At 72.7% G+C, this 113,107-nt stretch carries 105 protein-coding genes and 2 tRNA genes (1 of these 107 running past the window's edge); 40 read left to right on the forward strand and 67 right to left on the reverse strand.

Translation table 11 applies throughout. The features are described from left to right. Positions 1–120: 120 nt before the first annotated feature. Positions 121–882: a MerR family transcriptional regulator gene (locus AC07FV_RS19525; RefSeq protein ID WP_479088662.1), complete on the reverse strand. Its 762-nt coding sequence runs from the start codon at positions 880–882 to the stop codon at positions 121–123. Positions 883–981: 99 nt separating this feature from the next. Between AC07FV_RS19525 and gad the strand changes: the two genes are divergently transcribed. Then, on the forward strand, positions 982–2,409 hold the full coding sequence (gene gad, locus AC07FV_RS19530) for a glutamate decarboxylase (RefSeq protein WP_479088663.1): 1,428 nt from the start codon (positions 982–984) through the stop codon (positions 2,407–2,409). A 6-nt stretch (positions 2,410–2,415) separates the two neighbouring features. On the opposite strand, the gene AC07FV_RS19535 is transcribed toward gad, so the two are convergent. From AC07FV_RS19535 to AC07FV_RS19565, 7 genes are all read right to left on the reverse strand, one after another. Further along, complete coding sequence (locus tag AC07FV_RS19535; RefSeq protein WP_479088938.1) at positions 2,416–3,144, reverse strand: ABC transporter permease; 729 nt, start codon at positions 3,142–3,144, stop codon at positions 2,416–2,418. A 65-nt stretch (positions 3,145–3,209) separates the two neighbouring features. Beyond that, positions 3,210–4,151: an ATP-binding cassette domain-containing protein gene (locus tag AC07FV_RS19540; RefSeq protein ID WP_479088664.1), complete on the reverse strand. Its 942-nt coding sequence runs from the start codon at positions 4,149–4,151 to the stop codon at positions 3,210–3,212. Between the two features lie 78 nt (positions 4,152–4,229). Beyond that, complete coding sequence (locus AC07FV_RS19545) at positions 4,230–4,871, reverse strand: PadR family transcriptional regulator (protein WP_479088665.1); 642 nt, start codon at positions 4,869–4,871, stop codon at positions 4,230–4,232. Between the two features lie 10 nt (positions 4,872–4,881). Next, entirely contained in the window at positions 4,882–5,427 is a 546-nt protein-coding gene (locus tag AC07FV_RS19550) for a DinB family protein (RefSeq protein WP_479088666.1), read from the reverse strand. A 105-nt stretch (positions 5,428–5,532) separates the two neighbouring features. After that, entirely contained in the window at positions 5,533–6,993 is a 1,461-nt protein-coding gene (locus tag AC07FV_RS19555) for an aldehyde dehydrogenase family protein (protein ID WP_479088667.1), read from the reverse strand. Between the two features lie 106 nt (positions 6,994–7,099). Continuing rightward, positions 7,100–7,924 carry a helix-turn-helix domain-containing protein gene (locus AC07FV_RS19560; RefSeq protein ID WP_479088939.1) on the reverse strand — a complete coding sequence of 275 codons (825 nt, stop codon included), beginning with the start codon at positions 7,922–7,924 and terminating at the stop codon, positions 7,100–7,102. Between the two features lie 109 nt (positions 7,925–8,033). Then, positions 8,034–8,177 (reverse strand): hypothetical protein, encoded by a 144-nt coding sequence (locus AC07FV_RS19565; RefSeq protein ID WP_479088668.1) that lies wholly within the window; start codon positions 8,175–8,177, stop codon positions 8,034–8,036. A gap of 103 nt (positions 8,178–8,280) precedes the next feature. Between AC07FV_RS19565 and AC07FV_RS19570 the strand changes: the two genes are divergently transcribed. Next, positions 8,281–8,802: an ATP-binding protein gene (locus tag AC07FV_RS19570; RefSeq protein WP_384690177.1), complete on the forward strand. Its 522-nt coding sequence runs from the start codon at positions 8,281–8,283 to the stop codon at positions 8,800–8,802. 114 nt (positions 8,803–8,916) lie between these two features. Here AC07FV_RS19570 and AC07FV_RS19575 read toward each other — a convergent pair whose 3' ends face one another. The 5 genes from AC07FV_RS19575 to rpmG form a co-directional block, all read right to left on the reverse strand. Continuing rightward, positions 8,917–9,186: a DUF397 domain-containing protein gene (locus tag AC07FV_RS19575; protein WP_356602151.1), complete on the reverse strand. Its 270-nt coding sequence runs from the start codon at positions 9,184–9,186 to the stop codon at positions 8,917–8,919. 305 nt (positions 9,187–9,491) lie between these two features. After that, positions 9,492–9,725 (reverse strand): 30S ribosomal protein S18, encoded by a 234-nt coding sequence (rpsR, locus tag AC07FV_RS19580; protein ID WP_479088669.1) that lies wholly within the window; start codon positions 9,723–9,725, stop codon positions 9,492–9,494. 4 nt (positions 9,726–9,729) lie between these two features. Continuing rightward, positions 9,730–10,971: a CobW family GTP-binding protein gene (locus AC07FV_RS19585; protein ID WP_479088670.1), complete on the reverse strand. Its 1,242-nt coding sequence runs from the start codon at positions 10,969–10,971 to the stop codon at positions 9,730–9,732. Beyond that, a complete protein-coding gene (locus AC07FV_RS19590) occupies positions 10,968–11,222 on the reverse strand; it encodes a type B 50S ribosomal protein L31 (protein ID WP_479088671.1) in 255 nt (84 codons plus the stop codon). Before AC07FV_RS19590 ends, AC07FV_RS19585 begins: the two co-directional genes overlap by 4 nt. Positions 11,223–11,228: 6 nt before the next feature. Then, positions 11,229–11,393 (reverse strand): 50S ribosomal protein L33, encoded by a 165-nt coding sequence (gene rpmG / locus AC07FV_RS19595; protein ID WP_479088672.1) that lies wholly within the window; start codon positions 11,391–11,393, stop codon positions 11,229–11,231. Positions 11,394–11,465: 72 nt separating this feature from the next. Here rpmG and rpmB point away from each other — a divergent pair, with 72 nt between their 5' ends. The 4 genes from rpmB to AC07FV_RS19615 all read left to right on the forward strand — a co-directional run bounded on the left by rpmB (position 11,466) and on the right by AC07FV_RS19615 (position 13,355). Then, positions 11,466–11,702, forward strand: a complete 237-nt coding sequence (gene rpmB / locus AC07FV_RS19600; RefSeq protein WP_356602159.1) for a 50S ribosomal protein L28 — start codon at positions 11,466–11,468, stop codon at positions 11,700–11,702. Continuing rightward, on the forward strand, positions 11,702–12,007 hold the full coding sequence (rpsN, locus tag AC07FV_RS19605; RefSeq protein WP_479088673.1) for a 30S ribosomal protein S14: 306 nt from the start codon (positions 11,702–11,704) through the stop codon (positions 12,005–12,007). The genes rpmB and rpsN overlap by 1 nt, the downstream gene beginning before the upstream one ends. Positions 12,008–12,159: 152 nt before the next feature. Continuing rightward, positions 12,160–12,732 (forward strand): hypothetical protein, encoded by a 573-nt coding sequence (locus AC07FV_RS19610; protein WP_479088674.1) that lies wholly within the window; start codon positions 12,160–12,162, stop codon positions 12,730–12,732. A 35-nt stretch (positions 12,733–12,767) separates the two neighbouring features. Next, complete coding sequence (locus tag AC07FV_RS19615; protein WP_479088675.1) at positions 12,768–13,355, forward strand: DUF4232 domain-containing protein; 588 nt, start codon at positions 12,768–12,770, stop codon at positions 13,353–13,355. A gap of 65 nt (positions 13,356–13,420) precedes the next feature. Here AC07FV_RS19615 and AC07FV_RS19620 read toward each other — a convergent pair whose 3' ends face one another. Beyond that, the gene (locus AC07FV_RS19620) at positions 13,421–14,560 is read right to left on the reverse strand and encodes a DUF2786 domain-containing protein (protein WP_479088676.1); all 1,140 of its coding nucleotides are present in this window, start codon (positions 14,558–14,560) and stop codon (positions 13,421–13,423) included. Positions 14,561–14,657: 97 nt separating this feature from the next. Between AC07FV_RS19620 and AC07FV_RS19625 the strand changes: the two genes are divergently transcribed. Beyond that, complete coding sequence (locus AC07FV_RS19625; RefSeq protein WP_479088677.1) at positions 14,658–15,410, forward strand: Clp protease N-terminal domain-containing protein; 753 nt, start codon at positions 14,658–14,660, stop codon at positions 15,408–15,410. Between the two features lie 447 nt (positions 15,411–15,857). Beyond that, the gene (locus tag AC07FV_RS19630) at positions 15,858–17,549 is read left to right on the forward strand and encodes a bifunctional 3'-5' exonuclease/DNA polymerase (protein WP_479088678.1); all 1,692 of its coding nucleotides are present in this window, start codon (positions 15,858–15,860) and stop codon (positions 17,547–17,549) included. 57 nt (positions 17,550–17,606) lie between these two features. Here the strand turns inward: AC07FV_RS19630 and AC07FV_RS19635 are convergent, their stop codons facing one another. Then, positions 17,607–18,512, reverse strand: coding sequence for a glycosyltransferase family 2 protein (locus tag AC07FV_RS19635; RefSeq protein ID WP_479088679.1), 906 nt, complete (start codon positions 18,510–18,512; stop codon positions 17,607–17,609). Positions 18,513–18,706: 194 nt separating this feature from the next. On the opposite strand from AC07FV_RS19635, the gene AC07FV_RS19640 reads away from it, so the two are divergent. Then, positions 18,707–19,357, forward strand: a complete 651-nt coding sequence (locus AC07FV_RS19640; RefSeq protein WP_479088680.1) for a hypothetical protein — start codon at positions 18,707–18,709, stop codon at positions 19,355–19,357. A 16-nt stretch (positions 19,358–19,373) separates the two neighbouring features. Here the strand turns inward: AC07FV_RS19640 and AC07FV_RS19645 are convergent. The 11 genes from AC07FV_RS19645 to bldG form a co-directional block, all read right to left on the reverse strand. Beyond that, positions 19,374–19,447, reverse strand: a tRNA-Thr gene (locus AC07FV_RS19645). Between the two features lie 105 nt (positions 19,448–19,552). Beyond that, positions 19,553–21,172 (reverse strand): alpha/beta hydrolase, encoded by a 1,620-nt coding sequence (locus tag AC07FV_RS19650; RefSeq protein ID WP_479088681.1) that lies wholly within the window; start codon positions 21,170–21,172, stop codon positions 19,553–19,555. Positions 21,173–21,278: 106 nt separating this feature from the next. Next, entirely contained in the window at positions 21,279–22,484 is a 1,206-nt protein-coding gene (locus tag AC07FV_RS19655; RefSeq protein WP_479088682.1) for a DNA polymerase III subunit delta', read from the reverse strand. 209 nt (positions 22,485–22,693) lie between these two features. Continuing rightward, entirely contained in the window at positions 22,694–26,002 is a 3,309-nt protein-coding gene (gene tmk / locus AC07FV_RS19660; protein ID WP_479088683.1) for a dTMP kinase, read from the reverse strand. Between the two features lie 113 nt (positions 26,003–26,115). Beyond that, positions 26,116–28,965: a type I DNA topoisomerase gene (gene topA, locus AC07FV_RS19665; RefSeq protein ID WP_479088684.1), complete on the reverse strand. Its 2,850-nt coding sequence runs from the start codon at positions 28,963–28,965 to the stop codon at positions 26,116–26,118. 270 nt (positions 28,966–29,235) lie between these two features. Beyond that, positions 29,236–29,433, reverse strand: a complete 198-nt coding sequence (locus AC07FV_RS19670) for a hypothetical protein (RefSeq protein WP_479088685.1) — start codon at positions 29,431–29,433, stop codon at positions 29,236–29,238. Positions 29,434–29,847: 414 nt separating this feature from the next. Beyond that, complete coding sequence (locus tag AC07FV_RS19675) at positions 29,848–31,365, reverse strand: DUF7059 domain-containing protein (RefSeq protein WP_479088686.1); 1,518 nt, start codon at positions 31,363–31,365, stop codon at positions 29,848–29,850. Between the two features lie 48 nt (positions 31,366–31,413). Then, positions 31,414–32,025, reverse strand: coding sequence for a nucleoside/nucleotide kinase family protein (locus tag AC07FV_RS19680; protein ID WP_479088687.1), 612 nt, complete (start codon positions 32,023–32,025; stop codon positions 31,414–31,416). 185 nt (positions 32,026–32,210) lie between these two features. Beyond that, the gene (locus AC07FV_RS19685) at positions 32,211–34,616 is read right to left on the reverse strand and encodes a sodium-translocating pyrophosphatase (RefSeq protein ID WP_479088688.1); all 2,406 of its coding nucleotides are present in this window, start codon (positions 34,614–34,616) and stop codon (positions 32,211–32,213) included. Positions 34,617–34,963: 347 nt separating this feature from the next. Further along, complete coding sequence (locus tag AC07FV_RS19690; protein ID WP_479088689.1) at positions 34,964–35,395, reverse strand: ATP-binding protein; 432 nt, start codon at positions 35,393–35,395, stop codon at positions 34,964–34,966. Positions 35,396–35,501: 106 nt separating this feature from the next. Beyond that, positions 35,502–35,843 carry an anti-sigma factor antagonist BldG gene (gene bldG, locus AC07FV_RS19695; protein ID WP_003975386.1) on the reverse strand — a complete coding sequence of 114 codons (342 nt, stop codon included), beginning with the start codon at positions 35,841–35,843 and terminating at the stop codon, positions 35,502–35,504. Positions 35,844–35,925: 82 nt separating this feature from the next. Between bldG and AC07FV_RS19700 the strand changes: the two genes are divergently transcribed. Continuing rightward, the gene (locus AC07FV_RS19700; RefSeq protein ID WP_479088690.1) at positions 35,926–38,400 is read left to right on the forward strand and encodes a DEAD/DEAH box helicase; all 2,475 of its coding nucleotides are present in this window, start codon (positions 35,926–35,928) and stop codon (positions 38,398–38,400) included. Positions 38,401–38,607: 207 nt separating this feature from the next. On the opposite strand, the gene AC07FV_RS19705 is transcribed toward AC07FV_RS19700, so the two are convergent. From AC07FV_RS19705 to ssd, 7 genes are all read right to left on the reverse strand, one after another. After that, positions 38,608–38,994: an Rv3654c family TadE-like protein gene (locus tag AC07FV_RS19705; protein ID WP_479088691.1), complete on the reverse strand. Its 387-nt coding sequence runs from the start codon at positions 38,992–38,994 to the stop codon at positions 38,608–38,610. Positions 38,995–39,146: 152 nt separating this feature from the next. Continuing rightward, positions 39,147–39,563 (reverse strand): TadE family type IV pilus minor pilin, encoded by a 417-nt coding sequence (locus AC07FV_RS19710; RefSeq protein ID WP_479088692.1) that lies wholly within the window; start codon positions 39,561–39,563, stop codon positions 39,147–39,149. A gap of 7 nt (positions 39,564–39,570) precedes the next feature. Next, complete coding sequence (locus tag AC07FV_RS19715; protein WP_479088693.1) at positions 39,571–39,798, reverse strand: DUF4244 domain-containing protein; 228 nt, start codon at positions 39,796–39,798, stop codon at positions 39,571–39,573. Positions 39,799–39,966: 168 nt separating this feature from the next. Continuing rightward, positions 39,967–40,767 carry a type II secretion system F family protein gene (locus AC07FV_RS19720; protein ID WP_479088694.1) on the reverse strand — a complete coding sequence of 267 codons (801 nt, stop codon included), beginning with the start codon at positions 40,765–40,767 and terminating at the stop codon, positions 39,967–39,969. Next, positions 40,764–41,639, reverse strand: a complete 876-nt coding sequence (locus tag AC07FV_RS19725; RefSeq protein ID WP_479088695.1) for a type II secretion system F family protein — start codon at positions 41,637–41,639, stop codon at positions 40,764–40,766. The genes AC07FV_RS19720 and AC07FV_RS19725 overlap by 4 nt, the downstream gene beginning before the upstream one ends. 11 nt (positions 41,640–41,650) lie before the next feature. Beyond that, the gene (locus tag AC07FV_RS19730) at positions 41,651–42,820 is read right to left on the reverse strand and encodes a TadA family conjugal transfer-associated ATPase (RefSeq protein WP_479088940.1); all 1,170 of its coding nucleotides are present in this window, start codon (positions 42,818–42,820) and stop codon (positions 41,651–41,653) included. Positions 42,821–43,527: 707 nt separating this feature from the next. Continuing rightward, on the reverse strand, positions 43,528–44,664 hold the full coding sequence (gene ssd / locus AC07FV_RS19735; protein ID WP_479088696.1) for a septum site-determining protein Ssd: 1,137 nt from the start codon (positions 44,662–44,664) through the stop codon (positions 43,528–43,530). 720 nt (positions 44,665–45,384) lie between these two features. Between ssd and AC07FV_RS19740 the strand changes: the two genes are divergently transcribed. Next, on the forward strand, positions 45,385–46,299 hold the full coding sequence (locus AC07FV_RS19740; RefSeq protein WP_479088697.1) for an HAD family hydrolase: 915 nt from the start codon (positions 45,385–45,387) through the stop codon (positions 46,297–46,299). Between the two features lie 359 nt (positions 46,300–46,658). Here the strand turns inward: AC07FV_RS19740 and AC07FV_RS19745 are convergent, their stop codons facing one another. Next, positions 46,659–47,483, reverse strand: a complete 825-nt coding sequence (locus AC07FV_RS19745) for a Fic family protein (RefSeq protein ID WP_479088698.1) — start codon at positions 47,481–47,483, stop codon at positions 46,659–46,661. A gap of 111 nt (positions 47,484–47,594) precedes the next feature. Between AC07FV_RS19745 and AC07FV_RS19750 the strand changes: the two genes are divergently transcribed. Continuing rightward, a complete protein-coding gene (locus AC07FV_RS19750) occupies positions 47,595–48,575 on the forward strand; it encodes an ATP-binding protein (RefSeq protein ID WP_479088699.1) in 981 nt (326 codons plus the stop codon). A 28-nt stretch (positions 48,576–48,603) separates the two neighbouring features. Here the strand turns inward: AC07FV_RS19750 and AC07FV_RS19755 are convergent, their stop codons facing one another. Further along, positions 48,604–49,887, reverse strand: a complete 1,284-nt coding sequence (locus tag AC07FV_RS19755) for a polysaccharide deacetylase family protein (RefSeq protein WP_479088700.1) — start codon at positions 49,885–49,887, stop codon at positions 48,604–48,606. A 377-nt stretch (positions 49,888–50,264) separates the two neighbouring features. Here AC07FV_RS19755 and AC07FV_RS19760 point away from each other — a divergent pair, with 377 nt between their 5' ends. The 6 genes from AC07FV_RS19760 (at position 50,265) to AC07FV_RS19785 (ending at position 58,548) form a co-directional block, all read left to right on the forward strand. Beyond that, positions 50,265–52,829 carry a SulP family inorganic anion transporter gene (locus tag AC07FV_RS19760; RefSeq protein ID WP_479088701.1) on the forward strand — a complete coding sequence of 855 codons (2,565 nt, stop codon included), beginning with the start codon at positions 50,265–50,267 and terminating at the stop codon, positions 52,827–52,829. Positions 52,830–53,069: 240 nt separating this feature from the next. Continuing rightward, complete coding sequence (acs, locus tag AC07FV_RS19765) at positions 53,070–55,025, forward strand: acetate--CoA ligase (RefSeq protein ID WP_479088702.1); 1,956 nt, start codon at positions 53,070–53,072, stop codon at positions 55,023–55,025. Positions 55,026–55,237: 212 nt separating this feature from the next. After that, on the forward strand, positions 55,238–56,662 hold the full coding sequence (nhaA, locus tag AC07FV_RS19770; protein ID WP_479088703.1) for a Na+/H+ antiporter NhaA: 1,425 nt from the start codon (positions 55,238–55,240) through the stop codon (positions 56,660–56,662). 134 nt (positions 56,663–56,796) lie between these two features. Further along, a complete protein-coding gene (locus AC07FV_RS19775; protein WP_479088704.1) occupies positions 56,797–57,285 on the forward strand; it encodes a phage holin family protein in 489 nt (162 codons plus the stop codon). Further along, positions 57,282–58,235: an alpha/beta fold hydrolase gene (locus AC07FV_RS19780; RefSeq protein WP_479088705.1), complete on the forward strand. Its 954-nt coding sequence runs from the start codon at positions 57,282–57,284 to the stop codon at positions 58,233–58,235. The genes AC07FV_RS19775 and AC07FV_RS19780 overlap by 4 nt, the downstream gene beginning before the upstream one ends. A gap of 127 nt (positions 58,236–58,362) precedes the next feature. After that, a complete protein-coding gene (locus AC07FV_RS19785) occupies positions 58,363–58,548 on the forward strand; it encodes a hypothetical protein (RefSeq protein WP_383650215.1) in 186 nt (61 codons plus the stop codon). Positions 58,549–58,625: 77 nt separating this feature from the next. Here AC07FV_RS19785 and AC07FV_RS19790 read toward each other — a convergent pair whose 3' ends face one another. Genes AC07FV_RS19790 through nth form a run of 3 tightly spaced genes read right to left on the reverse strand, consistent with a single transcriptional unit; the run spans position 58,626 to position 61,856 of the window. Beyond that, entirely contained in the window at positions 58,626–59,825 is a 1,200-nt protein-coding gene (locus AC07FV_RS19790) for a MarP family serine protease (RefSeq protein WP_479088706.1), read from the reverse strand. Positions 59,826–59,872: 47 nt separating this feature from the next. Beyond that, entirely contained in the window at positions 59,873–60,631 is a 759-nt protein-coding gene (locus AC07FV_RS19795) for an NUDIX hydrolase (RefSeq protein ID WP_479088707.1), read from the reverse strand. 52 nt (positions 60,632–60,683) lie between these two features. Then, positions 60,684–61,856 (reverse strand): endonuclease III, encoded by a 1,173-nt coding sequence (nth, locus tag AC07FV_RS19800; protein WP_479088708.1) that lies wholly within the window; start codon positions 61,854–61,856, stop codon positions 60,684–60,686. A 369-nt stretch (positions 61,857–62,225) separates the two neighbouring features. On the opposite strand from nth, the gene AC07FV_RS19805 reads away from it, so the two are divergent. Next, on the forward strand, positions 62,226–62,900 hold the full coding sequence (locus AC07FV_RS19805; protein WP_003975365.1) for a Crp/Fnr family transcriptional regulator: 675 nt from the start codon (positions 62,226–62,228) through the stop codon (positions 62,898–62,900). A 9-nt stretch (positions 62,901–62,909) separates the two neighbouring features. Here the strand turns inward: AC07FV_RS19805 and AC07FV_RS19810 are convergent, their stop codons facing one another. From AC07FV_RS19810 to AC07FV_RS19830, 5 genes are all read right to left on the reverse strand, one after another. After that, a complete protein-coding gene (locus AC07FV_RS19810; RefSeq protein ID WP_479088709.1) occupies positions 62,910–63,752 on the reverse strand; it encodes an MBL fold metallo-hydrolase in 843 nt (280 codons plus the stop codon). Next, positions 63,749–64,714 carry an NUDIX hydrolase gene (locus AC07FV_RS19815; RefSeq protein WP_479088710.1) on the reverse strand — a complete coding sequence of 322 codons (966 nt, stop codon included), beginning with the start codon at positions 64,712–64,714 and terminating at the stop codon, positions 63,749–63,751. The genes AC07FV_RS19810 and AC07FV_RS19815 overlap by 4 nt, the downstream gene beginning before the upstream one ends. A gap of 69 nt (positions 64,715–64,783) precedes the next feature. Next, on the reverse strand, positions 64,784–65,827 hold the full coding sequence (locus AC07FV_RS19820; RefSeq protein WP_479088711.1) for an alpha/beta fold hydrolase: 1,044 nt from the start codon (positions 65,825–65,827) through the stop codon (positions 64,784–64,786). A 259-nt stretch (positions 65,828–66,086) separates the two neighbouring features. After that, on the reverse strand, positions 66,087–66,554 hold the full coding sequence (locus AC07FV_RS19825; protein WP_479088712.1) for a RidA family protein: 468 nt from the start codon (positions 66,552–66,554) through the stop codon (positions 66,087–66,089). Continuing rightward, entirely contained in the window at positions 66,551–66,712 is a 162-nt protein-coding gene (locus AC07FV_RS19830) for a Sp36 family protein (RefSeq protein ID WP_003975360.1), read from the reverse strand. The genes AC07FV_RS19825 and AC07FV_RS19830 overlap by 4 nt, the downstream gene beginning before the upstream one ends. Positions 66,713–66,818: 106 nt before the next feature. Between AC07FV_RS19830 and bagA the strand changes: the two genes are divergently transcribed. Further along, positions 66,819–67,796 carry an ATPase BagA gene (bagA, locus tag AC07FV_RS19835; RefSeq protein WP_479088713.1) on the forward strand — a complete coding sequence of 326 codons (978 nt, stop codon included), beginning with the start codon at positions 66,819–66,821 and terminating at the stop codon, positions 67,794–67,796. Then, positions 67,793–69,247 carry an ATPase BagB gene (gene bagB / locus AC07FV_RS19840; RefSeq protein WP_479088714.1) on the forward strand — a complete coding sequence of 485 codons (1,455 nt, stop codon included), beginning with the start codon at positions 67,793–67,795 and terminating at the stop codon, positions 69,245–69,247. The genes bagA and bagB overlap by 4 nt, the downstream gene beginning before the upstream one ends. 186 nt (positions 69,248–69,433) lie before the next feature. Here bagB and wblA read toward each other — a convergent pair whose 3' ends face one another. Continuing rightward, positions 69,434–69,772, reverse strand: a complete 339-nt coding sequence (gene wblA / locus AC07FV_RS19845) for a transcriptional regulator WblA (RefSeq protein ID WP_356602240.1) — start codon at positions 69,770–69,772, stop codon at positions 69,434–69,436. A gap of 460 nt (positions 69,773–70,232) precedes the next feature. Between wblA and AC07FV_RS19850 the strand changes: the two genes are divergently transcribed. Next, positions 70,233–72,542, forward strand: a complete 2,310-nt coding sequence (locus AC07FV_RS19850) for a transglycosylase domain-containing protein (RefSeq protein WP_479088715.1) — start codon at positions 70,233–70,235, stop codon at positions 72,540–72,542. 104 nt (positions 72,543–72,646) lie between these two features. On the opposite strand, the gene AC07FV_RS19855 is transcribed toward AC07FV_RS19850, so the two are convergent. Beyond that, complete coding sequence (locus AC07FV_RS19855) at positions 72,647–73,111, reverse strand: GatB/YqeY domain-containing protein (protein ID WP_356602244.1); 465 nt, start codon at positions 73,109–73,111, stop codon at positions 72,647–72,649. Between the two features lie 317 nt (positions 73,112–73,428). On the opposite strand from AC07FV_RS19855, the gene AC07FV_RS19860 reads away from it, so the two are divergent. The 7 genes from AC07FV_RS19860 (at position 73,429) to AC07FV_RS19890 (ending at position 77,800) form a co-directional block, all read left to right on the forward strand. Next, on the forward strand, positions 73,429–74,358 hold the full coding sequence (locus AC07FV_RS19860) for a metallophosphoesterase (RefSeq protein ID WP_356602246.1): 930 nt from the start codon (positions 73,429–73,431) through the stop codon (positions 74,356–74,358). Between the two features lie 135 nt (positions 74,359–74,493). Then, complete coding sequence (locus AC07FV_RS19865) at positions 74,494–75,246, forward strand: Pr6Pr family membrane protein (RefSeq protein WP_479088716.1); 753 nt, start codon at positions 74,494–74,496, stop codon at positions 75,244–75,246. A 67-nt stretch (positions 75,247–75,313) separates the two neighbouring features. Beyond that, positions 75,314–75,387 (forward strand) — tRNA-Pro (locus AC07FV_RS19870). Between the two features lie 201 nt (positions 75,388–75,588). Then, positions 75,589–76,086, forward strand: a complete 498-nt coding sequence (locus AC07FV_RS19875) for a DUF2975 domain-containing protein (RefSeq protein ID WP_479088717.1) — start codon at positions 75,589–75,591, stop codon at positions 76,084–76,086. Then, complete coding sequence (locus tag AC07FV_RS19880; protein ID WP_383647033.1) at positions 76,086–76,307, forward strand: helix-turn-helix domain-containing protein; 222 nt, start codon at positions 76,086–76,088, stop codon at positions 76,305–76,307. Before AC07FV_RS19875 ends, AC07FV_RS19880 begins: the two co-directional genes overlap by 1 nt. A gap of 112 nt (positions 76,308–76,419) precedes the next feature. After that, a complete protein-coding gene (locus AC07FV_RS19885) occupies positions 76,420–76,713 on the forward strand; it encodes a zinc-ribbon domain-containing protein (RefSeq protein WP_384690051.1) in 294 nt (97 codons plus the stop codon). Between the two features lie 31 nt (positions 76,714–76,744). Further along, positions 76,745–77,800 (forward strand): PucR family transcriptional regulator, encoded by a 1,056-nt coding sequence (locus AC07FV_RS19890; protein WP_479088718.1) that lies wholly within the window; start codon positions 76,745–76,747, stop codon positions 77,798–77,800. 32 nt (positions 77,801–77,832) lie between these two features. On the opposite strand, the gene AC07FV_RS19895 is transcribed toward AC07FV_RS19890, so the two are convergent. Continuing rightward, complete coding sequence (locus tag AC07FV_RS19895; RefSeq protein WP_479088719.1) at positions 77,833–79,410, reverse strand: flotillin family protein; 1,578 nt, start codon at positions 79,408–79,410, stop codon at positions 77,833–77,835. 85 nt (positions 79,411–79,495) lie between these two features. Next, entirely contained in the window at positions 79,496–80,005 is a 510-nt protein-coding gene (locus tag AC07FV_RS19900) for a hypothetical protein (RefSeq protein ID WP_479088720.1), read from the reverse strand. Between the two features lie 244 nt (positions 80,006–80,249). Between AC07FV_RS19900 and AC07FV_RS19905 the strand changes: the two genes are divergently transcribed. After that, the gene (locus AC07FV_RS19905) at positions 80,250–82,154 is read left to right on the forward strand and encodes an NAD-binding protein (protein WP_479088941.1); all 1,905 of its coding nucleotides are present in this window, start codon (positions 80,250–80,252) and stop codon (positions 82,152–82,154) included. A gap of 57 nt (positions 82,155–82,211) precedes the next feature. On the opposite strand, the gene AC07FV_RS19910 is transcribed toward AC07FV_RS19905, so the two are convergent. Then, positions 82,212–84,059 (reverse strand): S9 family peptidase, encoded by a 1,848-nt coding sequence (locus AC07FV_RS19910; RefSeq protein ID WP_479088721.1) that lies wholly within the window; start codon positions 84,057–84,059, stop codon positions 82,212–82,214. Between the two features lie 142 nt (positions 84,060–84,201). Between AC07FV_RS19910 and AC07FV_RS19915 the strand changes: the two genes are divergently transcribed. Further along, positions 84,202–84,996, forward strand: coding sequence for an SURF1 family protein (locus AC07FV_RS19915; RefSeq protein ID WP_479088722.1), 795 nt, complete (start codon positions 84,202–84,204; stop codon positions 84,994–84,996). Between the two features lie 76 nt (positions 84,997–85,072). On the opposite strand, the gene AC07FV_RS19920 is transcribed toward AC07FV_RS19915, so the two are convergent. The 7 genes from AC07FV_RS19920 to AC07FV_RS19950 form a co-directional block, all read right to left on the reverse strand. Further along, positions 85,073–86,143: a hypothetical protein gene (locus tag AC07FV_RS19920; RefSeq protein ID WP_479088723.1), complete on the reverse strand. Its 1,071-nt coding sequence runs from the start codon at positions 86,141–86,143 to the stop codon at positions 85,073–85,075. 407 nt (positions 86,144–86,550) lie between these two features. Continuing rightward, a complete protein-coding gene (locus AC07FV_RS19925; RefSeq protein WP_053142636.1) occupies positions 86,551–87,126 on the reverse strand; it encodes a SigE family RNA polymerase sigma factor in 576 nt (191 codons plus the stop codon). A 485-nt stretch (positions 87,127–87,611) separates the two neighbouring features. Then, positions 87,612–88,688: an aspartate-semialdehyde dehydrogenase gene (locus AC07FV_RS19930; protein ID WP_479088724.1), complete on the reverse strand. Its 1,077-nt coding sequence runs from the start codon at positions 88,686–88,688 to the stop codon at positions 87,612–87,614. Next, positions 88,688–89,980 carry an aspartate kinase gene (locus tag AC07FV_RS19935; RefSeq protein WP_383647053.1) on the reverse strand — a complete coding sequence of 431 codons (1,293 nt, stop codon included), beginning with the start codon at positions 89,978–89,980 and terminating at the stop codon, positions 88,688–88,690. Before AC07FV_RS19935 ends, AC07FV_RS19930 begins: the two co-directional genes overlap by 1 nt. 323 nt (positions 89,981–90,303) lie before the next feature. Continuing rightward, the gene (locus tag AC07FV_RS19940; RefSeq protein WP_479088725.1) at positions 90,304–91,353 is read right to left on the reverse strand and encodes a hypothetical protein; all 1,050 of its coding nucleotides are present in this window, start codon (positions 91,351–91,353) and stop codon (positions 90,304–90,306) included. Between the two features lie 237 nt (positions 91,354–91,590). Continuing rightward, a complete protein-coding gene (locus AC07FV_RS19945; RefSeq protein WP_383647058.1) occupies positions 91,591–91,785 on the reverse strand; it encodes a DUF397 domain-containing protein in 195 nt (64 codons plus the stop codon). Beyond that, on the reverse strand, positions 91,769–92,527 hold the full coding sequence (locus AC07FV_RS19950) for a helix-turn-helix domain-containing protein (protein ID WP_479088942.1): 759 nt from the start codon (positions 92,525–92,527) through the stop codon (positions 91,769–91,771). Before AC07FV_RS19950 ends, AC07FV_RS19945 begins: the two co-directional genes overlap by 17 nt. Before the next feature lie 126 nt (positions 92,528–92,653). Here AC07FV_RS19950 and AC07FV_RS19955 point away from each other — a divergent pair, with 126 nt between their 5' ends. Continuing rightward, positions 92,654–93,055 (forward strand): hypothetical protein, encoded by a 402-nt coding sequence (locus tag AC07FV_RS19955; RefSeq protein WP_479088726.1) that lies wholly within the window; start codon positions 92,654–92,656, stop codon positions 93,053–93,055. Between the two features lie 7 nt (positions 93,056–93,062). Beyond that, complete coding sequence (locus AC07FV_RS19960) at positions 93,063–93,695, forward strand: ankyrin repeat domain-containing protein (RefSeq protein WP_479088727.1); 633 nt, start codon at positions 93,063–93,065, stop codon at positions 93,693–93,695. 143 nt (positions 93,696–93,838) lie between these two features. On the opposite strand, the gene AC07FV_RS19965 is transcribed toward AC07FV_RS19960, so the two are convergent. From AC07FV_RS19965 to AC07FV_RS19975, 3 genes are all read right to left on the reverse strand, one after another. Next, positions 93,839–94,498, reverse strand: a complete 660-nt coding sequence (locus AC07FV_RS19965; protein WP_383647065.1) for a DUF5063 domain-containing protein — start codon at positions 94,496–94,498, stop codon at positions 93,839–93,841. After that, positions 94,491–95,090, reverse strand: a complete 600-nt coding sequence (gene recR / locus AC07FV_RS19970) for a recombination mediator RecR (protein WP_087808111.1) — start codon at positions 95,088–95,090, stop codon at positions 94,491–94,493. The genes AC07FV_RS19965 and recR overlap by 8 nt, the downstream gene beginning before the upstream one ends. Before the next feature lie 88 nt (positions 95,091–95,178). Beyond that, positions 95,179–95,523 (reverse strand): YbaB/EbfC family nucleoid-associated protein, encoded by a 345-nt coding sequence (locus AC07FV_RS19975; protein WP_356602293.1) that lies wholly within the window; start codon positions 95,521–95,523, stop codon positions 95,179–95,181. A gap of 253 nt (positions 95,524–95,776) precedes the next feature. On the opposite strand from AC07FV_RS19975, the gene AC07FV_RS19980 reads away from it, so the two are divergent. The 3 genes from AC07FV_RS19980 (at position 95,777) to AC07FV_RS19990 (ending at position 101,390) form a co-directional block, all read left to right on the forward strand. Beyond that, complete coding sequence (locus AC07FV_RS19980) at positions 95,777–96,532, forward strand: SLATT domain-containing protein (protein WP_479088728.1); 756 nt, start codon at positions 95,777–95,779, stop codon at positions 96,530–96,532. A gap of 156 nt (positions 96,533–96,688) precedes the next feature. After that, positions 96,689–97,078: a CU044_2847 family protein gene (locus tag AC07FV_RS19985; protein ID WP_479088729.1), complete on the forward strand. Its 390-nt coding sequence runs from the start codon at positions 96,689–96,691 to the stop codon at positions 97,076–97,078. Then, positions 97,068–101,390, forward strand: coding sequence for an nSTAND1 domain-containing NTPase (locus AC07FV_RS19990; RefSeq protein WP_479088730.1), 4,323 nt, complete (start codon positions 97,068–97,070; stop codon positions 101,388–101,390). The genes AC07FV_RS19985 and AC07FV_RS19990 overlap by 11 nt, the downstream gene beginning before the upstream one ends. A gap of 14 nt (positions 101,391–101,404) precedes the next feature. Here AC07FV_RS19990 and AC07FV_RS19995 read toward each other — a convergent pair whose 3' ends face one another. The 3 genes from AC07FV_RS19995 to AC07FV_RS20005 all read right to left on the reverse strand — a co-directional run bounded on the left by AC07FV_RS19995 (position 101,405) and on the right by AC07FV_RS20005 (position 104,444). Then, positions 101,405–103,279: a serine/threonine-protein kinase gene (locus AC07FV_RS19995; RefSeq protein WP_479088731.1), complete on the reverse strand. Its 1,875-nt coding sequence runs from the start codon at positions 103,277–103,279 to the stop codon at positions 101,405–101,407. Between the two features lie 89 nt (positions 103,280–103,368). Further along, complete coding sequence (locus AC07FV_RS20000) at positions 103,369–103,836, reverse strand: MarR family winged helix-turn-helix transcriptional regulator (protein ID WP_479088732.1); 468 nt, start codon at positions 103,834–103,836, stop codon at positions 103,369–103,371. Beyond that, positions 103,833–104,444, reverse strand: a complete 612-nt coding sequence (locus tag AC07FV_RS20005) for a DJ-1/PfpI family protein (protein ID WP_479088733.1) — start codon at positions 104,442–104,444, stop codon at positions 103,833–103,835. Before AC07FV_RS20005 ends, AC07FV_RS20000 begins: the two co-directional genes overlap by 4 nt. A gap of 232 nt (positions 104,445–104,676) precedes the next feature. Here AC07FV_RS20005 and AC07FV_RS20010 point away from each other — a divergent pair, with 232 nt between their 5' ends. The 3 genes from AC07FV_RS20010 (at position 104,677) to AC07FV_RS20020 (ending at position 107,808) form a co-directional block, all read left to right on the forward strand. Then, positions 104,677–106,032 (forward strand): aminotransferase class III-fold pyridoxal phosphate-dependent enzyme, encoded by a 1,356-nt coding sequence (locus AC07FV_RS20010; protein WP_479088734.1) that lies wholly within the window; start codon positions 104,677–104,679, stop codon positions 106,030–106,032. Positions 106,033–106,239: 207 nt separating this feature from the next. Next, entirely contained in the window at positions 106,240–106,941 is a 702-nt protein-coding gene (locus AC07FV_RS20015) for a GntR family transcriptional regulator (protein ID WP_479088735.1), read from the forward strand. 216 nt (positions 106,942–107,157) lie between these two features. Next, a complete protein-coding gene (locus AC07FV_RS20020) occupies positions 107,158–107,808 on the forward strand; it encodes a hypothetical protein (RefSeq protein ID WP_356602307.1) in 651 nt (216 codons plus the stop codon). A gap of 14 nt (positions 107,809–107,822) precedes the next feature. Here the strand turns inward: AC07FV_RS20020 and AC07FV_RS20025 are convergent, their stop codons facing one another. From AC07FV_RS20025 to AC07FV_RS20045, 5 genes are all read right to left on the reverse strand, one after another. Further along, complete coding sequence (locus tag AC07FV_RS20025) at positions 107,823–108,113, reverse strand: hypothetical protein (RefSeq protein WP_356602309.1); 291 nt, start codon at positions 108,111–108,113, stop codon at positions 107,823–107,825. A gap of 38 nt (positions 108,114–108,151) precedes the next feature. Next, a complete protein-coding gene (locus AC07FV_RS20030) occupies positions 108,152–109,024 on the reverse strand; it encodes a sigma-70 family RNA polymerase sigma factor (RefSeq protein ID WP_479088736.1) in 873 nt (290 codons plus the stop codon). Between the two features lie 238 nt (positions 109,025–109,262). Further along, positions 109,263–109,463, reverse strand: a complete 201-nt coding sequence (locus AC07FV_RS20035) for a hypothetical protein (protein WP_356602313.1) — start codon at positions 109,461–109,463, stop codon at positions 109,263–109,265. 78 nt (positions 109,464–109,541) lie between these two features. Next, on the reverse strand, positions 109,542–110,063 hold the full coding sequence (locus AC07FV_RS20040; protein WP_479088737.1) for a DUF3515 family protein: 522 nt from the start codon (positions 110,061–110,063) through the stop codon (positions 109,542–109,544). Between the two features lie 129 nt (positions 110,064–110,192). Further along, positions 110,193–111,476 carry an adenylosuccinate synthase gene (locus tag AC07FV_RS20045; RefSeq protein WP_356602317.1) on the reverse strand — a complete coding sequence of 428 codons (1,284 nt, stop codon included), beginning with the start codon at positions 111,474–111,476 and terminating at the stop codon, positions 110,193–110,195. Positions 111,477–111,661: 185 nt separating this feature from the next. Here AC07FV_RS20045 and AC07FV_RS20050 point away from each other — a divergent pair, with 185 nt between their 5' ends. Further along, positions 111,662–112,585, forward strand: coding sequence for a diacylglycerol kinase (locus tag AC07FV_RS20050; protein WP_479088738.1), 924 nt, complete (start codon positions 111,662–111,664; stop codon positions 112,583–112,585). A 57-nt stretch (positions 112,586–112,642) separates the two neighbouring features. On the opposite strand, the gene AC07FV_RS20055 is transcribed toward AC07FV_RS20050, so the two are convergent. Next, positions 112,643–113,107 carry the 3' portion of a GbsR/MarR family transcriptional regulator gene (locus AC07FV_RS20055; RefSeq protein ID WP_479088739.1) on the reverse strand. 33 nt of this gene lie beyond the right edge of the window, so the window shows 465 of its 498 coding nt (coding positions 34–498); its start codon lies beyond the right edge, outside the window; the stop codon is at positions 112,643–112,645.

The following is a 113,107-nucleotide window of genomic DNA, read 5'->3' on the forward strand; positions in this document are numbered from 1 at the left end:
AGTGTGTTTATGGTTTCCGGTGGGAATGGAGCGGCGGGGGAGGGGGGGGGCGATGTGGGTAGGGGTGGTGGGGTGGGTGTGCTGGCCGCGCGGACCCCCCCCCCCCCCCACGACCACGGCTCAGGAGGTGTGCCGGACGGCGTTGGCGAGGATCGCGTCGCGCATGTAAACGGCCAGGCCCTGCCTGGCGGTGTCGATGTTTCGCGTGAAACGTTCGTCCGAGACGTACATGTCGCCCAGGCAGGTGTGCATCTCGTACCCGCAGTCGTAGTGGTTGCGGGCGATGCCCAGCCGGTGGTCCTCGGCGGTGTCCATCGCCTCCTCTGAGTCGGCGGGCTCACCGGCGTCCATCAGCGCGACGAAGCGCCGGGTGAGTTCGTCGGCCTCGTCCTGGATGCGCTGCCAGTCCTCCTTGGTGTATGAGGCGGTCTTCTGCCGCGACTGGCGGTAGGCGTCGGTGTCGCCCCAGCGCTCGCGCACCTCCTCCTGGTGCGCGTCGGGGTCGAAGTCGCCGAAGACCTCGAACTTCTCCTCGGGCGTGAGGTTGATGCCCATGCTGCGTGCCTCCAAGGCGTGCTCCACGGCCGCCGCCATCTTCCGCAGCTTCTCGATCCGGTCGGACAGCAGCTCGTGCTGGCGGCGCAGGTGCGCGCGCGGGTCCGCGGCCGGGTCGTCCAGCAGGGCGGCGACCTCGTCGAGCGGGAAGCCCAGCTCCCGGTAGAACAGGATCTGCTGCAACCGGTCGAGGTCGCCGTCGCCGTAGCGCCGGTGGCCCGCGTGGCTGCGCTCGCTGGGTACGAGCAGGCCGATGTCGTCGTAGTGGTGCAGGGTGCGCACCGTCACTCCGGCGAAGCCGGCGACCTGTCCCACGGAGTAGCTCACTTCCGCTCCTTTCTCTGACGCCCTCCACGCTGCCTCCTCACGTGACGTGAGGTGCAAGCCCGCGTGCGGGGGCCGGGTCCCGGACCTACCGTCGACTGCATGCCATTGCACCAGGCGCCCCCCGCGTCCCACGACGGCGACCGTGACCGGCGCCGGCTCGCCGTCAACCCGTTCCACGGGGCGACGAACCCGCTCGGCGGCATGACCGAGGCCCCGCCGTCCCGCCGGCTGCCCGACTCCCCGCTGCCCCCGGAGACGGCGTACCGGCTCGTCCACGACGAGCTGATGCTGGACGGCAACGCACGTCTCAACCTGGCCACCTTCGTCACCACCTGGATGGAGCCGCAGGCCGGGGTGCTGATGGGCGAGTGCCGGGACAAGAACATGATCGACAAGGACGAGTACCCGCGCACCGCCGAGCTGGAGCGGCGCTGCGTGGCGATGCTCGCCGACCTGTGGCACGCGCCCGACCCCGCGGCGGTGGTGGGCTGCTCCACGACCGGGTCGAGCGAGGCGTGCATGCTGGCCGGGATGGCCCTGAAGCGGCGGTGGGCGCTGCGCAACGCCGACCGGTACCCGGCGAGGGACGTGCGGCCCAACCTGGTCATGGGCGTGAACGTCCAGGTCTGCTGGGAGAAGTTCTGCACCTTCTGGGAGGTGGAGGCCCGGCAGGTTCCCATGGAGGGCGACCGCTTCCACCTGGACCCCGAGGCCGCCGCCGCACTGTGCGACGAGAACACCATCGGGGTCGTCGGCATCCTCGGCTCCACCTTCGACGGCTCCTACGAGCCGGTCGCCGACCTCTGCGCGGCCCTGGACGCCCTCCAGGAGCGCACCGGGCTCGACGTCCCGGTGCACGTCGACGGCGCGTCCGGGGCGATGGTCGCGCCCTTCCTGGACGAGGACCTGGTGTGGGACTTCCGGCTGCCGCGGGTCGCCTCGATCAACACCTCGGGGCACAAGTACGGCCTGGTCTACCCCGGTGTCGGCTGGGCGCTGTGGCGGGACGCGGACGCGCTGCCCGAGGAGCTGGTCTTCCGGGTCAACTACCTGGGCGGCGACATGCCGACCTTCGCGCTGAACTTCTCCCGGCCCGGCGCGCAGGTGGTCGCGCAGTACTACACGTTCCTGCGGCTGGGCCGGGAGGGCTACCGGGCGGTGCAGCAGGCCTCGCGGGACATCGCGCGAGGGCTCGCCGAGCGCGTGGCGGCGCTCGGCGACTTCCGGCTGCTGACGCGCGGCGACGAGTTGCCGGTGTTCGCCTTCACGACGGCCGACGACGTGACGGCGTACGACGTGTTCGACGTCTCGCGGCGGCTGCGGGAGGGCGGCTGGCTGGTGCCGGCGTACACCTTCCCGCCGCACCGCGAGGACCTGTCGGTGCTGCGCGTGGTGTGCCGCAACGGCTTCTCGGCCGACATGGCCGACCTGCTGGTGGAGGACCTGGAGCGGCTGCTGCCGGAGCTGCGGCGGCAACCGCATCCGCTGACCCGGGACAAGGGGGCGGCGACCGGGTTCCACCACTGAGCCCGCCTAGCGGCTGAGCCGCGCGAACCTCCGCACCGCCAGCGGGAAGAAGACCGCGAGCAGGGCCAGCGGCCACGCGAGGGCCGCCCACAGGTGGCCGGGCTCCCCGCCGGGGCCCCCGAACAGGTCGCGCACGGCGGTGGCGGTCTGGGACATCGGGTTCCACTGGACGACCGTGCCCAGCCAGCCCGGCATGGCCTGAGGGGTGGCGAAGGCGTTGGAGAGGAAGCCGACCGGCCAGACCAGGATCTGCACCGCCGTCACCAGCTCCGGCTTCCCGGCCACCAGGGCCAGGAAGATGCCGGCCCACAGCATCGCGAACCGGAAGAGGAGCAGCAGGCCGACGGCGCCCAGGAAGGCGCCGGGGCCGCCGTGGGTCCGCCAGCCGAGCGCGTGCCCGACCCCGACGAGCACGGTGAGCCCGAGCGCCGACTGGAGCATGTCGGCGGCCGACCGGCCCACCAGGACGGCGCCGTTGGTCATGGGGAGGGAGCGGAAGCGGTCGACGACCCCCTTGTTGAGGTCCTGGGTGACGGCGATCATCGTGCCCTCCAGGCCGAAGGCCATGGTGAGCGCCAGCATCCCGGGGACCAGGTAGTCGACGTAGTCGCCGCTCACCCCGCGGCCGCCGCCGACGAGGTAGCCGAACATCAGCAGCAGCATGACCGGGAAGACCAGGTTGACGACGACGGCGACCGGCTGCCGCCCCCAGCGGGCCAGCTCGCGCCGGGTCATGGTCCACGAGTCGGTGAGGGCGTACGCCAGGGGGCCGGCGCCGGTGGTCGTGACGGTGCCCGTGCTCACGCTGTCTCCTTCGTGCGGTCGGTGAGGTGCAGGAACACCTCGTCCAGGGTGGGGCGGCGCAGGGCGACGTCCTCCGCCTCGATGCCGGCCTCCTCCAGCGCCCGTACGACGCCGGAGAGCGCCGCCATGCGGTCGGTGACCGGGGCGCTGACCAGCCGGCGGTCGGTGTCGACGCGGACGCCGGTGAGCGGCAGCAGGGCGACGGCCGCGCCCAGGTGTCCGGCGTCGCGCAGGACCACGTCGACGCGGTCGCCGCCGGTGGCCGCCTTCAGTTCGTCCGCCGTGCCGTCGGCGACGACCCGGCCGGCGTCGACGACCGAGATGCGGTCGGCGAGCTGGTCGGCCTCCTCCAGGTACTGGGTGGTGAGCAGGACCGTCGTACCGCCCCCGACCAGGGAGCGGACGGAGGCCCACACCTCGGCGCGGCCCCGCGGGTCGAGGCCCGTGGTGGGTTCGTCCAGGAAGAGGACCTCCGGCTCGGTGATGAGGGACGCGGCGAGGTCCAGGCGGCGCCGCATGCCGCCGCTGAAGGCGCTGACCGGTTTGCGTCCGGTGTCGGTGAGGTCGAACCGGGCGAGCAGTTCGTCGGCACGCGCGCGTGCCCGCCGGGCGCCCAGGTGGTGGAGGCGGCCGAACATCTCCAGGTTCTGCCGGCCGCCCAGCTCCTCGTCCAGCGCCGCGTGCTGCCCGAGCAGGCCGATGCGCAGCCGTACGGCGTACGCGTCGGTGACCACGTCGTGTCCGGCCACCTCGACCCGGCCTGCGTCGGGGCGCAGCAGGGTGGAGAGGATACGGACCAGCGTCGTCTTGCCGGCGCCGTTGGGCCCCAGCACCCCGTGCACCGTGCCGCGGGTGACCGTCAGGTCGAGCCCGTCCAGCGCCTTCTTGCCGCCGTACTTCTTGCGTGCCCCTTCGACGGTGATCGCCGCGTCGGCCACTGGCACACTCCTCGTTTAGTCAAACTTGACTACTGACTCGTGGAGCGTATGCCCGCCTGTCGACTTAGTCAAACTTGATTAGTCGTGGTCACCCGGATGCGGTTCCGGCGTCGCGAACGGGTTCTCCTCACCCTCGCCGAGGACGCCGACGAACGGCTCGCCCTCACCGGCGAAGGTGTACGCACCGCCCCGGATGCGCTCGATGAGCGCGCGGGTCCACTCGGCGCCGGTGTCGGCGGAGTGCACCCACAGGTTCATGATCTCGCCGATGTGGCCGAGCTGCCCGGGGCCGTCCTCGGGCGTGTAGTACTCGGTGACGGCCCTGCGCCACTCCTGGATGGCCCGGACCCGTTCCTCCAGCAGCGTCAGTACCTCCTCGCGCGCCAGGTCGACCATCAGGCCGACTCCGGCGGCGAGCACGTCCGGCTTCTGGTCGTAGGCGGTGAGGGACGCGCGCAGGAGGCCGAAGAACTCCTCGGTGCCCTTCTCCGTGATCTCGTACTCCGTGCGGGGCGGCCCGCCGGCGGTCGACGGGGCGATCTCGTGCGCGTGCAGCAGGCCCTGCTTGGCCATCTGCTTCAGCGCGTGGTAGATCGAGCCGGGCTTGGCGTTGGACCACTCGTGCGCGCCCCAGAACTCCAGGTCGTTGCGCACCTGGTAGCCGTGGGCCCGCCCGTGCTGGCGGACCGCGCCCAGCACCAGGAGACGGATCACTGACATACGGTCCAGGTTAGGCGGGCGCGTCCTGCTCCCTCGCCACCAGGTCCCAGGCCGAGGCGCCGTCCAGCGACTCGCGGACGATGTCGGCGTGGCCGGCGTGCCGGGCCGTCTCGCGGATCAGCGTCAGGCACAGCCACCGCATGGAGACGCGCTCGTCCGGCGGGAACCAGGGAGCCTTGGGCAGCGGGAAGGTGTCGTCGAGGCTCGGCACCCCCCGGACGAAGGCCTCCGTCTCGGCGGCGACCTTCTCCCAGTACGCCAGCTGCGAGGCGACCGTCTCGTCCCCCACCAGGACGAAGCACTCGTGCCAGTTCGACTCGTCCCGCTCGACGGCCGGCGGCACCTGCCGGGCGCGGGCGACCCACCCCTGCTCGACCTCGGCGACGTGCTTGATCAGCCCGGCCAGGGTCAGTTCACTGGCGCTCGGCCGGGACGACGCCTGCTCGTCGGTCAGCCCCAGCACCGACCGGCGGATGCCGCCGCGCTGCTCCGCCAGGAAGGCCAGCAGCGCTCCGCGCTCGTCGCCCTGCGCCTCGGGTCGCACGTGAGTGACCATGACCGGCCGCCTTTCGTCGGACGGGGACTTTCCCCTGACACCGAGAAAGCTACGGGCCCTTGCGGTCAGCCTCTGTCCGCAAGGGCCACGACACGGGAGCGGGAACTAGAAGGGGAAGCCGCTCCGCCCGTGCTGCACCGAGATCCACTGCTGGGTGGTGAAGGCGTCCAGCATGGTGTCGCCGTTCAGACGGCCGAGGCCGGAGTGCTTCTCCCCGCCGAAGGGCACGATCGGCTCGTCGTGCACGGTCCCGTCGTTCACGTGGAACATGCCGGCGTCGATCCGCCTGGCGAAGGCGACGCCGCGCTCGATGTCACCGGTGTGCACGGCGCCGCTCAGGCCGTACGGCGTGTCGTTGACGAGGCGGACGGCCTCCTCCTCGCCGTCGAACGGGACGAGGAAGGCGACCGGGCCGAAGACCTCCTGCCGCAGGAGCGCCGAGTCGGCGGGCAGGTCGGTGAGGACCGACGGGGTGACGAGGTTGTCGGTGGTGGTGCCGCGCACCAGGGCGGTGGCGCCCTCGGCGAGTGCCTGCTCGACGATGCCCGCGAGGGCGTCCGCCTGCGAGGAGTTGATCACGGGGCCGATGACGGTCGAGGGGTCGCGCGGGTCACCGGCCTTGAGGGTCCTGACCTTGGCGACGAACTTCTCGGTGAACTCCTCGGCCACCGACCGGTCGACCAGGACGCGGTTCGCGGCCATGCAGACCTGGCCCTGGTGCACGTAGCGGCTGAAGACGGCGGCGTCGACGGCGTAGTCGAGGTCGGCGTCGTCGAGGACGACGAGGGCGCTGTTGCCGCCGAGTTCCAGGATGGAGCGCTTGAAGTGCGCGGCGCAGACGGTCGCGACGTGGCGGCCGACCTTGTCCGAGCCGGTGAAGGAGATCACCTTCGGGACCGGGTGCTCCAGGAAGGCGTCGCCGATCTCCGCGATGTCGGTGACCACGACGTTGAGGAGCCCGCCCGGCAGACCGGCCTCCTCGAAGAGCTTGGCGACCAGCGTGCCGCCGACGATCGGCGTGTTCTGGTGCGGCTTGAGGACGACGCCGTTGCCGAGGGCGAGGGCCGGGGCGACCGACTTGAGGGAGAGGAGGAAGGGGAAGTTGAAGGGGCTGATGACGCCCACGACGCCCACCGGCACCCGGTAGACGCGGTTCTCCTTGCCGTCGACCGGCGAGGGGATGATCCGGCCCTCGGGGCGCAGCGCCAGGTGGACCGCCTCGCGCAGGAACTCCTTGGCGAGGTGCAGCTCGAAGGCGGCCTTCAGACGCGTGCCGCCCAGCTCGGCGATGATCGCCTCGCTGATCTCCGCCTCGTGGTCCTCGACGAACCGCAGCGCCTTCTCGAACACCGCGCGGCGCGCGTACGGGTTCGTCGCGGCCCACTGCTTCTGCGCCCGCTCGGCCGCCCGGTACGCCGCGTCGACCTCGTCGACCGTGGCTATCGTGATCGAGGCGAGCTTCTCGCTGTCGTACGGGTTGAAGTCGATGATGTCCCAGGAGCCGGTGCCCGGGCGCCACTCGCCGTCGATGTACTGCTGGGCGAGGTCGGTGAAGTACGACGACATGTGTTCCCTCAATCCCCTAGCTGCCGCAGCCTCCGCGGCCTCGCGACCACCGCGGGCCGGCCGCCCCTGATTGGGCGTCATCGTACTTGTGTTTCAGGGGAGTTGTTCAGATGAGCTGAAGGAGGCCCCGCAGAAGGTCCCGGCTCTCGTCGGGCCCCGGGCTGTCCTGCTGGAGCTCCTTCAGCGCCGTCTCGTACTGGGTGACGTCCTCGCGCTTGTCGAGGTACAGCGCGCTGGTGAGCTGCTCCAGGTAGACGACGTCCGAGAGGTCGGACTCGGGGAAGCTGAGGATCGTGAACGCGCCACTTTCACCGGAGTGGCCGCCGAAGCCGAACGGCATGACCTGAAGCCGCACGTTCGGGCGTTCCGACAACTCGATCAGGTGCTGGAGCTGCCCGCGCATCACCCCGCGGTCCCCGTACGGACGGCGCAGCGCGGCCTCGTCGAGGACGATGTGGAACTCGGGCGCACTCTCGGCGACGAGGTGCTTCTGCCGCTCCAGGCGCAGCGCGACGCGCCGCTCGACGTCCGCCTCGCTCGCGCCCTTCATCCCGCGCCGGACGACCGCGCGGGCGTACTCCTCGGTCTGCAGCAGACCGTGCACGAACTGCACCTCGTAGACGCGGATCAGCGAGGCGGCGCCCTCCAGGCCGACGTAGGTGGGGAACCAGCTGGGCAGCACGTCGGAGTAACTGTGCCACCAGCCCGCGACGTTGGCCTCCTTGGCCAGGGAGAGCAGGGAGGCGCGCTCGTGCTCGTCCGTGATGCCGTACAGCGTCAGCAGGTCCTCGACGTCTCTCGTCTTGAAGCTCACCCGGCCCAACTCCATCCGGCTGATCTTCGACTCCGAGGCGCGGATCGAGTAGCCCGCCGCCTCTCGCGTGATCCCCCGCGTCTCACGCAGTCGCCTGAGTTGTGATCCGAGCAGCATGCGCCGCACCACCGATCCGGGCTCTCCCGCGCTCACGTTCGCCAGCCTCCCCAACCGTCTTCAGGGGCCGAAGTCTGCCACTAAAACACTTCGAGCAGTACTCGTCCGGTTACGGAAACGGAATCGAGCCGAAGGAAAAGATCAGGATCATGCAGCGACTGGCCAGAAAGCAGCCACCGAACGCGGTGAAGGAGAGGCGAAGATGACGGAAAATTTGACCAACAAGCGGTACGGGCAGGTCCATTTCGGTCACGTGCACGTGCATCTGCCCTTGCATCTGCGGTACGCATCCGAAACCATGGTCCCGCACCACCGCGCCGCATCGCTATGACCGCGAACTCCCGGGAGTGCCTCGCATGGGGACGAATGGATCGACCATGCTCGAGCCGTTACGGCAGGGCCTTCCGCCACTCGACCCCGCAGCCGTCTCCAACGCCGCCTCCTGCTCCCTTCCGCCCCGCTACGACGCGGTGCGCGAGGCACGGGGATTCACCCGCAGGACGCTCGACGGCTGGGACACGGGCGACCGCTTCGACGACGTCTGCCTGGTGGTCTCCGAACTCGTCACCAACGCCCTGCGGCACGCGCTGCCGGCCGACACCCCGCGGCACGGGGAGCAGAACGGGCCCGTCCGGCTGCACCTGATGCGCTGGTCCGACCGGCTCGTGTGCGCGGTGCGCGACCCCAGTCACGACAGCCCGGTGGCCCGTGCGACGGACGACTTCTCGGCGGAGTCGGGCCGCGGCCTGTTCCTCGTCGACTCCTTCAGCGACAGCTGGGGCTGGCACCCGCTCGCCGGGACGCTCAACGGCAAGGTGGTGTGGGCCCTGTTCCGGCTCCAGCGCCCGGGCGACCACGCGGACCGGTGCTACGGGTGACGCCTGCCGTGAGGCCCTGGTGTGCCGCGGGTCTACGCGCGTCGGTGTCGCGAGGGCGCTCTCCGCGCGCGTCGGGGGTGCGCCCCCATGCCCGCGCCGCCGGTACCGCGCGGGTCAGCTCACGACGAGGTGGTCGAACTCGCCGTCCTTGACGCCCAGCAGCATGGCCTCGATCTCGGCGCGCGTGTAGACCAGCGCGGGCCCGTCGGGGAAGCGGCTGTTGCGCATGGCCACGCCGCCGTCGGGCAGCCGCGCGAACTCCACGCAGGAGCCCTGCGAGTTGCTGTGGCGACTCTTCTGCCAGGCCACGTCGTGCAGCTGCGTGGCGGCCATGCCGTTGTACACGCCGGACGCGTCGTCAACGTCGTACACGTCGTGGTCCACAGGTCGCTCCCCGGTGGTGCACTGGCTGATGTGGCCATAGATGCAGTGGTAACTGATCCGGATCATAACCCCGTTCACGTGCAGATGCATGAGCAAATGCACGTGCACGCGCGGTGTTCCTGCGGTTACAGCTTTGACGGGTGCTTTACCGAAAGCCCTTGCCCTCTTGGACGCCTGCCCCGGCAAAGACGTTCCCGCGTATGCCCACGGATTCGAAGAAAATGCACCGACATGCAACAACAGCGGAGGGCCGCTCGGCGGAGCGGCCCCCCGGGACAGGTGGGTGAACGGCGTGCGGAACGGGGTCAGCGCGCGGCGTACGGCAGCAGGGCCATCTCGCGCGCGTTCTTGACCGCCCTGGCCAGCTGCCGCTGCTGCTGGGCCGTCACGCGGGTGACGCGCCGACTGCGGATCTTGCCTCGGTCGGAGACGAACTTCCGCAGCAGCTCGGTGTCCTTGTAGTCGATGTACGTCACTCCCGCCTGGTCCAGCGGGTTGGGCCGCTGCGCGGCGGGCTTCCGGTCGCTCTTGCGGGGCACGGGGTCAGACCTCCAGGAGGGTGTCGAAGGCGGACGGCAGGTGCCGCCAGGCGGCCTGGCCGGCCGCGTACTCGGCGTCGGTCAGCAGACAGCTCTCCAGGAGCCGTTCCAGTCCGTCGCGGTCGAGGCCGGGGGACGTGAAGACCAGGTGCTGGCAGCGGTCCCCGTGCTCGGGGTGCCAGTCGATCGCGGCGGCCGCGCGGCGCACGGGCGGGACCAGGTCCCAGGCGGCGTCCGGGAGCGACGCGAGCCAGGGTCCCGCGCCCTCCACGCACAGGGCACCGCCGGCGGCGTCCCAGTGCAGCAGCGTGTCCGTCTTGTCGGCGAGCCAGAACCGGCCCCGGCTGCGGGCGGCGGCGCAGGTCAGGTCCTCCAGCGCCGCGTACAGCCGTTCCGGGTGGAAGGGGCGGCGCCGGTGCCACACGAGGGTGGTGACACCGTGCGCGTCGGCCTCGGCGGGCAGCAGGGCACAGGCCGGGTGCTGGGCGGCCGCCGCGGCCTCCACGTCGAAGCCCGCCAGCGCCGCGCGGGCCAGCGGGGAGGAGGCGGGGGGTACCGGGTGCGGGGGCTGCGCCGGGGAGGCGGGGGGCGCCGGGTGCGCGGATGGCGCCGGGGAGGCAGGGGGCGTGCACGCCGGGTCGCCGGGGCCGATGGGCACGCGGTGGGCCGTCGGGTGCAGCTGGGCCAGCAGCTCACGGTCCTCGTCGTCGGTCTCCGGGGAGTCGGCGAGGGCCAGCACGGGCGCGTACTCCAGCTGCCGCGCGAAGGTGTCCGCGACGGTGCGCCGGTCGGTGGCGGCGGCGGCGAGGCCGCACTCGGCGAGGTCGTCACCGTTGGCCAGGCAGGGCAGCACCAGGGCCGGGTCGACGGCGGTGATCACGCCGGTGACGGTGAAGCCGCCGGCCGTCACCACCTCCGCCATCGCCTTGGGCTCGACGGAGTCCCACAGCTCGACGACCGCCAGCGGGGTGCCCCCGGCGTCCGCGAGTCGCGCCAGCTCGGGGACGAGGTCCTCGCGCAGGGCGCAGCAGGCGCAGTCGTTGACGAGGGGCGCCTCGCCGGCGGAGAGGACGCCGGTGGCGTCCCGCACGGTCCGTACGACCGTTCCCGCGGCGGCCGTCGCCAGGTCGTGGTGGAGGGCGACGCTGCCGGGCACGTCGGCCAGCAGCCGGGCCACGGCCGCCCGGCGGGCGTCGGCGTGCAGGCCGCCGACGACGACCACCGGCAGCCGCACCGACGGGCTCATGCCCCGCCCCGCTTCCCGTACCGCCGCTCGAAGCGCTCCACGCGGCCGGCGGTGTCCAGGACGCGGGCGGTGCCGGTGTAGAAGGGATGGCTGACGTCGGAGATCTCGACGTCGACCACAGGGTAGGTGCGGCCGTCCTCCCACGCGACGGTGCGCTCACTCGTCATGGTGGACCGGGTGAGGAAGGCGTGGCCGGCGGCGCGGTCACGGAAGACGACCGGGCGGTACTCGGGGTGGATTCCCTTGCGCACGGCGGATCAGCGCTCCTCTCGGAAGTCGACGTGGCGACCGGCGACCGGGTCGTACTTGCGCAGGGTCAGCCGGTCCGGGACGTTGCGGCGGTTCTTGCGGGTGACGTAGGTGAAACCGGTCCCGGCGGTGGACCGGAGTCTGATGACCGGGCGGAGTTCGTTGCGAGCCATGCTGGTACCTTACTGAAAATGACTTCCATTAGCATCTAGGACCGTCCCGGTCCGAAGGAGAGGTACGTCACCGTGTCCGCCCACTGCATGCTGACCGGCACCCGGCCGGGTTTCGGCAACCGCATCTCCCACTCCCACCGGCGGACCTCCCGCCGTTTCGACCCCAACATCCAGACCAAGCGCTACTGGCTGGAGAGCGAGAGCCGGCACGTGCGGCTGCGGCTGAGCACGAAGGCGATCAGGACCGTCGACGCGATCGGCGTCGAGGCGGCCGTGGCGCGCATCCGCGCGCGGGGGGTCAGGGTCTGATGGCGAAGAAGAGCAAGATCGCGAAGAACCGGCAGCGGCAGGAGACCGTCGAGCGGTACGCCGCGCGCCGGGCCGAGCTGAAGGAGATCGTCCGCCGGCCGTCCACCACGGAGGCCGAACGCCTCGCCGCCCAGCGGGAACTGCGCGGCCAGCCCCGCGACGCCGGCCGCACGCGCGTGCGCAACCGCGACCAGGTCGACGGGCGCCCGCGCGGGTACTTCCGCGTCTTCGGGCTGTCCCGGGTGAACCTGCGCGAGCAGGCACACGCCGGACATCTCCCGGGAGTGCGCAAGTCGTCCTGGTAGCTTGCGGCTGTCTTGGGCCGAACCGGCCGTCCGGCTACAGCTTGGAGCTTCCGGTGACACTGGCTACTGCGGAGAGCACGGCGAACGCGAGGGACGCGGCGAGCACGGTGAACACGGCCGGCACGGCCGTGAGTCGAGCCGTGAGTCGAGCCGTGAGTCCGTCGGAGGGGTACGGGCGGGGGCCGCGGGCGCGGCGCCGGGGGTCCGTGCGGGCCGCGGTCGTGGTCCTCGGTCTGGTGGGCACGCTGGCGCTGACGGCGTGCACCGGCGGTGGCGAGGACGGCGACGGCGGCGGCTCGACCGGAGGCTCAGGGGCCGGCGGGGGCGGCGACAAGTCCTCCTCCGCGCCCAGCGGTTCCGCGAGCGCGGACCCGGGCGGCGGCACCGGCGGCGGGTCGTCGTCCGCCGCCGGTGAACTGGAGGGCAGCTGGCTCGCCACCGCCGACGGTCAGGCGGTCGCGCTGATGGTCACCGGTGACAAGGCCGCCCTCTTCGCCACCGGCGGGACCGTGTGCAGTGGCACCACCGGTGAGGACGCCGGGACCCGGACGATCCGCCTCGAGTGCACCCCCGGCGGCGACGACCGGGCGACCGGCACGGTCGAGTCCGTCGACGGGAAGTCGCTCGAGGTGGTCTGGCAGGGCAAGGTCGGCGCGGAGACGTACACCAGATCCGAGGGCGGAACAGTGCCTCCTGGCCTGCCGACGGCCGGTCTCGGCTCCTGAACCGCTCATCCCCCTCCAGCGAAGGAACACCACCCGTGCGCACCACCCGGCCCGTCGGGTCCACCGGCCCCGCCAAGCCCACCAGGTCCACCACCGCCGCCGTCGCCGCCCTCGCCGCGGCGCTCCTCCTGACCGCCTGCGACGACGGCGGGAGCGGCGGTGACGCCGGCGGCAGCGGAAACGGCAGCGGTACGGACGACCGCGCCGGCGCCGCCTGCCGCATCGCCGAGGTGGGTGTGGGGATTGAACCGAGCCCCGCGCCCGCGGCGGGGGACACGGGCACCGTCGCGGTGACCCTCACCAACCGCGGCCCGGCCTGCGTGCTGCACGGCTTCCCCACCGTGCGCCTGGACGCGGGCGACACCCCGGTGCCGGTCCCGCGGGACGAGGCGGCCACCCCGCAGCGGCTGACCCTCGACGAGCAGGGCACGGCGTCCTTCACGGTCTCCTACGTACGGGGAGGGACCGACGGCACCGACGGCCTCACCGTGCGCGCGGCGGAGCTCGCCCTGCCGGACGACGCCTCCACCCACCGCTTCCCCTGGTCGTACGGCACCGTCGCGACGAGCGGCGAGGGTCGGCCGGACGCCACGGTGGGGGCGTTCCAGCGCGCCGGCGACTGAGCGGGGCCGCGCCCCGCCCGCCCGGCGCCGGCGCCACGGCCCGAACCCGCCCGGGCCCGGCGGCGTCAGGACAGCGGACGTCGGCGGTCGACCCGGGCGTGGTCGGCCGCGCGGGTGCCCTCCGTCCAGCCCGCCGCGTCGGCGGCGCCGCGCAGACGGGTCGTGGTCGTCTGCGGGAACAGGCGCTCCAGACGGTCGGTGACCGCGACCTCACGGGAGGCGAGGACCGGCAGGAGGTCCACGTCCGTCGCCGTACCGGCCCCCGCGGTGGCCGCCTCCGCCGCGGCCCGCAGCCGGATGCCCGCGCGGTGGGCGTACGCGGCGAGGAACGACTGCCGGAAGGTCTTGGTCCGCTTGCGTCCGCCCGCACGCTGGGCTGCCTCCGCCTTCGCCATCGCGCCCTCGGCCTGCACGAGCAGCGAGGTGTAGAGGAGTTCGGCCACCTCCAGGTCGGCCTCGAAGCCGACGACGGTGGAAAAGCCCAGGGGTTCGTTCCACACCGCCCGGCAGTGGTTGGCGTCGGCCACCGCGTCCAGCAGCACCGCCTTGGCCTGCTCGTACGGAGGCTCCACCCCGATCCGGCAGGCGCCCGGCGCGTCCGGTGCCGGCGCGTGGGCCGCCAGCAGGGCCTCGTCGACGCTGTGCCGGGCCATCAGCTCCTGCGCCTTGGCGCTGAGCGCCTCCGCCTCCTCCGGGTACCCGGTCGCCTCCGCCTTGGCGAGCAGCGCGCGGATGCGGGCGAGGGCACGGGACTCCGGCCGGTGCTCCCGGCGGCGCGCCTCCCCCGGCAGCCCGGCCTCCAGCGGCTCCAACGCGGGCAGGCGCAGCAGCAGGCGGTACAGCTCCAGTACGGCGGTGGCGTGCGCGAAGCGGTCGGTGCGGGCCGGCACCTGCTCAGGCAGGCCGGCGAGCTGCGCCGCCCAGCGGGGGCCGCGGGCGCGGTCGTGCGGCGCCTGGGCGCGGATCAGCGCGGCGACCAGGCGTACGTGGACGTCCTCCCGCTCGCGCCGCACGATGCGCACGAGGTCGGCGGGCTGCCAGCCGCGCCGCCAGGCCGTGGCCACGAACTCCTCGCCGCGGCGGCCCAGTTCCGCGTCGGCTCCCGGGTCGGCCGCGAGCAGCGAGGCGGCGGTGTCGAGAGTGTCGGCCGTGTCGTCGTACAGGGCGGTCTCGAAGGCACGGTCGACGGTGCTGGGCGTACTCACCCGGCGATGGTGCCACGGGAGGACACGCGGGAGGGCACCCGGGAACTACTGTCAACCTTCGGTTGACACTCCCAGGTGCGCAACCTACGGTTGACACATGGCGACGAACCCGAGCATCACGTCATCCGTACGTCTCGACGAACTCATCACCGCGATCAAGAAGGCGCACGCGGAGCCCCTGGAACAGCTCCAGGACGCCGTCATCGCCGGAGACCACCTCGGTGAGGTGGCCGATCACCTCATCGGCCACTTCGTGGACCAGGCCCGGCGTTCGGGCGCGTCCTGGACGGAGATCGGCAAGAGCATGGGCGTGTCCCGGCAGGCGGCGCAGAAGCGCTTCGTGCCGAAGGAGTCCGCCGACCTGGACCCGAGCCAGGGCTTCGAGCGCTACACCCCCCGCGCCCGCAACGCGGTCATGGCCGCCCACACCGCGGCCAAGGCGGCCGGCGCCACCGAGGGCCTGCCCGAGCACCTCGTCCTCGGCCTGATCACCGAGCGGGAGAGCCTCTCCGCCAAGGCGATCGCCGCGCAGGGCGTGACCCTCGACGCGGTCCGCGAGGCGGCGTCCGCGGCGCTCCCGCCCGCCTCCGCCGAGGCCCCGGGGCTGGTGCCCTACGGCTCCGCGGCGAAGAAGGTCCTCGAACTCACCTTCCGCGAGGCCCTGCGCCTCGGCCACAACTACGTCGGCACCGAGCACATCCTGCTGGCCCTGCTGGAGCACGAGCACGGCGAGGGGGTGCTCAGCGGCCTCGGCCTCGGCAAGGAGGCCGCGGAGCGGTACATCACCGAGGTGCTGGCGCAGTTCCTGGCCTCGGACGAGGAGCAGGAGCCCGACGGGGACCGGGCCTGACCCACCTCGCGGCCCGACCCACCTCGTCCCCGGCACCTTTGGCCGTCGGCCCTCCGGCGCTGGCGCTGCGTCCGGGGTGGCGTCGAGCGCTCCGCGTGGACACCGTGCCCGGGGCCGCCGTCGACGTCTCCGCGCAAGACACGGCGGGGCCGACGCCGGTCCCTCCGCCCCGGCTACGGCATCGGTGCCGGTCCGGTCCAGGCCGGTCCAGGCCGGTCCGGTCCAGGCCGGTCCCATCGCGCAGGGCACGCCATCGGCGGTCCGGCATGGCCCATCGTGCGTGCCGCCGCGCAGGCACCCGAGCCGACCCCTCACCCGGGCCACGACACCGACACGGGTACCGACACCGACACCGGCACCGGCACCGGCACCGGCACCGGCACCCGGCCCTGCGCACCGCCCGCCGCACCCCGGGCCGATGTCAGTCCCTCCTGCGACACTCGCGACATGGCCGACCGGTGGGCACTCGCCGTGGCCGAGGACGGTGGCGTGGACGTCGCCCCCCTCGGCCCCGACGGGCTGCCCGCCGGACCGGTGCGGCGCGAGCCCGGCCCGGCGCAGGCCGTCCGAGCCCGGCCGGACGTGACTCGCTGGGTCTGGCGTGCCACCGCCGAGGTCTACCCGCACCTGCTCGCCGCGGGAGCACGGGCCGAGCGGTGCTACGACGTGGAAGCCGCCGAGAACCTCCTCCTCGGCCACGAGGGGCGGTACGGGGAGCCGCGTTCGGCCGCGGCGGCCCTGGCCCGGTTGCGCGGCGGCCCGGTACCGCCCGATCCGCCGCAGCGGTCCGCCGAGCCGGGCGCCCAGTCCCCGCTCTTCGAACCGCGGGGCACCCACCTCCCCCTCGACGACCTGCTGGCGGTCTACGCCGAGCAGCAGCACCGCCACGACCGGTCCGCCCACCCCGACCGCCTCCGGCTGCTGACCGCGGCCGAGTCCGCGGGGATGCTGGTGGCCGCCGAGATGAACCGCGCGGGGCTGCCCTGGCGGGCCGACGTGCACCGCGAGGTCCTGCACGACCTCCTCGGCGAGCGGTACGCGGGCGGGGGCGAGCCGCGCCGCCTGGCCGAGCTGGCCGACGAGGTGTCCGCGGCGTTCGGCCGCCGGGTCCGGCCGGACCTGCCCGCGGACGTCGTCAAGGCCTTCGCGCAGGCCGGGATCAAGGTCGGTTCCACCCGCCGGTGGGAGATCGAGTCGGTCGACCATCCGGCCGTGAAGCCACTGGTCGAGTACAAGAAGCTCTACCGCATCTGGGTCGCCCACGGCTGGTCCTGGCTGCAGGACTGGGTGCGCGACGGACGGTTCCGCCCCGAGTTCCTGGCCGGCGGCACCGTCACCGGACGCTGGGTGACCAACGGCGGCGGCGGTCTTCAGATCCCCAAGGTCATCCGGCGGGCCGTCGTGGCCGACCCGGGCTGGCGGCTGGTCGTCGCCGACGCCGACCAGATGGAACCGCGCGTCCTGGCGGCGATCTCCCGGGACCCCGGCCTGATGGAGGTGGCCGGCCGTGAGTCCGACCTCTACCAGTCGGTGTCCGACCGCGCCTTCTCCGGCGACCGCGCCCAGGCCAAGCTCGCCGTGCTCGGCGCGGTCTACGGCCAGACCTCCGGCGACGGCCTGAAGAACCTCGCCGCGCTCAGACGCCGCTTCCCCCGGGCGGTGGCCTACGTCGACGACGCGGCCCGCGCGGGCGAGGAGGGACGGCTCGTACGGACCTGGCTGGGGCGCACCTGCCCCCCGGCGGCCGGAGCGGCCGACGGCACCGAGGAGGGGGGCATGCCGCAGGACGACCCCTCCGGTGCCCCGGCCCCCACGCGGGAGTGGGCGCCCGGTTACGCCTCGACCGACGCCCGCGCGCGGGGCCGCTTCGCCCGCAACTTCGTCGTGCAGGGCAGCGCCGCCGACTGGGCCCTCCTCCTGCTCGCCGCGCTGCGGCAGGCCTGCGCCGACAAGGCGGCTGAGCTGGTGTTCTTCCAGCACGACGAGGTGATCGTGCACTGTCCGCGGGAGGAGGCCGACGACATCGTCGCGGCGATCCGCGACGCGGCGGAGCTGGCGGGCCGCCTGACGTTCGGTCCGACGCCGGTACGGTTCCCGTTCACCACGGCCGTGGTGGAGTGCTACGCGGACGCGAAGTGAGCGGGGCCGCCGCGGAAGGAGTGGGCGGGACCACCGGCGCGCGTCCTTGCGAGCCGCTCAGAGGACGGGCGGCCGCCCCAGCCGGGTGAGCCGCACCACGGTGCGCCAGCTCATCGGCCGCCGCTCCCCCGCCGGTCTGCGCAGACCCTCCGCGAACCCGCCGAACCAGGCCCGCAGCCCGCCGAGCGACCGGTTCCGCGCCAGCGTCAGCAGCATCCACACGCCGAGATGGACCGGGATCAGCGGCAGCGGCAGCCGACGCCGGGCCAGCCACACCCGGTTGCGGGCGTTGACCCGGAAGTAGATGGCGTGCCGCGCGGGCGAGGTCTTCGGGTGCTGGAGCAGCAGTTCGGGGGCGTACAGGATCCGCCAGCCCGCGTCGGCCGCCCGCCAGGCCAGGTCGGTCTCCTCGTGCGCGAAGAAGAACTCGGCGGGCCAGTCCCCGACCTCGTCGAGTATCGCCGTCCGCAGCGCGTGCCCGCCGCCGAGGAACCCGGTGACGTACCCGCCCCGCATGGGGTCGGAGGCGCCGACCCGGGGGACGTGCCGCTGCTGGGTCTCCCCGTTCTCGTCGGCGATCCGGAAGCCGACGATGCCGAGCCGGGCGTCGGCGGCGAACAACTCCCCCACCCGGCGCAGCACATCGGCGTCGACGAGCAGACCGTCGTCGTCCAGCTCCACGACCACGTCGATGTCACCGAACTCCCGCAGCCGTGCCAGCGCCACGTTCCGCCCGCCGGGGCAGCCGAGGTTCTCGTCCACCTCGATCGACGTGACCTCACCGGGCAGCGACAGCCGCACGGCGAACTCGGGCAGCGGGCAGCCGTTGCCGACGATCACGATCCGTGCGGGCGGGGCGTCCTGCTTGGCGACGGACTCCAGCAGCGCGTCGACCTCGGCGGGCCGATTCCCCATGGTCACCACGGCAACGGCGACCCTCGGTGCTCCCGCGTCCTCGCCCATGCCCTCACCTCGTCCCGGCCGGCAAACCTGTCCGCGATGCTAGCCGTTCACGGCCCGGATCCACGGCGTACGCGAGCCGGCGCCCCGCCGGTTCGCCGCACCGGCCGTGTCCACGACGGCGGTGGTCTCCATGGATGCCGGCCCTTCCGGGGTAGAAGGAACACTCCGTCGGGACGGACCGAGGGGGAGTTCGAATGACGCACGCAGACGAGACGAGGCCGCGGCCGCGCAGCAGCCACCGCCGCTGGATGGCCGCACAGGTGACCGGAGTGCTCGTGCTGACGGCCGGCGCGGGGTTCGCCGTCGGTGCGCTGACCGAAGGCGGCGAGCGCGGACTGCGGTCCGCGGCCGCCGTCGCGGCGATCGCGCTCGCCGTCGCAGCGGTCACACTCACCGTGGTGTGGCGACGGGAGAGCCACCGGGCGCGACGCTTCGGCCTGCGCTTCGGTCAGCTCGTCCGCCTCGCCCGGGACGTACGGCGTGGGACACCGCCCACCGACCCCGCGGTACGGCCGGCCGTCCTGGAGGCCCTCGGACGGCAGCGCCGGGCGCTGGCCTTCCAGCAGCGGAAGGGCTACCGCCGCTTGCGAGGGTGCCTGCTCGTCGTGTTCTCGCTGCTGGCCGTCGTCCAGCTCGCGTCCGGCTCGTACGGCTCCGGAGCCCTGGCACTGCTCTGGCTCCTGCTCGTCCTCCTGGGCCCGCTCACGCTCCACAGGCAGGAGCGCCGACTCGACGCCGCGGAACGGTCACTCGGCCTCACCCCGGACACACCCACGCACCGACCGAAGCTCCCACGCCCCCGAGGACCCCGAACATCAGAAAACCCCGAGTCAGCGGAGAACTGACCCGGGGTCCCATCGGAGCCGCCTTCGGGATTCGAACCCGAGACCTACGCATTACGAGTGCGTTGCTCTGGCCATCTGAGCTAAGGCGGCGCGCTGAGCACCCATGGTGCGATCAGCAACGTCGGTAAGTCTACACAGTTTCCCGGGGTGCTTCGTACCCGCCCCGGAGGCGCCGGGGCTCCGGAGCGGGCGGGGTCAGGAGCAGCGTCGGCCGTCCTCGGGCGGGGTGCCGCGCAGGAGGTAGGTGTTGATCGCGGAGTCGATGCAGGTGCTGCCTCGGCCGTAGGCGGTGTGGCCGTCTCCCTCGTAGGTGAGGAGGCGGCCGGAGGAGAGCTGGTCGGCCAGGGCCTCGGCCCAGCGGTAGGGGGTGGCAGGGTCGCGGGTGGTGCCGACCACGACGATCGGGGTGGCGCCGGCGGCCTCGATGCGGTGCGGTTCGCCGGTGGGCTGCACCGGCCAGTACGCGCAGTTCAGCGAGGACCAGGCGAGGCCCTCGCCGAAGACCGGGGACGCCTTCTCGAAGTCGGGCAGCGCCGCGCGCACCTCGTCCGGGGAGGAGAAGGCCGCGGGGAGGTCCAGGCAGTTCACGCTGGCGTTGGCGAACATCAGGTTGCTGTAGCTGCCGTCGGCTTCGCGTTCGTAGTAGCTGTCGGCGAGGACCAGGAGGCCGGCGCCGTCCTTCTCCTTCATCGCCGAGGTCAGCGACTCGCGCAGCTGCTGCCAGGCGCCCTCGTCGTACATCGCCGCGATCACGCCCGTGGTGGCCAGGGACTCGGTGAGCCTGCGGCCGTCGGCGTCGCCTGCGGGGGCCGGCTCGGCGTCCAGGTCGTCGAAGAAGGCCTTCAGGTTCCTGCCGACCTGGGCGGGAGAGGTCCCCTTGCCGCCCAGCGGGCAGTCCGGCTGCGTCACGCAGTCCTTCGCGAAGGACTGGAAGGCCGTCTCGAAGCCCGCGGTCTGCTCCAGGTTCAGGCGGCGCGCGGGCAGCGACGGGTCCATCGCGCCGTCCAGGACGAGGCGGCCCGCCCGGTCGGGGAACAGCCCGGCGTAGGTCGCCCCGAGGAACGTGCCGTACGAGGCGCCGACGTAGGTCAGCTTCTCGTCGCCCAGCACCGCCCGCAGGACGTCCATGTCCCGGGCCGCCTCGACCGTCGAGACGTGGCGCAGCAGTTTCGGCGCGTCCGCTCCGCAGCCCTCGGCGAACTTCTTGTAGGCGTCGACCAGCCCGTCCGTCTCCGCCTGGTCGTCGGGCGTGACGTCCGTCTGCGTGTACGCGTCCATCTCGCGGCCGTCGAGGCACTCGACGGGCTCACTGCGGGCCACGCCCCGCGGGTCCACCGCCACCATGTCGTACCGGGCGCGGACCTCGGCCGGGTAGCCGATGCCGGCGTACTGCTGGAGGTAGCCGATCGCCGAACCGCCCGGCCCGCCCGGGTTCACCAGCAAGGAACCGAGGCGTTCACCCGGACCGGTGGCCTTCTTGCGGGACACCGCGAGCCGGACGTCCCCCTGGGTCGGTTTCGCGTAGTCGAGCGGGGCCTTCATGGTGGCGCACTGGAAACCCGGGACACCGCAGTCGCGCCAGCTCAGCTTCTGCCCGTAGTACGGCGCCAGCGCGGAGGGCGTGGCCCGGGGCAACGCGGCCAGCACCGCCTTCGCCGGCTCCGTCGATCCGGCGGCCTCCGCCGCCGACGAGCCGGCGGAGGTCGACGCGCCCCCGGCCGAGCAGGCGGTGGCGAGCAGCGCCGCGGCCAGGAACGTGGCTCCGGTGCGGGTCCTGCCGTTGCGGGTCCTGCGGTGAGTGCGCCTTGTGTGCATTCAGCGAGCGTAACTCTCCGCGACGACAGCGATGCTGTGCGTGCCCGGCATGCCTCGTACGAGTTACCCCGTCAACCGTCGGCGCGGCGGCCGGCCTCGCGGTGGGTCAGCCCGCTCTCAGCGCCATCGTCATCGCCTCCACCGCGAGCAGCGGCGGCACATTGCGGTCGAGGGCGTCACCGCAGGCGGCGATCGCCTCGATACGGCGGAGCGTGGACTCGGGGGAGCTCTCGCCGGCGAGGCGCTCCAGGGCGTCCTCGGCGTCGGCGCTGGCGATCGCCACGCGCGAGCCCAGCTGGAGGGCGAGCACATCGCGGTAGAAGGCGGTGAGGTCGGAGAGGGCGAGGTCCAGGGTGTTGCGCTGCGTGCGCGTTCTGCGCCGCTTCTGGTTGTCCTCCAGGTCCTTGATGACACCCGCCGTGCCGCGCGGCAGCCGACCGCCCTGGGCCGCGCCCAGCGCCGCCTTCAGTTCCTCGGTCTCCTTGGCGTCCGTCTCCTCGGCGAGCTGCTTGGCGTCCGCCGCCGCCGCGTCGACCAGCTCCTGGGCCGCCCGGAGCGCGCCGCCGACGTCCCCGACCCGCAGCGGCAGCTTCAGTACGGCGGCGCGGCGCTCGCGGGCCGCCGGGTCGGTGGCCAGGCGACGGGCCCGGTCGACGTGGCCCTGCGTGGCGCGGGCCGCCGCGGCCGCGACGGCCGGCTCGATGCCCTCGCGGCGTACGAGCATGTCGGCGACGGCCTCCACCGAGGGCGTGCGCAGGTTCAGGTGGCGGCAGCGGGAGCGGATGGTGGGCAGGACGTCCTCGACGGAGGGGGCGCACAGCATCCAGACCGTCCGGGGAGCGGGTTCCTCGACCGCCTTGAGGACGGCGTTGGCGGACTTCTCGTTCAACCGCTCGGCGTCCTCGACGAGGATGATCTGCCAGCGGCCGGTGGCCGGCGAGGTGAAGGACTTGCGGACCGTGTCCCGCATGTCGCCGACGCGGATCTCCGCGCCGACGGCGGTCACCGTGCTGACGTCCGCGTGGGTGCCGATGAGCGCCGTGTGGCATCCGTCGCAGAACCCGCACCCGGGGGTGCCGCCCAGGGCCCGGTCCGGGCTCACGCACTGCAGCGCGGCGGCGAAGGCCCGCGCCGTCTGTGTCACTCCGGCGCCGGGCGGGCCGGTGAACAGCCAGGCGTGCGTCATGCTCGACGCCTCGGGGAGGGGGCCGTCGGCCGCGGCGGCGGTGACGAAGGCGTCGGCGTCCCGGGCAGCCGCGGCGAGCTGCTCGCTCACCCTCTCCTGCCCGACGAGGTCATCCCACACGGTCATGGGTCACGCCGTCCTTCCGTCGCACTCCGCCGCACCGCTCCGCGACGCGCTCCGCACCCCGCGTCGCGCCTCCCATTGTGCGGGGCGGCACTGACAACGCGGCGAGAAGCCCGGCGCCGGCGCAGTACCCCCGCCCGTCACGGGCGTCGTCGTCCCACCGCCCGCCTCCGGTCGTGCCCCGAGGCTCCGGGGGCAGACGCTCCGGCGGGTCAGCGCCGGCCCCGCCCCTTGCCCCGGCGGCCCTCGCCGCCGTCACGGCCGTCGGAGCGGCCGTCTCCGTCGCGGTCGCCGTCGTGCGGTCCGAGCAGCTCGTCCGCCAGGGTCGGCAGGTCGTCCAGCGGGGTCTCCTCCGCCCAGTCGGAGCGTCGCCTGCGGGGCGGCGCCTGGTCGGGGTCGATCCGGGGCAGCTCGCGGGTGCGGTCCGGCGCCTCCTCGGGCCGGTCGGCACGGGCGGCCGGGTCCTCCTCCCGGAAGTAGCCCTGCGGAACCCGGTCGGCAGGGTCCCCGCCCACCGGTGGCAGCACCGCCGTCTCGTCCGCCGCACCCGGCGTCACGGGCGGCAGCACCGCCGTCTCGTCGGCCGCACCCGGCTTCACCGCGGGCAGCACCGCCGTCTCGTCCGCCGCACCCGGCGTCACGGGCGGTACCGGCGGCATGGGCAGCTCCGTCGTCACCTCGGACTCCGAGACACCGGACGCCTCGGCGTCCCCCTCGCCGTCCTCGCGGGCGTCGTCCCGCGGGTCCCGCACCGGCCGCAGCACCGCCGTGTCCTCGACCGGCCCGCCGGAGGCGTTCGTCGGGGTGACGACCGGCGTCGCCACGGTCGCCGCGTCCGGGGCGACCGGACCGGCCGGCGCCGGACGGGGCCCGTCGGCCGCGGGAGGAGCCGTCGGCTTCGGGCCCGCCGCGGCCGCGGCCGCCGCCTGCTCCGCCGCCCTGCGCGCCTCCTCGGCCCGCATCAGGGCCTCCTCGGCCTTGCGCTGCTTCTCCAGGCGCCGGGCCTCGGCCTCGGCCCGCAGCCGCTCCTCCTCCTCGGCCTGCTTGCGCCGCCGCTCCTCCTCGGCCCGGCGGCGCGCCTCCTCCTCGGCCCGTGCCTTCTCCTCGGCGAGGAGCCGTGCCCGCTCCTCCTCGGCCTTGCGGCGCGCCTCCTCGGCACGCTGCCTGGCCTCCTCCGCCTGCCGCTCGGCCTCGCGGCGCTGCGCCTCCTCCAGCTCGCGGCGCTTGCGCTCCTCCTCCTCGGCGCGCAGCCGCTCCAGCTGCTCGAGGCGTTCCCGCTCCAGGCGCTCCTCCTCGGCCTTGCGCGCGGCCTCCTCCTCGGCCTTGCGACGCGCTTCCTCCTCGGCCTTGCGACGCGCCTCTTCCCGGGCCTGGATCTCGGCCTCGGACAGCGGCAGCACCTGGTCGAGCCGGTGGCGTACGACGGTGCTGACCGCCTCGGGCTCCTGGGCGGCGTCGACGACGAGGTAGCGGCCGGGGTCGGCCGCGGCCAGGGTCAGGAAACCGGAGCGTACGCGCGCGTGGAACTCGGCGGGCTCCGACTCCAGCCGGTCCGGCGCCTCGGTGAACCGCTCGCGTGCGGCCTCCGGCGAGACGTCCAGCAGGACGGTCAGGTGCGGTACGAGCCCGTTGGTCGCCCAGCGGTTGATGCGGGCGATCTCGGTCGGCGACAGGTCGCGGCCGGCGCCCTGGTAGGCCACCGAGGAGTCGATGTACCGGTCGGAGATGACCACGGCGCCCCGCTCCAGGGCGGGCCGCACCACGGTGTCCACGTGCTCCGCGCGGTCGGCGGCGTACAGCAGCGCCTCCGCGCGGTGCGACAGGCCCGCGCTCGACACGTCGAGCAGGATGGACCGCAGGCGCTTGCCCACCGGGGTCGCCCCCGGCTCGCGCGTCAGCACGACCTCGTGCCCCTTGTTCCTGATCCACTCGGCGAGCGCCTCGGCCTGGGTGGACTTCCCGGCGCCGTCGCCGCCCTCCAGGGCGATGAAGAAGCCGCCCGTCGCGGGCGTGGGCACCGGGTCGTCACCGCCGAGCAGCGCGTCCCGCAGGTCCTGCCGCAGCGGCACCCCGGAACGGTCGTCGACCTTGGCGAGCACCAGCGCGGCCACCGGCAGCAGCAGCGCGCCGGCCAGCATCAGCGTGAACGCGGCGCCGCCGTGCGCGAAGACGAACTTGCCGTTCTCCAGGCGGTGCGGGCCGATCGCCGCGGCCACCACGGGCGCGACGACCGCGCCGAGCGCCACGTAGACCCGGACGACCGCGTGCAGGTGCTCGGTCGTGCGCGCCCGGCGGTGGTCCTCGGTCTCCTGGTCGAGCAGCGCGTGCCCGGTGTTGGCGGCCACGCCCGCGGCGATGCCGGCCAGGGCGAGGAGCAGGAGCACGGTGGTGGCGTCCGGGACGAGTCCCGCGGCCAGCAGGGTGACGCCGTCGAAGGCGATCGCCAGGGCCAGCAGGCGTCGGCGCGACAGGGAGGGGAGCAGGGCGGGCGCCGTGCGGATGCCGACGACGACGCCGCCGGTCAGCGCGCCCACCGTCAGCCCGTACAGCACGGGGCCGCCGCCGAGGTCCTTGGCGTGCAGCACCGCGACGGCGACGGTGGCGGCCACCACGGCGGCGACCGACGCGCAGGCGAAGACCAGCAGCGGGAGGACCCCGGTGCGGCCCTTGTCGACGCCGGTGCCGCTCTTGGGGCGGCGCAGGCCCTCCAGCGGCGACCGCGCGCGCGGGGTGCGCGTTCCGGGCAGCTCCAGGAAGGTCACCACGGACAGGGACGCGGCGAACAGCCCCGCCGCGACGTAGGAACCGAGCGCCGCCTGGTGCTCGGCGAACCAGTCGATGCCGGCGCCCAGCAGGTTGTTCAGCAGCCCCGCGACGACGAGCGCGGCAGCGGCCAGCGGGATCGCCACGAAGCCGGTGCGCAGCGAGAGGCGGCGCAGTGCGTCCATGTGGTCGGGCAGCGGTCGTACCGTCGCGCCCTCCGGGGGCGGCGCGGGCAGCAGCGCGGGGGCCGCGCTCTCCCGGCAGACCGTCCAGAAGCGCTCGGCGACGCCGGTGACGAAGACGGTCACCAGGAGGACGGCCAGCGCGTCGTCCGGCGTCCAGTCGATCCACAGCGGCGCGACGATCAGCAGGGCGGCCCGCAGCCCGTCCGCGCCGACCATGGTCCAGCGCCGGTCCAGCGGACCGTCCGGTGAGGTGAGCGAGGTGAGCGGCCCGAGCAGGACCGCGCCGAAGAGCAGCGTCGCCAGGATGCGGACCCCGAAAACGGTCGCCACTGCGAACGCCACGCCCCGGTAGCCCCCGCCGAAGGAGCCCGCGCCGATCGCGGCCTGGACGGCGAGGAGGACCAGCACCAGCAGGGCGAGAAGATCGCCGACACCCCCCACGAGCTGTGCGCTCCACAACCGCCTCAGCTGCGGTCGCCGCAGCAGGGCGCGGACGGCGCGCTCGCGGGAGTCCGCGACCAGGGCGTCGTCCGGGGCGGGGTGAGGGGCCGTTGGCTGCTCGGCTCGCGTCATGCGTTCAGCCTATCGGTCGCCGCCGACACTCCGGCGTACCCGGCCGAACGTACGCACGCCCCGACACCGAAATGATGCCGGGGCGTTCGATCCGCGCGGGGCGCGGGGGAGGCTCAGTCCTCGGTCGAAGTGGAGGCGGTGGCCGTCTTGGTGGCCGTCTTCTTCGCCGTGGTCTTCGCCGCGGTCTTGGCCGTGGTCTTCTTCGCGGCCGTCGTCTTGGCCGCCGCCGCCTTCTTTGTGGCCGCCGCCTTCTTGGCCGGGGCCTTCTTGGCGGGCGCCTTCTTGGCGGCCTTCTTCGCCGTCTTCTTGGCGGGCCCCTTGGCGCGCTTCTCGGCGAGCAGCTCGTAGCCGCGCTCCGGCGTGATCTCCTCGACGCTGTCGCCGGAGCGCAGGGTCGCGTTGGTCTCGCCGTCGGTGACGTACGGACCGAAGCGGCCGTCCTTGACCACGACGGGCTTCTCGCTGACCGGGTCGGTGCCCAGCTCCTTCAGCGGCGGCTTGGCCGCGGCCCGGCCGCGCTGCTTCGGCTGGGCGTAGATCGCCAGCGCCTCGTCCAGCGTGATGGTGAAGAGCTGGTCCTCTGAGGTCAGGGACCGCGAGTCCGTGCCCTTCTTGAGGTACGGGCCGTAGCGGCCGTTCTGCGCGGTGATCTCGACGCCTTCGGCGTCGGTGCCGACGACGCGCGGCAGCGACATGAGCTTCAGGGCGTCGTCCAGGGTGACCGTGTCCAGTGCCATCGTCTTGAACAGCGAGGCCGTGCGCGGCTTCACGGCGTTCTTGCCGGTCTTCGGGGTGCCCTCGGGGAGCACCTCGGTGACGTAGGGGCCGTAGCGGCCGTCCTTGGCGACGATGGTGTGGCCGGTGGCCGGGTCGGTGCCCAGTTCGAAGTCGCCGCTCGGCTTGGCGAGCAGTTCCTCCGCGAGCTCGACGGAGAGCTCGTCCGGCGCGAGGTCCTCGGGGACGTCGGCGCGCTGGTGGTTCTCGGAGTCCTTCTCGCCGCGCTCGATGTACGGGCCGTAGCGCCCGACGCGCAGCACGATGTCGTTGCCGACGGGGAAGGAGGACACCTCGCGCGCGTCGATCGCGCCGAGGTCGGTGACGAGTTCCTTGAGGCCGCCGAGGTGGTCCCCGTCGCCGTTGCCGGCGTCGGCGGCGCCGCCGCCCGCGCCCTCGCCGAAGTAGAAGCGGCGCAGCCACGGCACCGCCTGGGCCTCGCCGCGCGCGATGGCGTCGAGGTCGTCCTCCATCTTTGCGGTGAAGTCGTAGTCGACGAGCCGCCCGAAGTGCTTCTCCAGGAGGTTGACCACGGCGAAGGAGAGGAAGGACGGGACGAGGGCCGTGCCCTTCTTGAAGACGTAGCCGCGGTCCAGGATGGTGCCGATGATCGACGCGTAGGTCGACGGGCGACCGATCTCGCGCTCTTCCAGCTCCTTGACCAGCGACGCCTCGGTGTAGCGGGCCGGGGGCTTGGTGGCGTGGCCGTCGACCGTGATCTCCTCGGCCGTCAGCGCGTCGCCCTGGGAGACCTGCGGCAGCCGGCGCTCGCGGTCGTCCAGCTCGGCGTTCGGGTCGTCGGCGCCCTCGACGTAGGCCTTGAGGAAGCCGTGGAAGGTGATCGTCTTGCCGGACGCGCTGAACTCGACGTCCCGGCCGTCGGAGGCGGTGCCGCCGATCTTCACGGTGACGCTGTTGCCGGTCGCGTCCTTCATCTGGGAGGCGACGGTCCGCTTCCAGATCAGCTCGTACAGCTTGAACTGGTCGCCGGTGAGACCGGTCTCGGCGGGCGTGCGGAAGCGGTCGCCCGAGGGGCGGATCGCCTCGTGCGCCTCCTGCGCGTTCTTCACCTTGCCGGCGTACGTCCGCGGCTGCGCGGGCAGGTAGTCGGCGCCGTACAGCTGCGTGACCTGGGCGCGGGCGGCCTTGACCGCCGTCTCGCTCAGGGTCGTCGAGTCCGTACGCATGTAGGTGATGTAGCCGTTCTCGTACAGCTTCTGGGCGATCTGCATCGTCGGCTTGGCGCCGAAGCCGAGCTTGCGGCTCGCCTCCTGCTGGAGCGTCGTCGTACGGAACGGGGCGTACGGCGAGCGGCGGTACGGCTTGGACTCGACCGAGCGGACGGCGAAGCGCGTGTTCTCCAGGGCAGCGGCGAGCGCGCGGGCGTTCGCCTCGTCGAGGTGGAGGGTGTTCGCGCTCTTGATCTGCCCCAGGGAGTCGAAGTCGCGGCCCTGGGCGACCCGCCTGCCGTCGACCGTCTGGAGGCGGGCGACCAGCGACGACGGGTCGGAGGCGTCTCCAGCGCGGCCGGTGGCGAAGGTACCCGTGAGGTCCCAGTACTCGGCGGAGCGGAAGGCGATGCGCTCGCGCTCCCGCTCGACGACCAGGCGCGTGGCGACGGACTGGACGCGGCCCGCCGACAGCTTCGGCATGACCTTCTTCCACAGGACCGGCGAGACCTCGTAGCCGTAGAGGCGGTCGAGGATGCGGCGGGTCTCCTGGGCGTCGACGAGCTTCTGGTTCAGCTCGCGCGGGTTGGCGACGGCGGCCCGGATCGCGTCCTTGGTGATCTCGTGGAACACCATGCGCTTGACCGGGATCTTCGGCTTGAGGACTTCCTGGAGGTGCCACGCGATGGCCTCGCCCTCGCGGTCCTCATCGGTGGCGAGGAAGAGTTCGTCGGAGTCCTTCAGCAGGTCCTTGAGCTTCTTGACCTGCGCCTTCTTGTCGGCGTTGACCACATAGACGGGCTGGAAGTCGTGTTCCACGTCCACACCGAGGCGGCGGACCTCGCCGGTGTACTTCTCCGGCACCTCCGCGGCGCCGCTGGGAAGGTCGCGGATGTGCCCGACGCTCGCCTCGACGACGTAACCAGGGCCGAGATAGCCCTTGATCGTCTTCGCCTTGGCAGGCGACTCGACGATGACGAGTCGGCGGCCGCCGTTCGCGGTCTCGCTGGTCGGGGACAACTTCGCTCTTCTCTCCGGTCGACGCTGGGGCCTCCCCAGGCAGTGCTCCCGGGGTCGGGTCGTGCTGCGTTTCGGTCGTGACGCTGCGGAGTGTGACGGTACCTCCCGCCCCCGTGTCAAACGGGAAAAGCCCGCAACGGCCACTCGAACGGTAACCCGACGAACCCTGTTCCTGCCGCCCGGAGTGAGTACCGGCCCTGGCACGCGTATCCGGAGCGCGACCCGCCGATTACCTGGGCGGGGCTGCGGCCGGGGTCCGGAACCGGCCTCTCAGAGGCGTGTCAGGCACCATGCCCCGAGGGCCAGCGCGATGACTCCGGCGACGCTCGCGACGGCCGCCGATGCGACGGGGCTCACACCGTGGGCGACGGGTCGGCCGTGCCGAACCCGGGTCGCCGTCCACGTCAGCAGACCGGCTCCGAACAGGGCGAACACCATTCCCGCGAAGATCGCCGGCCCGCTCTCCATGGTCCCCGTGCCTCTTTTCTCCAGCCCGCGCGTGTCCAGCCTCGTGGAGGCTGTCACGCGCGGGCGGCGCACAGGCGAACCCGAGGTGAACGAGGAGCCGACGGGGCGGCGGTGCGACCGCCCGTGGCTCGTTCTCCCGGTTTTCCCGTAGCTCCCGTATCTCCAGTACGGCGCCGAAGACGGCCGGCGGCCGCGGCCGCCGCCCGGGCCGGTTCCGGTGGACGCGGAGCCTCGCTCGACGCCGGTTCCGGGGACGGCGAGGCCCGAGGAACCACGCACGGGGCACGGGTTCCGACGGCCGAGAGGGACCCTGGACGCCGCTTCCGGCGACCGCCGCCACCACCGCCTGCCGCCGTCCACCGCCCCACCGCCCGCCGCCCGCCGTCGGCGAGGTCCGCCGGGCGCCCGTCCCGCCTACGCCGGCTCGAGGAAGCCCTGCCCCACCAGCACGCGGATCTGGGCGGGCGTGCGGTCGCGCAGCGCCACCGGGTCCTCGCCGACCAGCTGGGCGATGGCGTCGAGGATGCGGCCGGCGCTCATGGAGCCGTCGCAGACGCCCGCGAAACCGGCGCCGACGGTGTCGACGCGGGTGGCGCGGCGCATGCCGCGGTTCTGGCGCAGCACGACGTGCTCCGGGTCCTCGGCACCGGGCAGCCCGACCTGCTCCTGCACCACCTCGCCTGCCAGCGTGAAGTGCGCCTCCAGCAGGGCGGCGTCGTCGTGGGCGCGCAGGTAGTCGACGCGGTCGAAGTGCGCGCGCACCGTCTCGCCGAGCGGCTGCTCGATCGGGTGCGGCCACTCCTCGACGGTGATCGAGGGCTCCGCGGATCCGGACCGGCGCAGCGAGATCCACCCGAAGCCGACCGCCTTGACCTTGCGCGCCTCGAACTCGTCCAGCCACGCGTCGTAGCGCGCCTGGTACTCGGCCGCGTCGGCGCGGTGGTCCCCCGCGTCCCTGAGCCACAGTTCGGCGTACTGCGTGACGTCCTGCACCTCGCGCTGCACGATCCACGCGTCGCAGCCGCGCGGCACCCAGGAGCGCAGCCGGTCCGTCCAGTCCTCCCCCTCCTCGTGCTGCCAGTTGGCGAGGAAGTGCGCGAACCCGCCCTCGTTCAGACGCTCCCCCGTCTGCTGAACGAGCGACCGGCACAGATCGTCCCCGCCCATCCCGCCGTCGCGGTAGGTGAGCCGGGCGCCCGGGGAGATCACGAAGGGCGGGTTGGAGACGATCAGGTCGTACGTGTCGCCGTCGTCGACCGGCTCGTAGAGCGAGCCCTCCCGCAGGTCGGCGGCCGGGGCACCGGACAGGGCGAGCGTGAGTGCGGTGATGTGCAGCGCGCGCGGGTTGACGTCGGTCGCCGTCACGCGCGTAGCGTGCCGGGAGGCGTGCAGCGCCTGGATGCCGGAGCCGGTGCCGAGGTCCAGGGCGGCGGAGACGGGCGTGCGGACGGTCAGGCCTGCCAGCGTCATCGACGCGCCGCCGACGCCGAGGACGACGCCCTCCGCGCGGTTGCCGATGCCGCCGGCGCCGCCGACCGCGCAGCCGAGGTCGGAGACGATGAACCAGTCCTCGCCGCCGGGCCCTCCGTACGGGCGTACGTCCACGGTGGCCGCCACCTCGTCGTCGCCCGCGCGGACGAGCCACCCGGTCTCCAGGCAGTCGTCCACGGGCAGTACGTCCGCCACGCGCGCGTAGGGCACGGGTTGCTGGAGCAGGAACAGCCGTACGAGGCGTTCCAACGGCGTGTCGCCGCGGGTGGCCCGGAGCGCGGGCACGGTCTCGCTGCGCGACAGCGCCGCGTAGGCCGGGGCACCGAGCAGCTCCAGCAGTCCGTCGGCGGTGAAGGAGGCGCCGAGCAGGGCGTCCCGCAGGCGGGCGGTGACGTCGGGACGGTCGGCGGAGGGCAGGGGGGACAGGCTGGCGTTACTCACACCCCCATTGTGGCCCTGCGCCCCCGCCCCGCGCCCGTGCGGCGGAGGTCAGCCGGCGGCGGCCGACGGCGTCACCGAGGCCGACTTGCAGCTCTCCTGCTTGGCCATCGCCTGGCCGACCTCACCCTCCTCGAGGGTCTTGAGCGCGTTGCTGCCGCTCTTGCTGAGCTTGTTCAGCTCGGTGGCGATGTCCTTGAGGCCGTCGGCGAAGTTCGCCTGGTCCTTGGTGTCGAGTTCCTCCACCTGCTTGCGCAGGGAGGCGTACGAGGAGGAGAGGCCGTTCAGCTCGGTGACGGCGTCCTTCTGCTTCTTCTCGCCGTCCTCGACGTCGGGTGCCCCGGCCTTCTGGACGGCGCCGCCCATCGCCTTGTAGGCGTCGGACATGTCCTGGAACGCCTTGGCGTCGGTCTTCTGGACCTCCGCCGGGGTGCTGTTGTCCGAGGTCTCCTTCTGGATCGCGGCGTTGGCCGCCTCGATCTTCTTGGCCTGCGGTTGCACGGCGTCGCAGACGTCCTTCGCCCAGGCGTCCAGCTTGCCGTTGTCGTCGTCGCCGCCGCATCCCGTCAACGCCAGTACCAGTACCGCACCGCCGGACAGTGCGGCCGCGAGCTTCTTGTTCACCGGATTGGTCCCTTCCCATGGCTCTCGGCCCCGGAACATACACGCCGGATGGGGGACATCCGCAGGACGAACATCCGTTATGACGGTATTGCAGCCATTTGCACCAAGAGAGATAAGGCTCACGGTCAAAAGGGTGCGGAGCACGTCACGGGCGGACGACGCGTCACCACGCGCCGTCCGCCCGTCTCTTGACCTGCGCCCCCTGCGGGGCTCCGCGTCGAGGGCTACGAAACCACCGCCGGATCGGCCGACTTGGGATTCGGGTCGGGATCGTCCTCGTCACCCATGGCGATGCCGCGCCGCTTGGACACGTAGACCGCCGTCGCGATCACGGCGAAGGCGACGACCGCGATCAGCACTCTCACGGTCATGCTCTCGTCGTCGCCGTAGGAGAACTTGATGACCGCCGGCGCGATGAGCAGCGCCACCAGGTTCATGACCTTGAGCAGGGGGTTGATGGCCGGGCCCGCGGTGTCCTTGAAGGGGTCGCCGACCGTGTCGCCGATGACGGTGGCGGCGTGGGCCTCGCTGCCCTTGCCGCCGTGGTGGCCGTCCTCGACGAGCTTCTTGGCGTTGTCCCAGGAACCACCGGAGTTGGCGAGGAACACCGCCATCAGCGTGCCCGCGCCGATCGCACCCGCCAGGAACGCGCCGAGCGCACCCACGCCGAGCGTGAACCCGATGAAGATGGGCGCCATCACGGCGAGCAGCCCGGGCGTGGCGAGTTCCCGCAGGGCGTCCCTGGTGCAAATGTCGACGACCTTGCCGTACTCGGGTTTCTCGCTGTAGTCCATGATCCCGGGCCGCTCCCGGAACTGCCGCCGCACCTCGTGGACCACCGCGCCCGCCGACCGCGACACCGCGTTGATCGCCAGCCCGGAGAAGAGGAAGACGACCGCCGCGCCCGCGATGAGCCCGACGAGGTTGTTGGGCTGTGAGATGTCCATCATCAGGCTCATCGGCGCGCCCTCGCCGCTGAGTTTCTCGCCCACGTCCGCGGCGCCGGTGGTGATGGCGTCGCGGTACGACCCGAAGAGGGCCGCCGCCGCGAGGACCGCGGTGGCGATGGCGATGCCCTTGGTGATGGCCTTGGTGGTGTTGCCGACCGCGTCCAGGTCGGTGAGCACCTGGGCGCCGGCACCTTCGACGTCACCGGACATCTCGGCGATGCCCTGCGCGTTGTCGGAGACCGGCCCGAAGGTGTCCATGGCGACGATCACACCGACCGTGGTGAGCAGGCCGGTGCCGGCCAGCGCCACCGCGAACAGCGCCAGCATGATCGAGGTGCCGCCGAGCAGGAACGCCCCGTACACGCCGAGGCCGATCAGCAGGGCCGTGTAGACGGCGGATTCGAGACCGAGCGAGATACCGGCGAGGACGACGGTGGCGGGCCCCGTGAGCGAGGTCTTGCCGATGTCCTTGACGGGGCGCCGGGTGGTCTCGGTGAAGTAGCCGGTCAGCTGCTGGATGAGGGCGGCCAGCACGATGCCGATCGCCACCGCGACGAGCGCGAGGATCCGCGGGTCGCCGTCCCGGCTCGCGATCGCCGCGTCCGTGACGCCGTCCAGCTCCGAGTACTTGCCGGGCAGGTAGACGAAGACGGCCACCGCCACCAGCACCAGCGAGATCACCGCGGAGATGAAGAAGCCCCGGTTGATCGCGCTCATGCCGCTGCGGTCGGACCGCCTCGGCGCCACCGCGAAGATGCCGATCATGGCGGTGAGCACGCCGATCGCCGGCACCAGCAGCGGGAAGGCCAGCCCCGCGTCGCCGAAGGCCACCTTGCCGAGGATCAGCGCGGCCACCAGGGTCACGGCGTACGACTCGAAGAGGTCGGCCGCCATGCCCGCGCAGTCGCCGACGTTGTCGCCCACGTTGTCTGCGATGGTCGCGGCGTTGCGCGGATCGTCCTCCGGGATGCCCTGCTCGACCTTGCCGACCAGGTCGGCGCCGACGTCGGCGGCCTTGGTGAAGATGCCGCCGCCGACCCGCATGAACATCGCGATCAGGGCCGCGCCGAGGCCGAACCCTTCCAGGACCTTCGGCGCGTCGGCCGCGTACACCAGCACCACGCAGCAGGCGCCCAGCAGGCCGAGACCCACCGTGAACATGCCGACCACGCCACCGGTACGAAAGGCGATCTTCGTCGCCTTGTGCGAGACGAGAGTGAGATCCTTTTCCGGTTCGCCCGGGGCGGGCGTCGCTTCCCGTGCCGCCGCGGCGACACGCACATTGCTGCGTACGGCGAGCCACATGCCGATATAGCCGGTGGCCGCGGAGAACGCCGCGCCGATCAGGAAGAAGATCGACCGCCCGGCACGTTGATTCCAGTCGTCCGCGGGCAGCAGCATGAGCAGAAAGAACACGACGACGGCGAATACGCCGAGCGTGCGCAGCTGTCGTGCCAGGTAGGCGTTCGCACCTTCCTGGACGGCCGCCGCGATCTTCTTCATGCTGTCGGTGCCCTCGCCCGCCGCGAGCACCTGGCGCACCAGGACCGCCGCGAGGACCAGTGCCGCCAGAGCCACGACCGCGATCACCGCGACCAGGACGCGGTTCCCGTCGGTCAGTACGGCGGCGGCGAGAGTCGAGGTTTCGCCCAACTGATGAGAGGTGGAAAGCTCCGCCATTCGTCCTCCTTGACGCTTGGGCTGAGCTCAAGATGTGGACGGGATTGTAGGTACCGGAACCTGATCAAAACAGTGCACGACAAAAGGAAATATCTTGTCAACCACAAGGAGCACGGAAGTAGTAATGCCCTTCCGGCATTAAAGCCGTGATCCTTTCCCAGGGGATCGGTCACGGATCACCCGTGCGATTGATCGCGAATTACCCCTGCCATTGATCGTGAATGAATTCACTCAGCACGCGCTCGGCACCACTGTAGGCGCGGGCATCCACGCCCGCACATGCCGAAGGGCCCTACGAGGTAGGGCCCTTCGGGTGAACTCACCAGGCCGCGGGGACCGCGGAGGGGTCAGACCGGCGGCAGCACCGCGGGCGCGGTCGGCCAGGTCATGCGGATCAGGCCACCGTCCTCGCCGGCCGTCACCACGACGTCGTCGACGAGTCCGCTGATCACCGCGAGCCCCATCTCGTCCTCCTCGGCCTCCGGGTCGCCCCCGGCGGCACCCGGGGTCCCGGCCCCGGACACCGCGTGCGGCGCCTCGTCGCCGACCTCGATGGAGAACTGCTTCTCCTCCTCGATCAGCGACACCTTGACCGGCGCCGTGATGCCGACGTGCTGATGCAGGCCCACGGCCCGGGTGCACGCCTCGCCGACGGCGAGCCTGACCTCGTCGAGGACGGCCTCGTCCACTCCGGCCCTGCGTGCCACCGCGGCCGCCACCAGACGGGCGGTGCGGACATGCTCGGGCAGCGCGCTGAAACGGAGTTCAACGGTGGCCATGCATCCCCCTCGGAACTACGGGCGTGCTGTCGAGGGCCCGGACCGTTGCCGGCCCGGACCCCCTTGTACTCATGTCGCCCCGGGCCCACGGGCCCGGGACAGGTCGTCAGTCGGTGGCCGCCACCGCTTCCTCGACCGAGGTGTGAATGGGGAACACCTTGGTGAGGCCGGTGATACGGAAGATCTTGAGAATGCGCTCCTGGTTGCAGACCAGGCGCAGCGAGCCCTCATGGGCGCGCACCCGCTTCAGTCCGCCGACCAGCACGCCGAGCCCGGTGGAGTCGAGGAAGTCCACGCCCTCCATGTCGACGACGAGGTGGAAACTCCCGTCGTTCACGAGCTCGACCAGCTGCTCACGCAGCTTGGGCGCGGTGTATACGTCAATTTCGCCACCGACCTCGACGACCGTACGATCGCCGACGGTACGGGTCGACAGGGACAGGTCCACGGATCCTCCAGCACCTTGCTATCGAGCGGTCGCCCTTCGGGACACCTCGGCTTGAAAGCCCCCAGGACATTCGCCAGCCGCGATGGCATTCAATCACTTACCGGCAGGCGTGCACGACGCCTTGGTCCCATTGTCCGTCACGCCAGTGACAGACTCGGTGCCGATGGCCAAGAATCTCCGATCCGATCGATCCCCGGCCGGGCCCGGCTCCCGGCCCGAACCAGGCACGATCCTGGCCCGGCTCGCCGCGGGACCGAGCCGGGCTGCGCGCATCACTCATACGGAGCACTTGCCCCCGCGTGCGGGCCGTCATGCAGTCTGGCCGGACCGGATTCGACCCGAGGTCGTCGCCGCAGTGCAGGCCGCGGGCATCGAACACCCCTGGGCCCACCAGGCGACGGCGGCCGAGCACGCCCTGGACGGGGACTCGGTGGTCGTGGCCACCGGGACCGCCTCCGGCAAGTCCCTGGCGTACCTGGTGCCGGTGCTGTCGGCGCTGCTGGACGGATCGGAGGCCCCGAACGGGCGTGGCGCCACCGCCCTGTACCTGGCCCCGACCAAGGCGCTGGCCGCCGACCAGTGCCGGTCCGTGAAGGAACTTTCACAACCTCTGGGCACATCCGTTCGGGCCGCCGTGTACGACGGCGACACCCCGTTCGAGGAACGCGAGTGGATCCGGCAGTACGGCACGTACGTGCTGACCAACCCGGACATGCTGCACCGCGGCATCCTGCCGTCCCACCCCCGCTGGTCCTCCTTCCTGAAGTCGCTGAAGTACGTCGTCATCGACGAGTGCCACACCTACCGCGGTGTCTTCGGCTCGCATGTCGCCCAGGTGCTGCGCAGATTGCGCCGACTGTGCGCCCGCTACGGCGCGTCGCCGGTGTTCCTGCTCGCCTCCGCCACCGCGGCGGAGCCCGCGGTGGCCGCCCGCCGGCTTACCGGGCTCCCGGTGGTCGAGGTCGCCGACGACGCCTCACCGCGCGGTGAACTGGTGTTCGCCCTGTGGGAACCGCCGCTCACCGAGCTGGAGGGCGAGAAGGGCGCGCCGGTCCGCCGCACCGCCACCGCCGAGGCCGCCGACCTGCTCACCGACCTCACCGTGCAGGGCCTGCGGTCGATCACCTTCGTACGCTCCCGGCGCGGCGCCGAGCTGATCTCGGTGATCGCCCAGGAACGTCTCGCCGAGGTCGACCGCTCGCTGACCCGCCGGGTGGCCGCGTACCGCGGCGGCTACCTCCCCGAGGAGCGCCGCGCCCTGGAACGCGCCCTGCACTCCGGCGACCTCCTCGGCCTCGCGGCGACGAACGCCCTCGAACTGGGCCTGGACATCTCCGGACTGGACGCCGTGGTGATCGCCGGTTATCCGGGCACCCGGGCGTCGCTGTGGCAGCAGGCCGGCCGCGCGGGCCGTTCCGGGCAGGGGGCCCTCGCGGTGCTGGTCGCCCGCGACGACCCGCTGGACACCTTCCTCGTCCACCACCCGGAAGCCCTGTTCGACCAGCCCGTGGAGTCCACGGTCCTCGACCCCGACAACCCGTACGTCCTCGCCCCGCACCTGTGCGCGGCGGCGGCCGAGCTGCCCCTGACCGAGGAGGACCTGCCCCTGTTCGGGCCCGCCTGCGAGGAGCTGCTCCCCCAGCTGGAGGAGGCCAGGCTGCTGCGTCGCCGGACCCGCGCCTGGCACTGGACGCGCCGGGAACGGGCCGCCGACCTCACAGACATCCGCGGGGAGGGCGGCCGCCCGGTCCAGGTCGTCGAGGCCGGGACGGGCCGCCTGCTGGGCACGGTCGACGCCGGCGCCGCCCACACGGCGGTCCACGAGGGCGCCGTGCACCTCCACCAGGGCCGCACGTACCTCGTCCGCACCCTCGACCTGGAGGACTCCGTCGCCCTGGTCGAACAGGCCACGCCGACGTACTCCACGGTCGCCCGCGACACGACGGCGATCTCCGTCCTGGAGACCGACACCGAGGTCCCGTGGGGTGACGGACGCCTGTGCTACGGCTCCGTCGAGGTCACCAACCAAGTGGTCTCCTTCCTGCGCCGGCGCCTGATCACCGGCGAAGTGCTGGGCGAGACGAAGCTCGACCTCCCTCCCCGGACCCTGCGCACGCGCGCGGTGTGGTGGACGGTCACCGAGGACCAGCTGGACGCTGCCCGGATCAACCCGGAGATCCTCGGCGGGGCCCTGCACGCCGCCGAGCACGCCTCGATCGGCATGCTGCCCCTGTTCGCGACCTGCGACCGCTGGGACATCGGCGGCGTGTCGGTGCCCCTGCACCCGGACACGCTGCTCCCCACGGTCTTCGTGTACGACGGTCATCCCGGCGGCGCGGGCTTCGCCGAGCGCGCCTTCCACACGGCTCGCGACTGGCTCACGGCCACCCGGGAGGCCATCGCCTCCTGCGAGTGCGACGCCGGCTGCCCCTCCTGCATCCAGTCCCCCAAGTGCGGCAACGGCAACGATCCGCTGCACAAGCGCGGGGCCGTACGGCTGCTCACGGTGCTGTTGCGGGGCGCGGAGCGGGCGGAAACGGCGGACGCTGGACCCTGAGGCCCGCCGGTGGGGGGCCGTAGGCACCACCGTCGCCCCGCCGAAACCGGCGGGCGCCACCGCCGCCGCCACCGCTACCGCCCCGCCATGGTCATCACCATGGCTACCGCCGCCGCCCCCGCCCTCGCACGGGTCATCCCTGTCTCCTTGGCGTTCGGGCCCAGGCGGTACCGCCGGGCTTCACGTCTCCGGCCTCCCTGTCGGTGGTCACTCCGTAGGCGCCTCCTCCGTCGGCGGGTCCTCCGTAGCCGGGTCCTCCGTCGCCGGGGCTCTCGGGACGGGGGCAGCCACCTCTGACGCCGGGCCGGCCCTTGCCCGGACCTCCGCCGTGAACGGTCCCCGGCCCGACGCCGCCGTCACGTCCGACACCTGTCCGGTGAGCACGCACCGCACCAGCCGCGTGGCCTGGGCCCGTGCGACCCGTTCCGCCCGGGCACAGGCCGCGGCTCCGCCCTGAGCCCAGTGGTCCGCCGCCGCGAGCGCGGCCATGTCGGCGCCGCCGGCCGCGCGGTGCCGGGCCACGACGGCCTGCCCCAGGGCCAGCACGATGCCGAACACCAGGCACAGAACGGCGATGGCGCCGACGCTCCACACCGTGGCGGAACCCCGGTCGGTCCCGGCGGTCCCGGCGGTCCCTGCCCGGGCCCCGCCGAAGCTTAGGGCTGAGCCGGGACGGAGACCGGCGCCAGGGGCTCGGGCCGGGCGTGGGCTCCGGGGCGTCACCCGTCGGAACGCGGCGGTGGCCTTCACCGTTCCGCTCCCATCGTCTGCTCCACCGATGCCACCGCTTCCTCCCGCACTTCGAAGGGCAGGCCGCTCAAGGCCGGCGGTTCGGCGACGACGGTCACGCGCACCCGGTCCGCCTCCCGGCTGACGGTGACCCGCGCCCCGCGCGGAGCCGCCTCTCTGGTGACCTCCACGACCGCGTCGGCCGAGTCCTGACGAGCGGCCGCACGGGCGCCCGTGCGGGCGGCGTCCACGCACTGGATCTGTGCGGCCACCACCAGCAGCCCCCAGACCAGCGCCATCGCGAACACCACCAGCACCGGAAGCACCACTGCCGTCTCGGCCGTGACGAACCCCTTGTCGGAACCCGCGCCCTGACCGCCCCCAGCCCGGTTGCCGGGATCGCCGCGAGAGCCGCCGTGTGATTCCGTCCGCACCGCCCGGTCACATCCGCGCATCGAGAGCCTGCTGCACGATGCCCTGCAACTCCGCGCTGACCGCACCGCTCGTGACCACCTTGTAGAGCACCACGGCGAAAGCGACCGCCGCGACGATCCCCATGGCGTACTCGGAAGTGACCATCCCGGCGTCCCTACGCCCGGCCCGCCGAAGCCACGTCGTCCGCACCGCGCCCATCAGGACGCTCAGCCTTGCCCGTACCACCTGATACATCGCAACCCCCGTGAGGTTCTGGTCCGTTGTTTCTCTTCGCCGGTCAGTAGTTCTCTTCGCCGGTCAGTAGTTCTCTTCGTCGATCCGTAGTCGTCTTCGCGGGCTCGTCGGTCACGAGGGCCGGCTCCTCACCGGCGGCCCCGCCGCGTCCCGCTCCGTCCCGCTCCGTCAGCCGCCACCCCCTCCCCCGTCGCCCAGCGCCCCGCCCGCGAGTCCGATCACCACCGGCAGTACGCCCACCGCGATGAAGGCAGGCAGGAAGCACAGCCCCACGGGCGCGGTCACCAGGACGGCCGCGCGGCGGGCCCGGGTCGTCATCGCACGGGCCTGGTCGGCACGTGCCTGGGCGGCGAGCCGGGCGACCGGACCGGCCGCGGGCAGACCGGACACGTCGGCCCGTTCGAGCAACCGCGCCAGGGCTCCGGAGCCCGGCAGCGCGGCCAACGCGCGCCAGGTGCCCTCCGGTTCACCGCCCAGCCGCACCTCGGCGGCGCCGCGCCCCAAGGCGTCTCCGACGGGCCCACCGAGGGCGTCGCCCACCGCCTGAGCCGCGGCCACCGGTCCGGCACCCGCCGCGATGCAGGCGGCCAGGAGGTCGGCCGCCAGGGGCAGTTGCCCGGCGGCCTCGGCGGCAATGGTCTCCGCCTCGGCCCTACCGCCGGCCGACCGTCGGGTACGCCAGCGCCACAGCCCCGCCGCCCCGGCCACGCCCACCAAGACGCCGGCGACGCCTCCGACCAGGGCCCAGCCGGCGCCCATCGTGCCCATCAGCGGGAGCCAGTCGCGAACGGCGCCCAGTACCGCGGCGCCTCGTGGGGCGGCGCGGGCAGGCTGGGTGGCCAGCAGCCCGGCCAGTCGCCTGCGTACCGCTCGCGCCCGTCGGCCGGTCGCGAAACCGCGCGCGAGGCACCCGGCGGCCAGCACCGTCCCCATCACCGCCCCCAGCCTGTGGACGACGTCCCCGTTCACGACGTCGCCTCCGCTCCCCGTACGATGCGCGCCACCCACCACACGCCCAGGCACTCCAGGACTCCGCCGGCCAGCAGGCAGCCCAGCCCGGGTCCCGTGTGCAGCAGGACGTGCAGCGGGTCGGAACCGAGGGCGACACCGAGCAGCAGACCGAGGACCGGCAGGCCCGCGAGCATCACCGCCGTGGCGCGGGCACCGGCCAACTGGGCCCGCAGGTCGGAGCGCTGGTCCCGTTCGGCGCGCAGGGCGCCCTCCAGCCGGTCGAGACCGGCCGCGAGTCCGGCACCCTGGTCGACCGCGACCCGCCAGCACGCCGCGAGCCCTCGCAGACCTTCGGCGCCCGGTTGCCGCGCCGCCGCCGCGAGCGCCCCCGGGACGTCCCCGCCGAAGCGGGCCGCCGCCAGCACCGCCGACCGGGCCTCACCGAGTCCTCCGGCGTCGTGTGCGGCGCACAGCAGCGCCTCTCCCGGCTGCCGCCCCGTACGGACCTCCCCGGCGAGCGCTCCGCACAGCGCGATCACCGCGTCCCGACGGTCCTCCCTGGCCCGCCTCGCCCTTGCCGCCCGCCGTGTCCGCCGCAGTACCGGCACTCCGGCCGCCCCGACGACGACCGGCAGCACGGAGTCGCCCAGCGCCGCCAGCACCAGCCCGGCCGCCAGCGACCACCACTCGGGCCTCAGCCGGCCGCGAAGGCGCCGCAACCCGTTCGTCATCCGGCGCACCGACGGCGGCCCGGCGACGACCGCCCCGCCGTCGCCGACGAGCACCAGCCGTGCACGCCGCGTCCCGGCATGCCGGCGGCTGCCCGCCAGCGCGGCCGCCGCGGCCAGACAGACCAGGGCCGCGCCGGTCGACAGTCCCCCCGTTCCCATCCCCGTCCCCGTCACCCTCGGGCCTCCTCACCCTGATCTCGCGTCGCGAGTCCGCCGCCTCGCAGCAGCTCCCGCAGCCGCTCCCAGCCGTCCTCGGCCACGAAGGCCTCCGCGGCCCACCGCAGCGCCGGAACCGTCCGCACGAGCCCCGAGGGGTCGCGCTCCAGTACGTGGACCTCGGCGATCCGGCGTCGTCCCACCCGGTCCCGCACCAGGTGCAGGACCACCGACAAGGCAGCCGCGAGCTGACTGTGCAGGGCCGCCCGGTCGAGTCCTGCGGCGGTGCCGAGCGCCTCCAGCCGGGCCGGTACGTCGGCGGCGGCATTGGCGTGCACCGTCCCGCAACCGCTGTGACCGGTGTTCAACGCCGCCAGCAGATGGACCACCTCGGGGCCGCGCACCTCGCCGACGACCAGCCGGTCCGGTCGCATGCGCAGCGCCTGCCGCACCAGGTCCTCCAGGGTGACCAGGCCCGCGGCCTCCTGGTTGGCGGGTCTGGTCTCCAGACCGACGACGTGCGGATGATCGGGCCTCAGCTCCGCCGAGTCCTCGGCGAGCACGATGCGTTCGTCCGGGCCGACGAGACCGAGCAGCGCGCTCAGGAGTGTCGTCTTGCCGCTGCCGGTGCCGCCGCTGACGAGGAAGGACAGCCGCGCCCGCAGCAGCGCGCGCAGGACGCGGCCACCGTCGGGCGGTACGGTGCCCGCCGCCGCCAGTTCGTCGAGCGTGAACGCGCGCGGCCGTACGACTCGCAGCGACAGGCACGTGCAGCCGACGGCGACCGGGGGCAGAACCGCGTGCAGCCGGGTGCCGTCGGGCAGCCGGGCGTCCACCCAGGGGCGGGCGTCGTCGAGCCGGCGACCGGCGACCGTGGCGAGGCGCTGCGCGAGCCGTCGCACCGCACCGGCGTCCGGGAAGGCGACCGTGGTCAGTTGCAGACCGCCGCCCCGGTCCACCCACACCCGGTCCGGTGCGGAGACGAGGACGTCGGTCACCGACGGGTCGGCGAGCAACGGCTCCAGCGGCCCGCTGCCGACGAGTTCCGACCTCAGTCGTTCGGCGGCGCCCAGGATCTCCGCGTCCCCGAGCACCCGCCCCTGTTCACGCAGGGCCTGCGCCACCCGTGCGGGCGTAGGATCCGCCCCGCTCTCGGCGAGCCACCGCCGCACGCCGTCGAGCATCCCCGGGGCGGGCCCCGGACCGCTCGCGAAGGCCTCCGCCGCGGACCGCCCGGACGCCGATGTCCGAGGCCGCGCGAAGCCTGACCCCGCCATCCGCCCACCGTCCGTCCCGGCACCGGCGCCGGCGCCGGCGTCGGCGTCCGATCCCGAGCCCGGCCCGACGACCGATGCAAGGCCTCGATGCGCGCCCCGCCCAGCATCCGATCCCGAGCCGCCCCGCGGCACATCCGACCCGGACCTCGCCCCCTCAGCCCACCCAGGCCCCGTTCCCGCGGACACCGCCCCCGCGGCTCGCACCGGCCCCGCCCCGGCAGACGCCGGCCCTGGAACCCACCGCGGGACCGAGCGCGTCGTCGGCCGCCCCTCGGGCGGTACGGCAACCGGACCCCCCGGGCCCTCTCCCTCCGCCCGGCCGTCGCAGCTCATCGGACCACCCCCCGTCGGCCGCAAGCCGCCAGGCCCCAACGCCGTCACCCCGCGCGCCCTTGCTCCGAACCGACCAGCCTCCCGCCCGATCCCGGTCCCAGTCCCGGTCCCGATCCCAGTCCCGATTCCGGTCCCGATCCCGCACTCCCCCGGACCGCCCCCGCCGGCCTCCCGCCCAGACACGCACTCCCCCGGACCGCTCCCGTGCTCCCTTCCACCGCTCCCGCCGGTCCTCCGTCCGACCCCGCGCCGTCCTCCGCCGAGCACCTCCGCCGACCCCCTCATGCCGTCCCACCGCCCGTCTCCACCAGCGCCCGCTCCCAGAACTCCCGGCAGAAGCGCGCCAGCGGTCCGCGCGCGGACGCGCCCGGAGGACGCCTGTGGTCGGTGGCGCGCAGGAGACCCGGTTCGACCGGGACCTCGCCGGCCAGGGGCAGTCCGAGCAGCCCGGCCACCTCGCGGTCGTCGAGTCCGGAGTCGTACGGTCCGCGCACCGCGACGCGGAGGTCGGGCAGGACCATCCCGACCGTGGCGGCCACCCGGCCGGCCGCGGCGACGGCCCGCAGTTCGGCCGGCACGACCAGGAGCCCCACGTCGAGCTGGGCGAGGACCTCGGCGACCGTGTCGTCGACGCGACGCGGCAGGTCGACGACGACGGTGCCGCCCCTGCGCCGGGCGGCGGCCAGCACCGCCCGTACGGCCTGGGGAGGCACCGTCACGCAGTCCCCCCGGTCCCAGCTCAGCACCCGCAGCGAGTGCAGCTCGGGCAGCGACTCCTCCAGGGCGCCGCCGCCGACCCGGCCGCGTGAGGACGCGAACGCGGGCCACCTCAGCCCCTCGGCCGTCTCGCCGCCGAGGAGGACGTCCAGGCCGCCGCCCAGCGGATCGGCGTCCACCAGGAGGCTGCGCAGCCCCTCCCTGGCCGAGGTGACGGCGAGCGCGCAGGCCAGCGTGGACGCCCCGGCACCGCCCCGGCCGCCGATGACGCCGATGGTGAGAGCGGGCCTTCCGACGCCCTCGGCGACGTCGGCGATGCGGTCGACCAGCCACTGCTCCCCGTCGGGCAGCATCAGGACGTGGTCGGCGCCGATCTCGACGGCCCGCTGCCACACCCCCGAGTCGTCCTGGTCACGGCCCACGAGGACTACTCCCCGCCTCCGCACCGCTCCGCGTACGCGCCGTGCGGCGTCGTCGCCGACGAGGACCAGTGGCGCGGCCTCCCAGCTGCCCGATGGTCCGGACGCCGAGGCGGTCGCGGGCGTCGTCGGCACCGAGTGGTGCACCTCCGGCGTGGCGCCCGCCGCCGCGCACAGGCGCAGCAGGTCGTCGAGGAGCGCGGTGTCCTCGGTGACGATCAGTGGCCCGCTCTGCCGCCCTCCGGCGGGGTGCGGCGGGTCGTGGGTGATGGTTCCGGTCATGGTGTGCGTCCCCCGTCGTCGCGACTTCCGCGGTCGCGTCCGACATCTCGTGGTCTCTCGCGCGGCCCCTGCGGCCCCGCGGTCCCAGCCGGGTGGAAACCGGTGACCGGCCCCACCCGAACGGCCGAAGTGACGCCCGACTTCAACGCCCCACTTGAACGCCCGACTTGAACAATCCACTCGAACGTCGACATGGAACGTCGACATGGACGTCGACTTGAACGTCGGTCGAACCCGGCCATACGCGTCCGGCAAACGGAACCGGCCGTGGAACTCGGCGCGGCCCGGACGCATGGGAATGACGGTGCAGTGATCCGGGAAATCGTGTGGATCTTGGTCAAAAACTGTGGACAACCCGACTGTTGTGAATATCGCCATCACTCAAACCAGTGAGCCCGGCCACCCCCACTCGACCCCCTGCACGACTTCCGCAGAGCAGTCCGTCGACTACCGAGCGTCACAGTTCATGAGCATGACAATACTGCCGATGATCTCGTCATCACGCGGCGCCAGAAGCAGAATGAGGACGGGAAAACGCGTCCGGACATGCGACGACCCCCGCCGGGGGGGAGAGCGGGGGTCGTCTCCACGGCCGACTCGGGGGGGGAGGAGTCGGACCGGGTTAGCACGGTCGCGAACGATCCGTGACTTCCATGGTGTACCCGAGAGGCTTCTCAGGCAAACCCACGCGCCCCACCTTACGCCGAATGGGCTGCGCCTATGCTCAGGGTCGTGGAAAACCACTCCTTGCCCCACTCCATGCCTCGCACAGCGGCCTTCTTTGACCTGGACAAGACGGTCATTGCGAAGTCGAGCGCACTCACGTTCAGCAAGTCCTTCTACCAAGGCGGGCTGATCAACCGCAGGGCCGTCCTGCGTACCGCATACGCCCAGTTCGTCTTCCTCGCCGGCGGAGCCGACCACGACCAGATGGAGCGGATGCGCGAGTACCTCTCCGCACTGTGCCGCGGCTGGAACGTCCAGTTGGTGAAGGAACTCGTCGCCGAGACCCTGCACGACCTGATCGACCCGATCATCTACGACGAGGCCGCCTCGCTGATCGAGGAGCACCACGCCGCCGGCCGCGACGTCGTGATCGTCTCCACCTCGGGTGCCGAGGTGGTCGAGCCGATCGGTGAGCTGCTCGGCGCGGACCGCGTGGTGGCGACCCGCATGATCGTGGGGCACGACGGTTGTTTCACCGGCGAGGTGGAGTACTACGCGTACGGTCCCACCAAGGCCGAGGCGATCCGGGAGCTGGCCGAGTCCGAGGGTTACGACCTGAAGCGCTGCTACGCGTACAGCGACTCGGCGACGGACCTGCCGATGCTGGAGTCCGTCGGCCACCCCCACGCGGTGAACCCGGACCGGACGCTGCGCCGTGAGGCTCTCGCGCGCGAGTGGCCGATTCTCGACTTCCATCGTCCGGTACGGCTCAAGCAGCGGGTCCGGGGCTTCTCCGTGCCGCCGCGCCCGGCGCTGGTCGCCGCCGCCGCGATCGGGGCAGCGGCGGCCACCGCCGGGCTCGTCTGGTACGCGAGCCGACGGCGGTCCCCGGCGGCGCGACCCGTTCCCGGCGACCCGACCCGGGGCCTGCCCCGCCCCCGGCGGACCGCCCCGTCTCCGGCGGCCTGACCAGACGGCCGCTTCCCCGCGCACGGGCCTTCCCGCCTCTTTCACCCGCGTATGAGCGCAAAAGTAAAGAAGTGCGGGCACCACTTCCGCTTGTTCCCGCTCAGGAGTACAAAGGAGTCAACGGCCCGCGAGACCAAGGACATCCGAAAGGATCACCTTAAGAACGCATTTGGCCCCACGGACCGAGCATGCACACCGGGCACCCACGCGACGTCGACCCGTCGATTACGGGCCAGCCGCACCAGGGCACGGGCGAGGTACCCGACCTGATGGGCACATATCGAGGACGCTTGGTAACCGGGTGGACATGCCAGCGGCGGTACGAATCCTCGTACCGCCGCATTTCGTGTGTTCCGGGGTCAGGCCGCCCCGCGCTGGAGCGCCTCGCACACCGCCGTAGACTCACGCGCCCCCAGTTCGACCGCCCGGCCGCAGTGGGCGATCCAGGCGGCCATGCCGTCCGGGGTACCGGAGACGTAGCCGTCCAGCGCCGCCAGGTAGGCCGCGCGGCCCAGCTCCGCATGACCGACCTCGGCCGGGCAGACCGATTTCGGGTCCAGCCCGCTGTTGATCAGCACGATGCGCTCCGCCGCGCGCGCGACCAGGCCGTTGTTCGTCGTGAAGGGACGCAGCGCCATCAGCTCACCGTGCACGACCGCGGCCGTCACCAGTGCCGGCGCGGAACCGCCCGCCCTGACCAGCCCGGCGAGCCCCTCCAGACGGCCGTGCGCCTCCCCGGCGTCCGGCAGCGGCAGCTCGACGAGCGGCTCGTCCACCGGCTCGCCCGCCTGCCGGGGCCGCCCCACCTGGTCGCCGTGGTCCGCGGACGCCACCAGGTGCAGCCGGGCCAGCACCCGCAGCGGCGACTGACGCCAGATGGACAGCAGCTGCCCCGCCTCCGCGGTGAGCCGAAGGGCCGCACCCACCGCACGCGCCTCCTCGTCGCCGCTGAAGTCGGAGCGCCGGCGGACCTCCTCCAGGGCCCAGTCCGCCCCCGACAGCGCCGCCGAACCCCGGGCACCGCGCAGGGCCGCTTCGGACGTGACGGCATGACTGCGGCGCCGCATGATCCGGTGGCCGTAGACCCGGTCCACGGCCTTGCGCACGGACTCCACGGACTCGGCCACGCCGGGCAGTGCACCCAGGGCCGCGAGCGGATCGGCGGTCGCGCCTGTCGTACTCATGGGTACGACCCTACGCACCCCGGCGCCGCGCCCCACGAATGAGTGGTCTTCTTCACGTGGGGACAGGCTCGCGTGCCACGTACAGCTATCGCTCCACTACCCTTGGTGAACATGAAAATTGCTTTCGTCGGGAAGGGCGGCAGCGGCAAGACGACCCTGTCCTCCCTGTTCGTCCGCCACCTCGCCGCCGCAGGTGCGCCCGTCGTCGCGATCGACGCCGACATCAACCAGCACCTGGGCGCCGCGCTGGGCCTCGACGAGTCGGAGGCGGCCGGACTGCCCGCGATGGGCGACCACCTGCCGCTGATCAAGGACTACCTGCGCGGCACGAACCCGCGCATCGTCTCGTCCGAGAAGATGATCAAGACGACACCCCCCGGAGAGGGCTCGCGCCTGCTGCGGGTGCGCGAGGACAACCCGGTCTACGACACCTGCGCCCGGCCGGTGGAACTCGACGGCGGGACCGTCCGTTTGATGGTCACCGGGTCCTTCACGGACGCCGACCTGGGAGTCGCCTGCTACCACTCCAAGACCGGAGCGGTGGAGCTGTGCCTGAACCACCTGATCGACGGACCCGACGAGTTCGTCGTGGTCGACATGACCGCCGGCTCGGACTCCTTCGCCTCCGGCATGTTCACCCGCTTCGACCTCACGTTCCTGGTCGCCGAGCCGACCCGGAAGGGGGTCTCCGTCTATCGCCAGTACAAGGAGTACGCCCGCGACTTCGGCGTCGCCCTGAAGGTCGTCGGCAACAAGGTCCAGGGGCCCGACGACCTCGACTTCCTGCGCGAGCAGGTCGGAGAGGACCTCCTGACGACCGTCGGGCACTCGGACTGGGTGCGGGCGATGGAGAAGGGCCGGCCGCCCCGGTTCGCGCTCCTGGAGGACACCAACCGGCGGGCGCTGCGCACTCTGCACTCGGCGGTGGAGGCGACGTACGGGCTGCGGGACCGGGAGCGCTACACGCAGCAGATGATCCACTTCCACCTGAAAAACGCCCGGAGCTGGGGCAACGAGCGGACCGGGGCCGACCTGGCGGCGCAGGTCGATCCCGGGTTCGTCCTCGGCGAGGGAGTCGTCGCTCCGGCGTGACGCCTCCCTCGCCGGGTCCGCCGGTCGGCTACCGCCGGTCGGCCGGCGCCCCGGGGACGCCCTTCGGCGCCGGCGCGGGACCGGCCGAGAGGAAGGAGGCCCAGCCCTTCTCGGGAGCCTCACCGACGCCCAGTGTGCGCAGCTTCTTCAGCACCTTCGGGTCCTGGGCGTCCAGCCAGTCCACGAGCTGCCGGAAGGAGACGCAGCGGACCTCGTCCTTCGTGCACACCCCTTCGATGACCTCCTCGATGGCACGCATGTAGGTGCCGCCGTTCCACGACTCGAAGTGGTTTCCGATGATCAGGGGCGCGCGGTTGCCGTCGTAGGCCCGCTGGAAGCCCTGGAGCAGGCCGTCGCGCATCTGGTCGCCCCAGAACTCGTGCTTGGCCGGATCGCCCTGGGTGGTGGTGCCCGACTGGTTGACCATGAAGTTGTAGTCCATGGTGAGCTGCTCGAAGGTGTGCCCGGGGAACGGCACGAGCTGCATCGACACGTCCCACAGGCCCTGCTTCTTCTTCGGCCAGACCTGGTTGTTGACGCCGCTGCTGTCGTAGCGGAACCCCATCTCGCCCGCGGCCTTCACGAAGTTCTCCTGACCCTCCAGGCACGGGGTCCGGGCGCCGATCAGCTCCTTGTCGTAGTCGAAGGGGAGGGGCGCGGCGTTCTTCATGCCCGTGGTGGTCTTCCAGGACTTGACGAACTGCTTGGCCTGGCCGATCTCGTCCTTCCACTCCTCGACGGACCACTCGCCGACCCCACCGCCGGCACCGCAGAAGTGCCCGTTGAAGTGGGTGCCGATCTCGTTGCCCTCCTGCCAGGCGAGCCGTAGCTGCTTGACGGTGTCGGCGATGCCCTGCTCGTCGTTGAAGCCGATGTCGGAGCGGCCCGGAGAGTGCTGCGGCGGCCGGTAGAGGTCCCGCTCCTCCTGGGGCAGCAGGTACACGCCGCTCAGGAAGTAGGTCATCGTCGCGTTGTTCTCCTTGGCCACTTCGCGGAAGTGGGAGAACAGCCGCTGGCTGTCCTCGCCCGCGCCGTCCCAGGAGAACACCACGAACTGCGGGGGCTTCTGACCGGGCTTGAGGCGTTCGGGCCGCGGCAGGTGAGGCTGGGCTCCGGTGTACGCGGTGGAGCCGTCGCCGATCAGCCGGACCACGTTCTTCGGCGCGGGCGCCGGCTCTCCCTTCTCCTTGTGCGGACCTTTCGTCCCTTCATCGGAACCGGTGCCGCTGCCGATCGCGCAACCGGCGAGCGACGCGGCGCAGACCGCGGCCGCGATCGCGGTGCGCGCGGCGATCCTGTGGGTGGCGGCCATGTTCCGCCCACCTTCTTCCTTCTCTCGGGCCCACGCCGACGAGGGCGATGTCGGGTGCTGAGCCGGGACGTGCCGTCAGCGCCGTCAAGGTGGCACGAGACCGAGAAGGAATTAATACGACAAGCCGATGAAATACGCGATTCACCCGGTAGAGCGACCTAATACTCCATTTGCGCGAAAAGTCTATGCCTCATCTTTACTCTGAATTACGATCTGTTTACTGAGCGCTATCACAGGTGCTCATCGATGCCCGCCGAGTACTCACCGAGCGCCCGGCATCCCGCCGCTGTACGCCGTGACAAACGGCCGCGACCCGCCCCCGTCCGCGGGGGACCGTCCATGACCGCGACCGCGCAGCCCCGGAGGAGACGGGAAACATGTCAGCCTGCGTCCCCGCCCGAGCCGATTCGCCCCGGACCGAACACGTCCACCCACCGCACAGCCCGCCGCCCGGCGGCCCCCGGCGCCTCCGCGTCGCGGGCGCCGACCTGTCGGCCTCGATCGCGGTCTTCCTGATCGCCCTCCCCCTCTCCCTGGGCATCGCCCTCGCCACCGGCGCCCCCCTCCAGGCCGGCCTCGTCGCGGCCGCGGTGGGCGGGATCGTCGCCGGGTGGCTCGGCGGATGCCCCTTGCAGGTCAGCGGCCCCGCCGCCGGCCTCACCGTGGTCACCGCCGACCTCATCCAGCGCTACGGATGGCGTACGACCTGCGCCATCACGGTGCTCGCCGGGCTCGCCCAGCTCGGCCTCGGCTGCCTGCGCGTGGCACGCTCCGCGCTGGCCGTCAGCCCCGCCATCGTGCACGGCATGCTCGCCGGTATCGGCGTCACCATCGCCGTCGCCCAGTTGCACATCGTCCTCGGCGGCACCCCACAGAGCTCCGTCCCCGACAACCTGGTCGCCCTGCCCGCCCAGTTGGCGAACCTGCGCCCCGCCGACGTCGCGGTGAGCGCACTGACGCTGAGCCTGCTGCTGCTCTGGCCGCGGGTGCCCGGACGCGCCGGCCGGCTCCTGGGCAGACTCCCCGCCGCCCTGATCGCCGTCGCGGGTGCCACCGCGGTCGCGGCCTTCGCGGGGCTGCGCCTGCCCAAGGTCGACCTGCCCTCCTGGAGCAGCCACGCCCTGGCCACGCTGCCCGAAGGGCCGGTGCTGGGCCTGCTCGCCGCGGTCCTCACCACCACGCTGGTGTGCAGCGTGCAGTCCCTGCTCGGCGCGGTCGCCGTGGACAAGCTGGTCGCCGCCCGACCGGGCCTGACCGGCCGCGTCAAGCGCTCCGACCTCGACCGGGAGCTGCTCGGCCAGGGCGCCGCCAACATCGTCTCCGGGTCACTCGGCGGACTGCCCATCGCCGGTGTGGCCGTGCGGAGTTCCGCGAACGTGGCGGCGGGCGCCGTCAGCCGGAACTCCACGATGCTGCACGGCGTTCTCGTAGTGATCGCCACACTGCTGCTGGTCCCGGCCCTGGAGCTCATCCCGCTCGCCGCGCTCGCCTCCCTGGTCATGGCCGTCGGCCTGAAGATGGTGTCGCTGAACCACATCCGCACGGTGACCCGCCACCGTGAGGTGCTGGTCTACGCCGTCACCACCGGCGGCGTGGTGTTCCTCGGCGTCCTGGAGGGTGTCGCGCTGGGCATCGCCGTGGCCGTCGGTGTCGCCCTGCACCGCCTGACCCGCACACGGATCACGCACAACCAGACGGAGGGAGTCCACCACGTACACGTCCGGGGCCAGTTGACGTTCCTCGCGGTGCCTCGGCTCAGCCGCGTTCTGCACCAGGTGCCCCACGGTGCGAGTGCCGTGGTGGAGCTGGACGGTTCCTTCATGGACCACGCGGCGTTCGAGACCTTGCAGGACTGGCAGAAGACGCACACCGCCCAGGGGGGAACGGTCGACATCACCGGCCGCCGGCCCGGCACCCGCATCTCCGAACCGGCCGATGCCGAGGGCTGCCGCTGCCGCCCCTGGACGCCCTGGCGCAACCACCAGTGCGAGCGCCCCCAGCGGGTGACGTCACCCGACGGCTCCGGCCGGCAGGGCACCGCCACCGGCACCACCGGCACCACCAACACGGTGAACGGACCGGATGAACGGGACGGACTGGGGGGGCTGGAGGAACTGGACGGACCGGATGGGGTGAGTGGACCGCACGGCCCGGACGGCCCCGGTGGACCGAGCGGTTCCGTCGCTCCGGGTGGACCGGACGGTCGGCGCGAGGCACCCGCCAGGCCCGAGGGGTCCGGCAGACCCAGTGGTCCGAGCGGCCCCAGCGGACGCGAACTGGCCCGTGGCATCAGCGCCTTCCAGCGGAACACCGCCCCCTTGGTGCGCCCGGAGCTGGCCCGACTGGCCCGTGAGGGGCAGCAGCCCTCCCAGCTCTTCCTGACCTGCGCCGACTCACGGGTGGTCACCTCGATGATCACTTCCAGTGGCCCCGGTGACCTCTTCGTCGTGCGCAATGTGGGCAACCTCGTGCCGATGCCCGGTGAGGAGAGCGGCGACGACTCGGTGGCCGCCGCGATCGAGTACGCGGTGGACGTGCTGAAGGTGCGGTCCATCACGGTGTGCGGGCACTCCGGGTGCGGCGCCATGCAGGCGCTGCTCAGCGCCGAGCCGGGAGGCGCGCAGACCCCGCTCAAGCGGTGGCTGCGGCACGGGCTGCCGAGCCTGGAGCGCATCCCCGAGAACCCCGTGGACGAGGACGCCCGGCCCAGGCTGGCCGGCCGCCGTCCCGCCGACGCGGCCGAGCAGCTCTGCCTGGCCAACGTGGTCCAGCAGCTGGAGCACCTGCGTGCCCACGACGCGGTCGCCCGGGCGCTGGACACGGGCGACCTGGAACTGCACGGCATGTACTTCCACGTGGGCGAGGCCCAGGCGTATCTGCTCGCCGAGGAGGCCGGAGTCGGCGTCTTCGAGCGGGTGTTGGAGACCGACCTGACCGCCTGACGAGTACCGCCCTGGCCGCTGTGCGGGTACGGGCCGCCGAGGCGCGGGAGTGTGAGCGTCGTTACAGACGCTGAACCCCGCGCCGTCGGCGTCCGTGGGTACGAATGACCACTGGTCACGAAGACGGGTGATCACCAGACAGGTCTAAACCAATTGCCCGTCGACCCTTGTCATCGGCCCCCCGGGTCTGATGAGGTGTGGCCTGGGACACAACGGACAACCCTGCGAACGGGAGATGTCGTGAGCAACGAAAGCCTGGCCAACCTCTTGAAGGAGGAGCGACGCTTCGCGCCGCCCGCTGACCTGGCCGCGAACGCCAACGTCACGGCTGAGGCGTACGAACAGGCCAAGGCTGACAGGCTCGGCTTCTGGGCCGAGCAGGCCCGCCGGCTGACCTGGGCGCAGGAGCCGACCGAGACGCTGGACTGGTCGAACCCGCCGTTCGCCAAGTGGTTCCAGGACGGCAGGCTCAACGTCGCGTACAACTGCGTCGACCGGCACGTGGAGGCCGGTCACGGCGACCGTGTGGCCATCCACTTCGAGGGCGAGCCCGGCGACAGCCGCGCCGTCACCTACGCCGAGCTGAAGGACGAGGTCTCCAAGGCCGCCAACGCCCTGCTGGAACTGGGCGTCCGCAAGGGCGACCGGGTCGCCGTCTACATGCCGATGATCCCGGAGACGGCGATCGCGATGCTGGCCTGCGCCCGGATCGGCGCCGCCCACTCGGTGGTCTTCGGCGGTTTCTCCGCGGACGCGCTCGCGACCCGCATCCAGGACGCCGACGCCCGCGTCGTCATCACCTCCGACGGCGGCTACCGGCGCGGCAAGCCGTCCGCCCTCAAGCCCGCCGTGGACGAGGCGGTCGAGCGCGCCGGCACCGTCGAGCACGTCCTCGTCGTGCGCCGCACCGGCCAGGACGTCGCCTGGGACGACGCCCGCGACAAGTGGTGGCACGAGACGGTCGACCGCCAGTCCACGGAACACACCCCCGAGGCGTTCGACGCCGAGAACCCGCTGTTCATCCTCTACACCTCCGGCACCACGGGGAAGCCCAAGGGCATCCTGCACACCTCCGGCGGCTACCTCACCCAGGCGGCGTACACGCACTGGGCCGTCTTCGACCTCAAGCCGGAGACCGACGTCTACTGGTGCACCGCCGACGTCGGCTGGGTCACCGGGCACTCGTACATCGTCTACGGCCCGCTCGCCAACGGCGCGACGCAGGTCATGTACGAGGGCACCCCGGACACCCCGCACCAGGGCCGCTTCTGGGAGATCGTCCAGAAGTACGGCGTGACGATCCTCTACACGGCGCCCACCGCGATCCGGACGTTCATGAAGTGGGGCGACGACATCCCCGCGAAGTTCGACCTGTCCTCGCTGCGGGTCCTCGGCTCGGTCGGTGAGCCGATCAACCCCGAGGCGTGGATCTGGTACCGCAAGAACATCGGCGCCGACGCCACCCCGGTCGTCGACACCTGGTGGCAGACCGAGACCGGCGCGATGATGATCACGCCGCTGCCGGGCGTCACCGAGGCCAAGCCCGGCTCCGCCCAGCGCGCGCTGCCCGGCATCTCCGCCACCGTCGTCGACGACGAGGCCAACGAGGTGCCGAACGGCGGGGGCGGCTACCTGGTCCTCACCGAGCCGTGGCCGTCGATGCTGCGCACCATCTGGGGCGACGACCAGCGGTTCATCGACACGTACTGGTCGCGTTTCGAGGGCAAGTACTTCGCCGGGGACGGCGCCAAGAAGGACGACGACGGTGACATCTGGCTGCTCGGCCGCGTCGACGACGTGATGCTGGTGTCCGGGCACAACATCTCCACCACCGAGGTCGAGTCGGCCCTCGTCTCCCACCCCTCGGTCGCCGAGGCGGCCGTGGTCGGCGCGGCGGACGAGACGACCGGCCAGGCCATCGTCGCCTTCGTGATCCTGCGCGGCACGGCGGCGGAGACCGAGGACCTCGTCGCGGACCTGCGCAACCACGTCGGCGCCACCCTCGGCCCGATCGCCAAGCCCAAGCGGGTCCTCCCGGTGGCCGAGCTGCCCAAGACCCGCTCCGGCAAGATCATGCGCCGCCTCCTGCGCGACGTCGCGGAGAACCGCCAGCTCGGGGACGTCACCACCCTGACGGACTCCACCGTCATGGACCTCATCCAGACGAAGCTCCCGGCGGCACCGAGCGAGGACTGAACCACCCGTTGCGAGGGCACCCGGCGAGCCCCGTGCCGGGTGCCCTTCGTGGCACCTGCCCCGATATGCGACGTCGCGGAGATCACCCGGCAGGTCCGCCGCAGTTTAGGTAGGCTAAGGAACGCGTAAGAGATCCAACAAGATCCTCATGGTGTGCCGGGAAGTCTGGTCGGCAAGCGTTCCGTGCTGCCCACCGACCGGAGGTTCTCCCCGTGACCGCCCCCCAGACACCCCGCAAGGCCTTCGGGCGACTCAGTCTCCCCGAGCGGAACTACGTCGCGGAGGCGCTGCGCACCGAGACGGTCGGCGGTGTCCTGCTGCTCGTCGCCGCCGTCGCCGCGCTGGCGTGGGCGAACATACCGGCGCTCCAGGACAGCTACGAGAGCGTCAGCCACTTCCACTTCGGCCCCGAGGCCCTCGGTCTGAACCTGTCGGTCGCGCACTGGGCCGCCGACGGACTGCTAGCGATCTTCTTCTTCGTCGCCGGCATCGAGCTGAAGCGTGAGCTGGTCGCCGGTGACCTGAAGGACCCGAAAGCCGCCGCGCTGCCCGTGGTGGCGGCCCTGTGCGGCATGGCCGTCCCCGCGGTGGTGTACACGATCACCAGCACCGCCGGCGGCGGCTCGCTGGCCGGCTGGGCCGTGCCCACCGCCACCGACATCGCCTTCGCGCTGGCCGTGCTCGCCGTCATCGGCACGTCCCTGCCCAGCGCCCTGCGCGCCTTCCTGCTGACGCTCGCCGTCGTCGACGACCTGTTCGCGATCCTGATCATCGCCGTCTTCTTCACCGAGAGCCTCGACTTCGCCGCGCTCGGCGGCGCGGTCGTCGGCCTCGCCGTCTTCTGGCTGCTGCTGCGCAAGGGCGTGCGCGGCTGGTACGTGTACGTCCCGCTCGGCCTGGTGATCTGGGCGCTGATGTACAACAGCGGCGTCCACGCCACCATCGCCGGCGTCGCGATGGGCCTGATGCTGCGCTGCCACACCCGCGAGGGCGAGCGGCACTCCCCCGGCGAGCACATCGAGCACCTCGTGCGCCCCCTGTCGGCGGGCCTGGCGGTGCCGCTGTTCGCGCTGTTCAGCGCGGGTGTCTCGCTGTCGGGCGGGGCGCTGGCCGACGTGTTCACCCGGCCGGAGACCCTCGGCGTGGTGCTCGGGCTCGTGGTCGGCAAGACGCTCGGCATCTTCGGCGGCACCTGGCTGACGGCACGTTTCACCAGGGCCTCGCTCAGCGACGACCTCGCGTGGGCCGACGTGTTCGCGGTGGCGACCCTGGCCGGCATCGGGTTCACCGTCTCCCTGCTCATCGGGGAGCTGGCCTTCGAGGGCGACGCGGCACTGACCGCCGAGGTCAAGGCCGCGGTCCTGACGGGCTCCGTCGTCGCGGCGCTCCTCGCCACGGTGCTGCTGAAGGTACGGAACGCCAAGTACCGGCGCATGACCGAGGCCGAGGAGCGCGACGAGGACGCCAGCGGCGTGCCGGACGTCTACGAGCAGGACGACCCCGCGTACCACCTGCGCGTGGCCGCGATCTACGAGCGGAAGGCGGCCGAGCACCGCCGGATCGCCGAGGAGATGGAGGCGGCGCGGCTTGCCGAAGTACAGGGCGGGGCAGGCGATGAGGGCAGCGGTCCGGCATGATCTGACGAGACGGTACAAAGACGGACCGTACGCGGTCGTGCCGCAGTGGACGGGCAGCGCACGCCGGGCCACGGGACCGTCCGCAGACACCGGCAGAACGTACGCAGACGAGTCAGCAGAAGAGGGAGACCGCGATGAGCGCACCCGACGGCAGCCCGGTCGGCACCGAACGCAGCATCGGCCAGCTGTTCGCCTCGGCGACCACCGACTTGTCGGCGCTCGTGCACGACGAGATCGCGCTGGCCAAGGCGCAGCTGAGGCAGGACGTCAAGCGCGGGGCGACGAGCGGCGGCGCGTTCTCGGCGGCCGGGGCGGTCCTCCTGTTCTCGCTCCCGATGCTGAGCTTCGCGCTGGCCTACGGCATCCGGACCTGGAGCGGCTGGAACATGGCGGTCTGCTTCCTGCTGTCCTTCGCGGCGAACGTCCTGGTCGCGGCCCTCCTCGCGCTGATCGGCATCGTCTTCGCCAAGAAGGCCAAGAAGGGCAGGGGCCCGCAGAAGGTCGCCGCGTCCGTGAAGCAGTCGGCGGGCGTCCTTCAGAACGCCAAGCCGCACCCGCGCCCGGAGCTGCCCGCGGACCGGTCCCCCGAAGCCATCGAGGCTGTGGCACGCTCGTCCTCATGACGGATCCCGCCACTCCACCGGCGCAGAACCCCACCTCGGTCGTACGCCTCGACATCCCCGGGGGTCACGAGGTGATCCACCGGGACGTCGCCGCCAACGGCGCCCGCTTCCACATCGCGGAGCTGGGCGACGGACCGCTGGTGCTGCTGCTGCACGGCTTCCCGCAGTTCTGGTGGACCTGGCGGCACCAGTTGACGGCGCTGGCGGACGCGGGTTTCCGTGCCGTCGCCATGGACCTGCGCGGCGTCGGCGGCAGCGACCGCACCCCGCGCGGCTACGACCCGGCCGGTCTCGCCCTGGACATCACCGGCGTGGTGCGCTCGCTCGGCGAGCCGGACGCCGCGCTGGTCGGGCACGACCTGGGCGGCTACCTGGCCTGGACGGCCGCCGCGATGCGGCCCAAGCTGGTGCGGCGGCTCGCGGTCTCCTCGATGCCGCACCCCCGGCGCTGGCGCTCGGCCATGCTCGGGGACGTCCGGCAGACCCGGGCGGGCTCCTACATCTGGGGTTTCCAGCGCCCCTGGATCCCGGAGCGTCAACTCACCGCCGATGACGGCGCGCTGGTCGGGCGGCTGATCCAGGACTGGTCGGGGCCGCGCCCGTTGGACGAGGACGCGGTCGACGCCTACCGGCGCGCCATGTGCATCCCCTCCACGGCGCACTGCTCCGTCGAGCCGTACCGCTGGATGGTGCGTTCCCTGGCGCGTCCCGACGGCATCCAGTTCTACCGCCGCATGAAGCGGCCGGTGCGGGTGCCTACGCTGCACCTGCACGGATCGTTGGACCCCGTGATGCGGACGCGCAGCGCCGCCGGGTCCGGGCAGTACGTCGAAGCGCCCTACCGCTGGCGGCTGTTCGACGGTCTCGGGCACTTCCCTCACGAAGAGGACCCGGTCGCCTTCTCCACCGAACTGATCAACTGGCTGAAGGATCCCGAACCCGATCGGTGACCGAACGAACGCGCCCGGTACCCGAACCGGAACGCTTGTCGCATGAACGGCCACTTGCCCGGCGCATAGGCCAATTGGGCGCCCCGAGAACGGTTATCGACCTTGGGGCGGGGGCAGACGTCGGTGTATGGGCTGGACGCACGACTACAGTGACGTAGCACGCGACGGCCGCTCCACGAGCGGCGTGAGCAGCACCCACCGACGAGGCGGCACCCCGCAACTGGCGGGTGCGGACCCACGGGTGGGCATTCCGCGCATCCTGCGCCGCCGGGCCCGCTGGGTCTCCGTACGCATTCGCCATCCACGCGGCTGAGCACCGGGCCGCGCCGACTCCCCCAGGGCTGAGCGCCCGGCCGCCGCACGGCGCCGGGCGGTACGGCCGACCGGCTTCTAGAGTGCGCAGCTGTCGCTGTCCACCTGCTGGTTGGCGGTGCGGCCCAGGTCGATGTCCTCGCGGATCTCGTCCACGGTGAGCGCGTACCCGGTCTCGGCGTCGTCCAGGGACTTGGCGAAGACCACGCCGTAGACCTCGCCCTCGGGGGTCAGCAGCGGGCCACCCGAGTTGCCCTGACGGACGGTCGCGAAGAGCGAGTAGACGTCGCGGCGGACGCTGTCGCGGTGGTAGATGTCCGGACCGCTGGCCGTGATGCGCCCGCGCACGCGCGCCGCGCGGACGTCGTACGCCCCGTTCTCCGGGAAGCCGGCGACGATCGCTCCGTCGTCACGGGCGGCATCCTCGTCCGTGAACCGCAGGGCGGGCGCACGCAGTTCCGGCACGTCCAGTACGGCGATGTCGCGCCGCCAGTCGTAGAGGACGACCGTCGCGTCGTACTTCCTGCCCTCGCCGCCTATCTGCACCGTGGGTTCGTCGACGCCGCCCACCACGTGCGCGTTGGTCATGATCCGGCGGTCGGCGAAGACGAAGCCGGTGCCCTCCAGGACCTTGCCGCAGTCGGGGGCGGTGCCCATGACCTTGACGATGGAGCGCTTGGCACGGGTGGCGACCGGGTTGTTCGCCAGGGCCGGGTCGGGCGGCTGGACCTCGGTGATCGGTTCGTTGGCGAACGGGCTGAAGACCTGCGGGAAGCCGTTCCTGGCGAGGACGGAGGTGAAGTCGTCGAACCAGGTGTCGGCCTGCTCGGGCAGCGCCTCCTGCACGCCCAGCAGCACCTGCGACTGCCGCACCTCCTTGCCGATCGTCGGCATCGTCGTCTGCGCGAGCGCGGACCCGATCAGCCAGGCGACCAGCAGCATCGCGACGACGTTGACCAGGGCGCCACCGGTGGCGTCCAGGGCGCGGGCCGGGGACCAGGTGATGTAGCGGCGCAGCTTGTTGCCGAGGTGGGTGGTCAGGGCCTGGCCGACGGAGGCGCAGACGATGACCACGACGACCGCGACGACAGCGGCGGTCGTGCTCACCTCGGCGTTGTCCGTCAGGGCGTCCCAGACGACCGGCAACAGGGAGACGGCGATGAGGCCACCGCCGAGGAACCCGACCACCGACAGGATGCCGACGACGAAGCCCTGGCGGTATCCGACGATCGCGAACCAGACGGCGGCCAGCAGCAACAGGATGTCCAGCACGTTCACCGATTCAGGCCCCGCCTCGTCGTCCTACGCTCACACGAGTCACCCTGTCATGACCGCCAGTCCAGCGGGACCTGCTTCTCCCTGTCCCAGGGCAGCTCCCAGCCCGCGAAGTGCAGCAGCCGGTCGATGACACCGGCGGTGAAGCCCCAGACGAGCGTCGATTCGACCAGGAATGCCGGGCCACGGTGGCCGCTGGGGTGGACGCTGGTGACCCGGTTGGTGGGGTCCGTGAGATCCGCCACGGGGACGGTGAAGACCCGCGCCGTCTCGTTCGGATCGACGGCGCCGACCGGGGAGGGCTCGCGCCACCAGGCCAGGACCGGTGTGACGACGAAGCCGCTCACCGGGATGTACAGCCTCGGCAGGACGCCGAAGAGCTGCACACCGGCCGGGTCGAGCCCGGTCTCCTCCTCGGCCTCGCGCAGGGCGGCCCGCAGCGGCCCCTCGCCCTGGGGATCACCGTCCTCGGGATCGAGCGCGCCGCCCGGGAAGGCCGGCTGGCCGGCGTGGGAGCGCAGCGTGCCCGCCCGCTCCATGAGCAGCAGCTCGGGCCCGCGGCCCGCCCCGCCGCGCCCGTCCTGCGCGGCGCTCTCGCCCGCGCTCTCCCCCTGGCCCTCGCCCCCGCCGAACAGGATCAGCACGGCGGACTGACGGCCGGCGCCGTCCTCCGGCGGCAGGAAGCGGCTCAGCTGCCGGGGCCGCACCGTCTCGGCGGCCCGCGCCACCGGGTCCAGCCAGCCGGGCAGGCCCTCCTTGCTGAGCATCGAACTCCGAGTGTGGCCCTGTGTGTCGCTCGCCCGTGTCATCTCCACCCCCGTCCTGCCGACTCCAACGCCCGACGCCCCCGACATCGTTCCGTCACCCGGCCCCCAGCGGAGGCGCCGGGGTGCCGCCCGCGTCCAGGTAGGCCTGCGGGGGGTTCAGGCGCTGGCCGGGGAAGCCGCCCTTCTCGTACTTCAGCAGCTTCACCGCCTTCTCCGGGTCGGTCTCGCCCTCCCCGTAGGCCGGGCAGAGCGGGGCGATGGGGCAGGCGCCGCACGCGGGCTTGCGGGCGTGGCAGATCCGGCGGCCGTGCCAGATCACGTGGTGGGAGAGGTCGGTCCAGTCGCTCCTGGGGAAGAGCGCGCCGACCGCGGCCTCGATCTTGTCCGGGTCGGTCTCGTCGGTCCACTGCCAGCGGCGCACCAGGCGCTGGAAGTGGGTGTCCACGGTGATGCCCGGTCGGCCGAAGGCGTTGCCCAGCACGACGAAGGCGGTCTTGCGGCCGACGCCGGGCAGTTTGACGAGGTCGGCGAGGCGGCCGGGGACCTCGCCGCCGAAGTCCTCCGCCAGGGCCTTGGAGAGCCCTATGACCGACCTGGTCTTGGCCCGGAAGAAGCCGGTCGGGCGCAGGATCTCCTCGACCTCCTCGGGGTCGGCGGCGGCCAGGTCCTCGGGGGTGGGGTACTTCGCGAAGAGGGCGGGCGTCGTCTGGTTGACGCGCAGGTCGGTGGTCTGAGCGGACAGCACCGTGGCCACGACGAGCTGGAACGGGTTCTCGAAGTCCAGCTCCGGGTGGGCGTACGGGTAGACCTCCGCGAGCTCGCGGTCGATACGGCGGGCCCTGCGGACCAGGGCGGTACGGGACTCCGCGCGCGGCGGCTTCGCGGCGACGGTCTTCGCCGGGGCGACGCCCTCGACGGCGGCGGTGGCCTTCTTGGGGGCGACGTCGGGCTTCTTGGCGGGGGCCTGCCTCTTGAGGGGGGCCTGCCCCTTGGCGAGGGCCGCCTTCTTCTTGGGGGCGGCCTTCTTGGCGGGCGCTGCGGTTTCGGCGGGGGCCGCCTTCTTCGCGGGGGCCGCCTTCTTCGCCGCACCCGCGGTCTTCTTCCCAGTCGCGGCCTTCTTCGCGGTGGTCGCCTTCCGCGCGGCGGTCGGCGTCTTCGCGGCGGTCGCCTTCTTCGCGGCGTTCGGGCTCTTCGCGGGCGTCGCCCGACGGGCGGAGGCCTGCGTGTCCTCGGCGGGCACCGGGTCGTTGTCGGCGTTCTTCTTCACGGCACCCTTCTCCGCGGTCACCCTCTTGGCAGGCGCCGCCCTCTTTGTCGCTTTCGCCGTTTTCCTACCGCCATCGGGGCCCTGTTCGCCCACAGCGGAATCACGACGTACACCCACCCGCGCAGCCCCCTCGGCCTGTGCTCTCACCGGCGTTTTGGACACCCGGCCAGCCTACGGCCCGGTACCGACATCCGCCCCGGACCCCGAAGATCGGCGCCCAATTGGACCCCTGCCGCGTACCCCAGGACACCAGTGCGGCATCCTTGTGACAGATCACACTGTTTGGACTGTCCGGCAAAATGGGCACCACGGACCCCTGGTACACCGGGGGAACAAGATCCTCTGAGCCGGTCGACAAGGAGAGAACTCGTGGACGACGTTCTGCGGCGCAACCCGCTCTTCGCGGCGCTCGACGACGAGCAATCCGCGGAGCTCCGCGCCTCCATGAGTGAGGTGACCCTCGCCCGCGGCGACACGCTGTTCCACGAGGGGGACCCCGGAGACCGCCTCTATGTGGTCACGGAGGGCAAGGTCAAGCTCCACCGCACCTCCCCCGACGGGCGCGAGAACATGCTGGCGGTCGTCGGCCCCAGCGAGCTGATCGGTGAGCTGTCGCTCTTCGACCCGGGTCCGCGCACGGCGACCGGCACCGCGCTCACCGAGGTCAAGCTCCTCGCCCTCGGCCACGGCGACCTCCAGCCCTGGCTGAACGTCCGCCCCGAGGTCGCCACCGCCCTGCTGCGTGCCGTCGCGCGCCGCCTGCGCAAGACCAACGACGCCATGTCCGACCTCGTCTTCTCGGACGTGCCCGGCCGTGTCGCGCGCGCCCTGCTGGACCTGTCCCGCCGTTTCGGCGTGCAGTCCGAGGAGGGCATCCACGTCGTGCACGACCTGACGCAGGAGGAGCTGGCCCAGCTGGTCGGCGCGTCCCGCGAGACGGTCAACAAGGCGCTGGCGGACTTCGCCCAGCGCGGCTGGCTCCGGCTGGAGGCCCGCGCGGTGATCCTGCTGGACGTGGAGCGGCTCGCCAAGCGCTCCCGTTGAGGGACGACGTCAGTCCGGCAGCTGGATGAGCCCGTGCTCGCCCAGGTACTCCAGCTGCGCCCGCACCGACAGCTCCGCCGCCGGCCACAGCGACCGGTCGACGTCCGCGTACACGCGGGCGACGACCTCGCCCGGCGTCCGGTAGCCGTCCTCCACCGCCGTCTCGACCTGGGCGAGGCGGTGGGCGCGGTGCGCGAGGTAGTACTCGACGGCGCCCTGGGCGTCGTCCAGGACCGGGCCGTGACCCGGGAGCACCGTGTGCACCCCGTCGTCGGCGGTGAGCGACCTGAGCCTGCGCAGTGAGTCCAGGTAGTCGCCGAGACGCCCGTCGGGATGGGCCACCACCGTCGTACCGCGGCCCAGGATCGTGTCGCCCGTCAGGACCGCCCCGTCGGCCGGGAGATGGAAGCACAGCGAGTCGGCCGTGTGCCCCGGGGTCGATACGACCCGCAGCTCCAGGCCGCCGACCTCGATCACGTCACCGGCGGCCAGGCCCTCCTCGCCCAGTCGCAGCGCCGGGTCCAGGGCCCGTACGTTCGTCCGCGTCAGCTCGGCGAAGCGCGCGGCGCCCTCCGCGTGGTCCGGGTGACCGTGCGTCAGCAGGGTGAGGGCGACCCGCCTGCCCGCCCGCTCGGCCGTGTCGACGACGTGCCGCAGGTGGGTGTCGTCCAGCGGGCCCGGGTCGACCACGACGGCCAGGTCGGAGTCGGGCTCGGCGACGATCCAGGTGTTCGTCCCGTCCAGGGTCATCGCGGAGGCGTTGGGCGCCAGGACGTTGACCGCGCGCGGGGTGGCGGGTCCCGAGAGGACACCGCCCCTCGGCTGGCCGGGCAGTGCGCTTGCGTCCGTCATGCGGGGGCTCCCCCGGTCGGGTCGGAAGGTGTGGCCGGTGCCGGGCCGCCGCCGGGTCCGGCGGGGCCGTCCGGAGCCCCGGAAGGCAGCGGGCCGGCGGGTGACGCCGTCGGCGGGACGTGCTTGGTGAACTCGTCGTGCCCCGGCCAGGAGAGCACGATCTCGTCACCGGCCAGCCGCGCCTCGGCCAGTACCGGCGTCATGTCGCGGCCCGGAGCCGACGCGAGCGCCCCGGCCGCCGTACCGCACGCCGACAACGCGCGCAGCGTCGCCACGGTCGGCGGCATCATCAGCAGCTCGCCCTTGTCGTACCCGGCGGTCGCCTCCGCCGGGGTGATCCACACCGTGCGGTCGGCCTCCGTGGAGGCGTTGCGGGTGCGCTGCCCCTCGGGGAGGACGGCCACGAAGAACCACGTGTCGTAGCGCCGGGACTCGAACTCCGGGGTGATCCAGCGCGCCCAGGCGCCCAGCAGGTCGGACCGCAGGACGAGGCCCCTGCGGTCCAGGAACTCCGCGAAGGACAGCTCACGGGCGACCAGGGCGGCCCGGTCGGCCTCCCAGTCCGCGCCCGTGGTGTCGCCGACCACCGCGTCCCCGGTCGGCCCGGCCAGCAGGACGCCCGCCTCCTCGTACGTCTCCCGTACGGCCGCGCAGACGATCGCCTGGGCCGCCGCCTCGTCGACGCCGAGCCGGTCCGCCCACCACGCGCGCGTGGGGCCCGCCCAGCCGATGGCGCGGTCGTCGTCGCGCGGGTCGACCCCGCCACCCGGATAGGCGTACGCGCCCCCGGCGAACGCCATGGACGTGCTGCGGCGCAGCATGTGGACGGCGGGGCCGGCCCCGGTGTCCTTCAGGAGCATGACGGTGGCCGCTCGCCTCGGCGTGACCGGCGTGAGGGTGCCGGCCGCCAGCGCGCGGATGCGGTCCGGCCACTCCGGGGGATACCACTGACCATTCGCCATGGCCGGAGGCTATCCGGTGACGGGCGGATGTTCGAGTGGCCCCCGGGTCGGACGGGGTCCGCGGCGCGGTCAGCCGGGGAGGGCGGCCAGCCAGTCGGTGAGCAGCCGGTTCGTCTCCTCGGGCCGCTCCTGCTGGAGCCAGTGCCCGCAGCCGTCGAGGAGGTGCGAGGCGGTCAGGCCGGGCAGGGTGGCGGGGTAGGCCTCGATCGCGTCGGACAGCCAGGTGGTGGAGGTGTCCCGGCCGCCGCCGAGGAACAGCGACGGCTGGGTGATCGGGGCACCTCGGTGGGCGGCCAGGTCGGCCCAGTCGCGGTCCATGTTCCGGTAGCGGTTCAGGGCGCCGGTCAGACCGGTCCGCTCGAACTCCCCGGCGTAGACGTCCAGCTCCTCCTCTGTGAGCCAGGAGGGCAGCCGTCCGCCCGCCGGGAAGCGGTCGCGCAGCCTGCCGCCGACGGCGACGAAGTGCGGGTCCGGTGCCTCGGGCGGGGGCATCGTGTCGGCGGACAGGGCGGCGTAGAAGCCGGCGAGCCAGCCGCGTACGTCCGGCTCGATCTCCGCCTCGGCCCGGCCGGGCTCCTGGAAGTAGGAGACGTAGAACTCCTGGCCGGCGAAGGGACCGGCGGGGCCGCTCATCGCGGCGAATGCCTCGCTGGGCCGCGGGCCGCCGGGCGGGGTGTACGGCACGCTCAGCAGGCCCACCGCGCGGAAGACGTCGGGCCGCAGGAGCGCCGAGTGCGCGGCGACCGTCGCGCCCCAGTCGTGCCCGACGATCACGGCCGTGCTTTCGCCCAGGGCCTCCACCACGGCGGCGTTGTCCGCCACGAGGTCGAGCATCCGGTAGGCCTCGACGGCGTCGGGCCGTGAGGAGCGTCCGTAGCCGCGCACGTCGATCGCGGCGGCGCGGAAGCCGGCGGAGGCCAGCGCGGGCAGCTGGCGGCGCCAGGAGTACCAGGACTCGGGGAAGCCGTGGACGAGCAGGACCAGGGGCCCGCTGCCCTGCTCCACCAGGTGGATCCGGCCGGCCGGCGAGGGCACGAGGCGGTGGACGGGACGGTGGTGATCGGGGCGGTCGTGCTCGGGGCGGTGGTCGTCGGTCGCGGGCGGCTGCGGCATGGCTCCTCCTGGCACGTGCGGTCGGACCGGTGCCGGGGGGCACGCGCCGGGGCCGGGACCCGCCGAGGGCCGGCCCCCGCTCCGTGCGGGGCACCGACAGTGATCCTGCGGCGGCGCCAGGGGGGAGGCCAGCTCTGTTGCCGGCCCGGCAACGACCACGCGGCGGGCGACGCGAGACGTGGCCCGCCGGGGCCGTACGTCACCCGGCCGTACGTACGGCCCCGCACGCGTTCGCGGGGCCGTGGCACTGCGCCTGGCGTTACGCCTGGACGAGCTCCACCTGGACCTCGACCTCCACCGGCGCGTCCAGCGGCAGTACCGCCACGCCGACCGCGCTGCGGGCGTGGACGCCCTTGTCGCCCAGGACCTCGCCGAGCAGCTCGCTGGCGCCGTTGATCACGCCGGGCTGGCCGGTGAAGTCGGGTGCCGACGCCACGAAGCCCACGACCTTCACCACGCGTGCGACGCGGTCGAGGTCACCGGCGACGGACTTCACCGCGGCCAGCGCGTTCAGCGCGCAGGTGCGGGCGAGTTCCTTCGCCTCCTCGGGCGTGACCTCGCCGCCCACCTTGCCGGTGACCGGGAGCTTGCCCTGCACCATCGGCAGCTGTCCGGAGGTGTAGACGTACGGACCGGACTGCACGGCCGGCTGGTAGGCGGCCAGCGGCGGGACGACCTCGGGCAGCGTCAGCCCGAGGTCGGCGAGCTTCGCCTCGACGGCGCTCACGCCTGCTTCTCCCGCTTCAGGTAGGCCACGAGCTGCTCGGGGTTGTTCGGCCCGGGCACGACCTGGACGAGCTCCCAGCCGTCCTCGCCCCAGGTGTCCAGGATCTGCTTCGTGGCGTGGACGAGCAGCGGCACGGTTGCGTATTCCCACTTGGTCATGTGGCCGACTCTAGCCGCTGCCCGACGCGCCTCCGGAGGCCGACCGCGGCGAGGTTGTCCACAGCCTCCCGCGTGCTCGGCGCGCGAACTGGTTACGCTCGAATACGTGAGCAGGCTCCAGGTCGTCAGCGGCAAGGGCGGAACCGGCAAGACCACGGTGGCCGCGGCCCTCGCGCTGGCCCTGGCCACCGAGGGGAAGCGCGCGCTTCTCGTCGAGGTCGAGGGTCGCCAGGGCATCGCGCAGCTCTTCGAAACCGAAGCGCTGCCTTATGAGGAGCGGAAGATCGCCGTCGCTCCCGGGGGCGGGGAGGTGTACGCCCTCGCCATCGATGCCGAACGGGCCCTTCTCGACTACCTCCAGATGTTCTACAAACTGGGGAGCGCGGGACGGGCCCTGAAGAAGCTCGGGGCGATCGACTTCGCGACCACCATCGCGCCCGGTGTCCGGGACGTCCTGCTGACCGGCAAGGCGTGCGAGGCGGTGCGACGCAAGGAGAAGAGCGGACGTTTCACCTACGACTACGTCGTCATGGACGCCCCGCCGACCGGCCGCATCGCGCGCTTCCTCAATGTGAACGACGAGGTGGCCGGCCTCGCGAAGGTCGGCCCGATACACAATCAGGCGCAGGCGGTGATGCGGGTGCTGAAGTCGCGCGAGACGGCCGTGCACCTGGTGACGCTGCTGGAGGAGATGCCCGTCCAGGAGACCGCGGACGGCATCGCGGAGCTGCGGTCGGCGCGGCTCCCGGTGGGGCGGATCATCGTCAACATGGTCCGGCCCGCGGTGCTGGACCAGACCGATCTGGACCTCGTACGGAGCACACCGCGTACGGCGCTCGCGCGGTCCCTCTCCGGGGCCGGGCTCGGCGGGGCACGGCGGGGCGGGCACGCCGAGCGGCTGGTGGACCCGCTCCTGGGGCAGGCCGAGGAGTACGCCGAGCGGTACGCGCTGGAGCAGGAGCAGCGGGCCGTCCTGGGCGACCTGGACCTCCCCCTGTGGGAACTCCCGCTGCTGACCGAGGGCATGGACCTGGCGGGGCTGTACGAACTGGCCACCGAGCTGCGGAAGCAGGGGATCGCATGAGTCCGGACCCGGCCCGGCCCCAGGAGGGCGCCCGGCGGCTGAACCCCGCGCGCGTGCTGGACGTCGACCCGATGCTGGAGGACCCGAAGACCCGCATCGTGGTGTGCTGCGGCTCGGGCGGTGTCGGCAAGACGACGACCGCGGCGGCTCTCGGTCTGCGGGCGGCCGAGCGGGGCCGCAAGGTGGTCGTCCTCACCATCGACCCGGCCCGGCGGCTCGCCCAGTCCATGGGCATCGACTCCCTGGACAACACCCCGCGCCGGGTGAAGGGGGTCGACGACTCGGCGGGCGGCGAGCTGCACGCCATGATGCTCGACATGAAGCGCACCTTCGACGAGATCGTCGAGGCGCACGCGGACCCCGGCCGGGCCGCGGCGATCCTGGGCAACCCCTTCTACCAGTCGCTCTCGGCGGGCTTCGCGGGTACGCAGGAGTACATGGCGATGGAGAAGCTGGGGCAGCTCCGCGCGAGGGACGAATGGGACCTCATCGTCGTCGACACGCCGCCGTCCCGCTCGGCACTGGACTTCCTGGACGCCCCCAAGCGCCTCGGGTCCTTCCTGGACGGCAAGCTGATCCGCGTCCTGCTGGCCCCGGCGAAGGTCGGCGGCCGGGCCGGCATGAAGTTCCTGAACGTCGGGATGTCGATGATGACGGGCGTCCTGGGAAAGGTGCTGGGCGGGCAGTTCCTCAAGGACGTGCAGACCTTCGTGGCCGCGATGGACTCGATGTTCGGCGGCTTCCGCACCCGTGCGGACGCGACGTACAAGCTGCTCCAGGCGCCCGGGACGGCGTTCCTGGTGGTCGCGGCCCCGGAGCGGGACGCACTGCGCGAGGCCGCGTACTTCGTGGAGCGGCTGGCGGCCGAGGACATGCCGCTGGCCGGTCTGGTGCTCAACCGGGTGCACGGCAGCGGCGCCGACCGGCTGTCGGCCGAGCGGGCGCTCGCCGCCGCGGAAAATCTTGAGGACCGTCGCATTGTGGATCAGGACGGCGGGAAAGCTGGACTTCGTAACTCCCCCGACGCACACGGCAGTTCAGACGCTTCCGAGCCCGCCCCCGCACCCGAGACCGACCTCTCGTCACAGACCGCCCCCGAGACCGAGCAAGACTCCGAGACCGGCCCCGCCTCCGGGCCCCGCCCTTCTGCCCACGAGGCTTCCGAGGCCTCGGACGCTTCGAAAGCCTCGGACGCTTCGGACGCGGCTTCGGACATCCCGGAGCGGTCCGTCGACCAGCTCACGGCGGGCCTGCTGAGGCTGCACGCCGACCGGATGCACCTGCTCGCCCGTGAGCAGCGCACGCGCGACCGCTTCACCGCGCGTCATCCCGAGGTGGCGGTCACCGAAGTGGCCGCGCTGCCCGGCGACGTGCACGACCTCGCGGGGTTGCGGGAGATCGGGGACCGTCTCGCGACGAGCCGCCCCGAACTTCCCGAGCCCGGCGCCTGACCGACCTGGGGGCCCTCGTACCCCGAGGGCCCTCATTGCCACGGGGGCGCGCCGCGAGGAGTACGCCACAGGGGAGCCCCGGTCGCCGCCGGGCCGACCTGCCCGCCTGGGACCACGGCCGCCTCACCCCGGGGCCGCCTCCGACCAGACCTCCTCAGACCACGGCCTTCTCAGACCACGGCCGTCTCAGACCACGGCCGCGAAGTTCTCGTAGACCTCGTCGTCGTCGAGGGGCACGATGCCGGCTCCTCGCTCGTACTCCGTCCGCGCCGTTTCCAGCAGTCGGCGCCAGGAGGTCACGGTGGGTCGCCGGCGCAGCAGTGCGCGGCGTTCCCGTTCCGTCATGCCTCCCCACACGCCGAACTCGACGCGGTTGTCGAGCGCGTCGGCCAGGCACTCGGTCCGCACCGGGCACCCGGTGCACACCGCCTTGGCCCTGTTCTGCGCTGCTCCCTGAACGAACAGTTCGTCCGGATCGGTAGTGCGGCAGGCGGCCTGCGCACTCCAGTCGGTTACCCAGCCCATACCGGCGCCGTCCTCTCCCGAATCGAGGCTCCCCCACGGCGGCAGCGGCATATTCACCGCCGCCAGTTGAGGACGTTACGGAAGGCGGGCACAGCGCAACACCCCCTTCGGGCCCAATCTTGAATGGCCCGAACGGACTATGGGTAAGCGGCAGATCACCCGGGGGAGTGAGCTGGCGACATACGCGACGATCCCGGCATTCGGGTCGTTTCAGTTGCGCCACAACGGACACCAATTGACACACAAGGCGGTTTCGGACACGCATCCCACACGCTGTGGCACGCGCCCGTACACACCAACACGCCCCCCAAGGGGGCCTCTCGGAAAAAACTCGAGCGGATCCGGAACGATTCGGGGTCGCCGGACGTATTGATACGTGGCCTCACTGCTGTGACAGTTGAGTGCAGCTTAGGCCAAGGCATATACGCGTGTCCGGCGAATGAGAACGTAGGCTGCCTCCATGCCAAAGAAGCGCTCGGGCGGTGGTCTGTCGCCAACGCAGCAGGCCGCCAAGTTCCTCGGTGTCAGTGTGCTCGCGGGAGCAGTGCTGGCCGGCATCGCGTTGCCCGCCGTGGGCGCGCTGGGGCTGGCGGCCAAGGGGTCGGTGGAGAGCTTCGACGCTCTTCCAGCCAACCTGAAGACTCCCCCGCTGAGCCAGCGCACCGCCATCCTCGACGCCGAGGGCGGCACCATCGCCACGGTCTACTCGCGTGACCGCACGGTGGTCGCCCTGAAGGACATCTCGCCGTACATGCAGAAGGCGATCGTCGCGATCGAGGACTCGCGCTTCTACCAGCACGGCGCGATCGACCTCAAGGGCGTCCTGCGCGCGCTGAACAAGAACGCGCGCAGCGGCGAGGTCTCCGAGGGCGCGTCCACCCTCACGCAGCAGTACGTCAAGAACGTCTTCGTGGAGGAGGCCGGCGACGACCCGACGAAGGTCGCCCAGGCCACCCAGCAGACCCTCGGCCGCAAGATCCAGGAGCTGAAGCTCGCGATCCAGGTCGAGGAGGAGCTGGGCAAGAAGAAGATCCTCGAGAACTACCTGAACATCACGTTCTTCGGCCAGCAGGCCTACGGCATCGAGGCTGCCGCCCAGCGGTACTTCTCCAAGTCCGCCAAGAACCTCAACGTCCAGGAGTCCGCCCTCCTGGCCGGCATCGTCCAGTCGCCCAGCCGGTACGACCCGGTCAACGACGAGGCCGAGGCCGTCAAGCGGCGCAATGTGGTGCTGACCCGCATGGCGCAGGTCGGTGACATCTCCGAGGCGGAGGCCGCCAAGGCGAAGGAGGCACCGCTCGGGCTGAAGGTCAGCCGGCCCAAGAACGGCTGCATCACGGCCGTCAAGGGTGCGGGCTTCTTCTGCGACTACGTCCGCGCGGTGTTCCTGAGCGACCCGGTCTTCGGCAAGACCAAGGAGGACCGGGCCAGGATCTGGAACCAGGGCGGTCTGACGATCCGCACGACCATGAGCCCGCAGGCGCAGGAGTCGGTGCAGCAGTCGGTCAAGGACCACGTGTACAAGAAGGACGACGTGGCGACCGCGGCCACCATCGTCGAGCCCGGCACCGGCAAGATCGTCGCGATGGGCCAGTCCCGCCCGTACGGCGTCGACATCAAGAACGGCGAGACGACCCTCAACCTGTCCGTCAACAGCGCCATGGGCGGCGGCGCGGGCTACCAGCCCGGTTCGACGTTCAAGCCGATCGTGGCGGCCGCCGCCATCGAGGGCGGCATGCCGGCGACGAAGTCGTACTCCTCGCCGTACGAGATGGAGTACCCGAGCCCGGTCGCGGCCTGCGACGGGAAGACCTGGCTGAACAACGAGGGCGCCGAGCTCGCCAACGAGAACGAGACGGAGGTCGGCCCGTACGACATGCGGGAGGCCACCGCCAAGTCGGTCAACACCTACTACGTGCAGATGATCAGCGACATCGGCATCTGCCCGGTGACGCAGATGGCCCAGAAGATGGGCGTCGAGCGGGCCAACGGCAACAAGCTGGAGCAGACCCCCTCCATCGCCCTCGGTGTCACCGAGGTGTCCCCGCTGACCATGGCGAGCGCCTACGCGACCTTCGCCTCGCGCGGCATGTACTGCACGCCGGTCGCCATCGAGTCGATCAGCCAGCGCATCGGCAACAAGAGCAAGTCGCTCGAGGTGCCGAAGTCCACGTGCTCGCGGGCCATGTCGGAGACCACGGCCGACACCATCAGCACGCTCCTCAAGGGCGTCGTCGAGGACGGCACGGGTACCCAGGCCGGTCTCGACAGCCGCCCGAGCGCGGGCAAGACCGGTACGACCGACGAACGCTTCGCGGCCTGGTTCGTGGGCTACACCCCGAACCTGGCCGGCGCCGTGTGGGTCGGTGACCCGAAGCACGAGCGGAAGATGATCAACATCACCATCGGGGGCGTCCCGCACGACAAGGTCTTCGGTGGCGCGGTCCCCGGACCGATCTGGCGGGACATGATGTCGGGCGCGCTGGAGGGCGAGCCGGTGGAGCAGTTCAACACCGTGGACATCCCCGACTCTGCCGACAAGGACAAGGGCCGCGGCAACGACAACGGCGGCGCCGGCGGGGACGACGGCGGCAACGGTGACGACGGCGGCAACGGCGGCAACGGCGGCGGGGGCGACGACGCCGGCGGTGTCATCGGCGGCCTGATCGACGGCGGCACGGGCAACGGCGGCAACGACGGCGGCGGCGGCTTCCCCGGCAACATCTTCCAGGGGCAGGGCAACGGCGGCATCGGCGGGCGGCGCGACTGAGTCCGGCCCACCCCGCCGTACGCCTACGGACGCAGGAAGGCCGGTGGCCCGCACCTCTCGGTGCGGGCCACCGGCCTTTTCCGCGCTGGTGCGCCGCTACCGGGTCAGCCGGCCAGCAGCTTCTTCACCGCGGCGGCGACCCGGCCGCCCTCGGCCTGCCCGGCCACCTTCGGGTTCACGATCTTCATGACGGCGCCCATGGCGCGCGGACCCTCCGCACCGGCCGCCTTCGCCTCCTCGACGGCCTGCGCGACGATCGCGTTCAGCTCGTCGTCCGACAGCTGCTTCGGCAGGTAGGCGGCGAGCACCTCGCCCTCCGCCTTCTCCCGCTCGGCGCTCTCGGGGCGGCCGCCCTGCGCGAAGGCGTCCGCGGCCTCGCGGCGCTTCTTCGCCTCGCGGGTGATCACCTTCTGCACCTCGTCGTCGGAGAGCTCGCGCTTCTCCTTGCCGGCGACCTCCTCCTTGGTGATCGCGGCGAGCGTCAGCCGGAGCGTCGAGGAGCGCAGCTCGTCACGCTCCTTGATCGCGGCATTGAGGTCGTCGTGCAGCTTCGACTTGAGCGTGGTCATGCAGGAGATTGTCGCAGGTGCGGGAGGAGGGACGCCTGCCCATTTCGGGGCCGCCCGCGCATCCCGGCCCGGCTTCGGCGAACCCGCCCCCGCCCGGTGGCTCCCGTGCGGTCGGTGACCGCTCGTTTCACACCGCTCGTTTCAGACGGTCGCCGCTGCTCGTGGCGGGGCAGGACGGTCGCGGCCGCTCGTGGCGGGAAGGTCACGGCCCCTCACTTCAGGACGGTCACGGCTGCTCACTTCAGGACGGTCACGGCTGCTCGCTCCAGGACGGCCGCGGCCACTCGCTCCGGGACGGGTTCTGACACGATGGACGTATGCGCGCGCGATACGGAGTACCCCTGGGAATCACGGCGGTTGGCGCCGCCGGTCTGGTCTACGCGGCGGGTTTCGAGGCCCGCTCGTTCCGCCTGCGACGGGTGACGATCCCCGTCCTGCCCTCCGGGATGCGCCCGCTGCGCGTGCTCCAGGTCTCCGACATCCACATGGTCGGCGGCCAGCGCAAGAAGCAGCGCTGGCTGCGCTCACTGGCCGGCCTGCGCCCCGACTTCGTGATCAACACCGGTGACAACCTGTCCGACCCGGACGGTGTCCCCGAGGTCCTGGACTCCCTGGGCCCCCTGATGGAGTTCCCGGGCGCCTACGTCTTCGGCTCCAACGACTACTACGGCCCCAAGCTGCGCAACCCCGCCCGGTACCTGCTGGAGAAGGCCCAGGGCCGGCACGGGCTGAACGGCAACGCGCCCGCCCAGAACGTCGTCCACAACCCGTGGGAGGACCTCCGCGACGGCTTCGACGCCGCCGGCTGGCAGAACCTCACCAACACGCGCGGCACGCTCAAGATCGAGGGCGTGTCCGTCGAGCTGACGGGACTGGACGACCCGCACATCAAGCGGGACCGGTACACGGAGGTGGCCGGCGGCCCCTCCGGCGCGGCGGACTTCTCGATGGGCGTGGTGCACGCGCCGTACCTGCGCGTCCTCGACTCCTACACGGCCGACGGCTACCCCCTGGTCCTCGCCGGCCACACCCACGGCGGCCAGCTGTGCATCCCCTTCTACGGCGCCCTGGTCACCAACTGCGACCTGGACACGGACCGCGTGAAGGGCCTGTCCACGCACACGGCGGAGGGCCGTACGGCCTACCTCCACGTCTCGGCGGGCTGCGGCACCAACCGCTACACCCCGGTCCGCTTCGCCTGCCCCCCGGAGGCGACGCTGCTGACGCTGGTCGGCCGGGAGCGGTGATCGGGGGCGGAGCCGAGGGGCCGAGGGGCCGGGGCCCCGGTACGGGACGGCCGGCGTCCGCGCCGGGCCGGGCCGGGTAACCCACACGGCCCACTCCGCATCGCCCGTCATGTCCGGTATGCCTAGCTTGAGGCCATGACCGCCTCGATACCCAGGGACATCCCGGACCTCCCCGCGATCCCGGGCCCGCCCAAGCTGCTGCCCTCCCCCGTCCCGGCGACGGCCGTCGTGACCCCCGTACGCCGACCGCTGGTCGCCGCCTTCCGCCTCGTCACCGCGGCGCTCGCGCTGACGGGCGTGACCGCCCAGCTCCTCGTGGGCGGCCCGGTGACCCGGACCCTGAGCCACTTCACGGTGCAGAGCGGCATCCTGCTGGCCGTGGTCATGCTCGCCTCCGCCCGCCGCGCCTGGTCCGCCCGCCGCCCCCTGCCGGGCGCCCTCACCGGTGCGGCACTCCTCTACGTCACCGCCGCCGGCCTCGTCCACCACCTGCTCCTGGCCAACGCGGCGAGCCCCTTCGCCGCGCCGGACACCACGGGCGCCGGCGGCTGGCACACGGTCGCCGCCCACCTCCTGAACACGGCCGTCCCCGTCGCCGCGGCCCTGGACTGGCTGCTCCTCAGCGCCCCCGGCCGCCTGCACCTGCGCCAGGCCGCCGCGTGGATCCTCTACCCCCTGGCCTACCTGGCCTTCTCCCTGGCCCGCGGCGAGCTGCTGCTCCCCGGCACCGAGGGGCACTACCTCTACCCCTTCCTCGACGTCGACCAGCACGGCTACAGGGGCGTCCTCGGCAACGCCCTCCTCCTCGGCCTCGCCCTCTACGCCCTGGGCGTCCTCCTCGTGGCCCTGGACCACATCCGCCCGAACCCCCTCCGTCGCCGCTGGTAATCCGGATTTCGCCTCCGGCCCCCGGTGGGCTAAAGTAAACGACGTCGCCGCGACGAGCAGCGACAATCGGGGTGTGGCGCAGCTTGGTAGCGCGCTTCGTTCGGGACGAAGAGGTCGTGGGTTCAAATCCCGCCACCCCGACAGTGGAACACCAGGTCCCCCGTCTACTCATGTGAGTGGACGGGGGACCTTTTTGTGTGCGCGCCTCTTCGCGTGGCCGCCGCTCCGGAGTTCGGGCGGCGATGCCGTCGAGGGTGCCCCGGTCCCGGGGGGCGCTTCAGACATTGCGTGGGGTATCGAAAAACGATAGGTTTCTATCGTGGATCGATTGAAGGAGGGGCGATGGGACAGCTGACCGTCCTCGCGCTGCGCGGTGTCATCGGGGCGCTGCTGGCCGGCTCGGTGTTCGTTCAGGGCGTGCTGCTCTGGCTGCTGGTGGCCGGGAGCGGTGACCCGGACGCCGCCCTGGCGCACGTGCGCACGCCGGTCTTCGTGATCGTCGTGCTGGGGGCCCTGGCCGCCGAGACCGTGCTGGTCTGCGTCTGGCGGCTGGTGACCATGGTGCGGCGCGGCACCGTGTTCTCCCTCGGGGCCTTCCGGTACGTCCATGTCGTGATCGGTGCCTTCGTCGCGGCCGCGCTGCTGGTCTTCACCCTCGGGGTCCTCCTGGCGCCCGGTGAGGCCGTGGCGCCCGGCATCGTCCTGCTGCTGGGCGGGGTCGGGGTGGCGGTCCTGGGCGTCGCGCTGGTGGTGCTCGTCCTGCGGATGCTGCTCGCCCAGGCGGTCGCGCGGGACATCGAGGCGGCGCGGATGCGGGCCGAGCTTGCCGAGGTGATCTGATGCCGATCGTCGTCGACATCGACGTGATGCTGGCGAAGCGCAAGATGTCCGTGGGCGACCTCGCGGAGCGCGTCGGCATCACCCCCGCCAACCTCGCGGTGCTGAAGAACGGCCGCGCCAAGGCGGTGCGCTTCACGACCCTCGCCGCCCTGTGCGACGTGCTCGAATGCCAGCCGGGTGACCTGTTGCGCTGGGAGGCCGGAGGGGTGGACCCGGGCTGACGCCCGGCCGGTGTCGTTCGCGGGTGGCCTCCGGGGCCCGTCCTGGCGCAATCTGGGAGAAGATCTGCGTGCCCCGCGCGCTCGGGGGCACCGACCCGGGAAGGACCACTCAGTGATCATCTTCGGCACCAAGGGATACCTCTACCAGCTCGCGATACTGACGCTGGTGTGCGGCGGATGCGGCAATCCCTCCGCGCACACGCTCAGGAAGCGCGTCTCGAAGTTCACGCTGTTCTTCGTGCCGCTGTTCCCGTTCTCCACGAAGTACCTGACGCAGTGCACCTTCTGCGGCGCCGAGCAGCGGGTGACCAAGGAACAGGCCGAGCACCTCCAGGCGCAGGCCGTGAGCGGCCAGGCCGGTCAGGCGTACGGGCAGCCGCAGCAGCAGCCGTACCAGAGGCCGTGACTCCGGCGGGGGAGGCGTGGGGAGGGACGGAGTGGCGGAGCAGCGGGAGCCGCAGGGGCCGTACGTGTCGGGGTACGCCGAGATCCTCGCGGGCGTCGCGGCCACGGGGCGCCGGCTGACCCGCGACGAGCTGGAGGAACGCCGGCGCCTCGGGGAGCAGGCCGCGGAGGCGGGGCACGGTCTGCGCAGCCTCGTACAGCTGCACCTGGACGCCACGCGCGTCTCCTGGCCCGGCGGAAGCCCGGACCATGTGCTCGCGGCGGTCGCCCAGGCCGTGGACGCCTTCGCCGAGGGGTACGAGCGCGCCCAGCGCCTCGCCGTACGGCAGGAGGAGGCGGCGCGGCGGGAGTTCATCGACGACCTGCTCTACGGGCGCAGCGACCTGGGACGGCTCGCCGAACGGGCCGTACGCTTCGGCCTGGTCCTCTCCCGCGCCCACGCCGTCGCGGTGGCCGAGGGCCCGGAGGCGTACGACGACACGGCGCCGGTGACCCGGTTCGTGGAGACCGCGCTCATCTCCCGCTTCGGCGACCGGCGCATCCTGATCACCACCAAGAACGGGCAGTTGGTCTGCATCGCGCCCGGTGACCAGGACGAGGTCCTCGCCTTCTTCGCCAAGCAGGCGTACGCCGCCGCCGAGGGCAACCGGGTGGCCATCGGGCGACCCCGCTCCGGCGCGGGCGGCGTGGTGCACAGCTACGAGGAGGCGCTGAGCACCCTCGAACTCGCCGAGCGACTCGAACTCGACGAGCCCGTGCTGCACGCCGCCGACCTGCTCGTCTACCCGGTGCTCGCCCGCGACCGGCAGGCCATGGCCGACCTGGTGCTGAGCGTGCTGGGTCCGTTGCGCGGCGCCCGTGGCGGTGCCGGGCCGCTGCTGCGGACGCTGGAGGCCTACTTCGACGCCGGCTGCACCTCGGCCGAGGCCGCCCGGCGACTGGCGCTCAGCGTGCGGGCCCTCACCTACCGGCTGGACCGCATCCACCAGCTGACCGGCGCCAACCCCGCCGACCCCGTGCACCGCTACACCCTTCAGACCGCGGTCATCGGGGCCCGGCTGCTGGGCTGGCCCGCCCAGGAGATCTGAGCGGGCCGTGCCGGGCGGGGCCGCGGCCGGGGTCAGCCGCTGATCTCCACCTTGCCGTTGCGCGGGTCCGGGCCCTCCGAGCGGTCCGGGCGACCGAGGTGCGCGGGGCGGTCCGGCCCGTGCGCGGTGTCCGTCCCGGTGGTGTCCTTCGCCGTGATGTTCCTCAGCAGGGACGCCAGATCCACGCCCGTGGTCGAGTTGAGCAGTTCCACGCCCTGTGCCACGTTGTCGGCGACCGTGCGCGACAGCCGGCTCGCGCCGTCCGTCGAGATCACCGTCATCTTGTCCACGGCCGCGAGCGGCTCGGACGCCTTGGCCACCACCTGCGGCAGCACCTCGACCAGCATCTGGAGCACGGCCGCCTCGCCGTACTGACCGAAGGCGTCGGCCTTCTGCCGCATCGCCTCGGCCTCGGCCGATCCCTTGGCGCCGATCGCGGCGGCCTCCGCCTCGCCCTCCAGCCGTACGGCCTCGGCGATCGCCGCGCGCCGGGAACGCTCGGCCTCACCCTGCTTCAGGCCCTCGATGGCCTCCGCCTCGGCCAGCGCGCCGCGGCGCTGCTTCTCGCCCTCACCGGTGAGCCGGGCCCGCTCGGCCTCGGCCTGGGCCGCGGCGATCTCCGCCGCCCGCTCGGCCTCCGCCTGCTTGACCCGCGCCACCCGGCGGGCCTCCGCCTCCTGTTCGGCCGCGTAGCGCTGCGCGTCGGCGGGCTTGCGGACCTCGGTGTCGAGCTGGCGGTCCTTCAGCGCCGCCTGCCGCTCGGCGACCTTCTCCTGCTCGGCGAGGATGTCCTGCTGCCGGGCCGCCTCGGCGAGCGGACCGGAGGCGTTGGCGCGCGCCGCCGCCTGGTCGGTCTCCGCCTTGATCTCGGCCTGCTTGAGGTAGAGGGTCCGCTGCGCGACCGCGATCTCCTCCTCCGCCTTCAGCCGCGCCTGCTCGGCGGCCCGCCGGGCCACGGCCTCGGCGATGTCGGCCTCCTGCTTGGCGCGGGCCGCCTCGGGGCGGCCGAGGTCCTCCAGGTAGGAGCCCTCGGTGGTGATGTCCTGGATCTGGAAGGCGTCCAGCACCAGGCCCTGCCCGGACAGGCTCGCCTCGGCCTCCTCGGCGACCTGCCCGGCGAACGCGGCCCGGTCCCGGATGACGTCCTCCACGGACATCCGGCCGACGATGGCGCGCAGCGCGCCGGACAGCACCTCCTGGGTGAAGCCGACGATGCCGTCCTGCTGCATCAGGAACCGCTGCGCGGCGGCACGGATCGCGTCCTCGGTGCCGCCGACCTTGACGATCGCGACGCCCTCCAGGTTGGCCTTCACCCCGCGCAGCGTCACCGCGCCGCGCACGGCGACCGGGATGTGCCGCGAGGAGAGGTCGAGCGTGAACCGCTGCTGCACGAACGGCACGACGAACACGCCGCCGCCGACCACGACCTTCTGGCCGCTGTTGTCGGTGAACACGCGGCCGGTCTCCGGATCGGTGGACTTCTTGCCGCGCCGTCCCGTGACGATGAACGCCTCGCTCGGCCCGGCCACCTTGTAGCGGCTGACCACCACCAGCGCGAGCAGCACCACGAGTACGACGACTCCCAGTACCGCGATGACGACAGGACTCATGGCAACGCCCCCGAATCGCAGAGAACACAGAGAACAGAGAGAACAGAGAACAGAAACAGAGAACGGAGAACAGGAAAGGCGGGGCTCAGTGGTCGACCGGGCGGACGACGACCGACGTGCCCGTCGGCACCGCCTCGACCCACACCTCGGTGCCCCGCGCCACCGGCTGGGCGCTGCGCGCCGCGCACTTCAGGGGCTGGCCGGCGAGCCGGAGCAGCACCTCGCCGAAGCCCTCCGCCGGAATGGCGGTCACGACCCTTCCGGACGTGCCGATCAGGTCGTCCGTGCGAGGGGTCGCGGCGGTCTGGTCCCGCATCAGCGCGCGGCTGAAGCGGTACGTCAGCCAGCCGGCCCCCGCCCCGGCGACCGCACCGGCCCCGGCGGCGCCCGCCTGGCCGGTCCAGCCGGTGCCGAGGGCGATGGCGCCGGCGAAGCCGGTCATCGCCAGGAACCCGGCGACGACCGGCAGCGACAGCCACCCCTCCAGGACGCCGTCCAGCGCTCCGTCGAACGCGCCTTCCAGCAGTCCGTCGAAGATCAGCGACAGGGCGAGCAGCACGACCCCCGTGATACCCAGCCCGAGAAACCAGGCCATGCGTGCCGTCCCCCTCCCGCCCGTCGCTGAGCTCCGGTGAAACGCATCGTCACACGCGGGCAGCGAACCCGTCATTGCCGTGTTCCGGCAATGTTTACGCGCTTTTTATGCCGGTCTCCGTGCGGCCGGAAGCAGCCCTCCCAGCCCGGGAACCGGACCCCGCACCGGTACCGTCCTCTCTCCAATGGGGACTCGAACGGGGAACGTTCCGCGCCAGGTTCCGCACGGCGGCGGCTACGCGCACATGGTCGTGTGCGGCGACGACGGGCTGGCGCACCGTCTCGCCGCCGAACTGCGCGGCGTCTACCGGGAACAGGTCACACTCGTCGTGCCGCCCTCCGCGCACCGGGCTTCCCAGCCGGTCGTCGGGCGGGCCCGCGCGGCCTCCGTGGCGCTGCTGGGCATGGTCAACGCGGCCGTCAACCGCACGGGCGGCGGCCCCGAACCGGACGACGGCGGACGCCCGGCGGAGCTGGAGGCCGCCGAGCCGACCGAGGAGGTGCTCGCGGAGGCCGGCGTGGAACGGGCCGCCGCACTGGCCCTCGTGTACGACGACGACGAGACCAACATCCGCGCCGCCCTGACCGCCCGCCGACTCAACCCCCGACTGCGTCTGGTCCTGCGCCTGTACAACCGGCGGCTCGGCCGGCACATCGAGGAACTCCTCGACCAGAGCACCGCGCTGGCCCTGGGCGACGCGCGTGACCCGGGGCTGGACGGCGCCGGTACCTCCACGACCGTGCTCTCCGACGCCGACACGGCCGCGCCCGCGCTGGCCGCGACCGCCCTCGTCGGCACCAGCAAGGTGCTGGAGACGGACGGACTGCTGCTGCGCGCGGTGGAACGGCAGCCGCCGCGCCCCGGCGAGGTGGCCGACCCCGGTCTGTGCACGCTCGCGCTGCTCTCCGCGACGAGCAACGACCCGGCCGGTACGGACGGTTCGGAGGGCAGCGACGAGGGGCCGCAGCTGCTGCCCGACGCGGCGGCCGTGGCGGCGGCCACCGGGCGCGGCACGGTCGCCCTGGAGCAGGTGTCGTACTCCGGTCCGCCGCTGCCCGCCGCCCGGGCCGGTGTGCCGCCGTTCGGCGAGCTGTTCTCCCGGCGGCTGCGGTGGTCGCTGGCGGGGCTGGGCGCCTGCGTGGTCGCCCTCGCCGTGGCCCTCATGGTGATCACCGGGGACCATCCGCTGCACGCCACCTACGTGACGCTGCTGGATCTGTTCGCCATCAACGAGCCCGCCCACAACAAGGACTCCGGGCGCCAGGTCCTGCAACTGCTCTCCGGCTTCGTCGGACTGCTCCTGCTGCCCGTGCTGCTGGCGGCCGTCCTGGAGGCGCTCGGCACGTTCCGCAACGCGTCGACGCTGCGCAAGCCGCCGCGCGGGCTCGGCGGGCACGTCGTCCTGCTCGGTCTCGGCAAGATCGGCACCCGCGTGCTGACCCGGCTGCGGGAGATGGACATCCCCGTGGTGTGCGTGGAGGCCGATCCCGAGGCGCGCGGCATGGCGACCGCACGGCGGCTGCGGGTGCCGGTCGTGCTCGGGGACGTCACCCAGGAGGGCGTCCTGGAGGCCGCCAAGATCCACCGGGCGCACTCGCTGCTCGCCCTGACCAGCGTGGACACCACCAACCTGGAGGCGGTGCTGTACGCCCGCTCCGTGCGGTCCGGACTGCGGGTGGTGCTGCGCCTGTACGACGACGACTTCGCGACCGCCGTGTACCGGACCCTGCGCGCCGCGCACCCCGGCGCGCTCACCCGGAGCCGCAGTGTGACGCACCTGTCCGCGCCCGCCTTCGCCGGGGCGATGATGGGCCGCCAGATCCTCGGCGCGATCCCCGTCGAGCGGCGGGTGCTGCTGTTCGCGGCCGTCGAGGTGGCCGGACATCCGGAACTGGAGGGAAAGACCGTCGGCGAGGCCTTCCGGGCGGGGTCGTGGCGGGTGCTCGCGCTGGAGGTCCCCGACGAGGCGCGGGACGCCGATGCCGCCGGCACCGACGCCGAGGGCGTGCGGGAGTCCCGGTTGGTGTGGGAGCTGCCCGACACGTACGTCCTGCGGGGCGAGGACCGGGTGGTGCTGGCGGCCACCCGGCGAGGGCTCGCGGAACTGCTGGGGCGGCGGACGCGACGCCGGAACGGAGCGGACGGGTAGGGGCGCTCACCGCCGCCACCCGCCCGGCTCCGATTTCGGGTACGGGTACGGGTACGCCTACGGAGCCGTCGGCAGGTGCCGTGCCGCGAAGTCCAGTTCCAGCCGGACCTGCTTGATCCGCTCGTCCACCACCAGTGACCCGTGCCCCGCGTCATAGCGGTACACCTCGTGGACGGCGCCCCTAGCCGCCAGGCGGTCGACGTAGTTCTCGACCTGGCGGATCGGGCAGCGCGGGTCGTTGACCCCGGCGGAGATGTAGACCGGGGCCTTGACGTCATCGACGTAGGTCAGCGGGGAGGACGCCTCGAAGCGGTCGGGGACCTCCTCCGGGGTGCCGCCGAGGAGGGTGCGGTCGAGGGCCTTCAGGGCCTCCATCTCGTCGTGGTACGCGGTGACGTAGTCGGCGACCGGGACCGCGGCGATGCCCAGCGTCCACGCCTCGGGCTGGACGCCGATGCCGAGCAGGGTGAGGTATCCGCCCCAGGAGCCGCCGGTGAGGATCAGCCGCTCGGGGTCCGCGAGGCCGGAGGCGACCGCCCAGTCGCGCACCGCCGCGATGTCCTCCAGTTCGATGAGGCCGACCCGGTGCTTGAGCGCGTCGGTCCAGGCGCGGCCGTACCCGGTGGAGCCGCGGTAGTTGACGCGGATCACCGCGTATCCGTGGTCGACCCAGGCCGCGGGCCCGGCGGCGAAGGCGTCGCTGTCGTGCCAGGTCGGGCCGCCGTGGATGTCGAAGACCGTCGGCAGCGGGCCGGTGGTGCCGGCCGGCTTCTGGACCAGGGCGTGGATGCGGCCGCCCGGGCCGTCCACCCACACGTCCTCCACCGGGACCGAGCCCGGCGACTTCATGCCGGGCGGGTCCAGGACGACCCGGCCGGTCGTGGAGCGCACCGCCGACGGTTCGGCGGCCGAGGACCACAGGTACTCCACGCTGCCGTCGGGGCGGGCCGTCGCCCCGGAGACGGTGCCGGCCGGGGTCTCGATCTCCACCAGCTCGCGCGTCGCGAAGTCGTACCGGAACAGCTCGCTGCGGGCCTCGAAGCCGTGCACGATCAGCAGGCCGCCGCCGTCCGGGTACCACTCGGCGCTGACGTCGCCGGGCAGCTCCAGGGCGAGGTCGGTCTGCTCGCCCGTCGCCACGTCCCACACCAGGGGCTCCCAGCGGCCCCGGCGCTGGTGTCCGATGAGCAGGCGGGTGTCGCCGTCGACCGGCGCGAAGCCGAGGACCTCCAGGCCCAGCTCCTCCTCGCCGCCCCGCGTGTCGTCCAGCTCGGCGACCGTGGTGCCGTCGGGGCGCAGGACGCGCAGCGCCGAGTGCATGGCGTCGCCGTGCTCCGTGTGCTCGACGGCGATCAGTGTGCCGTCGTGGGAGAGGTCGCCGACGCCCGCGGACTCGCGGTGCCGGTAGATCTGCGCCGGGGGCCCGCCCGCGTACGCGAGGTGGATCGTCGTACCGTCCTCGTCGGTCGAGCGGCCGATCACCGCCGTGCGCCCGTCCCGGCCGAGGGCCAGGCCCGCCGGGTAGGAGGGGTCGAGGCCGGGCACCGCGAGCTCGTCCTCGCCGCCCGCGAAGGGCTGACGGCGCCAGACGCCGAACTCGTCGCCGTCCTTGTCGTCGAACCACCAGATCCAGTCGCCGTCCGGCGAGAGCACTCCGTCCGTCGTGCCGTTGGGCCGGTCGGTGACCTGGCGCTGCTCACCGGTCACCCGGTCCCAGGCGTACAGCTCGTACGTCCCCGTGGCGTTCGACACGAAGAGGGAGCGGTCCGGTGCGTCCTCGGCCCAGTCGGGCAGCGACACCCGCGGCGCCCGGAACCTCTTCTCCCAGTCGGGCATCTCCTCGCCACGTCGGCCGTCCTGTCCCCACCGCTGGCCCGACGACACGGACCCGTTGCTCTCAGTCATGGCCCCATACTGCCTCCACCCGGGGACAACGCGCAGATCAGATCCCCAGCCTGTGGAAAACTCCGTCCGTCCGAGGCCCCGCCCCCGCTTTTCCACAGCCCCGCGGGCAGGCCGCGAGGCCGCGCCCCGTACCGTGGAGGGCGTGTACCGGTTTCTGCTGACGCCCCGCTGGTGGGGGATCAACGTCTTCGTCGTCCTGGCCATCCCCTTCTGCATCTTCATGGGTTCGTGGCAGCTGGGCCGGTTCGAGGACCGGGTGCAGGACCACGAGACCGTGACCACGCAGCACGAGTCGGCCGACCGGCAGGCGGCCCGCCCGCTCGCGGAGCTGCTGCCCGTGGACAAGTCGACGGTCGGCGAGCAGACCACGGTGACCGGCCGGTACGACGAACAGCTGCTCGTCCCGGAGCGGAAGCTGGACGACCGCGACGGCTACTACGTGCTCACGCTGCTGCGCACCGGCACCGGTGAGGCACTGCCGGTGGTGCGCGGCTGGCTGCCCGGCACCCCCGACCCGGCGAAGGCCCCCGCCCCGCCCACCGGCGAGGTCACCGTCACCGGTGCGCTCCAGGCCGCCGAGTCGCCGGGCAGCAACGGCGTCAGCGGCCGTTCCGGATGGCCCGAGGGACAGACCGGGGCGATCAGCGCGGCCACCCTGCTGAACCTGGTGCCGTACGACGTGTACGACGCGTGGGTCACGCTCAACGAGGGCGACTCGGGGATGCGGGCCGTGCCCGTGAGCGCGCCGCAGAACACGGGCCTGGACCTGAAGGCGTTCCAGAACCTCGGTTACACCGCCGAGTGGTTCGCCTTCGTGGGCTTCGTGATCTTCATGTGGTTCCGGTTGCTGCGCCGCGAGGTCGAGCTGGCCCGGGACGCGGAGCTGGGCCTGGCAGCCCCGGAGGACGACCGGGAACCGCAGCCGACCGGAGTCTGACGCCGGGCGCCGGCGGCCGCCCAGTCGTACGCGGGCGCCGACAGCCGCCCGGGTCGTGCGCCGGGCGCCGGGCGTCCTACGCCGGTCCCGCCAGTACGCCCGTCCAGTACACGGTCCCCGCGCACGCGTCGGACACCGTGGCCGTCGCCGAGCCCTCGCCGCCCTCCGGGGTGTAGGTGACCGCTACGCTCCCGTCGGCCGGGCCTTCCTCGGTGACCAGCTGGGTGGTGGTCCCGGTGTCGCCCTCGCCCGCGGAGGTGCCGCCCGCGGCGGTCGTGTCCTCGCTGGGCGAGGGGGCGGGCGAAGGGCCTCCGGTGCCGCCGCCGGTGGTGTCACCGGGGGCGGGGCAGGTCTCCGAGGGCACCCAGGCGAACTGCACCTCGTAGGCGGAGCCCGGTGCCAGGGCCAGTGAGGCGGCCTCCAGGGACGGGTCGGGCAGTCCGGCCGCGGCGTCCCCGGCCGCGTGCCGTGCGGTGCCGATCCTGGTGGCTTCCGCCGCGCCCTGCGGAGTGGCGACCACGCTGCCGGGACCGACGACGGTGCAGCCGCCCGAGGAGACGTTGGTGACGCGGAAGGAGCCGTAGACCACGCCCGTGGAGTCGGGCGCCGCGCTGCTCGCGACGGCCGGTCCGAGCTGCTGGGCGGTGCATGCGGCGGCCCCGCCCTCGACGGGGGTGCTGGCGGAAGGATCGGCTCCGGGTGCCGAACCCGTCGCCGCGCCGCTCGCCTCGTCCCGGGGCTTCTCCCCCTTGGGGTCGGCCTTGTCCTTGTCCTCGGCCGTGCCCGCGGAGCCGGCGACGCCGCTCTGGCCGCCGGCCGGGTCCTTGCCCTGGGAGGTACCGCCCTGTGCCTGGGAGGCGTGTCCGGCGACGGACGGATCGGCGCCGGGGCCGGTGGTGTTGGAGACGTGCCACAGGGCCGGGATCGCCGTGCCGACGAACAGGACGGCCGCGGCGACGCCGACGACGGCCTGGCGCTTGCGGGCCCGTCGGGCGGGCACCGCGCGGCGCAGGTGCTCCAGGGTTCCGTCGCTCGGCTCCACGTCCTGGACGGCGTGGTGCAGCATCGTGCGCAGGGCCAGCTCGTCGGAGCCGAGCCCTTCGGGCCCTCGGGGGTCGGGGCCCTGGTCGGCGGGGCCGTGGTTCACAGTTCGGTTCCCTGCGTGCGTGTGCTTCGCTTGCTGTTTCCCGTTCAGCCCGGCCGGGCCGCTCGCCCGCACCGGACCTCTCACCGCGGCCGGACGGATCTCCTCGACCGGGCCGCTCTCCTCGACCGGGCCAGTCCTTTCAGCCCGCTCAACCGGCTCGTCCTGCCCAGCCGGCTCTTCCTGCCCAGCCGGTTCATCCCGCTCAACCAGTGCGTCCCGCTCAGCCGGCTCTTCCTGCCCAGCCGGTTCATCCCGCTCAACCAGTTCGTCGTGCCCAGCCGGTTCGTCCCGCTCAACCGGCTCGTCCGGCTCGGCCGACCCGTTCCGCTCGGCGCCCTCCCGGGTGCCGGACTCGTCGGGGGCCCCGGACTCCGGGCCCGCGTCGTGCCGCGGTTCCCTGCCGTCGCTCATACCGGTGCCTCCATGGCCACCCTGAGCGCCGCGATGCCCCGCGAACCGTACGCCTTGACCGAGCCGAGGGATATCCCGAGCGTCTCGGCGACCTGCGCTTCGGTCATGTCGGCGAAGTAGCGCAGGACCAGGACCTCGCGCTGACGGCGCTGGAGCCCTTTCATCGCCTTGATCAGGGAGTCCCGCTCCAGCTGGTCGTAGGCGCCCTCCTCCGCGCTCGCCATGTCCGGCATGGGCTTGGAGAGCAGCTTGAGCCCGAGGATGCGGCGGCGCAGCGCGGAGCGCGAGAGGTTGACGACCGTCTGACGCAGGTACGCCAGGGTCTTCTCCGGGTCGCGGACGCGTTTGCGCGCCGAGTGGACGCGGATGAAGGCCTCCTGGACGACGTCCTCGCAGGAGGCGGTGTCGTCGAGGAGGAGGGCGGCGAGACCGAGCAGCGAGCGGTAGTGCGCCCGGTACGTCTCGGTGAGGTGGTCGACGGTGGTACCCGCCGCCACCACGTCCTCCGCGCCGTCGCGCTGGTTCGATATGCGGGCCGGCCGCGCTGCGGGCATGGGCGCGATCACCGGCATGCCACCGGCCGGACCGGCCCTACGGGGACGGACGGACCGGACGGGCGGCCGCACTGCGGGGCCACGCGTCGCCGCGGGGAAATCGAGAACCTCTGCCACGCCAGTTGGACACGCCCACCCCCGTGAGGGTTGTACGCGCCGGGCGTCACGTTCCCGTGTCTGTCGGACTGCCGCCCGACTGACGGTGCGTCATAGGCACTCATCGTCCCGCTCTTCCCCTATGTCCCATGTGAACGAGCGTCCCCACGCCCGTCCTCGGCGTCCCCACGCCGACTCGCGCGCCTCGGCGCCCTGAATGGGTGACCGCAAAGACGCTCCCCGCCCTCCGCACGGTTGCGGAGGGCGGGGAGGAAATCCTCTGATGCCACGGGTGCCGGGTACAAGTAGTCCGGACCAACTTCCGGATCACATCTCGTTCATGGATCCTACAAAGCAAAACCACAGCGGCCAGGACTTTTCGTCCCGGGGGACGCGGACGGTGCCGGTCAGCCGAACTCGGCCGCCACGACTTCCGCGATCTGCGCGGTGTTCAGCGCGGCTCCCTTGCGCAGGTTGTCCCCGCAGACGAAGAGTTCGAGCGCCGTCGGGTCGTCCAGCGCGCGGCGCACCCGGCCGACCCAGGTCGGGTCGGTGCCGACCACGTCGGCGGGGGTGGGGAACTCGCCCGCGGCCGGGTTGTCGAAGAGGACGACGCCGGGCGCGGTGGCCAGGATCTCCCGCGCCCGGTCCACCGTGACCTCGCCCTCGAAGCGGGCGTGGACGGTCAGGGAGTGCGTGGTGACCACGGGGACGCGGACGCAGGTCACGGCCACCGGCAGGTGCGGCAGCCCGAGGATCTTGCGGGACTCGTCCCGTACCTTCATCTCCTCCGAGGACCAGCCGTCCTCGCGCAGCGATCCGGCCCACGGTACGACGTTCAGCGCGACCGGCTCCGGGAAGGGCCCGGTGTCGTCGCCGACGGCCCGCCGCACGTCGCCCGGGTGGGTGCCCAGCTCGGTGCCGGCGACCAGGGACAGCTGCCGGCGCAGCGTCTCTACGCCGTCCCGTCCCGCCCCGCTCACCGCCTGGTACGACGAGACGACCAGCTCGCGCAGCCCGAACTCGGCGTGCAGCGCGCCCAGCGCCACGATCATGGACAGCGTCGTGCAGTTGGGGTTGGCGACGATCCCGCGGGGCCGCATCCGCACCGCGTGCCGGTTGACCTCGGGCACGACCAACGGCACGTCCGGGTCCATCCGGAAGGCGCCGGAGTTGTCGACCACCACCACGCCCTTGGCGGCGGCGACCGGCGCCCACTGGGCGGAGACCTCGTCGGGCACGTCGAACATGGCGACGTCGACCCCGTCGAAGGCCTCCTCGGTGAGCGCTACGACCTCGACCTCCTCACCGCGCACGGTCAGCTTGCGGCCGGCGGAGCGCGGTGAGGCGATCAGGCGGATGTCGCCCCAGACGTCCGCGTGCTGGGACAGGATCTGGAGCATGACAGCACCGACGGCGCCGGTCGCTCCGACGACGGCCAGGGTGGGCCGCCCGGTGCGCCCGGCGCCTTGGATGTCGGACATCAGCGCCCGGTGCCCCCGTAGACGACGGCCTCGTCGCTGTCGGAGTCGAGCCCGAAGGCGGTGTGCACGGCGCGGACGGCCTCGTTCACGTCGTCCTTGCGGGTGACGACCGAGATGCGGATCTCGGAGGTCGAGATCAGCTCGATGTTCACGCCCGCGTCGGACAGCGCGGTGAAGAAGTCGGCGGTGACGCCGGGGTTGCTCTTCATACCCGCGCCGACCAGGGAGATCTTGCCGATCTGGTCGTCGTAGCGCAGTGAGTCGAAGCCGATGCCGGCCCGGCTCTTCTCCAGGGCGTCGATGGCCTTGCGGCCCTCGCTCTTCGGCAGGGTGAAGGAGATGTCCGTGAGGCCGGTGGAGGCCGCGGACACGTTCTGCACGACCATGTCGATGTTGACCTGGGCGTCGGCGATCGCGCGGAAGATCGCGGCCGCCTCTCCCGGCTTGTCCGGCACACCGACGACCGTGACCTTGGCCTCCGAGGTGTCGTGCGCGACACCGGAGATGAGGGCCTGCTCCACCTGCTTCTCCCCTTGCTGCTGTGACGATCGGACGCGCGGCTCGCTGCTGACCCAGGTGCCCTGGAGTCCGCTGAAGCTGGACCGGACGTGGATCGGGATGTCGTACCGGCGGGCGTACTCCACACAACGGTGGAGCAGGACCTTGGAGCCGGAGGCCGCCAGCTCCAGCATGTCCTCGAAGGAGATCCAGTCGATCTTCTTCGCCTTCTTCACCACGCGCGGGTCGGCGGTGAACACGCCGTCGACGTCGGTGTAGATCTCGCAGACGTCCGCGTCGAGCGCGGCGGCGAGGGCGACGGCCGTGGTGTCGGACCCGCCGCGGCCCAGCGTGGTGATGTCCTTGCTGTCCTGGCTGACGCCCTGGAAGCCGGCCACGATGGCGACGTTGCCCTCGTCCACCGAGGTGCGGATGCGGCCCGGCGTGACGTCGATGATCCGGGCCTTGTTGTGGACCGAGTCGGTGATGACTCCGGCCTGGCTGCCGGTGAACGACTGGGCCTCGTGGCCCAGGTTTTTGATCGCCATGGCCAGCAGCGCCATGGAGATACGCTCCCCGGCGGTCAGCAGCATGTCGAGTTCGCGCCCGGCAGGGATCGGGGATACCTGCTCGGCGAGATCGATCAGCTCGTCCGTCGTGTCGCCCATCGCGGAAACGACGGCGACCACCTGGTTGCCGTTCTTCTTCGCTTCCACGATCCGCTTGGCGACGCGCTTGATGCCCTCGGCATCGGCTACGGAGGAGCCTCCGTACTTCTGCACGACAAGGCCCACGTGCGCTCCTCGCTCAGTCCGTCTCTTGCCGCACGTACGTATATGTACTGCGGTCGGCTCATTTTACCGAGCGTCCGGATTCCACCACTGCGGTATCGCATGATGAGACCCGGGTACTCGCTCAGGCTGGCTCATGCCCAGGTGGGGACGGGTCACTCGGGAAAGTGCGGTGAGTCACACGTTCACAAAGCTCTGTGCGCTGTGTAAAAGCCGAAGGCGGGCGCGGGGCAACCCGCGGGGCGGGTGATGAGTCCGAGGTCCGTGGCGCGCGGTGCGCCACGCCCTGGCAGGGTCGTCGCCCGTCTCACGTACGCCCGTCCGGCTCAGCCCCCCGGTGCCCGTTCCGACCTCGGTCGCAGGCCGCCCGCCGCGCGTACCTCCGCCGCGCGGCGGGGGACGTCCACCCACGTGTACACGGCGTCCGCGTCCGGGGTGGCCAGGAACGTGTCCGGTACGTACCCGGGCTCCACGGCCCCCGCCTCCTCCGCGGCCTCGGCCGCCTCGAACTCGGCGTAGCAGTCCGGGCACATGCCGCCCTTGATCGTCGTCGTCAGCTCGTCCGCGTCGCAGGACATGCAGCAGATCACCGCGCGGGTCACGCGGGCCCGGCGGGGGGCTGCCTTCTGGCGGATCTTCAGCTTCTTGGGGGGCATCCTGTTCTCCAGTCGGTTGCGGGCGAGACCGCCCGGGTTGTTCACGGTCGCGGGGAGGCCCTCGGTCACCGCGCGGGTGATGTCCTGCGGCGTCGCCCCGCGCGTCAGCCACTCCTCCGCCAGCGCGGCGAGGGACCGGCAGTCGGCTTCGGACAGGGACATACGGGGGTCCGCTTCGCGCAGTGCGGCGAGGGCGCGGTACGAGGACCCGCCCTCGGGGGCGGACTCGGGATCGGCATCGGGCTGCGCGTCGGCCTGCGGTTCCGGCAGCGCGGGCTCCTCCGTGCGGGCCAGGCCGGGGCGGTGGTCGGCCGACACGATGCGGCCGTTGCGCTCCCGTGCGAACTCCTCCCACCACGCCTCCGACCTGCGCGTACGCGACCAGTACGTCCGCGTGACCCACCGCATGGTGTGGTCCTCGACCGTGATGTGCTCCCTGATCCAGCGCAGGTGGCCGGCCACGGCGAGGCGGTTGAGGGACGTGCGGATCGCCTGCTGGCCGTAGCGGGGGTGCTGCGCCGCGAGCACCTTGTGGCCCATCGCGTGTCCGTCGTCGAGGTGGTCGACGAAGACGGCGATCTCGGCCTCGCGCGGACTCAGGTGTGCGAATTCCGGGTCGGCGTGCGGGTCCTCGTCACCTGCGGGGCGTTTTCCGTAGCCCGGATTGGCCATCGGGTGGGACGGGGCGGGGAGGGCGGGACTAGTCTTGGCGTAAGCCACGGTCGAAGTCTCGATTCGATTCGTCGGTGAGGCCCCGGAGCTGGTGTTGGAGCACCGCCGGGGCCGACATATGCAGTGGGCACTTGCCGTGAACCTAGAGCGGCTTCACTCAGCGACGCAAGCTGATCACGCAACGTCACTCTTACGAGGTACGGCGGCTCAACTCAGGCTCAGACTTGGTTGGTTGGGTATGTCAACCAGACCAGAAAACCAGGGGAAGAGCTCGAATCCCGAGGCTCAAGCTCCGGGCCGAACTGCGGCGATGAACGCCGACCAGGCCGGGGCGGAGACGTGGAGTTCGGGGCCGGTGGGTGCGGTTTTGGAGTCTCGGATGCGGAGACTGGGGGAGAACGTGACTTCGAGGCAGTTGGCGCCTTCGGGGTCGCTGTAGCTGGACTTGAACCACATCGGCTGGTCAACCATGGTGATCATTAGCCATCCGCTCGATGAAGTGGGCCGACTCACTGGGGCTGAGTGCCTGTGCGCGGATCAGGGTAAGTCGCTCGGTCACACGCCGCACGATGGCCGAGTCGGCCGTCAGATCACTGATGAACACGCACTCGGTGTACGCGAATCGTTCATGGTCACTGGTCTCCAACAGCACCATGGGCCCCATGAGCGCACTCGGGATGGACCGCTCGAAGGGCAGCACCTGCAAGACGATGTTCCGCAGCTCCGAAGCGCTCAGCAGGCGACGGAGCTGTTCGCCGTCCACTAGCGGAGACCGCAGAGCCGCCTCGTAGACGACAAAGGCGAAGGCCACCGGCACCTTGCGGTCGGTGAGCATGGACTGCCGCTCCAGCCTGCCCGCGATCCGGTGCTCCAGCGTCTGCTCGTCCAGGGGCGGCACGTAGCCCTCGATCAGGGCGCGAGCGTAGGTCTCGGTCTGCAACAACCCGGGAATCAAAGCGGCTTCATAGGACCAGTAGCTGATCGCCTCCCGCTCCCGCTCCATGAAGTCCTGTGCCCGCTTGGGGAACTTCTCCCGCTGCAAGTAGTCCTTCGCCGCACTCAGCAACCCCTCCGCACCGCACAGCTCATCGGCGACGTCCAGCACCCGCGACGTCGGCATCCGTACGCCCTGCTCCATGGACTTGATGGTGTCCGGCGAGTAGTTCGCGGCCTCCGCCAACTGCTCCCTGCTCACGTTGGCCTTGGTGCGCCAGCGTTTCATCTGGTTGCCGCCGTAGCGCCAGGCAGCGGGCGGTTGGGACACAGCGCGCACCTCCGACCGATACACCCCGGCGTGTATCACCCCAGTCGCTACCGAGCGTAGGCCCGGTGCCGCCAGCGTGTGACCATGACAGAGACAATTCACCGCCCCTCCTGGGTCCCGGCGGCCGGACACCGACTGCACCTCGTGGGCGTCCACTTCGACGCCGTACGGATCGACGGCATCCGGGGCGAGCTGGTCGCCGACTGGCTCGGCGAGGCGACGGACGACGACGCCGGGCCCATCGTGTGCGAAGGGAGCGGTGGGCGGTGGGTGTACTTCCTGCTCGCGCCCGGAGCGGTCGCGGCGTACGACTGGCCGCTCGGCGTGCAGCGGCACAGCGGCGGGACCCGGACCGTCACCTACGTCGGCATCCCGGCGCTGGAGGGCAACACCTGGCCGCTGCGCTGGTACAGCGTGCCGACGGCGACCGCACCGTATGTGTGCGCGGCGAAACTGCGGGCGGCGCTGGCGTCCGGCACCGCATGATCGACGTATGACGAGACCCGTGCAGAAGCCGCCTGCGCCGCGTTCCGACGAGCTGCCACGGGCGGCGCGGGACGGGGACGTGGAGGCGGTGGTCCGGCTGCTGGACGCCGGTGTCCCCGCGGACGCCCTCGACGGTGACGCGCGGTCCGCCCTGGACCTGGCGGCCCAGGAGAACCACGCCGACGTCGTACGGGTACTGCTCGCGGCCGGTGCCGACACGGCGGCGCACGCCGGGCCGTACCACGACCTCACGCCGCTGACCTGCGCGGCGATGTTCGGGAGCACGGACGTCGTCGCGGCGCTGCTGGACGCCGGGGTGACCATGGGAGCGCAGGACAGGATTCCGTACACACCGCTCGTCGTCGCGGCGAGCGGCAACCACGTCGGGACCGTCGCCCTGCTGCTGGACCGCGGGGCGGACCCCGAGGACCGGGCCATGAAGAACCGCACGGCCCTCGAATGGGCCGTCTGTCTCGGCCACGTCGAGTCGGTGCTGCTGCTGCTCGACCGGGGCGCATCGGCCACGGATACGGCCCTGCGCTGCGCGGAGCGCCACGCGCGGCGGGGCGAGGAGGAGCGGGGCCGCTACGGACGGACGGCCGAGGCCCTGCGCGCGGCGCTCGGAGGCGATGCCGCATGAGCACCTGCCGGAATGCTGCCGCGGCCCCTCCACCTCAGAAGCGTGAGCACTCCACCCCCCACTGTCCTTACAGCGCTCATCCGAGCACCCAAGTGACACCAGGCGTCCATCTGCTCACGCTTTTCAGCGGGAAGCGGCCCGCGTCACGTCACCGGCCGCAGGCCCAGCGGCCCGGCGATCTCCTCCACCATGACCCGGCCGGCCTCCCGCTCCAGGGCGTCGTCGCCGAGGTCCTGGTCGGTGTCGAGGCCGTCCAGTTCCTCCAGGGGCTGGTTCAGCCGCACGTGGGCCACCACGGACTGGAGTGCCCGCAGGGTCGCGGAGGCCGTCGAGCCCCAGTTGGAGAAGTAGGAGAACTGCCACCACCACAGGGCCTCGACGGTGCGGCCCGCCTTGTAGTGGGCCATGCCGTGGCGGAGGTCGGTGATGACGTCGGTGAGGTCGTCGGAGATACGGGCCGGGACAGGGGCCTTGCGCGGCTCGTAGGGGTCGAAGACCTCGGAGTAGACGTCGATCGGTTCGAGGAGGCGGGCGAGGTTCTCGCGGAGGTCGTCCACGTCCAGCTCCGGACCCGGATCGGGCTCGTAGCGCTCGTCGGGGACGATGTCCTCGTGGGCGCCGAGACGGCCTCCGGCCAGCATCAGCTGGGAGACCTCCAGAAGGAGGAAGGGGACCGCCGAGTCCGGCTCGTCGCCCTTGGCGACCTCGGTGACGGCGACCAGGAAACTCTCGATCTGGTCGGCGATCTGGACGGCGAAGTCGTCGGGGTTCTGGTTCGTCGCGTGCAGCGTGGCGTCAGACATCTAGGAGTCGTCTCCCCTCGAAGGCGCGGCCGAGGGTCACCTCGTCCGCGTATTCCAGGTCGCCGCCCACCGGGAGGCCGCTGGCCAGGCGGGTGACCTTGAGGCCCATGGGCTTGATCATGCGGGCGAGGTACGTGGCCGTGGCCTCGCCCTCCAGGTTCGGGTCCGTGGCCAGGATCAGTTCCGTGACGGTGCCGTCCGCGAGGCGGGCCAGCAGTTCACGGATGCGGAGGTCGTCGGGGCCGACTCCGTCGATCGGGCTGATCGCGCCGCCGAGCACGTGGTAGCGGCCGCGGAACTCGCGGGTGCGCTCGATGGCGACGACGTCCTTCGGCTCCTCCACCACGCAGATGACGGACGGGTCGCGACGCGGGTCGCGGCAGATGTTGCACTGCTCCTCCTGCGCGACGTTCCCGCAGGTGGCGCAGAAGCGGACCTTGGCCTTCACTTCCATGAGGGCCTGGGCGAGCCGCCGTACGTCGGTCGGTTCCGCCTGGAGGATGTGGAAGGCGATCCGCTGCGCGCTCTTGGGACCGACGCCGGGCAGCCGCCCCAGTTCGTCGATGAGGTCCTGGACCACGCCTTCGTACAACGGACTGCCGTCCTTCCTGAGATACCTGCACTACGTACGGTAGAGGGCTTTGCCCGGTCTGAGAAAGGCGGGCGGGTGCGGCGGCGGGCTAGAAGGGCAGGCCCGGGATGCCGCTGCCGCCGCCCAGGCCCTGGGCGAGGGGGCCGAGCTTCTGCTGCTGGAGGTTCTGCGCGTTCTCGTTGGCCGCCTGGACGGCGGCGACGACCAGGTCGGCGAGGGTCTCGGTGTCCTCCGGGTCCACCGCCTTCGGGTCGATCACGAGGCCGCGCAGCTCACCGGAGCCGGTGACGGTGGCCTTGACCAGGCCGCCGCCCGCCTGCCCGTCGACCTCGGTCCTCGCCAGTTCCTCCTGGGCCTGGGCGAGGTCCTGCTGCATCTTCTGGGCCTGCTGGAGCAGCTGCTGCATGTTGGGCTGGCCACCACCGGGGATCACGTTCAGCTCCTGTCGCCGCTGTTGCCGCGGGGTCGCCGCGGGTTTTGCCGTTCGGCACGAGCCTACGTGGTCCGGGCGGCCCTCGCCCCAGCACTCTTTCGAGTGATATCGCTCGCTCCCTCCACCTGATCAAGGCCCTCTTCCGGGCGGAAAAGCGGCTGAACCCGGGGCTCGGCCACCCGTTGGGCGGTAGGAAGGTTCCGGTGCATGAGGTCTTCAGGTCCTCACGGACGGTGATCAGTAGGGAGTGCGGGTGGGTCAGCCGGAGATGCAGCCCGAGGGGCCGCCGCACGACGGGCGGGGCGGCGAGGGGGCGGCCGGGCTGCGGCCGGGCGACCTGACCGGCCGGGCGTTCCCCCTGGGGGACTGGGCGCTGCCCGCGGAGCGGCTGGACGAGCTGTACCGGTGGGTGGAGCGGGGCGCGCTGGACACGGCCGCCTGGTACCTGGCGGACCGGCTGTGGAAGCGGCGGAGCGCCGTGGCCCTGCGCGGCGGGGCCGCCGGCGGGGCGGTCGCCGGGGCCGCGCTGCCCCTGCTGGACATGTCGGGGCTGGTGGGCGGGGCCGCGCCCTGGGGGTATCTGGCGCTGCTGTTCGGGGTGGCGTGCGTGGCCGCGGACCGGTACTTCGGGGTGACGTCCGGGTGGATGCGGGACGTGGCGACGGCACAGGCGGTGCAGCGGCGGCTCCAGGTGCTCCAGTTCGACTGGGCGTCGGAGAGCGTGCGCGAGGTGCTGGGGCCGGCGGACGGGACGGCGAGCGAGGCGGCCGAGCGGTGCCTGCTGGTGCTGCGCCGCTTCTCGGAGGACGTGACGGACCTGGTGCGGGCGGAGACCGCGGACTGGATGGTCGACTTCCGGACCGGCGCGGCGCCCCTGGGCCTCCAGTCGGTGGCCGGCGGGGCGGGCCGCGCGGAGGCGGGCGGCTTCGCGGGGCCCGGCCGGTTCTCGGTGACGCCGAACGGCGCCCGGCCGAACATGCCCAGGCAGCGGCCGCCGGAGCCGCGCTGAGGTGAGGCGCGGCGGCGACTGCCCGCCGCCCGCCCCCGCGCGGACCGGCAACTTCCTTGCCGGGTACACCAGTTGCCCTGGAACGCCACGCGTCGCTGCGGATACCGTCTGTGGTCACAGGCTTCCCTCCGCACCCCACAGAACAGGCAGCGCCCGATGACAGCGATCACCAGCATCCCCCTCGGCGACGGCTCGCTGCTGCGCGTGGAGACCTCCGGCCCCGCGCCCGTCCCGGCCCCCGCGCAGCCCTCGTCCGAGGACCCCTACGAGCCCATCCGGCGGCGGCCCCGCCCGGCCGAGGACGTCTCCGAGGCGGCGGCCGAAACCCTGCGCGGCGCCGTCGACCGGGTGCGGCCCGCGGTCGCGGACATCGTCGACTCCCTGCGCTCCATGCCCCGCCGCCCGGACCGGATCTCGCTGGAGTTCGGGGTCAAGGTGACCGCCGAGGCCGGGGTCGTCGTCGCCCGCAGCGCCGCGGAGGCGCACTTCACGGTCGGCGTCGAGTGGGAGGCCGCACCCGGCCCCGGCACCTCCGATGCCGGCTAGCCCCCTGCCGCCCCGGGCGCGCTACGAACGCGGCGCGGCCCGGGTCTTCGCCCCGGACGGGGAGCCGGTGGGCGCCGGGTTCCTGGTGGCGGAGGACCTGCTGTGCACCTGCGCGCACGTCGTGGCCACGGAGGACGGACAGCGCCCCGCCGACCCTGTCGAGGTCGACTTCCCGCTGCTCGCCGGCGCGCTCCCCGGCCCGCGGGTGCGGGCCACCGTGCAGTCCTGGCGGCCCCAGGACGACATCGCCGTGCTGCGGCTGGAGGAGGAGGTGGCGGGGACCGAGCCGCTGCCCCTCGTGGACGACGACGGCGAGGAGTGGGACCGGGGCATCCGCGCGTTCGGCTTCCCCGACGGGGCCCCGCGCGGCGTCAACGCCACCGGCAGGCTGCGAGGACGGCAGCGGGCCGACCGCCTCCAGCTGGACCTGCGCGCCGAGGGCGTCCGCATCGGGCCCGGCTTCAGCGGCGCCGCCGTCTGGGACCCGCAGGACGACGCGGTCGTCGGCATGCTCGTCACCCGCGGCAGGGGGGTCATCGAGGACACCGCCTACCTCGTGACCGCGGACCGGCTGACCGACCCGGAGCTGCTGCGCTGTCCGTTCCGCGGCCTGAGCCGGTTCGAGGCCGAACACACCCGGTACTTCCACGGCCGCGAGGACGAGGTCGCCAAACTGGCGGGAGCGCTGGACTCCCGCCCGGTCACCGTCCTGGTCGGCCCCTCGGGCAGCGGCAAGTCCTCGCTGCTCAGGGCGGGGCTGCTGGCCGCGGTCGAGGAGCGGGGCACCCCGTGGGCGCTGCGTATGCCCCGGCCCTCCTCCGGCGCCGGCGAGGCGGCCGAGGACGCCGACGGCTGGGTCGCCGAGGCCGTCGCGGCCGCCTGGCAGGACGCCGTACCGGACGACGACGCCTGGAACGCCCGCCTCGACGCCGTACGGCAGGCGTGCGCCGGCACGGACGCCGACCGGCTCGCCCTGCGCGGGCGGCTCGGCCGGGAACTCGGGGAGGCCGGCGCCGTACTGCTCCTGGACCAGTTCGAGGAGTACGCCGCCCTCTCGCCGGACGGTGCGCTGCGCGCCTTCCGGCGTCTCGCGGCGCTCGCCCAGGCCCCCGACCCGGCACAGGGCGGCGGACTGCGCGTCGTGCTCACCGCACGCTCCGCGACGACGGAGGTGCTGATCGCCGCCGGCACGTCCGCCCTGCTGGACGACGCCGTCATGTTCCTGCCTCCGATGACCGAGGAATCGCTCACCCGGGCCGTGGAGGGACCGGTGCGCGCCGTGCCCGGCCTGCGCCTGGAGCCGGGGCTGGCCCGGCGCCTGGTGGCCGACGCGGCGGGTGAACCCGGCTGCCTGCCGCTCCTCCAGTTCGTGCTGACCCGCCTGTGGGAGGAGCGCAAAGCCCACACCATGACGCTGGCCGCCTACGAACGCTCCGGCGGGGTGCTCGAAGCGCTGGCCGACTACGCCGACGGGGCGCTCAAGGACTGCCTGACCGCGACCGGGACCGCACCCGGGACCGCGCAGCGGCTGTTCCAGCAGCTGGCCCGGCCGGACGGGCAGGGCGGGTTCACCCGCCGCTCGCTGCCGACCGGGCGGCTGGAACCGGCGCAGGCCGCACTGGCCCAGGCCCTGGCGGCCCGCAGACTCCTGGTGTGGGACGTACGGGACCGGCCGGACTCCCCCGACGCGGTCGGCACCGTGCAGGTCGTGCACGAGGCGCTGCTGCGGGAGTGGAAGCAGGTACTGACCTGGCTGCACGACGGCATGGAGTTCCGGGAGTGGCAGGAGCGCACGGCGCGCGACGCGGCCGAGTGGGAGGCCGCCGGCCGGCCCGACGGTCTGCTCCCGCACGGCGCCCGACTGGCCGAGGGCTTGCAGTGGCTGACCGACCGGGCCGGGGACATCGCCCCCGTGGAACGCGCCTACCTGGAGGCCGGGAAGCGGCGGCAGCGGCGCGGACTGCGGCGGCTGTGGGCCGTCACCTGCCTGGTGACCGTACTGGCGGTGCTGGCGTCGACCCTCGCGGTGAGCACCCTGCGGGCCCGCGAGCGGGACCAGGTGCAGCTGCGCACGGCCGCGGCGACGGAGCTGGCCGGCCTCGCCACCGAGCTGGCGGACCGCTCCCCGGACAGTGCCTTCCGGTACGCGGCGGGCGCCTGGACGGCGCGCCACACCCCGCAGGCGCAGCGCGCGCTGTTCGGGCAGTACGTCCGGGCGCACGACGTCGTGGCCTCGTACGGCGGTCTGTGGCCGGGTACGGCGCAGTGGGCGTCGATGACGCCGGACGGCAGGGTGCTGGTGGTGCTCTCGCGTCCGGACCGCGCCGCGGACCTCACGGTGACCGCGGTGTCCGGTGCCGCCGGCGACGCCCCCCGGGCCACCCGGCTGAAGGGTGTCCCTGCCGGGCTGCGGCTCCAGAAGTTCCGGGACGCGGTCAGCGACGACGGGCGGCGCTACGCCCTGGTCCTCACGGACGGCACGGTCCTGCTGTGGGACCTGACCGACCCCGGGGCGGAGCCCCGGCGGCTCTCCGGCAAGCTGCCCGACCGCGGGGACGTCTACGAGCCCTACCTGGACTTCTCCGAGGACGGCGCCCGGCTGCTGTACTTCGTCCAGTACGAGCGGCCGCGCCCGGAGGACGAGGGACGCAAGGCGCTGCTGCGGCTGTGGGACACCGACGGCGGCCGGGCGCTGCCGGTGTCCCAGCGGTCCGTGGCGCGTGAGGACCCGACCATGGCGTGGCCGCTCGGCGACGGCGACCGGATCGCGGTCGCCGGCAACCTCGGCGACGGCGAGGGGCGGTACCTCGACATCCACGCCACCGCCTCCGGTGAGCGGGTGCGGCGCGTGTACGGCCCCGTACCGGCGTCGAACCAGCAGCCGGCCGACCGGGACCGGGGCGTCTGGCTCTTCGCGCAGGACGGCCGGCGCTGGTACGCGCTCGCCCCCGGCGCGCAGCGGCCCGGCGGGTCCTTCGGCGGGACCCACTACGACGGCGAACTGACCGGTACGCACATCTACCGGGAGGAGGCGGTGACGGCGGAGGCAGGCGCGTACCGGCAGGTGACCATCCTCGACCCGCGGGACGGCGACCGCCGCCACTGGTCGCTCACCCTGCCGGGCGACGAGGACAGCAAGGCGCTCGGCGTCGTGGGAAGCGGTGCGGGGCCCCGCACGGTCCTGGCCACCGAGGGGGACACCCTCCTGCGCGCCCGCGCGACGCCGCGGGACGGGGAGCCGCTCGCCGTCTCCTCCGAGCCGGGCGACGCCGCCGCCGTCGCGCCGGACGGCGCGCGCGGCGCGCGGCTGCACGCCGGACGGCTGGAGATCTCCGGCCGCGACGGCCGTGTCCGTCACACGCGGCCACCGGGCAAGGCCGGCGAGAGCGACCCGCGGCTGCTCTGGGTCACGCGCAAGGGGGGCGACGCCGTCCTGCTCTGGTCCGGGCAGACCACGGACGCGCGCCTCTACGACGCCGACGACCCGGGCGCCGGTACGCCGGTGACCTGGGACTGCGGCAGGTCCGGTGACCAGGCGTGGAACCGGCCTCAGGACATCGCGCAGACCGGCGACGGCGACCTCGTCGTGCTCTGCCTGGGCGACAGCCTGGCGCGCGTCGATCCCCGGTCCGGAGTGCGCAGCGGCGAGCCGGTGCCCTTGGAGCGCAGCCCCACGGAACGAGGCCCCTTCGCACCGGCCGGTCAGCTCACCGCCAGGCCGGGCCACCCCCACCAGGTCGCGGTCGTGACCGGCGCCTGGCAGGACAGCGGCCGGATCGAGGTGTGGGACGTCCGCCGCGGCACCCGGGAGGCCCGGCTGGAGCGAGGGTCCCTGAGCTATTCGCCGGGTTCCGACGTGCACGGGGGCGTCGCCCGGTACGTGATCTTCACCCCCGACGGGGAGCGGCTGGCCGCGTTCGACGAGGAGCGGCGCGTGGTGTGGTGGGACGTGGACGACGAGCGCGCGGACGAACCGACCCGCGGCCTCGGCGAGAGCGTCGGCCTGCTGGGCCTGGCATCCGACGGCACGCTGCTCGCCGCCGGGGGCGGAGCCGACGCGGGACTGTACTCCCGCGACGGCACGGAACCGCTCGGTCTCCTCAAGGGCACGGGCTACGGTCTGCTCGCCGTCCGGATCAGCGGCGACACCCTGCACCTGCGCACCGAGACCGGCGGCCGCTCCCTCAGCCTCTCCCCCGACGCCTGGCACGACACCCTGTGCGGGGCGCTGCACGGCCGCGGCAGCAGCGCCCAGCGCGACCGTCCGGAGCTGGACATCGCGAGGGACACGCGTCCCTGCCCGTCCGGCTGAGGCGTCCGGGCCGCTCAGTCCCGGCGGTAGGTCAGCTTCTCGTCGGTGCCCGTGTTGGTGCGCTCCAGGGTGCCGTCGGGCAGGAGCCTGACCCGGGAGGGGTCGCCCGGGGTGCAGGTGGCGGCGGGGCCCACCGCCACCGTGGAGGGGCCGATGTCCAGGGGGCCGTCGGAGCCCGGGGCGTCGCTGAGCGCGGCCTCGAAGACGCAGTGGTAGGAGCCGTTGCCCGCGGGGCCGTCGGCGACGAGGGACAGGACCGTGTCACCCACGTCGCCCTGCTGGATGGTCAGTTGCCGGGTGTGGACACCGGAGGCGTTGTCGATGGTGGTCGACCACGTGCCCAGGTAGGCGGTCGGGATCGTGCCGTCCTGGGCCGTCGGCGTGGTGGGGTCGGTCGTCGGCCGGCCGGCTCCCGTCGTCGGAGCGGAGCCGTCCGTGCTGGGCCCCGGGTCCACCGAGGCGCCGACCGTGGAGCCGCCCGTGCCGCCGCCGTCGGTCCGGTCGCCGGCGTCGTCGCCGCTCATCAGCGCGTAGACCGAGCCGCCGGCCCCCAGCGCGACGACCAGGGCGACCGCGACCAGCACCGCGGTGGAGCGGCCCCTGCGGGACGGCTCGTACGGGGGGCCGTACGCGGGCGGAGGACCGTAGGGCGGGGTCGAGCCGAGGCCGCCGCCGTACGGGGGGTGGCCGGGTGGGGGTGTCCCCGGGTAGCCGTACGCCGGGGCGTAACCGTGGGCGGGCGGCTGGGGCAGGGGGTGACCGTGGGCGGGCGGGGGCGTCGGCGTGCTCTGGCCCGCGACCAGGGTGGGGAGGTGGTTCAGCGGAATGCCCGCGCCGCCCGGATCGCGGGGTGGCGGCGGGCCGTCCGGGGTCGCGGCCGGTTCCCGCCGCGGGGGCGGGGGCGCGGCCGGGCCGTCCGGCGCCGGGCCGGCCGGCGGGCCGGCGCCCGGGCCGCCCGCTCCCGGCGCCTCCGGGTCCTCGGTGTCCAGCAGCCGTACCGCGTGCCGGCCGAGCTGGGCCACCAGCGCGCCGGGCAGCCACGGGTCGCGGGAGCGGCCGTCGGCGACCGTGTCCTGCGCGCCCGTACGCGCCAGGACCTCGTCGAGGCCGGGGCGCGCGGCGGGGTCCTTCTTCAGGCAGTCGCGGACGAGGTCGGCGATGCCCTCCGGCACGGACGCCAGGTCGGGCTCCTCCTGCGCGATGCGGAACATCAGGGCGTGCACACCGCTGTCGGTGGTGCCGAAGGGCAGCCGGCCGGTGGCGGCGTAGGCGAGGACGGAACCGAGGCAGAAGACGTCGCAGGCGGGCGTGATCCGGTCGCCGCGCACCTGCTCCGGTGCCATGAAGCCGGGTGAGCCGACGAGCGCTCCGGTGCGGGTGAGTCCGCCGTCGGTCACCGTCTGGAGGGCCCGCGCGATGCCGAAGTCGATGACGCGGGGGCCGTCGATGGTGACGAGGACGTTGGACGGCTTGAGGTCGCGGTGGATGATCCCGGCGGCGTGGATGTCCTGGAGGGCGTGGGCGAGCCCGGCCGCCAGGGTCCGCACCGAGCGCTCCGGCAGGGCGCCGTGGTCGTGGCCCACGACCTGCTGGAGGCTGGGCCCGGCGACGTACCCGGTGGCGACCCAGGGCACGGCCGCCTCGGTGTCGGCGTCCAGGACGGGCGCCGTCCAGTAGCCGCCGACCCGGCGCGCGGACTCGACCTCCTGCCGGAAGCGCTGCCGGAACTCCTCCTGCGCGGCCAGTTCCGTGCGCACCAGCTTCACGGCGACCGTGCGTCCGCGGTCCGAGCGGGCCAGGTAGACGTGTCCCATACCGCCCGCGCCGAGCCGCCCCAGCAGCCGGTAGGCACCGATGTGCCGCGGGTCCCCGCCCCCGAGTTTCTGCATGTTGCGCCGCCTTCCCCCCGAACGTGAGCAACAGACCGAGGATAGTGCGGGGCGGCGGCGCCGGTGAGCCGGTCTTCCCGACCTCTTCTCTACGGTTCCGTAACGGGCGGGCCGCCCATCTCGTCCAGCGCCTCCGACAGCCGTTCCACGGCCTCGACCGCCTGCGCCAGCTCCGCCACGGACCCGTACGCCTCGGCCAGCCGGCCGGCGAGGGCGGCGTGCCCCGGGTCGATGCGGGCGACGGCCGCGTAGCCGGCCCCGGTCGGCGCGAGGAGCTTGGCACGGCGGTGGGCCGGATTGGGCCGGTACTCGGCGAGCCCGGCCTCCACCAGCAGGTCGGCGACGCGCTGCACGCTCTGCCGGGTGATGCCCATCGCCCGCGCGACACCGGAGACGGGCAGCGGCTCGCGCAGCACCGCGCCGAGCACCTGCCAGCGGGCGGCGGTGAGCCCGGCGGGACGGGCCAGTTCCTCGGCGACCGCGAGGAACTGGCCGTTGAGCCTGAAGGCGCCGAGCGCGGCGCGGCTGAGCAGGTCCTGCCTCTCCCGGTCGCTCACGCGGCGCCCGCCTCCGCCAGCACCGCAAAGGCCTCCGGGTCGGAGTCGTGGAACAGCCGGTACCAGGCGTCCAGCAGCTCGCCCTCGTACGCCCCGAGCAGACCGAGGACCTCGCGGGCGAAGGCGACCGGTTCGGTGGGCCCCGCGGTGATCAGGCCGCCGTCGGTGACCGCGTCGGCCTCCACGTACCGCGCGCCGCCCGCGTAGCCGGTGGCCGCCAGGTAGAAGGAGACGGCGCTGGTGTGCGCGCGGTCGTCGAGCAGGCCCTCGCGGGCCAGTCCGGCGGTGGCGCCGCAGATGGCTGCGACGGGCACCCCGGCGTCCAGGAAGGCGCGGGCGGTGCGGGCGAAGGGGGCGAGGTCGCTCGACGTGTCCCACAGGTCGGCGCCCGGGAGGATCAGCAGGGAGCTGTCCTCGGGGCGCAGGTCGGACAGGGCGAGGTCGGGCCGGACGCACAGGCCGCCGACGCTCGTGACCGGGGTGGTGGAGAGGGCGACGGTGCGGACCGGGAAGCCGGCCCGGGCCAGGTGGGCCGTCGCGTGGCCGGCCTCCCAGTCGGCCAGGGTGTCGTACACGGCGAGGTGGACGGGCTTGCGGGTGCCGTTCATGACTTCTCCTCGGGTGCGGGACGGGGGTGCGGTCACGGAGCGCGGGCGGTGGGCCTGCCCGTGGAACCTTATGACAGAATACTGTCATCATGACAGCTTGTTGTCAACGAGGACGCCCCGGAATTCGGCCGGCACCCTCGCCCGCCGCGTCGACAACCTGTCGTGGAAAGCCGACGACCACAGACAGGACGCCGATTCCGTTTCCGCATCGCGGACATCTACCCTCGGCCGCATGACCCCTCAGCCCGACCCCCAGACCGGCGCCGCCGTGAAGGCCGCGGACCGCGCGCACGTCTTCCACTCCTGGTCCGCGCAGCAGCTCATCGACCCGCTCGCCGTCGCCGGCGCCGAGGGGTCGTACTTCTGGGACTACGAAGGCAAGCGCTACCTCGACCTCGCCAGCGGTCTCGTCTACACCAACATCGGCTACCAGCACCCCAAGGTCGTCGCCGCGATCCAGGAGCAGGCCGCGCGGATGACCACCTTCGCGCCCGCGTTCGCCGTCGAGGCGCGCTCGGAGGCGGCCCGGCTGATCGCCGAGCGGACACCCGGCGACCTGGACAAGATCTTCTTCACCAACGGCGGCGCGGACGCCGTGGAGCACGCCGTGCGCATGGCCCGGCTGCACACCGGCCGGCCCAAGGTGCTGTCGGCGTACCGCTCCTACCACGGCGGCACCCAGCAGGCGGTCAACCTCACCGGCGACCCGCGCCGCTGGGCCTCGGACAGCGGCACGGCCGGTGTCGTGCGCTTCTGGGCGCCCTTCCTGTACCGCTCGCGCTTCTACGCCGAGACCGAGGAGCAGGAGTGCGCGCGGGCGCTGGAGCACCTGGAGACGACGATCGCCTTCGAGGGCCCGGCCTCCGTCGCCGCGATCATCCTGGAGACGGTGCCGGGCACCGCCGGGATCATGCTGCCGCCGGCCGGTTACCTCGCCGGGGTGCGCGAGATCTGCGACAAGTACGGGATCGTGTTCGTGCTCGACGAGGTCATGGCCGGCTTCGGGCGCACCGGCACGTGGTTCGCCGCCGACCTGTACGACGTGGTGCCCGACCTGATGACCTTCGCCAAGGGCGTGAACTCGGGCTACGTCCCGCTGGGCGGCGTCGCGATCTCCGCGCGGATCGCCGAGACCTTCGCCGAGCGGCCCTACCCGGGCGGCCTGACCTACTCCGGGCACCCGCTGGCCTGCGCCGCCGCCGTCGCCACGATCAACGTGATGGAGGAGGAGGGCATCGTCGCGCACGCCGCCCGGCTCGGCGCCGAGGTCCTCGAGCCGGCGCTGCGGGAGCTGGCCGAGCGCCACCCGAGCGTGGGCGAGGTGCGCGGGGTCGGGATGTTCTGGGCGCTGGAGCTGGTGAAGAACCGGGACACCCGGGAACCGCTGGTGCCGTACAACGCGACCGGCCAGGCCGCCACGCCGATGAACGCCTTCGCCGCCTCCGCCAAGGCGCACGGCGTGTGGCCCTTCGTGAACATGAACCGCACCCATGTCGTGCCGCCGTGCAACGTCTCCGAGGCAGAGCTGAAGGAGGGCCTGGTGGCCCTGGACACGGCACTGTCCGTGGCGGACACGTACACGGAGTAGAGCGCCTGCCCGCGGGCGGGCAGGAACGGGAGCCGAACGCGTAAGGTGGCGTGCTCGTACACGGTAGACATGTGTGCGAGTGCGCCACCGTCCTGTGTGCGGGCACGCCACGGCCTCGCGCGTGAGTGCGGCGCAGGCACGCGTGCGCCCCCCACGGGCCGCGTGCGCGAGTACGCCCCCCGGACGCGACGAGGAGACCGCCCGACCATGCCCGGCCCCAGCGGCGGCGCCGCCGTCACCCGCAGCACCCTGCGGCAGCAGATCGCCGACGCGCTCCGCGACGAGGTCCTCGCCGGGCGGCTCCGGCCGGGCCAGGAGTTCACGGTCAAGGAGATCGCCGACCAGTACGGGGTGTCCGCGACGCCCGTACGCGAAGCGCTGGTCGACCTGTCGGCGCAGGGGCTGCTCGACGCCGACCACCACCGCGGCTTCCGCGTCCACGAGTACTCGGTCGACGACTTCCGGAGCATGATCGAGGCACGCAGCCTCGTCACCGACGGGATGTTCCTCGTCCTCCTCGCCGACCGGCCGGACGGGCCGAGTCCGGACGACCCGCGGATCGCCGCCGCGCTCGCCGGTGTCCGCCGCCGCGGCGAGGAGGCCCAGCGCGCCGCCACGGCCGGGGAACTGACCGTCCTCATCGGCTACGACCTGCGCTACTGGCGCGAGCTGGCCCTGCTGTTCGGCAACCGCCACCTCGCCGACTTCCTGCACCGGCTGCGGGTGCAGAGCTGGGTGTGCACGGTGCAGCACCTGCGCCGGCTCAGCGACCTGCGGGGCGCCCTGTGGTCCGGGCACACAGAACTGGTCGACGCCCTCGTCCGCCACGACGCCCCGGCCGCCCGTTCGCTCGTCGACGCGTACAACGCCCACTCGCTCGCCCTCATCGAGCGGCTCGCCGACGGCTGACCCGGGGCGCCGGCGGATGACCACCGCCCGACGTGTCGTGGTCCGGCCCCAGATGGGTATGGGACCTGCACGCACCGCGCACCGCGCACCGACTACGCTTCCTGACCACCGCGCCCGATCCCGCACCCGATCACCGTCCGATCACCGTCCGATCGCCGCCCGATCACCGCGCCCGACCGTCGCCCTTGACCACCATGCTGTGTGAGGAGCCCTCTTTTGGCCTGTGACCTGTGGCTGGTACCGCTCGTCGACGTCTTGTGCCACACGCCGGACAACCCGTTCGCCGAGGAACTCGCGCAGTACGACAAGGTGCTCGCCGAGGCCGGGCTGCCGCCGGTGCCGGTGTACCAGTACATGCCGGGACTGACCGGTGAGGTCGCCCCGGTGGCCGGTTTCGACTACGACGCGCTGCATTTCCTGCGCCGGGCGTACCTGCTCCGGCTGTGCGGGCTGCCGGTGACGCCGGTGGACGAACTCGGCGGGGACTACGAGCAGTTGCTGGAGATGTTCGAGTCGACGGCCCAGCGCTCGCACCTGGTCTGGCACTACGACCACGCGGGCGCCTACGTCCCCGTCGACTTCCCGCACCCCCTCGCCAGCGACGAACTCCTCGCCGGGGGAGGCCCCCTGGGCTCCTCGCACACCCTGCTGCGGGAACTGGAGGCCGTCGCCCCGGCCCTGGGCATCGACCCGGCCAACCCGCCCGCGCCGCCGAGCCCGCCCCTCGCCCCGACGGAACTGGAGGAACCGGCCGTGCCCGCGCCGCACGACTCCAGCCCCTTCGCCCGGGAGCGCCACGTGTGGCTGGGCCTGCACGCGGCGGCCACGCGGAGCCTGGCCCAGGGGTCGATGATCGTCTTCAGCTGACCGGTCGCCTCCGGTCAGCCGAGCCGGGACAGGCCCGTCGCCAGGTCGTCGGCGTTCATGATCGGGCAGACCTCGACGTCCGCGTTCATCTCCATGAGGAACGGTTCGCCGATCGGAGGCAACTGGGAACTCTCCTGCATGTCGAGGACGAGCAGCGCCGTACGGCGGCCGCCGAGAGTACCGAAGTAGGCGGCCTCCGGCCCGATGTGATCGAGCATCTCCTTCATCATCCCCGGCATCCTGCCGCTGCGGATCAGCTCGTTCGACTTCTCCGTGTCCAGCGTCGCCTTGAGCAGCACGCGCATCGCACTCACCTTCTTCTGCCGACGCGCCGTGTACCTCCTCAGCCTATGCCCGAGATGTGCAGTTCGCTCAGGCGGTCGGGCTCCGCGACGACGTCGATGCCGGTGATGAGCCCGTCGTCCGCGAAGGTGAAGCGGAGGACCACGCGCAGCCTGCCGTTCTCGGCCATCGCCAGGCCCAGCCGGCCGTCCACCAGGAGCACGCCGGTGAACCGGGCGCGGGCCATCGAGGCCATCGCGCCCCGGGCGACCGGCTCCACGCCGGTGATCTCGACGGGTGCGGGCGTCGGCACGACCGCCGCGTCCGCGCGCAGCACGACGTCCGGGTGGAGCAGGGCGACCAGCGCGTCGAAGTCGCCGCCGCGGGTGGCCGCCAGGTAGGCGTCGACCGCGCGGCGCCGGCGGGGCGCGTCGGCGTCGGGCGCGGGCACACCCCGTACCCGGCGGCGGGCGCGGCTCGCCAGCTGCCGGGTGGCCGCGGGGGTCTTGCCGACCATCGCGGCGATGTCGTCGAAGGGCACGTCGAACATGTCGTGCAGGACGAAGGCCAGCCGCTCGGCCGGACCCAGGGTGTCCAGGACGATCAGCAGGGCGATGCCCACCTCGTCGGCGAGCTGCACCTCCTCCGCGGGATCCGCGGTGCGGGCGGCGGACGGGGCGGTGGCGGGCCCGCGGTCCGTGCCGTCGTCCAGGGGGTCCTCGCGGCGGGTGTCGCGGGCGCGCAGCAGGTTGAGGCAGACCCGGGCGACGACGGTGGTGAGCCAGCCGGAAGGGTTCTCCACCCCGGAGGTGTCCGCGCGGTCGGCGCGCAGCCAGGCGTCCTGGAGGGCGTCGTCGGCCTCGCCGAGGGAACCGAGGATGCGGTACGCGACGGCGCGCAACCGGGGGCGGTCCTGCTCGAAGCGCTCTGCCATCACATCGGATCGTCCGGGCACCGTACGGCTTCCTTCCGCGTCCTCGGGAGCCGATCCGGCTGGTTCGGCCGGTCCGGCTGGTTCGGCCGGTCCGGCTGGTTCGGCCGGTCCGGCTGGTTCGGCCGGTCCGGCCGGTCCGGTGGCTCCGGCGGGGTCCGGCCTGCCCGCGGCTGATCCGGCTGATCCATGGCTGATCCGGCTGGGGCACCCCAGTGAACCACCCCGGTGGTCCGCTCCCTCAGCGGATCAAGGAAATCCCGGGCGGCCACAGCACCCCGTCCGCCAGCAGCAGCGCCGGCCCCAGATGGACGGGGCACACCCGCAGCGGCACCCTCCGGTGCCGGGCCACCTCGAAACGGACGGGGTCGCCGCAGTCCCCCGGGTCGGCCTCGACGCCGTACGGGCCCTGGCAGGAAGCGGCACGGTCACGGTCGGTCATGCCCCGATCCGACACCACGTCCCACGGCGGCGCTCGGCGGAGGGGGCCGAACGGCAGGCGGGACCGGTCGGACGGACCCTAGACGACGTCGGCGTCCTGGAGGCCCACGCACTTGCGTTTCTGCGGGAGCCACTTCACGGCGGGGTCGAGCGCGGTGAGGATGCCGCCGACCTCCTCGCGCGGCCCGGTGTACGTGAACTCCACGGCGGGTGAGCGGCCGTAGGTGCGCAGGACGCTCACGCCGTCGCGCTTGAGCCGCTCCTCGTCCAGCACCCAGTCGACGCCGTCGACGGTGACGCAGAGGTTGATGTTGGGCGGCAGCTCCTCGGCGCCGCAGCGGAACACCGCCGACTGCCCGCCCCAGGCCGCGACCCCTTCCCCGAGGGTCCAGTCGCGCGAGGCGCCGGGTATGTCGTCGGGCAGGCGGGAGACGACCTCGTCGCACCGGGCGTGGTCCGCGTGCGGGGCGGCGGAGACGCGGTGGCCGTCGACCCAGAGGAGCCCGCCGGTCACGGCGACGACCGCGACGGTCAGCCAGATCCACATCCGGACGGAAAGCTTCCCGCGCAGGGCGACGGGCAGGGGGTTACCGATCCGCATGTTCCGCTCGCTCCGCGCCGTTCCGTCCACTGCTGGTACCGGCCAGCGTAACCGCCGCCCGGATGCCGACGGCCGGGACCCCGTGCGGGGTCCCGGCCGTCGGTACGCGTCGGTACGCGTCCGTGGTGCCTACAGGAACGAGTTGATCTCGATCGTCTCGTCCCGGCCCGGGCCCACGCCGATCGCGGAGATCGGGGCGCCGGACATCTCCTCCAGCGCCTTCACGTACGCCTGGGCGTTCTTCGGCAGCTCGGAGAAGGACTTCGCCTTGCTGATGTCCTCGCTCCAGCCCGGCAGCATCTCGTAGACCGGCTTCGCGTGGTGGAAGTCGGACTGCGAGTACGGCAGCTCCTCGACGCGCTTGCCGTCGATCTCGTACGCCACGCAGACCGGGATCTGCTCCCAGCCGGTGAGGACGTCGAGCTTGGTGAGGAAGAAGTCGGTGAGGCCGTTGACGCGGGTCGCGTAGCGGGCGATCACCGCGTCGAACCAGCCGCAGCGCCGGTCGCGGCCGGTGGTGACACCGCGCTCGCCGCCGATGCGGCGCAGGGCCTCGCCGTCCTCGTCGAACAGCTCCGTCGGGAACGGGCCGGCGCCCACACGCGTCGTGTACGCCTTGAGGATGCCGATCACCCGGCTGATCTTCGTCGGGCCCACGCCGGCGCCGGTGCAGGCGCCGCCCGCGGTCGGGTTCGACGAGGTCACGAAGGGATACGTGCCGTGGTCGATGTCCAGGAGCGTGCCCTGGCCGCCCTCGAAGAGGACCACCTTGTCGTCGTCGAGGGCCTGGTTGAGGACCAGGACGGTGTCGGCGACGTACGGGCGGAGCTTGTCCGCGTAGCCCAGCAGCTCCCCGACCACCTGCTCGACGGCGATCGCGCGCCGGTTGTAGAGCTTGGTGAGCATCTGGTTCTTGGCGTCGAGCGCCGCCTCGACCTTCTGGGTGAGGATCGACTCGTCGTAGAGGTCCTGGACGCGGATGCCGACCCGGTTGATCTTGTCGGCGTAGGTCGGACCGATGCCGCGGCCGGTGGTGCCGATCTTGCGCTTGCCGAGGAAGCGTTCCGTCACCTTGTCGACGGTCACGTTGTACGGCGTGATGATGTGCGCGTTTCCGCTGATCAGGAGCTTGGACGTGTCGACGCCGCGCTCGTTCAGCCCGCTCAGCTCGGAGAACAGGACCGACGGGTCGACAACGACACCGTTACCGATGACCGGCGTACAGCCGGGAGACAGGATTCCGGAAGGGAGCAGGTGGAGGGCGTACTTCTGATCGCCCACGACTACCGTGTGGCCGGCGTTGTTGCCGCCCTGGTAGCGCACCACATAGTCGACGGAACCACCGAGCAGGTCCGTCGCCTTTCCCTTGCCTTCGTCACCCCACTGAGCACCGAGCAGCACAAGTGCGGGCACGCGCGTACACCCCTTCCGGGCGGGGCATGTCCATGGTCGAGGGCGTACGCGGTGGATTTCCGCCACGTACACCGCGACCGTCATTGGCCGCCAACCGTCGGACCGGATGCCCCGGAATAGACGAAGCCCCTGGCGCAATAGCGCAAGGGGCTCTTGCACAAAGATGCTACCCGAGGAAGCGAGGCATGGCCGAGGTGGCGACTTCCGCGAACTCTTCCGCGACATCCTCAGCGAGGCCCGATCAGCTTCTGGTGGTCGTCGATCCGGTCGCCCGGCGCACCGACGGGGAGTCCGTCCGGATCGCGAAAGACGTGCTCAGCGCGGGTGCGGCGAGCACGAAGGTGTGTCTGCCGGAGGGTCCGGAGGAGTTCGCCCGGGCACTGCGGCGACGGGGTTCGCGACGGCCCGTCGTGGTCGGTGACGACCGGGCGCTGCTGCGCGCCGTGGCCCTGCTGCACCGGCACCGGGAGCTGGCGGGGTGCGCGCTGTCCGTGGTGCCGGTAGGGCCGGTGCTGGGCCTCACCCGGTCGCTCGGGCTGCCGTCGGGCGCGGTGGCGGCGGCCCGGTCGGTGCTGGACGGGGCGGAAAAGCGCCTGGACCTGCTCGTGGACGACAGCGACGGGGTGGTGCTGGGGGCGGTGGGGATCCCCCCGGTCGCGCCGGTCGCCGGGCAGCGGGAGGCGGGGGCGGCGGGGCCGGGGGGCGGGACGGGCGCGACCGCCTCGAACGGGGGGCACCACTGGCTGCGGACCTGCCAGTCCCTCGTACGGACCCTGGCGCCCTCGCGGCCGGCCCGGGGCGCGGTCACCGTGGGGGCGGCCGGTCCGGCCCGGCTGCGGGTGGAGGTCGACGGCGTCACGCTGGTGGACCTGGACCAGCCGGTGGAGGCGGTCTCCGTGGCACCGGGCGCCGGCGGGGTGGCCGTGGTGGAGGTGCGGCCGTCGTCGGTGGACGGGGAGGCACCGGCGCTGACGGCGACCGGTCTGACGGTGACCGTGTCGGGAGCGCACTTCCGCTACCGGGCCGACGCGGTCGTCTCGGGGCCGGTGCGGACGCGGACCTGGACGGTGCGGGAGGGGGCGTGGGGGCTGACGCTGCCGGTGGGGTGAGGGGGGTGGCGCCGTGCGGGGGGGGGCCTGCGGGCCGCGTGGCGGGTCCCCGGGCTCTCAGTCCCGTCCGAACCGCTCTTCCCGGTGCACCCGCCAGCGCTCCATCATGGCCGCGATCTCGCCGTCGACGAACTCGAAGAACGCCAGCGTCTCGGCCATCCGGCGGCCCGCCGGGGTCCCGGCGCCGAGGCTGGTGACCCCCTCGCGCAGCGCGCTCTCCCAGCGCTTCAGGATGGCCTCGCGGCTGGTGAGGGCCTCGTACCACTGGTTGCTGTGCACCCGGTACCGCTCCCGGCGTGAGCCGGGTTCGCGCTCGCGCGAGACCATGTGCTGCTGCGCGAGGTAGCGGACCGCGCCCGAGACGGCGGCCGGGCTGACCCGGAGCCGTTCGCCGAGTTCGGCCGAGGTCAGCGATCCCGAGTCGGAGGCCAGCAGGGCGGCGAAGACGCGGGCCGGCATCCGCTGCATACCGGCCTCGACGAGCTGGGCGGCGAAGCCCTCCACGAACTTCGACACCGCCTC

The sequence above is a fragment of the Streptomyces sp. NPDC045956 genome (assembly GCF_056430705.1).

What these genes read in the sequence shown, in the direction of transcription:
- AC07FV_RS19690 (WP_479088689.1), bottom strand. Translation starts at nt 35,395, where the DNA reads ATGGCCACCGTTGAACTCCGTTTCAGCGCGCTGCCCGAGCATGTCCGC.
- AC07FV_RS19650 (WP_479088681.1), bottom strand. Translation starts at nt 21,172, where the DNA reads ATGCACACAAGGCGCACTCACCGCAGGACCCGCAACGGCAGGACCCGC.
- AC07FV_RS19955 (WP_479088726.1), top strand. Translation starts at nt 92,654, where the DNA reads ATGACAGAGACAATTCACCGCCCCTCCTGGGTCCCGGCGGCCGGACAC.
- AC07FV_RS19810 (WP_479088709.1), bottom strand. Translation starts at nt 63,752, where the DNA reads ATGACGGACGCAAGCGCACTGCCCGGCCAGCCGAGGGGCGGTGTCCTC.
- AC07FV_RS19625 (WP_479088677.1), top strand. Translation starts at nt 14,658, where the DNA reads ATGGCGACGAACCCGAGCATCACGTCATCCGTACGTCTCGACGAACTC.
- AC07FV_RS19785 (WP_383650215.1), top strand. Translation starts at nt 58,363, where the DNA reads ATGGGCTGGACGCACGACTACAGTGACGTAGCACGCGACGGCCGCTCC.
- AC07FV_RS19555 (WP_479088667.1), bottom strand. Translation starts at nt 6,993, where the DNA reads ATGTCGTCGTACTTCACCGACCTCGCCCAGCAGTACATCGACGGCGAG.
- AC07FV_RS19925 (WP_053142636.1), bottom strand. Translation starts at nt 87,126, where the DNA reads ATGCCGGTGATCGCGCCCATGCCCGCAGCGCGGCCGGCCCGCATATCG.
- AC07FV_RS19750 (WP_479088699.1), top strand. Translation starts at nt 47,595, where the DNA reads ATGAAAATTGCTTTCGTCGGGAAGGGCGGCAGCGGCAAGACGACCCTG.
- AC07FV_RS20025 (WP_356602309.1), bottom strand. Translation starts at nt 108,113, where the DNA reads ATGCGCGTGCTGCTCAAGGCGACGCTGGACACGGAGAAGTCGAACGAG.
- AC07FV_RS20030 (WP_479088736.1), bottom strand. Translation starts at nt 109,024, where the DNA reads ATGGCAGAGCGCTTCGAGCAGGACCGCCCCCGGTTGCGCGCCGTCGCG.
- rpmG (WP_479088672.1), bottom strand. Translation starts at nt 11,393, where the DNA reads ATGGCTCGCAACGAACTCCGCCCGGTCATCAGACTCCGGTCCACCGCC.
- AC07FV_RS19855 (WP_356602244.1), bottom strand. Translation starts at nt 73,111, where the DNA reads ATGACCACGCTCAAGTCGAAGCTGCACGACGACCTCAATGCCGCGATC.
- AC07FV_RS19550 (WP_479088666.1), bottom strand. Translation starts at nt 5,427, where the DNA reads ATGGTCACTCACGTGCGACCCGAGGCGCAGGGCGACGAGCGCGGAGCG.
- AC07FV_RS19815 (WP_479088710.1), bottom strand. Translation starts at nt 64,714, where the DNA reads ATGGCGAATGGTCAGTGGTATCCCCCGGAGTGGCCGGACCGCATCCGC.
- wblA (WP_356602240.1), bottom strand. Translation starts at nt 69,772, where the DNA reads ATGGGCTGGGTAACCGACTGGAGTGCGCAGGCCGCCTGCCGCACTACC.
- AC07FV_RS20040 (WP_479088737.1), bottom strand. Translation starts at nt 110,063, where the DNA reads ATGCGGATCGGTAACCCCCTGCCCGTCGCCCTGCGCGGGAAGCTTTCC.
- AC07FV_RS19945 (WP_383647058.1), bottom strand. Translation starts at nt 91,785, where the DNA reads ATGATCACCATGGTTGACCAGCCGATGTGGTTCAAGTCCAGCTACAGC.
- AC07FV_RS19730 (WP_479088940.1), bottom strand. Translation starts at nt 42,820, where the DNA reads ATGCTCGACGGCGTGCGGCGGTGGCTCGCCGAGAGCGGGGCGGATCCT.
- AC07FV_RS19725 (WP_479088695.1), bottom strand. Translation starts at nt 41,639, where the DNA reads ATGGGAACGGGGGGACTGTCGACCGGCGCGGCCCTGGTCTGTCTGGCC.
- AC07FV_RS19905 (WP_479088941.1), top strand. Translation starts at nt 80,250, where the DNA reads ATGGTCGTGTGCGGCGACGACGGGCTGGCGCACCGTCTCGCCGCCGAA.
- AC07FV_RS19830 (WP_003975360.1), bottom strand. Translation starts at nt 66,712, where the DNA reads ATGACCAAGTGGGAATACGCAACCGTGCCGCTGCTCGTCCACGCCACG.
- AC07FV_RS19585 (WP_479088670.1), bottom strand. Translation starts at nt 10,971, where the DNA reads ATGAGCCCGTCGGTGCGGCTGCCGGTGGTCGTCGTCGGCGGCCTGCAC.
- AC07FV_RS19630 (WP_479088678.1), top strand. Translation starts at nt 15,858, where the DNA reads ATGGCCGACCGGTGGGCACTCGCCGTGGCCGAGGACGGTGGCGTGGAC.
- gad (WP_479088663.1), top strand. Translation starts at nt 982, where the DNA reads ATGCCATTGCACCAGGCGCCCCCCGCGTCCCACGACGGCGACCGTGAC.
- AC07FV_RS19700 (WP_479088690.1), top strand. Translation starts at nt 35,926, where the DNA reads ATGGCATTCAATCACTTACCGGCAGGCGTGCACGACGCCTTGGTCCCA.
- AC07FV_RS19930 (WP_479088724.1), bottom strand. Translation starts at nt 88,688, where the DNA reads ATGTCCGACATCCAAGGCGCCGGGCGCACCGGGCGGCCCACCCTGGCC.
- AC07FV_RS19655 (WP_479088682.1), bottom strand. Translation starts at nt 22,484, where the DNA reads ATGACCGTGTGGGATGACCTCGTCGGGCAGGAGAGGGTGAGCGAGCAG.
- AC07FV_RS19640 (WP_479088680.1), top strand. Translation starts at nt 18,707, where the DNA reads ATGACGCACGCAGACGAGACGAGGCCGCGGCCGCGCAGCAGCCACCGC.
- AC07FV_RS19560 (WP_479088939.1), bottom strand. Translation starts at nt 7,924, where the DNA reads ATGCTGCTCGGATCACAACTCAGGCGACTGCGTGAGACGCGGGGGATC.
- AC07FV_RS19670 (WP_479088685.1), bottom strand. Translation starts at nt 29,433, where the DNA reads ATGGAGAGCGGGCCGGCGATCTTCGCGGGAATGGTGTTCGCCCTGTTC.
- AC07FV_RS19990 (WP_479088730.1), top strand. Translation starts at nt 97,068, where the DNA reads ATGCCGGCTAGCCCCCTGCCGCCCCGGGCGCGCTACGAACGCGGCGCG.
- AC07FV_RS19965 (WP_383647065.1), bottom strand. Translation starts at nt 94,498, where the DNA reads ATGTCTGACGCCACGCTGCACGCGACGAACCAGAACCCCGACGACTTC.
- AC07FV_RS19635 (WP_479088679.1), bottom strand. Translation starts at nt 18,512, where the DNA reads ATGGGCGAGGACGCGGGAGCACCGAGGGTCGCCGTTGCCGTGGTGACC.
- AC07FV_RS19950 (WP_479088942.1), bottom strand. Translation starts at nt 92,527, where the DNA reads ATGAAACGCTGGCGCACCAAGGCCAACGTGAGCAGGGAGCAGTTGGCG.
- AC07FV_RS20050 (WP_479088738.1), top strand. Translation starts at nt 111,662, where the DNA reads ATGGCCGAGGTGGCGACTTCCGCGAACTCTTCCGCGACATCCTCAGCG.
- AC07FV_RS19865 (WP_479088716.1), top strand. Translation starts at nt 74,494, where the DNA reads ATGACCGCCTCGATACCCAGGGACATCCCGGACCTCCCCGCGATCCCG.
- AC07FV_RS19715 (WP_479088693.1), bottom strand. Translation starts at nt 39,798, where the DNA reads ATGTATCAGGTGGTACGGGCAAGGCTGAGCGTCCTGATGGGCGCGGTG.
- bagB (WP_479088714.1), top strand. Translation starts at nt 67,793, where the DNA reads ATGAGTCCGGACCCGGCCCGGCCCCAGGAGGGCGCCCGGCGGCTGAAC.
- rpsN (WP_479088673.1), top strand. Translation starts at nt 11,702, where the DNA reads ATGGCGAAGAAGAGCAAGATCGCGAAGAACCGGCAGCGGCAGGAGACC.
- AC07FV_RS19755 (WP_479088700.1), bottom strand. Translation starts at nt 49,887, where the DNA reads ATGGCCGCCACCCACAGGATCGCCGCGCGCACCGCGATCGCGGCCGCG.
- AC07FV_RS20015 (WP_479088735.1), top strand. Translation starts at nt 106,240, where the DNA reads ATGCCCGGCCCCAGCGGCGGCGCCGCCGTCACCCGCAGCACCCTGCGG.
- AC07FV_RS19985 (WP_479088729.1), top strand. Translation starts at nt 96,689, where the DNA reads ATGACAGCGATCACCAGCATCCCCCTCGGCGACGGCTCGCTGCTGCGC.
- AC07FV_RS19685 (WP_479088688.1), bottom strand. Translation starts at nt 34,616, where the DNA reads ATGGCGGAGCTTTCCACCTCTCATCAGTTGGGCGAAACCTCGACTCTC.
- AC07FV_RS20010 (WP_479088734.1), top strand. Translation starts at nt 104,677, where the DNA reads ATGACCCCTCAGCCCGACCCCCAGACCGGCGCCGCCGTGAAGGCCGCG.
- AC07FV_RS19680 (WP_479088687.1), bottom strand. Translation starts at nt 32,025, where the DNA reads ATGTTCCGGGGCCGAGAGCCATGGGAAGGGACCAATCCGGTGAACAAG.
- AC07FV_RS19860 (WP_356602246.1), top strand. Translation starts at nt 73,429, where the DNA reads ATGCGCGCGCGATACGGAGTACCCCTGGGAATCACGGCGGTTGGCGCC.
- AC07FV_RS20005 (WP_479088733.1), bottom strand. Translation starts at nt 104,444, where the DNA reads ATGAACGGCACCCGCAAGCCCGTCCACCTCGCCGTGTACGACACCCTG.
- tmk (WP_479088683.1), bottom strand. Translation starts at nt 26,002, where the DNA reads ATGACGCGAGCCGAGCAGCCAACGGCCCCTCACCCCGCCCCGGACGAC.
- AC07FV_RS19820 (WP_479088711.1), bottom strand. Translation starts at nt 65,827, where the DNA reads ATGCCGCAGCCGCCCGCGACCGACGACCACCGCCCCGAGCACGACCGC.
- AC07FV_RS19780 (WP_479088705.1), top strand. Translation starts at nt 57,282, where the DNA reads ATGACGGATCCCGCCACTCCACCGGCGCAGAACCCCACCTCGGTCGTA.
- AC07FV_RS19960 (WP_479088727.1), top strand. Translation starts at nt 93,063, where the DNA reads ATGACGAGACCCGTGCAGAAGCCGCCTGCGCCGCGTTCCGACGAGCTG.
- AC07FV_RS19535 (WP_479088938.1), bottom strand. Translation starts at nt 3,144, where the DNA reads ATGACCCGGCGCGAGCTGGCCCGCTGGGGGCGGCAGCCGGTCGCCGTC.
- AC07FV_RS19880 (WP_383647033.1), top strand. Translation starts at nt 76,086, where the DNA reads ATGCCGATCGTCGTCGACATCGACGTGATGCTGGCGAAGCGCAAGATG.
- AC07FV_RS19910 (WP_479088721.1), bottom strand. Translation starts at nt 84,059, where the DNA reads ATGACTGAGAGCAACGGGTCCGTGTCGTCGGGCCAGCGGTGGGGACAG.
- AC07FV_RS19875 (WP_479088717.1), top strand. Translation starts at nt 75,589, where the DNA reads ATGGGACAGCTGACCGTCCTCGCGCTGCGCGGTGTCATCGGGGCGCTG.
- AC07FV_RS19545 (WP_479088665.1), bottom strand. Translation starts at nt 4,871, where the DNA reads ATGTCAGTGATCCGTCTCCTGGTGCTGGGCGCGGTCCGCCAGCACGGG.
- AC07FV_RS19795 (WP_479088707.1), bottom strand. Translation starts at nt 60,631, where the DNA reads ATGACACGGGCGAGCGACACACAGGGCCACACTCGGAGTTCGATGCTC.
- AC07FV_RS19570 (WP_384690177.1), top strand. Translation starts at nt 8,281, where the DNA reads ATGGGGACGAATGGATCGACCATGCTCGAGCCGTTACGGCAGGGCCTT.
- AC07FV_RS19775 (WP_479088704.1), top strand. Translation starts at nt 56,797, where the DNA reads ATGAGCGCACCCGACGGCAGCCCGGTCGGCACCGAACGCAGCATCGGC.
- AC07FV_RS19740 (WP_479088697.1), top strand. Translation starts at nt 45,385, where the DNA reads ATGCTCAGGGTCGTGGAAAACCACTCCTTGCCCCACTCCATGCCTCGC.
- ssd (WP_479088696.1), bottom strand. Translation starts at nt 44,664, where the DNA reads ATGACCGGAACCATCACCCACGACCCGCCGCACCCCGCCGGAGGGCGG.
- AC07FV_RS19760 (WP_479088701.1), top strand. Translation starts at nt 50,265, where the DNA reads ATGTCAGCCTGCGTCCCCGCCCGAGCCGATTCGCCCCGGACCGAACAC.
- AC07FV_RS19900 (WP_479088720.1), bottom strand. Translation starts at nt 80,005, where the DNA reads ATGGCCTGGTTTCTCGGGCTGGGTATCACGGGGGTCGTGCTGCTCGCC.
- AC07FV_RS20035 (WP_356602313.1), bottom strand. Translation starts at nt 109,463, where the DNA reads ATGACCGACCGTGACCGTGCCGCTTCCTGCCAGGGCCCGTACGGCGTC.
- AC07FV_RS19745 (WP_479088698.1), bottom strand. Translation starts at nt 47,483, where the DNA reads ATGAGTACGACAGGCGCGACCGCCGATCCGCTCGCGGCCCTGGGTGCA.
- AC07FV_RS19995 (WP_479088731.1), bottom strand. Translation starts at nt 103,279, where the DNA reads ATGCAGAAACTCGGGGGCGGGGACCCGCGGCACATCGGTGCCTACCGG.
- AC07FV_RS19850 (WP_479088715.1), top strand. Translation starts at nt 70,233, where the DNA reads ATGCCAAAGAAGCGCTCGGGCGGTGGTCTGTCGCCAACGCAGCAGGCC.
- AC07FV_RS19895 (WP_479088719.1), bottom strand. Translation starts at nt 79,410, where the DNA reads ATGAGTCCTGTCGTCATCGCGGTACTGGGAGTCGTCGTACTCGTGGTG.